Origin of the sequence: uncultured Bradyrhizobium sp. (assembly GCF_947648125.1) — a bacterium.
Classification (GTDB): domain Bacteria; phylum Pseudomonadota; class Alphaproteobacteria; order Rhizobiales; family Xanthobacteraceae; genus Bradyrhizobium.
In genome coordinates, this window is the sequence record NZ_CANSMR010000011.1 from 111,555 (window position 1) to 224,530 (window position 112,976).

Annotated in this window: 110 protein-coding genes, 1 tRNA gene and 2 pseudogenes (2 of these 113 cut by a window edge); 59 read left to right on the top strand and 54 right to left on the bottom strand. The window is 64.6% G+C overall.

All coding sequences use genetic code 11. The annotated features are described in order from the left end of the window. Positions 1–382, top strand: the final stretch of a protein-coding gene (locus tag Q0030_RS20635; RefSeq protein WP_298371056.1) for an outer-membrane lipoprotein carrier protein LolA. The gene continues 443 nt to the left of window position 1, outside the view; 382 of the gene's 825 nt are visible here — the last part of the coding sequence; its start codon lies off the left edge, out of view; it ends in the stop codon at positions 380–382. Positions 383–539: 157 nt separating this feature from the next. Further along, on the top strand, positions 540–1,355 hold the full coding sequence (locus Q0030_RS20640; RefSeq protein WP_298371059.1) for an exodeoxyribonuclease III: 816 nt from the start codon (positions 540–542) through the stop codon (positions 1,353–1,355). A gap of 148 nt (positions 1,356–1,503) precedes the next feature. Here the strand turns inward: Q0030_RS20640 and Q0030_RS20645 are convergent, their stop codons facing one another. Beyond that, the gene (locus Q0030_RS20645) at positions 1,504–1,944 is read right to left on the bottom strand and encodes a cyclic nucleotide-binding domain-containing protein (RefSeq protein ID WP_298371062.1); all 441 of its coding nucleotides are present in this window, start codon (positions 1,942–1,944) and stop codon (positions 1,504–1,506) included. Between the two features lie 57 nt (positions 1,945–2,001). After that, the gene (locus Q0030_RS20650; RefSeq protein WP_016841446.1) at positions 2,002–2,688 is read right to left on the bottom strand and encodes a response regulator transcription factor; all 687 of its coding nucleotides are present in this window, start codon (positions 2,686–2,688) and stop codon (positions 2,002–2,004) included. Positions 2,689–2,930: 242 nt separating this feature from the next. Between Q0030_RS20650 and Q0030_RS20655 the strand changes: the two genes are divergently transcribed. Continuing rightward, positions 2,931–3,470: a L,D-transpeptidase family protein gene (locus Q0030_RS20655; RefSeq protein ID WP_298371065.1), complete on the top strand. Its 540-nt coding sequence runs from the start codon at positions 2,931–2,933 to the stop codon at positions 3,468–3,470. Positions 3,471–3,572: 102 nt separating this feature from the next. Next, positions 3,573–4,358, top strand: coding sequence for a fumarylacetoacetate hydrolase family protein (locus Q0030_RS20660; RefSeq protein ID WP_298371068.1), 786 nt, complete (start codon positions 3,573–3,575; stop codon positions 4,356–4,358). Positions 4,359–4,504: 146 nt separating this feature from the next. Here the strand turns inward: Q0030_RS20660 and Q0030_RS20665 are convergent, their stop codons facing one another. Beyond that, the gene (locus tag Q0030_RS20665) at positions 4,505–5,209 is read right to left on the bottom strand and encodes a YggS family pyridoxal phosphate-dependent enzyme (protein WP_298371070.1); all 705 of its coding nucleotides are present in this window, start codon (positions 5,207–5,209) and stop codon (positions 4,505–4,507) included. Between the two features lie 109 nt (positions 5,210–5,318). On the opposite strand from Q0030_RS20665, the gene Q0030_RS20670 reads away from it, so the two are divergent. From Q0030_RS20670 to holA, 4 genes are all read left to right on the top strand, one after another. Continuing rightward, positions 5,319–7,010 (top strand): diguanylate cyclase, encoded by a 1,692-nt coding sequence (locus Q0030_RS20670; protein WP_298371073.1) that lies wholly within the window; start codon positions 5,319–5,321, stop codon positions 7,008–7,010. A gap of 347 nt (positions 7,011–7,357) precedes the next feature. Then, positions 7,358–10,000: a leucine--tRNA ligase gene (gene leuS / locus Q0030_RS20675; protein WP_298371076.1), complete on the top strand. Its 2,643-nt coding sequence runs from the start codon at positions 7,358–7,360 to the stop codon at positions 9,998–10,000. Continuing rightward, on the top strand, positions 9,987–10,544 hold the full coding sequence (gene lptE / locus Q0030_RS20680; protein ID WP_298371078.1) for an LPS assembly lipoprotein LptE: 558 nt from the start codon (positions 9,987–9,989) through the stop codon (positions 10,542–10,544). The genes leuS and lptE overlap by 14 nt, the downstream gene beginning before the upstream one ends. Positions 10,545–10,552: 8 nt before the next feature. Further along, a complete protein-coding gene (gene holA / locus Q0030_RS20685; RefSeq protein WP_298371081.1) occupies positions 10,553–11,584 on the top strand; it encodes a DNA polymerase III subunit delta in 1,032 nt (343 codons plus the stop codon). Positions 11,585–11,708: 124 nt separating this feature from the next. Here the strand turns inward: holA and Q0030_RS20690 are convergent, their stop codons facing one another. From Q0030_RS20690 to hemJ, 7 genes are all read right to left on the bottom strand, one after another. Continuing rightward, a complete protein-coding gene (locus tag Q0030_RS20690) occupies positions 11,709–12,599 on the bottom strand; it encodes a ParB/RepB/Spo0J family partition protein (RefSeq protein ID WP_298371084.1) in 891 nt (296 codons plus the stop codon). 141 nt (positions 12,600–12,740) lie between these two features. Then, positions 12,741–13,592 (bottom strand): ParA family protein, encoded by an 852-nt coding sequence (locus tag Q0030_RS20695; RefSeq protein WP_298371087.1) that lies wholly within the window; start codon positions 13,590–13,592, stop codon positions 12,741–12,743. Positions 13,593–13,624: 32 nt separating this feature from the next. After that, positions 13,625–14,290, bottom strand: coding sequence for a 16S rRNA (guanine(527)-N(7))-methyltransferase RsmG (gene rsmG / locus Q0030_RS20700; RefSeq protein WP_298371090.1), 666 nt, complete (start codon positions 14,288–14,290; stop codon positions 13,625–13,627). 118 nt (positions 14,291–14,408) lie between these two features. Beyond that, positions 14,409–16,292, bottom strand: coding sequence for a tRNA uridine-5-carboxymethylaminomethyl(34) synthesis enzyme MnmG (mnmG, locus tag Q0030_RS20705; RefSeq protein ID WP_298371092.1), 1,884 nt, complete (start codon positions 16,290–16,292; stop codon positions 14,409–14,411). A 230-nt stretch (positions 16,293–16,522) separates the two neighbouring features. Then, positions 16,523–17,848 (bottom strand): tRNA uridine-5-carboxymethylaminomethyl(34) synthesis GTPase MnmE, encoded by a 1,326-nt coding sequence (gene mnmE / locus Q0030_RS20710; RefSeq protein ID WP_298371094.1) that lies wholly within the window; start codon positions 17,846–17,848, stop codon positions 16,523–16,525. Positions 17,849–18,148: 300 nt separating this feature from the next. Next, positions 18,149–19,414 carry a transcription termination factor Rho gene (rho, locus tag Q0030_RS20715; protein ID WP_028341998.1) on the bottom strand — a complete coding sequence of 422 codons (1,266 nt, stop codon included), beginning with the start codon at positions 19,412–19,414 and terminating at the stop codon, positions 18,149–18,151. 251 nt (positions 19,415–19,665) lie between these two features. Next, a complete protein-coding gene (hemJ, locus tag Q0030_RS20720) occupies positions 19,666–20,088 on the bottom strand; it encodes a protoporphyrinogen oxidase HemJ (protein ID WP_298371383.1) in 423 nt (140 codons plus the stop codon). Positions 20,089–20,536: 448 nt separating this feature from the next. Between hemJ and Q0030_RS20725 the strand changes: the two genes are divergently transcribed. Genes Q0030_RS20725 through dnaQ form a run of 4 tightly spaced genes read left to right on the top strand, consistent with a single transcriptional unit; the run spans position 20,537 to position 23,394 of the window. After that, positions 20,537–21,373: a pyruvate, water dikinase regulatory protein gene (locus Q0030_RS20725; RefSeq protein WP_298371105.1), complete on the top strand. Its 837-nt coding sequence runs from the start codon at positions 20,537–20,539 to the stop codon at positions 21,371–21,373. A 10-nt stretch (positions 21,374–21,383) separates the two neighbouring features. After that, positions 21,384–21,992, top strand: a complete 609-nt coding sequence (locus Q0030_RS20730) for a Maf family protein (protein ID WP_298371108.1) — start codon at positions 21,384–21,386, stop codon at positions 21,990–21,992. Positions 21,993–22,039: 47 nt separating this feature from the next. Next, positions 22,040–22,639, top strand: coding sequence for a dephospho-CoA kinase (gene coaE, locus Q0030_RS20735; protein ID WP_298371110.1), 600 nt, complete (start codon positions 22,040–22,042; stop codon positions 22,637–22,639). Positions 22,640–22,671: 32 nt separating this feature from the next. Beyond that, positions 22,672–23,394 carry a DNA polymerase III subunit epsilon gene (gene dnaQ, locus Q0030_RS20740; RefSeq protein WP_092121030.1) on the top strand — a complete coding sequence of 241 codons (723 nt, stop codon included), beginning with the start codon at positions 22,672–22,674 and terminating at the stop codon, positions 23,392–23,394. Positions 23,395–23,574: 180 nt separating this feature from the next. On the opposite strand, the gene secB is transcribed toward dnaQ, so the two are convergent. Next, positions 23,575–24,063 carry a protein-export chaperone SecB gene (secB, locus tag Q0030_RS20745; RefSeq protein WP_298371116.1) on the bottom strand — a complete coding sequence of 163 codons (489 nt, stop codon included), beginning with the start codon at positions 24,061–24,063 and terminating at the stop codon, positions 23,575–23,577. A 419-nt stretch (positions 24,064–24,482) separates the two neighbouring features. On the opposite strand from secB, the gene Q0030_RS20750 reads away from it, so the two are divergent. From Q0030_RS20750 to Q0030_RS20760, 3 genes are read left to right on the top strand one after another with little or no spacing between them, the layout of a single operon-like run. Next, positions 24,483–25,187 carry a Tim44/TimA family putative adaptor protein gene (locus tag Q0030_RS20750; RefSeq protein ID WP_092121026.1) on the top strand — a complete coding sequence of 235 codons (705 nt, stop codon included), beginning with the start codon at positions 24,483–24,485 and terminating at the stop codon, positions 25,185–25,187. Continuing rightward, positions 25,165–26,793, top strand: a complete 1,629-nt coding sequence (locus tag Q0030_RS20755; protein WP_298371121.1) for an MltA domain-containing protein — start codon at positions 25,165–25,167, stop codon at positions 26,791–26,793. Before Q0030_RS20750 ends, Q0030_RS20755 begins: the two co-directional genes overlap by 23 nt. Further along, on the top strand, positions 26,790–27,380 hold the full coding sequence (locus Q0030_RS20760; RefSeq protein ID WP_298371124.1) for a Smr/MutS family protein: 591 nt from the start codon (positions 26,790–26,792) through the stop codon (positions 27,378–27,380). Before Q0030_RS20755 ends, Q0030_RS20760 begins: the two co-directional genes overlap by 4 nt. A 2-nt stretch (positions 27,381–27,382) precedes the next feature. On the opposite strand, the gene Q0030_RS20765 is transcribed toward Q0030_RS20760, so the two are convergent. The 4 genes and pseudogenes from Q0030_RS20765 to hslV form a co-directional block, all read right to left on the bottom strand. Further along, positions 27,383–28,507 carry a hypothetical protein gene (locus Q0030_RS20765; protein ID WP_298371127.1) on the bottom strand — a complete coding sequence of 375 codons (1,125 nt, stop codon included), beginning with the start codon at positions 28,505–28,507 and terminating at the stop codon, positions 27,383–27,385. Between the two features lie 160 nt (positions 28,508–28,667). Next, a complete protein-coding gene (gene hslU / locus Q0030_RS20770) occupies positions 28,668–29,972 on the bottom strand; it encodes an ATP-dependent protease ATPase subunit HslU (protein WP_298371129.1) in 1,305 nt (434 codons plus the stop codon). Positions 29,973–30,098: 126 nt separating this feature from the next. Then, a pseudogene (locus Q0030_RS20775) lies at positions 30,099–30,583 on the bottom strand (GNAT family N-acetyltransferase). A 2-nt stretch (positions 30,584–30,585) separates the two neighbouring features. Continuing rightward, positions 30,586–31,143, bottom strand: a complete 558-nt coding sequence (gene hslV, locus Q0030_RS20780; protein WP_298371132.1) for an ATP-dependent protease subunit HslV — start codon at positions 31,141–31,143, stop codon at positions 30,586–30,588. A 182-nt stretch (positions 31,144–31,325) separates the two neighbouring features. Between hslV and hisB the strand changes: the two genes are divergently transcribed. The 7 genes from hisB (at position 31,326) to coaA (ending at position 36,269) form a co-directional block, all read left to right on the top strand. Further along, on the top strand, positions 31,326–31,919 hold the full coding sequence (hisB, locus tag Q0030_RS20785; RefSeq protein ID WP_298371135.1) for an imidazoleglycerol-phosphate dehydratase HisB: 594 nt from the start codon (positions 31,326–31,328) through the stop codon (positions 31,917–31,919). A gap of 86 nt (positions 31,920–32,005) precedes the next feature. Beyond that, positions 32,006–32,536: a DUF2628 domain-containing protein gene (locus Q0030_RS20790; RefSeq protein WP_298371137.1), complete on the top strand. Its 531-nt coding sequence runs from the start codon at positions 32,006–32,008 to the stop codon at positions 32,534–32,536. After that, a complete protein-coding gene (gene hisH, locus Q0030_RS20795) occupies positions 32,533–33,183 on the top strand; it encodes an imidazole glycerol phosphate synthase subunit HisH (protein ID WP_050425351.1) in 651 nt (216 codons plus the stop codon). Before Q0030_RS20790 ends, hisH begins: the two co-directional genes overlap by 4 nt. Positions 33,184–33,328: 145 nt before the next feature. Next, positions 33,329–34,060, top strand: a complete 732-nt coding sequence (gene hisA, locus Q0030_RS20800) for a 1-(5-phosphoribosyl)-5-[(5-phosphoribosylamino)methylideneamino]imidazole-4-carboxamide isomerase (RefSeq protein WP_298371143.1) — start codon at positions 33,329–33,331, stop codon at positions 34,058–34,060. 11 nt (positions 34,061–34,071) lie between these two features. Then, positions 34,072–34,848: an imidazole glycerol phosphate synthase subunit HisF gene (gene hisF / locus Q0030_RS20805; protein WP_028335794.1), complete on the top strand. Its 777-nt coding sequence runs from the start codon at positions 34,072–34,074 to the stop codon at positions 34,846–34,848. 105 nt (positions 34,849–34,953) lie between these two features. Further along, entirely contained in the window at positions 34,954–35,277 is a 324-nt protein-coding gene (locus Q0030_RS20810; protein ID WP_092120999.1) for a phosphoribosyl-ATP diphosphatase, read from the top strand. A 35-nt stretch (positions 35,278–35,312) separates the two neighbouring features. Continuing rightward, the gene (gene coaA / locus Q0030_RS20815; protein ID WP_298371384.1) at positions 35,313–36,269 is read left to right on the top strand and encodes a type I pantothenate kinase; all 957 of its coding nucleotides are present in this window, start codon (positions 35,313–35,315) and stop codon (positions 36,267–36,269) included. A 168-nt stretch (positions 36,270–36,437) separates the two neighbouring features. Here coaA and Q0030_RS20820 read toward each other — a convergent pair whose 3' ends face one another. The 3 genes from Q0030_RS20820 to Q0030_RS20830 form a co-directional block, all read right to left on the bottom strand. Next, the gene (locus tag Q0030_RS20820) at positions 36,438–38,714 is read right to left on the bottom strand and encodes an ATP-binding protein (RefSeq protein ID WP_298371147.1); all 2,277 of its coding nucleotides are present in this window, start codon (positions 38,712–38,714) and stop codon (positions 36,438–36,440) included. A 104-nt stretch (positions 38,715–38,818) separates the two neighbouring features. After that, on the bottom strand, positions 38,819–39,337 hold the full coding sequence (locus Q0030_RS20825) for a hypothetical protein (protein ID WP_298371149.1): 519 nt from the start codon (positions 39,335–39,337) through the stop codon (positions 38,819–38,821). A gap of 119 nt (positions 39,338–39,456) precedes the next feature. Next, the gene (locus tag Q0030_RS20830) at positions 39,457–40,995 is read right to left on the bottom strand and encodes a YifB family Mg chelatase-like AAA ATPase (protein WP_298371152.1); all 1,539 of its coding nucleotides are present in this window, start codon (positions 40,993–40,995) and stop codon (positions 39,457–39,459) included. A gap of 120 nt (positions 40,996–41,115) precedes the next feature. Between Q0030_RS20830 and Q0030_RS20835 the strand changes: the two genes are divergently transcribed. Continuing rightward, the gene (locus Q0030_RS20835; RefSeq protein ID WP_298371154.1) at positions 41,116–42,114 is read left to right on the top strand and encodes an IS1595 family transposase; all 999 of its coding nucleotides are present in this window, start codon (positions 41,116–41,118) and stop codon (positions 42,112–42,114) included. 217 nt (positions 42,115–42,331) lie between these two features. On the opposite strand, the gene Q0030_RS20840 is transcribed toward Q0030_RS20835, so the two are convergent. Beyond that, on the bottom strand, positions 42,332–42,736 hold the full coding sequence (locus Q0030_RS20840; RefSeq protein ID WP_298371157.1) for a hypothetical protein: 405 nt from the start codon (positions 42,734–42,736) through the stop codon (positions 42,332–42,334). A gap of 6 nt (positions 42,737–42,742) precedes the next feature. Here Q0030_RS20840 and Q0030_RS20845 point away from each other — a divergent pair, with 6 nt between their 5' ends. Further along, positions 42,743–42,895, top strand: coding sequence for a hypothetical protein (locus Q0030_RS20845; RefSeq protein WP_298371160.1), 153 nt, complete (start codon positions 42,743–42,745; stop codon positions 42,893–42,895). A gap of 72 nt (positions 42,896–42,967) precedes the next feature. Here the strand turns inward: Q0030_RS20845 and Q0030_RS20850 are convergent, their stop codons facing one another. The 5 genes from Q0030_RS20850 to rsmI form a co-directional block, all read right to left on the bottom strand. Beyond that, positions 42,968–43,168, bottom strand: a complete 201-nt coding sequence (locus Q0030_RS20850) for a hypothetical protein (RefSeq protein WP_298371162.1) — start codon at positions 43,166–43,168, stop codon at positions 42,968–42,970. 212 nt (positions 43,169–43,380) lie between these two features. Next, positions 43,381–44,352, bottom strand: a complete 972-nt coding sequence (locus Q0030_RS20855) for an MBL fold metallo-hydrolase (RefSeq protein WP_298371165.1) — start codon at positions 44,350–44,352, stop codon at positions 43,381–43,383. Between the two features lie 189 nt (positions 44,353–44,541). After that, complete coding sequence (gene gshB / locus Q0030_RS20860) at positions 44,542–45,489, bottom strand: glutathione synthase (RefSeq protein ID WP_298371167.1); 948 nt, start codon at positions 45,487–45,489, stop codon at positions 44,542–44,544. Positions 45,490–45,519: 30 nt separating this feature from the next. Further along, positions 45,520–45,903, bottom strand: coding sequence for a YraN family protein (locus tag Q0030_RS20865; protein ID WP_166212917.1), 384 nt, complete (start codon positions 45,901–45,903; stop codon positions 45,520–45,522). Next, the gene (gene rsmI, locus Q0030_RS20870; protein ID WP_298371171.1) at positions 45,890–46,843 is read right to left on the bottom strand and encodes a 16S rRNA (cytidine(1402)-2'-O)-methyltransferase; all 954 of its coding nucleotides are present in this window, start codon (positions 46,841–46,843) and stop codon (positions 45,890–45,892) included. Before rsmI ends, Q0030_RS20865 begins: the two co-directional genes overlap by 14 nt. Positions 46,844–47,062: 219 nt before the next feature. Between rsmI and Q0030_RS20875 the strand changes: the two genes are divergently transcribed. Beyond that, a complete protein-coding gene (locus Q0030_RS20875) occupies positions 47,063–48,268 on the top strand; it encodes a penicillin-binding protein activator (protein ID WP_298371173.1) in 1,206 nt (401 codons plus the stop codon). Between the two features lie 193 nt (positions 48,269–48,461). Here the strand turns inward: Q0030_RS20875 and hemW are convergent, their stop codons facing one another. Genes hemW through rph form a run of 3 tightly spaced genes read right to left on the bottom strand, consistent with a single transcriptional unit; the run spans position 48,462 to position 50,966 of the window. Further along, a complete protein-coding gene (gene hemW, locus Q0030_RS20880) occupies positions 48,462–49,619 on the bottom strand; it encodes a radical SAM family heme chaperone HemW (protein WP_298371175.1) in 1,158 nt (385 codons plus the stop codon). Further along, a complete protein-coding gene (gene rdgB, locus Q0030_RS20885) occupies positions 49,606–50,241 on the bottom strand; it encodes an RdgB/HAM1 family non-canonical purine NTP pyrophosphatase (protein ID WP_298371178.1) in 636 nt (211 codons plus the stop codon). The genes hemW and rdgB overlap by 14 nt, the downstream gene beginning before the upstream one ends. Positions 50,242–50,252: 11 nt before the next feature. Next, a complete protein-coding gene (gene rph / locus Q0030_RS20890) occupies positions 50,253–50,966 on the bottom strand; it encodes a ribonuclease PH (protein WP_016841497.1) in 714 nt (237 codons plus the stop codon). A 195-nt stretch (positions 50,967–51,161) separates the two neighbouring features. On the opposite strand from rph, the gene hrcA reads away from it, so the two are divergent. Both hrcA and grpE read left to right on the top strand, forming a co-directional pair. Beyond that, on the top strand, positions 51,162–52,250 hold the full coding sequence (hrcA, locus tag Q0030_RS20895; RefSeq protein ID WP_229184231.1) for a heat-inducible transcriptional repressor HrcA: 1,089 nt from the start codon (positions 51,162–51,164) through the stop codon (positions 52,248–52,250). A 164-nt stretch (positions 52,251–52,414) separates the two neighbouring features. After that, positions 52,415–53,020 carry a nucleotide exchange factor GrpE gene (gene grpE, locus Q0030_RS20900; protein WP_298371189.1) on the top strand — a complete coding sequence of 202 codons (606 nt, stop codon included), beginning with the start codon at positions 52,415–52,417 and terminating at the stop codon, positions 53,018–53,020. Positions 53,021–53,065: 45 nt separating this feature from the next. Here grpE and Q0030_RS20905 read toward each other — a convergent pair whose 3' ends face one another. From Q0030_RS20905 to Q0030_RS20920, 4 genes are all read right to left on the bottom strand, one after another. Then, complete coding sequence (locus Q0030_RS20905) at positions 53,066–53,491, bottom strand: VOC family protein (RefSeq protein WP_298371191.1); 426 nt, start codon at positions 53,489–53,491, stop codon at positions 53,066–53,068. 68 nt (positions 53,492–53,559) lie between these two features. Then, positions 53,560–54,414 carry a helix-turn-helix domain-containing protein gene (locus Q0030_RS20910; RefSeq protein WP_298371196.1) on the bottom strand — a complete coding sequence of 285 codons (855 nt, stop codon included), beginning with the start codon at positions 54,412–54,414 and terminating at the stop codon, positions 53,560–53,562. A 20-nt stretch (positions 54,415–54,434) separates the two neighbouring features. Then, positions 54,435–55,145, bottom strand: a complete 711-nt coding sequence (gene pncA, locus Q0030_RS20915; RefSeq protein WP_298371199.1) for a bifunctional nicotinamidase/pyrazinamidase — start codon at positions 55,143–55,145, stop codon at positions 54,435–54,437. Between the two features lie 83 nt (positions 55,146–55,228). Continuing rightward, positions 55,229–56,164 (bottom strand): hypothetical protein, encoded by a 936-nt coding sequence (locus Q0030_RS20920; RefSeq protein WP_298371202.1) that lies wholly within the window; start codon positions 56,162–56,164, stop codon positions 55,229–55,231. Between the two features lie 574 nt (positions 56,165–56,738). Here Q0030_RS20920 and dnaK point away from each other — a divergent pair. The 8 genes from dnaK (at position 56,739) to Q0030_RS20960 (ending at position 63,953) form a co-directional block, all read left to right on the top strand. Further along, positions 56,739–58,640, top strand: coding sequence for a molecular chaperone DnaK (dnaK, locus tag Q0030_RS20925; protein WP_298371205.1), 1,902 nt, complete (start codon positions 56,739–56,741; stop codon positions 58,638–58,640). Positions 58,641–58,810: 170 nt separating this feature from the next. Then, positions 58,811–59,941: a molecular chaperone DnaJ gene (gene dnaJ, locus Q0030_RS20930; protein WP_298371208.1), complete on the top strand. Its 1,131-nt coding sequence runs from the start codon at positions 58,811–58,813 to the stop codon at positions 59,939–59,941. Between the two features lie 100 nt (positions 59,942–60,041). Beyond that, the gene (locus Q0030_RS20935; protein WP_298371211.1) at positions 60,042–60,644 is read left to right on the top strand and encodes an rRNA adenine N-6-methyltransferase family protein; all 603 of its coding nucleotides are present in this window, start codon (positions 60,042–60,044) and stop codon (positions 60,642–60,644) included. Positions 60,645–60,695: 51 nt separating this feature from the next. Further along, a complete protein-coding gene (locus tag Q0030_RS20940; protein ID WP_298371214.1) occupies positions 60,696–61,274 on the top strand; it encodes an NAD(P)H-dependent oxidoreductase in 579 nt (192 codons plus the stop codon). A 6-nt stretch (positions 61,275–61,280) separates the two neighbouring features. Then, positions 61,281–61,991, top strand: a complete 711-nt coding sequence (gene pyrF, locus Q0030_RS20945; protein ID WP_298371216.1) for an orotidine-5'-phosphate decarboxylase — start codon at positions 61,281–61,283, stop codon at positions 61,989–61,991. A 23-nt stretch (positions 61,992–62,014) separates the two neighbouring features. After that, on the top strand, positions 62,015–62,314 hold the full coding sequence (locus Q0030_RS20950; RefSeq protein ID WP_298371219.1) for a DUF1330 domain-containing protein: 300 nt from the start codon (positions 62,015–62,017) through the stop codon (positions 62,312–62,314). Positions 62,315–62,470: 156 nt separating this feature from the next. Further along, positions 62,471–63,283 (top strand): 4-hydroxy-tetrahydrodipicolinate reductase, encoded by an 813-nt coding sequence (gene dapB, locus Q0030_RS20955; RefSeq protein ID WP_298371222.1) that lies wholly within the window; start codon positions 62,471–62,473, stop codon positions 63,281–63,283. A 46-nt stretch (positions 63,284–63,329) separates the two neighbouring features. Then, positions 63,330–63,953, top strand: coding sequence for a 2,3-bisphosphoglycerate-dependent phosphoglycerate mutase (locus Q0030_RS20960; protein WP_298371227.1), 624 nt, complete (start codon positions 63,330–63,332; stop codon positions 63,951–63,953). A 138-nt stretch (positions 63,954–64,091) separates the two neighbouring features. Here the strand turns inward: Q0030_RS20960 and Q0030_RS20965 are convergent, their stop codons facing one another. After that, positions 64,092–64,988, bottom strand: a complete 897-nt coding sequence (locus tag Q0030_RS20965; RefSeq protein ID WP_097671370.1) for a bifunctional helix-turn-helix domain-containing protein/methylated-DNA--[protein]-cysteine S-methyltransferase — start codon at positions 64,986–64,988, stop codon at positions 64,092–64,094. 57 nt (positions 64,989–65,045) lie between these two features. After that, positions 65,046–65,606, bottom strand: coding sequence for a DUF2244 domain-containing protein (locus Q0030_RS20970; RefSeq protein WP_298371230.1), 561 nt, complete (start codon positions 65,604–65,606; stop codon positions 65,046–65,048). 22 nt (positions 65,607–65,628) lie between these two features. Here Q0030_RS20970 and nth point away from each other — a divergent pair, with 22 nt between their 5' ends. The 6 genes from nth to Q0030_RS21000 all read left to right on the top strand — a co-directional run bounded on the left by nth (position 65,629) and on the right by Q0030_RS21000 (position 72,522). Beyond that, on the top strand, positions 65,629–66,405 hold the full coding sequence (nth, locus tag Q0030_RS20975; RefSeq protein WP_298371233.1) for an endonuclease III: 777 nt from the start codon (positions 65,629–65,631) through the stop codon (positions 66,403–66,405). Between the two features lie 125 nt (positions 66,406–66,530). Then, positions 66,531–67,625, top strand: a complete 1,095-nt coding sequence (locus Q0030_RS20980; RefSeq protein ID WP_298371385.1) for an HlyD family secretion protein — start codon at positions 66,531–66,533, stop codon at positions 67,623–67,625. After that, a complete protein-coding gene (locus Q0030_RS20985; RefSeq protein ID WP_298371236.1) occupies positions 67,612–69,240 on the top strand; it encodes an MFS transporter in 1,629 nt (542 codons plus the stop codon). The genes Q0030_RS20980 and Q0030_RS20985 overlap by 14 nt, the downstream gene beginning before the upstream one ends. Before the next feature lie 146 nt (positions 69,241–69,386). Continuing rightward, positions 69,387–70,448 carry a type III polyketide synthase gene (locus Q0030_RS20990; protein WP_298371239.1) on the top strand — a complete coding sequence of 354 codons (1,062 nt, stop codon included), beginning with the start codon at positions 69,387–69,389 and terminating at the stop codon, positions 70,446–70,448. Then, positions 70,445–70,957, top strand: a complete 513-nt coding sequence (locus Q0030_RS20995) for an isoprenylcysteine carboxylmethyltransferase family protein (protein WP_298371242.1) — start codon at positions 70,445–70,447, stop codon at positions 70,955–70,957. Before Q0030_RS20990 ends, Q0030_RS20995 begins: the two co-directional genes overlap by 4 nt. Beyond that, positions 70,954–72,522, top strand: a complete 1,569-nt coding sequence (locus Q0030_RS21000) for a DHA2 family efflux MFS transporter permease subunit (protein WP_298371245.1) — start codon at positions 70,954–70,956, stop codon at positions 72,520–72,522. The genes Q0030_RS20995 and Q0030_RS21000 overlap by 4 nt, the downstream gene beginning before the upstream one ends. Here Q0030_RS21000 and Q0030_RS21005 read toward each other — a convergent pair. From Q0030_RS21005 to Q0030_RS21015, 3 genes are all read right to left on the bottom strand, one after another. Further along, positions 72,519–73,271, bottom strand: coding sequence for a sulfate transporter family protein (locus tag Q0030_RS21005; protein WP_298371247.1), 753 nt, complete (start codon positions 73,269–73,271; stop codon positions 72,519–72,521). The genes Q0030_RS21000 and Q0030_RS21005 overlap by 4 nt on opposite strands. 148 nt (positions 73,272–73,419) lie before the next feature. After that, positions 73,420–74,832: an MFS transporter gene (locus Q0030_RS21010; protein ID WP_298371250.1), complete on the bottom strand. Its 1,413-nt coding sequence runs from the start codon at positions 74,830–74,832 to the stop codon at positions 73,420–73,422. Positions 74,833–74,987: 155 nt separating this feature from the next. Beyond that, complete coding sequence (locus Q0030_RS21015) at positions 74,988–75,911, bottom strand: LysR family transcriptional regulator (protein WP_298371252.1); 924 nt, start codon at positions 75,909–75,911, stop codon at positions 74,988–74,990. Between the two features lie 121 nt (positions 75,912–76,032). Here Q0030_RS21015 and Q0030_RS21020 point away from each other — a divergent pair, with 121 nt between their 5' ends. Together Q0030_RS21020 and Q0030_RS21025 are read left to right on the top strand one after the other, a co-directional pair. Beyond that, positions 76,033–77,202 (top strand): CoA transferase, encoded by a 1,170-nt coding sequence (locus tag Q0030_RS21020; RefSeq protein ID WP_298371255.1) that lies wholly within the window; start codon positions 76,033–76,035, stop codon positions 77,200–77,202. A 7-nt stretch (positions 77,203–77,209) separates the two neighbouring features. After that, entirely contained in the window at positions 77,210–78,157 is a 948-nt protein-coding gene (locus Q0030_RS21025; protein ID WP_298371258.1) for a hydroxymethylglutaryl-CoA lyase, read from the top strand. A 61-nt stretch (positions 78,158–78,218) separates the two neighbouring features. On the opposite strand, the gene Q0030_RS21030 is transcribed toward Q0030_RS21025, so the two are convergent. Both Q0030_RS21030 and Q0030_RS21035 read right to left on the bottom strand, forming a co-directional pair. Then, positions 78,219–79,844: a glycosyltransferase family 39 protein gene (locus Q0030_RS21030; protein WP_363323475.1), complete on the bottom strand. Its 1,626-nt coding sequence runs from the start codon at positions 79,842–79,844 to the stop codon at positions 78,219–78,221. A 152-nt stretch (positions 79,845–79,996) separates the two neighbouring features. Further along, positions 79,997–80,878, bottom strand: a complete 882-nt coding sequence (locus tag Q0030_RS21035) for a YiiX/YebB-like N1pC/P60 family cysteine hydrolase (RefSeq protein WP_298371262.1) — start codon at positions 80,876–80,878, stop codon at positions 79,997–79,999. Positions 80,879–81,076: 198 nt separating this feature from the next. Between Q0030_RS21035 and Q0030_RS21040 the strand changes: the two genes are divergently transcribed. After that, positions 81,077–82,486: an NAD(P)/FAD-dependent oxidoreductase gene (locus Q0030_RS21040; RefSeq protein WP_298371265.1), complete on the top strand. Its 1,410-nt coding sequence runs from the start codon at positions 81,077–81,079 to the stop codon at positions 82,484–82,486. 214 nt (positions 82,487–82,700) lie between these two features. Here Q0030_RS21040 and Q0030_RS21045 read toward each other — a convergent pair whose 3' ends face one another. The 5 genes from Q0030_RS21045 to pheS all read right to left on the bottom strand — a co-directional run bounded on the left by Q0030_RS21045 (position 82,701) and on the right by pheS (position 88,814). Beyond that, entirely contained in the window at positions 82,701–83,645 is a 945-nt protein-coding gene (locus tag Q0030_RS21045; protein WP_298371268.1) for an MBL fold metallo-hydrolase, read from the bottom strand. Positions 83,646–83,681: 36 nt separating this feature from the next. Next, the gene (locus Q0030_RS21050) at positions 83,682–84,458 is read right to left on the bottom strand and encodes a sulfite exporter TauE/SafE family protein (RefSeq protein WP_298371270.1); all 777 of its coding nucleotides are present in this window, start codon (positions 84,456–84,458) and stop codon (positions 83,682–83,684) included. 251 nt (positions 84,459–84,709) lie between these two features. Next, complete coding sequence (gene pheT, locus Q0030_RS21055; protein WP_298371274.1) at positions 84,710–87,118, bottom strand: phenylalanine--tRNA ligase subunit beta; 2,409 nt, start codon at positions 87,116–87,118, stop codon at positions 84,710–84,712. Then, complete coding sequence (locus Q0030_RS21060) at positions 87,115–87,549, bottom strand: endonuclease domain-containing protein (RefSeq protein ID WP_298371277.1); 435 nt, start codon at positions 87,547–87,549, stop codon at positions 87,115–87,117. Before Q0030_RS21060 ends, pheT begins: the two co-directional genes overlap by 4 nt. A 182-nt stretch (positions 87,550–87,731) precedes the next feature. Then, positions 87,732–88,814: a phenylalanine--tRNA ligase subunit alpha gene (gene pheS, locus Q0030_RS21065; protein WP_298371279.1), complete on the bottom strand. Its 1,083-nt coding sequence runs from the start codon at positions 88,812–88,814 to the stop codon at positions 87,732–87,734. Positions 88,815–89,009: 195 nt separating this feature from the next. Between pheS and Q0030_RS21070 the strand changes: the two genes are divergently transcribed. Further along, positions 89,010–89,420 carry a hypothetical protein gene (locus tag Q0030_RS21070; protein WP_298371282.1) on the top strand — a complete coding sequence of 137 codons (411 nt, stop codon included), beginning with the start codon at positions 89,010–89,012 and terminating at the stop codon, positions 89,418–89,420. 18 nt (positions 89,421–89,438) lie between these two features. Here Q0030_RS21070 and rplT read toward each other — a convergent pair whose 3' ends face one another. From rplT to infC, 3 genes are all read right to left on the bottom strand, one after another. Then, complete coding sequence (gene rplT / locus Q0030_RS21075) at positions 89,439–89,798, bottom strand: 50S ribosomal protein L20 (RefSeq protein ID WP_029081033.1); 360 nt, start codon at positions 89,796–89,798, stop codon at positions 89,439–89,441. A gap of 77 nt (positions 89,799–89,875) precedes the next feature. Continuing rightward, complete coding sequence (gene rpmI, locus Q0030_RS21080) at positions 89,876–90,076, bottom strand: 50S ribosomal protein L35 (RefSeq protein WP_008539890.1); 201 nt, start codon at positions 90,074–90,076, stop codon at positions 89,876–89,878. A 385-nt stretch (positions 90,077–90,461) separates the two neighbouring features. Continuing rightward, on the bottom strand, positions 90,462–91,001 hold the full coding sequence (gene infC, locus Q0030_RS21085) for a translation initiation factor IF-3 (RefSeq protein WP_244069057.1): 540 nt from the start codon (positions 90,999–91,001) through the stop codon (positions 90,462–90,464). Positions 91,002–91,229: 228 nt separating this feature from the next. On the opposite strand from infC, the gene Q0030_RS21090 reads away from it, so the two are divergent. Further along, positions 91,230–92,045 (top strand): alpha/beta hydrolase, encoded by an 816-nt coding sequence (locus tag Q0030_RS21090; protein WP_298371287.1) that lies wholly within the window; start codon positions 91,230–91,232, stop codon positions 92,043–92,045. Positions 92,046–92,068: 23 nt separating this feature from the next. Then, complete coding sequence (locus Q0030_RS21095) at positions 92,069–92,539, top strand: nuclear transport factor 2 family protein (protein WP_298371290.1); 471 nt, start codon at positions 92,069–92,071, stop codon at positions 92,537–92,539. Positions 92,540–92,672: 133 nt separating this feature from the next. Here the strand turns inward: Q0030_RS21095 and Q0030_RS21100 are convergent, their stop codons facing one another. The 3 genes from Q0030_RS21100 to Q0030_RS21110 are packed head-to-tail and all read right to left on the bottom strand — an operon-like array spanning position 92,673 to position 95,336. Then, complete coding sequence (locus Q0030_RS21100) at positions 92,673–93,470, bottom strand: acyl-CoA thioesterase domain-containing protein (protein ID WP_298371292.1); 798 nt, start codon at positions 93,468–93,470, stop codon at positions 92,673–92,675. A 34-nt stretch (positions 93,471–93,504) separates the two neighbouring features. Continuing rightward, positions 93,505–94,695, bottom strand: coding sequence for a tRNA epoxyqueuosine(34) reductase QueG (gene queG / locus Q0030_RS21105; protein ID WP_298371295.1), 1,191 nt, complete (start codon positions 94,693–94,695; stop codon positions 93,505–93,507). Next, positions 94,644–95,336: a glutathione S-transferase family protein gene (locus Q0030_RS21110; RefSeq protein WP_298371298.1), complete on the bottom strand. Its 693-nt coding sequence runs from the start codon at positions 95,334–95,336 to the stop codon at positions 94,644–94,646. The genes queG and Q0030_RS21110 overlap by 52 nt, the downstream gene beginning before the upstream one ends. A gap of 262 nt (positions 95,337–95,598) precedes the next feature. Here Q0030_RS21110 and Q0030_RS21115 point away from each other — a divergent pair, with 262 nt between their 5' ends. Further along, the gene (locus Q0030_RS21115) at positions 95,599–96,405 is read left to right on the top strand and encodes an undecaprenyl-diphosphate phosphatase (protein WP_298371300.1); all 807 of its coding nucleotides are present in this window, start codon (positions 95,599–95,601) and stop codon (positions 96,403–96,405) included. Between the two features lie 191 nt (positions 96,406–96,596). Here the strand turns inward: Q0030_RS21115 and Q0030_RS21120 are convergent, their stop codons facing one another. After that, positions 96,597–97,565 (bottom strand): complex I NDUFA9 subunit family protein, encoded by a 969-nt coding sequence (locus Q0030_RS21120; protein ID WP_298371303.1) that lies wholly within the window; start codon positions 97,563–97,565, stop codon positions 96,597–96,599. A 148-nt stretch (positions 97,566–97,713) separates the two neighbouring features. On the opposite strand from Q0030_RS21120, the gene Q0030_RS21125 reads away from it, so the two are divergent. Then, a tRNA-Leu gene (locus Q0030_RS21125) sits at positions 97,714–97,800 on the top strand. A 142-nt stretch (positions 97,801–97,942) separates the two neighbouring features. Here the strand turns inward: Q0030_RS21125 and Q0030_RS21130 are convergent. The 3 genes and pseudogenes from Q0030_RS21130 to Q0030_RS21140 all read right to left on the bottom strand — a co-directional run bounded on the left by Q0030_RS21130 (position 97,943) and on the right by Q0030_RS21140 (position 100,599). Continuing rightward, positions 97,943–98,335, bottom strand: a complete 393-nt coding sequence (locus tag Q0030_RS21130; RefSeq protein WP_298371306.1) for a hypothetical protein — start codon at positions 98,333–98,335, stop codon at positions 97,943–97,945. Between the two features lie 29 nt (positions 98,336–98,364). Beyond that, positions 98,365–99,273, bottom strand: a pseudogene (gene fusA / locus Q0030_RS21135) (elongation factor G); the annotation flags it as partial. Between the two features lie 60 nt (positions 99,274–99,333). Next, on the bottom strand, positions 99,334–100,599 hold the full coding sequence (locus Q0030_RS21140) for an MFS transporter (protein ID WP_298371309.1): 1,266 nt from the start codon (positions 100,597–100,599) through the stop codon (positions 99,334–99,336). Between the two features lie 427 nt (positions 100,600–101,026). Here Q0030_RS21140 and Q0030_RS21145 point away from each other — a divergent pair, with 427 nt between their 5' ends. From Q0030_RS21145 to ptsN, 8 genes are all read left to right on the top strand, one after another. Then, a complete protein-coding gene (locus Q0030_RS21145) occupies positions 101,027–103,807 on the top strand; it encodes an autotransporter outer membrane beta-barrel domain-containing protein (protein ID WP_298371311.1) in 2,781 nt (926 codons plus the stop codon). A gap of 224 nt (positions 103,808–104,031) precedes the next feature. Then, a complete protein-coding gene (locus tag Q0030_RS21150) occupies positions 104,032–104,646 on the top strand; it encodes a ribonuclease D (RefSeq protein ID WP_212312608.1) in 615 nt (204 codons plus the stop codon). Between the two features lie 183 nt (positions 104,647–104,829). Further along, positions 104,830–105,555, top strand: coding sequence for an LPS export ABC transporter periplasmic protein LptC (gene lptC, locus Q0030_RS21155; RefSeq protein ID WP_298371318.1), 726 nt, complete (start codon positions 104,830–104,832; stop codon positions 105,553–105,555). 5 nt (positions 105,556–105,560) lie between these two features. Beyond that, the gene (locus Q0030_RS21160; protein WP_298371321.1) at positions 105,561–106,292 is read left to right on the top strand and encodes an LptA/OstA family protein; all 732 of its coding nucleotides are present in this window, start codon (positions 105,561–105,563) and stop codon (positions 106,290–106,292) included. Positions 106,293–106,556: 264 nt separating this feature from the next. After that, a complete protein-coding gene (gene lptB, locus Q0030_RS21165) occupies positions 106,557–107,540 on the top strand; it encodes an LPS export ABC transporter ATP-binding protein (protein ID WP_298371324.1) in 984 nt (327 codons plus the stop codon). Between the two features lie 90 nt (positions 107,541–107,630). Then, positions 107,631–109,286: an RNA polymerase factor sigma-54 gene (gene rpoN, locus Q0030_RS21170; RefSeq protein WP_298371327.1), complete on the top strand. Its 1,656-nt coding sequence runs from the start codon at positions 107,631–107,633 to the stop codon at positions 109,284–109,286. A 185-nt stretch (positions 109,287–109,471) separates the two neighbouring features. After that, complete coding sequence (raiA, locus tag Q0030_RS21175) at positions 109,472–110,071, top strand: ribosome-associated translation inhibitor RaiA (RefSeq protein WP_298371330.1); 600 nt, start codon at positions 109,472–109,474, stop codon at positions 110,069–110,071. Between the two features lie 230 nt (positions 110,072–110,301). Beyond that, complete coding sequence (ptsN, locus tag Q0030_RS21180; protein WP_016843543.1) at positions 110,302–110,763, top strand: PTS IIA-like nitrogen regulatory protein PtsN; 462 nt, start codon at positions 110,302–110,304, stop codon at positions 110,761–110,763. 113 nt (positions 110,764–110,876) lie between these two features. On the opposite strand, the gene Q0030_RS21185 is transcribed toward ptsN, so the two are convergent. Continuing rightward, on the bottom strand, positions 110,877–111,482 hold the full coding sequence (locus Q0030_RS21185; RefSeq protein WP_298371333.1) for a TetR/AcrR family transcriptional regulator: 606 nt from the start codon (positions 111,480–111,482) through the stop codon (positions 110,877–110,879). Positions 111,483–111,848: 366 nt separating this feature from the next. On the opposite strand from Q0030_RS21185, the gene Q0030_RS21190 reads away from it, so the two are divergent. Continuing rightward, complete coding sequence (locus Q0030_RS21190; protein ID WP_298371336.1) at positions 111,849–112,652, top strand: SDR family oxidoreductase; 804 nt, start codon at positions 111,849–111,851, stop codon at positions 112,650–112,652. A gap of 36 nt (positions 112,653–112,688) precedes the next feature. Then, positions 112,689–112,976 carry the start of a DUF5938 domain-containing protein gene (locus Q0030_RS21195; protein WP_298371339.1) on the top strand. 843 nt of this gene lie beyond the right edge of the window, so only the first 288 of its 1,131 coding nucleotides appear in the window; the start codon lies at positions 112,689–112,691; its stop codon lies beyond the right edge, outside the window.

Genomic DNA, 112,976 nt, shown 5'->3' on the forward strand with positions numbered 1-112,976 from the left:
CGAGGTGATCGCCGACGGCTCGTCGGTTGCGGTGCGCGATCGCAGGCTCGCCACCCAGGACGTCTATCCGCTGTCGCAGACCCCGCTGCGCTATCTGCTGTCGGACCGCATCGACCTGATGAAGGACACCAACGTCGTCAGCGTCACCGCCGACGACGTGTTCGTCAGCATCACGATCGAGGAGAAGCAGGCGCTGGTCGGCACCAGCCGCTTCCTGCTGATGATCGGGGCCAAGGACGGCAAGCTCAAGCAGTGGACCGTCACCGATCCGCAGGGCTACGACACGACGGTTGCGGTCTATAATCTCGACGCGACGCAGAAGCCCGATCCGGGGCTGTTCAAGATCGACTTCACGACCTATCCGGGTTCTTCGCCGGGCTAAGCGAGATGCCGTAGGATGGGTAGAGCGCAGCGAAACCCATCGACTTCGATCCGCGCGGCGAGGTGATGGGTTTCGCTTCGCTCTACCCATCCTACAAGTGCTTGCTTGTGGACAAAGCGCTAACGCGCACCGCGAACCGTGCTAAGACGCACCTCGCATGCGGTTCTCCGTCACCACCTGGAACATCAACTCGGTGCGCCTGCGCATCGACATCGTCGCCAAATTCCTGAAGAGCGCGCGGCCGGATGTGCTGTGCCTGCAGGAGACCAAATGCATCGACGATGCGTTTCCGGCCAAGCGCTTCAAGCGGCTCGGCTATGAGCACGTCGCGCTGAACGGGCAGAAGGGCTATCACGGCGTCGCCATCGTCTCGCGCCTGCCGTTCGAGACCACCGACATCAGGACGTTCTGCGACAAGATCGACTCACGGCACATTTCGGTTTCCTTCGGCGAGAAGGCGCAGCTCTCAAAGCCGCTGGTGCTGCATAATTTCTACGTGCCGGCCGGCGGCGACATTCCCGATCCCGCGCTCAATCCGAAATTCGAGCACAAGCTGCAATTCCTCGACGAGATGAAGGCTTGCGAGCCGCTGCACCCGCGCGGCGACGACCGCCACATCCTGGTCGGCGACCTCAACGTCGCGCCGCATGAGCACGACGTGTGGTCGCATAAGCAGCTGTTAAAGGTGGTCTCGCACACGCCGGTCGAGACCGAGAAGCTGCTCGCAGCGCAGGCGCATGGCGAGTGGTTCGACGTCGCGCGCGAGCGGATTCCGATGTCGGAAAAGGTCTACACTTGGTGGAGCTATCGCGCCGCGGACTGGACCGTCGGCGACCGCGGCCGCAGGCTCGATCACATCTGGGTCTCGCGCGCGCTGAAGGATCAGGTCAGCGACTTCAAGATCACCCGCGACGCCCGCAGCTGGGAGCGGCCGTCGGATCATGTGCCTGTCACGGCGGTGATGGAGGTTTAGTTCGCGCTGTCGTTCCCGCGAACGCGGGGACCCATAACCACAGCGCTCCGAAACTGGCAAAGCCGTCGACCCGCGTGCCTAAAGAGAGGCCGCGGCGTATGGGTTCCGGATCGCGCTCGCGATGCTCGCTTGTCCGGGACGACAGCGGCTACGTGCTCAGCTTCCCGCCCGCGATCAAAATATCGCTCGCCAGCTGGCTGGTGCGCAGCGCGAGCTCGTCGCGCAGCCGGCGGGCCGCGGCCGGATCGCTTTCCAGCACGCGCTGGAACAGGCTGCGCGCGACGCGGATCACCGAGCCGCGCTCCAGCGCGGTCGCGGTCGAGGGCCGTTTCATCGCGACGATCAATGCGAGCTCGCCGATCAGCGCGCCGGGACCGGCGATGATCTCGGCGCCGCCTTCCTCGACCCGGAACGTGCCGCGCTGCACGACATAGCCGGCGTCGGCGGCATCGCCGACATTGAACAGCACCTCGCCTGCGTTGAAGTCACGTTGCTCGGAGCCGATCGCCAGCATGCGCAAGGAGCTGTCGCCCAACAGACGCATCGTCGGAACCCGCTCAAGCAGGGCTACGTCATCATCGATCGACATTCAGGGCCGGTAACCGCGGTGCGCCTCGATTTCACGAATCGTTGAGCGCGAAGCGTATCACGGCACCAGCTTGTAGCCACCGGCTTCCGTCACCAGGATTTCCGGGTTGGCGGCGTCCTTCTCGATCTTCTGGCGGAGGCGGTAGATGTGGGTTTCCAGCGTGTGGGTGGTGACGCCGGAGTTGTAGCCCCAGACTTCCTGGAGCAGGGTCTCGCGCGACACCGGCATCTGGCCGGCGCGGTAGAGGAAGCGCAGGATCGCGGTTTCCTTCTCGGTCAGCCGCACTTTGCGGGCATTGGCGCCGGTGAGCATCTTCGAACCGGGCCGGAACGAGTAGGGGCCGACCGAGAACACGGCGTCCTCGCTGGCCTCGTGCTGGCGCAGCTGCGCCCGGATCCGGGCCAGCAGCACCGCGAAGCGGAACGGCTTCGCCACATAGTCGTTGGCGCCGCTTTCGAGGCCAAGGATGGTGTCGGAATCGGTATCATGGCCGGTCAGCATGATGATCGGGGCCTTGAAGCCGCCCTTGCGCAGGCTGCGGACCACTTCGCGGCCGTCGGTGTCGGGCAGGCCGACATCCATCAGGACCAGATCGGGGGAATTGGCTTTGGCGGCAGTGGCGCCCTTGGCGCCGGTGTCGACTGCCGAGGCTTCGAATTCCTCGTGCAGGGACAGCTGCTCGACCAGCGTATCGCGCAGATCGGTATCGTCATCCACGATCAAGATCTTGCGGGCATTGGCCATAGGTACAATCCTTCGGGGGCGGGGCGGTCAGAAGCGGGGGACGCTTATGGCCGTAGCATCGGCTAGATACGTCCTCAGGTAGGCCATCGTTACCGATTCACAAGGCAACGCAGTCTACCTCAAATCCGGCGGGGCAGGACGTGAATGTCCTGTAATGCCGGGAGATAGAATGTTTGGGGCTTCCAAGGCAAGTTCAGTTTTGAACGATTCTTAAAGGAAGATCAGCTATTTCAATCACTTATATGACAGCGAAACGTGATCGCCCGCTCTCCGCCATCGAGGTCCGCAGCGCCGCCGGCGATCCGCGCCGGGGCTGGCTGACCGCCGATGGCTGGACCGTTCCGGTGGCGCTCGGACGCGGCGGAATCCTCGCCAACAAGCGCGAAGGCGACGGCGGCACGCCGCGCGGCATATTCCATCCCAGGCAGCTCTGGTGGCGTGCCGACCGGCACCGGCGTCCCGTAACCTTCCTGCCGGCCCGGCCGATCCGCCGCGAAGACGCCTGGTGCGAGGACCCGGCCGATCGCCATTACAACCAGCCGATCCGGCTCGACCGGGAGCAGGGGGGCGACCGCCTGACGCGCGAGGATCACCTCTACGACTTCATTGTCGAGATCGATCACAACGCCGCGCCGCGCATCGCCGGCCGCGGCAGCGCCGTGTTCCTGCATTTGGCGCGGCCGAATTTCGGGCCGACCGCGGGCTGCATCTCGATGACCAAGGCGTCGATGCTGCGGCTGCTGCGACGGATGTCGCCGCAGACCAGGATCATCATCGGGTAAAGTTCTGGAATAGCTGAGCATCGGTTTTCCCACGCGACAAACGCGACGCGCTTGTGCTGAGATCGTGCGCAACGCAGAAAATTCCCGCGGGGACGAAAACGCATGCTCGACAACAACCAGATCGCCGCCGCCGCCAAAGTCCTGCACGATCACTGGCACGCGGGAACAAAACTCGCTGCGCTCGACAGCACGATGCGGCCGCGCGACCGCGCCGAGGGTTACGCGGTGCAGGCCCAGCTGGAAAAGACGTCGCGCGAAAGACTGTTCGGCTGGAAGATCGCGGCGACCAGCGAAGCCGGCCAGAAACACATCAATGTCGCAGGCCCGCTGGCCGGGCGCATCCTCGCCGAAACATTGATCGCGGATGGCGGCACCGCATCGATGAAGGGCAACGAGATGCGCGTCGGCGAGCCGGAATACGCCTTCCGCATCGCGCGTGATCTCGCGCCGCGCGCGACACCGTACAGTGTAAGGGAAGTGCTCGATGCGGTCGGCACGCTGCATCCCGCAATCGAGATTCCGGATTCGCGCTTCACCGATTTCACATCCGCCGGCGAGGCCCAGCTGATCGCCGACAACGCCTGCGCGCATCTGTTCGTGCTCGGACCTGCAACATCGGCCGACTGGCGCGCGATCGATCTGGTCGAGGAGCGTCCGACCATCACGCTGCGCGGCGAACGCTACATCGGCCACGGCAAGAATGTGCTCGGCGATCCCCGTGTGGCACTCGCCTGGTGCGCCAACGAACTGCGTGCGCTCGGGCTGACCTTGCGGGCAGGGGAGGTCGTCACCACCGGTACCTGCCATCCGCCGCTGCCGATTCAGGCCGGCGATGTGTTCGCGGCCGATTTCGGCGCGATCGGAAAAGTGTCGGTGAAGTTCGCGTAGGCTGCGCGCTCACCGCACACACCAACGTCGTCCCTGCGAAAGCAGGGACCCATAACCACCGAAGTCAGTTGTTGTGCACCGATCGAACCGCGTGCCCTTTGCGATGGCCGCGGAGTAATGGGTTCCTGCTTTCGCAGGGACGACAGTTAGTTGTGCGCCACCGTCCGCGTCCCGAAGATCGCCGAACCTACCCGCACATGGGTCGCGCCCATCTGGATCGCCACCGCGAAATCCGCGCTCATGCCCATCGACAGATTCTTTAGCCCGTTGCGCGCGGCGATCTTGGCGCAGAGCGCGAAATGCGGTGCCGGCGCCTGGTCGACCGGCGGGATGCACATCAGCCCTGAAATCTGCAGGCCATAGGTGTCGCGACATGCCGCGATGAAGGTACCGGCGTCCCGTGGCGCGACGCCGGCCTTCTGCGGCTCCTCGCCGGTATTGATCTGGACGAACAGCTCCGGATGCTTGCCTTGATTTTTGATTTCCTTGGCTAACGCTTCGCAAATGCTGGCGCGGTCGACCGAATGGATCGCGTCGAACAGCGCGACCGCCTCCTTGGCCTTGTTCGACTGCAACGGTCCGATCAGATGCAGCTGCAGGCCCGGATGAGCCTGGATTAATTCCGGCCACTTACCCTTGGCTTCCTGCACGCGGTTTTCGCCAAATACGCGCTGTCCGGCGCGAATAATCGGCAAAATTGCGTCGGCCGCAAAAGTCTTTGACACCGCGATCAAGGTCACCGAGGCGCGGTCGCGCCGCGCTTCCTTGCAGGCGTGCGCGATCTCCTGCTCCACGGCGGCGAGGCCGCGTGGTGAATCAGCCGATAGCGGCGCGGTCGGGCTTTGTGTCATGCTTGTGCCGTTCTCTGACAGACGCGGGGGGTTGGCTCGAATTTTACCAAATTCGGGAAAGGCTTTTTGAAGCCCTTCACTCTACCTTGCGCCCGGGCAAGGGACCAGAATGTCGGGCGTCACTTTCAACCGCAACCGGGTCAAACTCAAGAAGGTTCTGGGCATTCGTGCCCGGCTCGCCTTGCTTGCGTTGATGCTGGTCGCGCCCTTGATGCTCGATCGCGTGCGCACGCTGGAGAATTTCCGCTCAACGCAGATCGCGCAGGCCGCAGCAGGCTATGCCAATCTCACCGCGCATGCCGCCGAAACCCAGCGCGAGGTGGTCTCCTCGGTCGAGACCATGCTGAAATCGGCCGCCTATATCCGCGCCTCCGGCGGCATCGGGCAGAGCTGCGAGGTGCTGCGCGCCAGCCTGCCGACGATCCTGCCCTGGATCCGCAGCATCATGTTCGTCTCCAGGGACGGGCTGGTGCAGTGTTCCACGCTCAACAGTCAGGTCGGGCTCAATCTCGGCGACCGCGAATATTTCAAGAAGGCGCAGGACAACCGCGGCTTCGTGTTCAGCGACTATCTGCGCGGCAGGACCAATGGCCGCCCGATGATGATGGCCGCCTATCCGGTGGCCGCGATCAATCCGGAGCTCGACTCCATCGTCGTTGCCGGCATCAACATCGACTGGCTGTCGCAGATCATGGCCAATCTCGGCGGCCAGCCCGGCATGTCGGCCGTGCTGGTCGACTCGACCGGCGTCGTGGTGGCCGCGCCCACCGATCATGCAAGCCTGATTGGCCGCTCGCTCGACACCATCCCCTTGATGTCCGCAATTGCGGAGAAGGCGCTGAGCTATGACGAGCCATCAGGCTCGGTGTCGTTCACGGCCTCCGACGGCGCGCAGCGCACGCTGAGCTTCGCCCGCATCGCCGGAACGCAATCCCGCCTGATCGTGAGCATGGATGAGGCCAAGGTGACGGCGGCGATCAGCCGCGAGATCCGCACCGCCTATCTGCAGCTAGGCTTCGTCTGCCTTTTTGTGCTGCTTGGTGCCCTGGTCGGCGCGGAGCGGCTCGTCATCCATCCGATCGAGCTGATGACCAGCATGGCGCGGCGCTTCGGCGAGGGTGACTGGACCGCGCGCGTCGCCAAGCACAAGCTGCCGGCGGAATTCGTGCCGCTGGCGCGCGCCTTCAACGCAATGGCGGCGCAGCTCAGCCAGCGCGAGCGCGAACTCGTGGCGTCCAACGACCGCCTCACCGTGATGGCTTCGATCGATGCGCTGTCGGGCCTTGCCAACCGCCGCGGCTTCCAGAGCCGGCTCGATTTCGAGTGGATGCGGGCGCAGCAATATGAATGCGAGCTGTCGCTGATGATGATCGATGTCGATCACTTCAAGCTCTACAACGACACCTACGGCCATCCCGAAGGCGACGTCTGCCTGACCCGGATCGGCGAGACGCTGGCCGGGATCGCCGCCGACACCATGGGCTTTGCCGGCCGCTATGGTGGCGAGGAATTTTGTTTGTTGCTGCCGAACACCGATGCCGCGCATGCGCTCGCAATCGGCGAGACCGTGCGCACCGCAGTGCTCGGCCTCGCCGTGCCGCACGCCCCCTCGAGCCATTGCATCGTCACCGTCAGCGTCGGCGTCGCCACGACCAAGCCGAACGAGACCCAGCGCCCCGGCGACCTGATCGAAGCTGCGGATGCCGCCCTCTACGCCGCCAAACGCCGCGGTAGGAATGCCGTGATCGAGCACGGGTTCCTGCAGACGCTGGATGAAGCCGGGATGGCGCTGGCGAGTTGAGCGGCGTCGCGAGGACGCGGAACTATGACCACCGGCGACGCCACACGTTCAGGTGTCGTCCTGGCGAAGGCCAGGACCCATTACCCCCGCTGGTCATGATTGCGGAGAGCTGGGGCCACGGTCCGTTATGCCAACAGAACCCTGTGGTTATGGGTCCTGGCTTTCGCCAGGACGACGGAGGAGGCTGAGGGCGGCGCCCCCTGCGATGGCGCAGGGCGGCTGCGCGACCGGATCGGGCCTTTGGCGGCCCCCAAGCCGTTGACCCCGCAGGCGCTTTTGTGGCCTAGTCCGCCGTCCCCGAACGGGACCCGAAAATCACCCAAGCCACCCAGAATCCCTGCGATTTCATGACCGCCGAACGCTACAACGCCCGTGAATCCGAACCCCGCTGGCAAGCCACCTGGGACGAAAAGGCGATCTTCGCCTCCAAGAACGACGATCCGCGGCCGAAATATTACGTGCTCGAGATGTTCCCGTACCCGTCGGGGCGCATCCATATCGGCCATGTCCGCAACTACACGCTCGGCGACGTGCTGGCCCGCTTCATGCGCGCCAAGGGCTTCAACGTGCTGCATCCGATGGGCTGGGATGCGTTCGGCCTGCCAGCGGAGAACGCCGCGATCGAGCGCAAGGTGGCGCCGAAGGCCTGGACCTACGACAACATCGCCGCGATGAAGAAGCAGCTCAAGTCGATCGGGCTGTCGCTCGACTGGAGCCGGGAGTTCGCGACCTGCGATCCCAGCTACTACAAGCATCAGCAGAAGATGTTCCTGGACATGCTGCGCGCCGGCCTCGCCGAGCGCGAGAAGCGCAAGCTGAACTGGGATCCGGTCGACATGACCGTGCTCGCCAACGAGCAGGTGATCGACGGCCGCGGCTGGCGCTCGGGCGCCGTTGTCGAACAGCGCGAGATGAGCCAGTGGGTCTTCAAGATCACGAAGTACTCGCAGGAGCTGCTGGAGGAGCTGGACGGTCTCGACCGCTGGCCCGACAAGGTGCGGCTGATGCAGCGCAACTGGATCGGGCGCTCCGAGGGCCTGTTGATCCGCTTCGTGCTGGATCCGGCGACCACGCCGGCGGGCGAAAACGAGCTGAAGATCTTCACCACGCGGCCGGACACGCTGTTCGGCGCAAAATTCATGGCGATCTCGGCGGACCATCCGCTGGCGGTAGCCGCTGCGGCAAAGAATCCAAAGCTCGCCGAGTTCATCGCCGACATCAAGAAGATCGGCACCGCGCAGTCGATCATCGACACCGCCGAGAAGCAGGGTTTCGACACCGGCATCAAGGCGGTGCATCCGTTCGATCCGAGCTGGAAGCTGCCGATCTATGTCGCGAACTTCGTGCTGATGGAATACGGCACCGGCGCGATCTTCGGCTGCCCGGCACACGACCAGCGCGACCTCGACTTCGTCAACAAATACGGCCTCGGCAACGTGCCGGTGGTCTGCCCCGAGGGCCAGGACCCGAAGACGTTTTTCATCACCGACACCGCCTATGACGGTGACGGCCGCATGATCAATTCGCGCTTCCTCGACGGCATGACGATCGACGCGGCGAAGGAAGAGGTTGCGAAGCGCTTGGAGAGCGAGCTGCGCGCCTTGCCTGGAGAAGGAAGGTTGGCGCCGGTCGGCGAGCGGCAGGTGAACTTCCGTCTGCGCGACTGGGGCATTTCGCGCCAGCGCTATTGGGGCTGCCCGATCCCGGTGATCCACTGTCCGACCTGCGACGTGGTGCCGGTGCCCGACGACCAGCTGCCGGTGACGCTGCCGGAGGATGTCAGCTTCGACAGACCGGGCAACGCGCTCGACCATCACCCGACCTGGAAGCACGTCAACTGTCCGAAGTGCGGCGGCAAGGCGGTGCGCGAGACCGACACGATGGACACCTTCGTGGACTCGTCCTGGTACTTCGCGCGCTTCACTGACCCATGGAACGAGACCGCGCCGACCACGCCCGCGGTCGCCAACCGGATGATGCCGGTCGACCAGTATATCGGCGGCGTCGAGCACGCGATCCTGCATCTGCTCTACAGCCGCTTCTTCACCCGCGCGATGAAAGCCACCGGCCACATCGACATGAGCGAGCCGTTCGCCGGCATGTTCACCCAAGGCATGGTGGTGCACGAGACCTACCAGAAGGCCGACGGCAGCTGGGTCATGCCGGCCGAGGTGAAGATCGAGGTCGGCGGCAACGGCCGCCGCGCGGTGCTGCTGGCGACCGGCGAGGACATCGCAATCGGCCCGATCGAGAAGATGTCGAAGTCGAAGAAGAACACCGTCGACCCCGACGACATCATCGCGAGCTACGGCGCTGACGTCGCGCGCTGGTTCATGCTGTCGGACTCGCCGCCGGACCGCGACGTGATCTGGAGCGACGAGCGCGTGCAGGGCGCCTCGCGCTTCGTGCAGCGGCTGTGGCGGCTGGTGAACGAATCGGCCGAGATCGCCAAAGCTGCGCCGGCGGCCCGGCCGGGCACCTTTGGGCCCGAGGCGCTGGCGTTGCGCAAGGCCGCCCATGGCGCGCTCGACAAGGTGTCGTCCGGGATCGAGCGGCTGCATTTCAACGTCTGCCTCGCCCATATCCGCGAATTCGCCAATGCGCTGGCCGAGGTGCTGGCGAAGGGTGACAAGCCGGCGCCGGACGTCGCCTGGGCCGTCAAGGAAGCCGCGACCATCCTGGTTCAGCTGTTCTCGCCGATGATGCCGCATCTGGCCGAGGAGTGCTGGGTGGTTCTGGGCCAGTCCGGGCTGGTTTCCGAGGCCGATTGGCCGCAAATCGAACGCGATTTGCTGGTCGAAGACAGCGTGACCCTGGTCGTCCAGGTCAACGGTAAAAAACGAGGTGATGTTACCGTGCCACGGGCGGCGCAAAATGCGGATATAGAGGCTGCCGTTTTGGCGCTCGATGCGGTAAAAGCCGCACTGGGCGGCAAACCCGTCCGCAAGGTGATCGTGGTGCCCATGAGGATCGTCAATGTTGTCGGCTAGGATCAGGATCGCCGCCCGGCTCGTGGCCGTGGCAGCCTTGGCCGCGCTGACGGCCGGTTGCTTCCAGCCGATGTATGCCGAGCGCACGCTCGACGGTCAGTCGTCCGCCTTGCGCGAAAAGCTGATGGGGGTCGAGGTTCCGCCGGTCGACAAGGCGAACGCGTCCCGCGAGGCCCGGGTCGGCGTCGAGGTCCGCAACGCGCTGGCCTTCAAGCTCTACGGCACCGCCACCGGCGCGCCGCCGACGCACCGGCTGGTGCTGCGCTTCTATACCAGCCGCTCCTCGCTGATGATCGACCCGACCACCGCGCTGCCGACCAGCGAGAACTACGGCATCGATGCCCAGTTCAACCTAATCGAGATCGCCTCTAACAAGTCGGTCATGACCGGCACCACGTTCTCGCGCGTGTCCTATGACATGCCGGGCTCCTACCAGCGCTTCACCCGGACCCGCGCCCTCCGCGACGCCGAGGACCGCGCCGCGCAGGAGATCGCCGACAACATCCAGACCCGCCTCGCCTCCTTCTTCTCAGCCGGGACCTGATCGCCGCATTGGTCGCGCTTCGCGGAAAAGAGATCGACAGCTTCCTCGCCCGGCCTGACGCTGGTCGCCCGATCATCCTGCTTTACGGCCCGGACCTCGGCCTGGTGCGCGAGCGCGCCGACGCGCTGATGGCATCCGCGGTCGACGATCCCAACGACCCATTCTCGCTGGTGCGGCTCGATGGCGACGAGCTCGCCGCCGAGCCGTCGCGGCTGGTCGACGAGGCCATGACAGTGCCGCTGTTCGGCGGCCGCCGCGCCATCCGCGTCCGCGCCGGCTCGCGCAATTTCTCGAGCGGCGTCGAGACGCTGACCGAGACCACTGCGCTGAGGGATTGCCGGATCGTGATCGAGGCCGGCGAGCTCAGGCCGGAATCGCCGCTGCGCAAGATCTGCGAGCGCGCCAAGAATGCGGTCGCGATCGGCTGCTATCCCGACACCGAACGCGACCTGACCAAGCTGATCGAGGACGAGCTGCGCGTCTCCAACCTGCGGCTCGCACAAGATGCGCGCGCGGTGCTGATGTCGCTGCTCGGCGGAGACCGCATGGCCTCGCGCAACGAGCTGCGCAAGCTTGCGCTGTTCGCGCACGGCAAGGGCGAGATCACACTCGACGACGTGATGACCGTGGTCTCCGACGCCTCCGAGCTGAAGCTCGATCCGATCGTCGACGGCGCCTTCGCCGGCAATGCCGCGCTGGTGGAAAGCGAGTTCACCAAGGCGATGGTCGCCGGCACCTATCCCGGCGTGATCATCTCGGCCGCGCAGCGCCAGGCGGCATGGCTGCACAAGTCGGCGCTCGCGATCGCGGACGGCACGCCGGCGTCAGCCGTGCTCGAGGGCGGATTTCCGCGGCTGCACTTCTCGCGCAAGCCGGCAGTCGAGATCGCGCTGCGCAATTTCACACCGCCGCGGCTGGTGGCCGTGATCGACCAGCTCGCCACCGCGGCACTCGACATGCGCAAGCAGGCCGCGCTCGCCGCCGTCATCGCCCAGCGCGCGCTGCTCTCGATTGCGGCGAACGCGAAGCGGCGGGGGTGAGACGAAACGTTGAAACAACCGTCACTGCGAGCGAAGCGAAGCAATCCATCGCTCCGCACGCGCGGAAGGATGGATTGCTTCGTCGCGAGCTCCTCGCAATGACGATGGAGGCAGGCCCGCGGGGCTAGCCGCCTTCCAGCCGCCGCACCACCTCGTCGAGCTGCTCGAGGTTGCGGTAGCTGATCTGGACGGTGCCACCGGGATCGCGATGGCTCACGGTGACGGCAAGGCCGAGCGCATCGCTGACGCGCTTCTCCAGCGCCAGCGTGTCGGCGTCCTTGTCGACCTTGGCCGCAGCGCTGCTCCGCGCCTTCTGCGGCTTGCGCTCCGGCACGCCCTCCTCATGCGCCAGCGCCTCGGCCTGGCGGACGTTGAGGCCCTCGGCGACGATGCGCTTCGCGGCGGTGAGCGGATCGGGCACGCCGATCAGCGCGCGGGCGTGGCCGGCGGAGAGATCGCCCTTCGAGATCAGCGCCTGCACCTCGGCGGGAAGCTTGGTCAGCCGCATCATGTTGGCGACATGGCTGCGGCTCTTGCCGACGATCTTGGCGATGTCTTCCTGGCCGCGTTTGAACTCGTCGGCGAGCGCGTGATAGCCGAGCGCCTCCTCCATCGCGTTGAGATCTTCGCGCTGGACGTTCTCGATGATCATGATCTCGAGCGCATCGGAATCGCTGACCTCGACCGGCACGATCGGCACCTCGTGCAGGCCGGCGAGTTGCGAAGCGCGCCAGCGGCGCTCGCCGGCGATGATCTCGTAGCGGTCCTGCACGCCCTTGATCGCGCGCACCACGATCGGCTGGATCACGCCGCGCGCCTTGATCGAATCGGCGAGCTCGCCGAGCTCGGTGTCGGCGAAGCTGCGCCGCGGATTGCGCGGGTTGGCCTTGAGGAATTCGATCGGCACCTTGCGCTGCGTGCGCGGCCGCTCGACATGCGCGGCCGCCTCGCCGCCGACATCTCCGATCAGGCTTGCCAGCCCGCGCCCCAGTCGCGAACGCGCTTCATCGGCCATTGTTGCGAGCTCCCTTGGATTCACACGCAGTACTCCAGACTTGAATTTCAGAATCACAGGATGGGTCGCGCGCCGCGAAACCCATCGCTCTCATTATGCGTAATGATGGGGTTCGCTTCACGGCACCCATCCACCACATCGTCAATGCGCGCGCAGCTCGCGCTCGCGCTGGATCACTTCGGTGGCGAGCTTGAGATACGCATCGCTGCCGGCGCATTTGAGATCGTAGACCAGGACCGGCTTGCCGTAGGACGGCGCTTCCGAGATGCGCACGTTGCGCGGGATCATGGTGTCGTAGACCTTGTCGCCCATGAACTGGCGCACGTCGGCAACCACCTGGTTGGAGAGGTTGTTGCGCGAGTCGAACATGGTCAGCACGATGCCGTGGATCGACAGGGTCGGATTGAGCGTCGAGCGCACCTGCTCCACGGTCTGCAGCAATTGCGACAGACCTTCGAGCGCGAAGAACTCGCATTGCAGCGGCACCAGGATCGCGTCCGACGCTGCCATCGCATTCACGGTGAGCAAGTTGAGCGAGGGCGGGCAGTCGATCAGCACGTAGGTGTAGTCGGCTTCCGGCGAGACGTTGTTGTTCAGCCCGGCGATCGCATCGCGCAGCCGGAAGGCGCGGCCGGGCGTGGTGCCGAGCTCGAGCTCGAGGCCGGAGAGATCCATGGTGGAGGCGGCGATGTGCAGGCGCGGCACCGCGGTCGCGACCACGGCATCGCGCAGCGGCGCTTCGCCGATCAGGACGTCGTAGGTCGAGCAGTTGCGGCTGCGGCGATCGATGCCGAGCCCCGTCGAGGCGTTGCCCTGCGGATCGAGATCGACGATCAGGACACGCTCACCAATCGCAGCGAGTGCGGTACCAAGATTGATCGCTGTGGTGGTCTTGCCGACGCCGCCCTTCTGGTTGGCGAGCGACAGGATGCGCGGGTGACCCGGCGCTTGGAGTGCCTTATCCCCTTGATAAACCTCGTCCATCACAGTCATACCAAAATACCGTTTGCTCTTGCGGAGTTCCCCTAGCGCCGCTCGATTGACCCGAGTTCGACGATCCAGCCCTGTCCGCCGGTCCGGCTGGCGTGTAGCTTTGGCTCAATATTCCAATATTTAGTGGCCTCGGTCAATTCGGCCTCTACATCTTGACCCTTCAAAAACAGCGCCTTGGCGCCTTTTTTGACCCACGGCTCCGCGAAGCCGATGAGTTGATGTAACGGAGCCAGCGCCCGCGCGGTGACGCAATCGATGGGGCCCGCGATTCTATCCACAGTATCCCCGATATCAGCCAGGTGCACAGTCCCCGGCGACGCCGTGACCCGTATCGCCTCGCGCAAGAATGCAGCCTTCTTGGCGATTCGCTCAACCAGATGGATCCGTGCGCCGGATGTCTCGGCCAACGCACAGGCCAGCACGACACCGGGAAAGCCACCGCCGCTGCCGAGATCGACCCAGGATTTTGCTGAGGGTGCGAGGCTCAGAAGCTGCAGCGAATCGGACACATGCCGGGTCCAGAGATTCGGAAGCGTGGAGGGCGCGACGAGATTGGTCTTGGCCTGCCACTCCAGCAGAAGTGCGATGTAGCGATCGAGCCGCGCCTCCGTTTCACGTGAAACAGGCGTGAGTGCGAGCGCCGCGGCCTTGTCCTTGGCGGAGACGCTGAGTTCGGCAGATTGCGGGGCTGGAGCCATTTTGGGAGCAGGGCCGTTTGTTTGACGTGAAAGCCGGTGGTGAGGCCGACGCGCGGCGCGTTGGTCGATTCGACTTCACAAAGGATAGGCGCTCAATCCCCGTGTTTCACGTGAAACGTCAGGCGGTGGCCTTGGCCGATTTCCGTCGCGCCTCGCGCCGTAGGTACGCCGCCAGGATACCCAGCGCCGCCGGCGTCATGCCGTCGATCCGGCCCGCCTGCCCGACCGTCCGCGGCTGCGCCTTCTGCAGCTTGGCGCGCGCTTCGTTCGACAGACCGGGTACGTCGGCGTAGTCGACATCGGCCAGGACCAGGCCCTCGTCGCGCCGGAACGCGTCAACGTCGGCGGTCTGGCGCTTCAGATAGACATCGTATTTGGCATCGATCTCGAGATGCACCGCGATCGCAGGGTCAATGGCCGACAGCTCCGGCCAGATCGCCTGGACCGCGGGCCATTCGATCTCCGGATAGGCCAGCAGTTCGAAGGCGGATCGGCGATGACCATCGCGATTGAGTGCCAGCCCATGCTTGGCGGCCTCATTCGGCGTGATCAGGAGCGACTTCGCCAAGGTTTTGGCTGCGTCCAGCGCCGCCATCTTCCCCCGGTGACGGTCCGCTCGTGCCGTACCGACGCAGCCGAGCGCGATACCCTTGTCGGTCAGCCGCTGGTCGGCATTGTCGGCCCGCAGCGTCAGCCGGTACTCGGCCCGCGAGGTGAACATCCGATAGGGTTCGGTGATCCCGCGGGTCACGAGATCGTCGATCATCACACCGAGATAGCCGTCGGCGCGGTCGAACACGATCGGGTCGGTCCCGCTGGCGGCCAGCGCGGCATTGAGCCCGGCAACGATGCCCTGCCCCGCCGCCTCCTCGTAGCCCGTGGTGCCGTTGATCTGGCCGGCCAGGAAAAGTCCGCGCAGACGCTTTGTCTGCAGGGTCGGATCGAGTTCACGGGGATCGACGTGGTCGTATTCGATCGCATAGCCGGGCCGGACCATCTTCACCCGCTCAAGCCCGGGGATGCTGGCGAGGATCGCGAGCTGGACCTCCTCCGGCAGCGATGTCGAGATGCCGTTGGGATAGACCGTGCTGTCGTCGAGCCCTTCCGGCTCCAGGAAGATCTGGTGGCCGTCGCGGTCGCCAAAGCGGACGATCTTGTCTTCGATCGAGGGGCAATAGCGGGGTCCAGAGCTCTTGATCTGGCCGGAATACATCGGCGAGCGATGCACATTGGCCCGGATCACCTCATGAGTCGTTGGCGTGGTGCGGGTGATGCCGCACTGGATCTGCGGGGTCGTAATCCGGTCCGTCATGACCGAAAACGGCTCCGGAGGCTCGTCTCCGGGCTGCATTTCGACCGCGGACCAGTCGATCGTGGTGCCGTCGAGACGCGGAGGCGTCCCGGTCTTGAGCCGGCCGAGCACAAAACCTGCCCGTTCGAACGAGGCAGACAGACCCATGGCCGGCGCCTCGCCGACCCTGCCTGCCGGCCAGTTCTTCTCGCCAAGATGAATCAGACCACGCAGGAAGGTGCCGGTGGTGATGACGACCGCACCCGCTGAAAGCTGGCGGCCATCGCCCAAGCGAATGCCGGTCACACGCCCATCAACGACAATCAACTCATCCGCTTCGCCCTCGATGACGCTGAGGTTCGCAGTCTCTGTGATCGCCGCCTGCATCGCGGCCGCATAGAGCTTGCGGTCGGCCTGGGCCCGGGGCCCGCGGACCGCCGGACCCTTCCGGCGATTGAGCATGCGAAACTGGATGCCGCCGGCGTCGGCAACCCGGCCCATCAGACCGTCCAGCGCGTCGACTTCGCGGACCAGATGGCCCTTGCCGAGGCCGCCGATCGCGGGATTACAGGACATCGCGCCGATGGTCGCGAAACGATGGGTCACTAGGGCTGTCTTCGCGCCCATCCGGGCAGCCGCACTCGCGGCCTCGCATCCGGCATGGCCGCCGCCGATGACGATGACGTCGAATGAGTCTGCCCTGATAGTCATGGCGGGACTTCTATCGTGGAGTGATGAAAGCCGGAAGAACGAAGTTAGGACGCTGGTTCGAGAACCGATTCAGTCGAGATATGGATTGCGTCGCTTCGCTCGCAATGACGGGGCGGAGTTGTTTCACGTGAAACAGTCCGGTCGGGCCGCAGTAATTGTTTCACGTGAAACGGGAGGCGGCTTCCTTAACCAGATCGAAACCATGTTTCACGTGAAACAGACGGGGCCCGCTACTTCCCGACGCAGAACTCGCGGAAGATGACGTCCAAGATGTCTTCGATATCGACCCGGCCGAGCAAACGGCCGAGTGAGGTGGTCGCCCTGCGAAGTTCCTCGGCGGCAAGTTCCTCGCCCTGCCCGACCACGTCGATGCTGCGCCGAAGAGATTCGACGGTCTCCTCAAGCAACCCGCGCTGCCGTGTCCGGCTGATCAGACCGCCCTCGCTGGTCGCGAAATAGTCGTGAGCGAAACCGACCAGCGCGGCAATCAACTCGGAGAGGCCGTCACCGCGGGCCGCCGAGATCCTGAATTCGGGGTGGCTGCCTCCCTCGCCCGGCGGGGTCCTCACCAGGTCGATCTTGTTCCGGACCAGCCAGGTTGGCGTCGAGCCAGCATGTCCCACCTTGGCGCCGCCGCTGTCGGCCAGCCACAGCACGAGATCGGCTTCAGCCGCGCGGGCACGGGCACGGCGGACCCCCTCCTGCTCCACCGGGTCGTCGGTCTCGCGGATTCCGGCGGTGTCGATGACCGTGACGGGATAGCCGTCGAGGTCGAGCTGCACTTCGATCACGTCGCGCGTGGTGCCCGCATGCGGCGAGACGATCGCGACCTCGCGCCTGGCAAGCTGATTGATCAGGGTCGATTTGCCGACATTCGGTGGACCCGCGATCGCGACCACCAAGCCATCGCGCAGACGTTCGCTTTGCCCCTGCCCCGCAAGCATTTGCTTGATCTCGTCATGCAGCGCCCGAATCCGCTCGAGCGCCGGCGCGATCAACTCCGCCGGCACATCGCCCTCATCGGAGAAATCGATGCCGGCCTCGATCAGCGCTGACGCTGCGATGATTCGCTCGCGCCAGTCGCGTGCGCGATCGCCGAGCAACCCCTTGAGCTGTCGCAGCGCCTGGCGCCGTTGGCGATCGGTGTCGGCGTGGATCAGATCGTCGAGGCCTTCGGCTTCGGTCAGGTCGAGCTTGCCGTTCTCGAATGCCCGCCGGGTGAACTCACCGGGCTCGGCCGGCCGCACATTCTCGAACGCCGCGATGGCATCGAACATCGCCGACAACACCGCGCGTCCGCCATGGACATGAAATTCGGCCACGTCCTCGCCGGTTGCGCTGGCCGGGCCCGGGAACCACAACACGACCGCATCATCGATCGGTTGGTGGTTCGAATCGTGGAGCAGCGCGCGGGTCGCCATTCGCGGCACCGGGATCTTGCCCGTCAGTCCAGCAATGACCGACTCGGCCATTGGGCCGGACAGCCTGACGATGGCGATCGCGCTCGGCGGCCGCCCGGAGGATAATGCGAATATGGTCTGGTCGCGCGGATGCATTGCCTATTTCTTCCAGCAAACCGGCAAAGGCAATGCCGCTTCAGTTTCGCACGCCCTGCCGTAATATGCTGCACTGCAGCACAACCGAGATTCGTTATGGCGACTGCGCAGCATTTTGCCGCGGCTCAGCCTGTCTGGTCACAACCAATAGGCTACAAATGTTAATTATATCAGATAGTTATATGAATATTCAGTGCGCCGAACCAATTCGATTCATGCTGCGCCTTGCTGCAGCAAATCCGCAGCATGAAAAAAGGCGCCCCGTTTGTGCGGAGCGCCCTATTCTTTCCGGCCGTGGCCTCAGGTGTTCATGGAATCGAAGAATTCCGAATTGCTCTTCGTGTTCCGGAGCTTGTCGAGCAGGAAGTCGATCGCGTCCATGGTGCCCATCGGATTGAGGATGCGGCGCAGGACGTACATCTTCTTCAGCACCTGCGGATCGGTGATGAGCTCCTCCTTGCGGGTGCCGGAGCGGGCAATATCGATCGCCGGGAAGGTCCGCTTGTCCGAGACCTTGCGGTCGAGGATCAGTTCGGAGTTACCGGTGCCCTTGAACTCTTCGAAGATGACTTCGTCCATGCGGCTGCCGGTATCGACCAACGCGGTGGCGATGATGGTCAGCGAACCGCCCTCCTCGATGTTGCGCGCGGCACCGAAGAAGCGCTTCGGGCGCTGCAGGGCGTTGGCGTCGACACCGCCGGTCAGCACCTTGCCGGATGACGGCACCACGGTGTTGTAGGCGCGGCCGAGGCGCGTGATCGAATCGAGCAGGATCACGACATCGCGGCCGTGCTCGACGAGACGCTTGGCCTTCTCGATCACCATCTCGGCGACCTGGACGTGACGCACGGCGGGTTCGTCGAACGTCGACGACACCACCTCGCCCTTCACCGAACGCTGCATGTCCGTGACTTCTTCCGGACGCTCGTCGATCAGAAGCACGATCAGATAGCAGTCAGGATGATTGGCGGTGATGGAGTGCGCGATGTTCTGCATCAGCACCGTCTTGCCGGTGCGCGGCGGCGCCACGATCAGCGCGCGCTGGCCCTTGCCGATCGGCGCGACGATATCGATCACGCGGGCAGAGAGATCCTTCTTGGTGGAATCCTCAAGCTCCATGCGGAAACGCTGATTGGGAAACAGCGGGGTGAGGTTGTCGAAATTGACCTTGTGCTTGGCCTTCTCGGGATCCTCGAAATTGAGCGTATTGACCTTCAGCAGCGCGAAGTAGCGTTCGCCTTCCTTCGGGCTGCGGATGTGTCCTTCGATGGTGTCGCCCGTGCGCAGGCCGAAGCGGCGGATCTGCGAGGGCGAGACGTAGATGTCGTCGGGGCCGGGCAGGTAGTTCGCGTCGGGCGAACGAAGGAAGCCGAAGCCGTCGGACAGCACCTCCACGACGCCCTCGCCGACAATGTCGGTCTCGGCGGCGGCGAGGTTTTTGAGAATTGCGAACATCAGCTCCTGCTTGCGCATGGTGCTGGCATTCTCGACCCCATTCTCTTCCGCGAACGAGACGAGCTCGGCGGGCGTTTTCGATTTGAGGTCCTGGAGTTTGATTTCCCGCATGGGGGTCGTCCTGTGAGGAAGTAAGTAGGGAAGGGGTGCGAGGTGGCTTGGAAAAAGCGGACGCCAAAGGAAGGTCCGCAGGTCTCAGCCAGGAAAGTGCCGTTTGGGCTTTCAAACCTGATGCGGCGCCGGCCCGAAAAGAACCGAAACGCGACCACATCCGCCTGCGTGGGGTGGGATAAACCCTATATAGAAAATCGATTCGTCCTTCGCAAGAAGGACTGAAGCATGCGTCTTGAGCATCGCGATGTCTAGAACGGCTTCACGACCACCATGATCACGATCAGGATCATCAGAAGCGTCGGCACCTCGTTGATAATGCGATAGAATTTCTGAGTGCGCTGATTCCGGTCGGCGGCGAAATCCTTTACGCAGCGGGACAAAAAGCCGTGGATACCCGACATGATGAGCACCAGCGTAAATTTGACGTGAAACCAGCCCGATAGGTACCAGTGTCCGGCCCAGACCAGATAAAGCCCGGCAAGCCAGGTCACGATCATCGCGGGGTTGATAATCGCCTTCAAAAGCCGCCGCTCCATGACCTTGAAGGTCTCGGACTGCTTCGAGCCGATCTCGGTCTCGCAATGATAGACGAACAGCCGCGGCAGATAGAGCATGCCCGCCATCCAGGAAATCACGGCAACGATGTGCAGGGCCTTGATCCAGTCATACAACATCGCGGTGATGCCTTTCAGGGAACAGCTCGGGCGGTCTCAGCGTTGCGAGCCGACTCTGCTTGCGAGGGACCGATACATATCCGCTCACACGGCTCTCCTAAACTTAATTAAGTTTAGAATCTAAGGTTTGAGTCTTAGTGGCGGTGAATTTGACTCATGCAATGCGATCCAGTCGTTCTTGCGGGCTTGTTCACATCCCTCAACATTTCGGCCTGCGAGTGCCGATATCCGGAATCTGTCGTTCAACTCAATCGGTTGCGGACCTCTGTGGCCAGCTTATGAAGAGACAAATCCACACCGGTTCACTATCATCCGTCCCATGACGTCGACTTATCCTTTTCGGCGGTGCTGTGAAGAAGGGGACGAGATATACAGGGGCCTGGCGGCGGACCCGGATTCTTCTCCTCGACCTCCACAGGGATTCACAGGATAGACAGGGGCTCCGGTGCCGACGACTTCCAATTATTTCCACCTGCATCTGGTGTCTGATTCGACCGGCGAGACGCTGATCACCGTGGCGCGCGCGGTCGCCGCGCAATACGCCAACGTGACCGCGGTCGAGCATGTCTATCCGCTGGTGCGGAGCCAAAAGCAGCTCGATCGCGTGCTCGACGAGATCGAGGAATCGCCCGGCATTGTGCTGTTCACGCTGCTCGAGAAGGATCTGGTCGGCCGGCTCGAGGGCAAGTGCAAGGAAATCAACGTGCCGAGCCTGTCGATCATCGGGCCGGTGATGCAGTTGTTCGAGGCGTATCTGGGTGCCGCGACGACCGGCCGTGTCGGCGCGCAGCATGTGCTCAACGCGGAATATTTCAGCCGGATCGACGCGCTGAACTACACGATGATCCATGACGACGGTCAGCATGTCGAAGGTCTCGAGGAGGCTGACGTCGTCCTGGTCGGCGTGTCCCGCACGTCGAAGACCCCGACCTCGATCTATCTCGCCAACCGCGGCATCCGCACCGCGAATGTGCCGCTGGTGCCGGGCATTCCGCTGCCGCACCAGCTCGAGAATCTGAAGAAGCCGTTGGTGGTCAGCCTGCATGCGACCCCGGAGCGCTTGATCCAGGTTCGGCAGAACCGCCTGCTCACGATGGGCGACCGCGACAACGACACCTATATCGACAAGCAGGCGGTGGCCGACGAAGTCGCGTTTGCGCGGCGCCTGAGTGCGAAATTCAACTGGGCATTGCTCGACGTGACGCGTCGCTCGATCGAGGAGACGGCGGCTGCGATCATGAAGCTCTATAACGACCGCCAGCGCGCACGGCCGTCGGAGTGACCACTGAATCATGAGCATCTGGCGCGACCCGCAGAAGCTGATCCTTGCCTCGCAAAGCCGTGCGCGAAGGATGTTGCTTGAAAACGCCGGCCTCGAGTTCGAGGCGCTGCCGGCCGATATCGATGAACGCGCGGTGCAGAAAAATTCCGGCCTTTCGGCACCGGGCGAGATCGCATCGCTCCTGGCGCGCGAAAAGGCGCTGTTCATATCGAGGCAGAGGCCGGGTCAATATGTCGTCGGCGCCGACCAGACCCTGGCGCTGGGACCGCGGATGCTCAGCAAGCCGGCCGGCCGTGCCCAGGCTGCGGAGCAGCTCGGCCTGCTCGCCGGACAGACGCACGCGCTGCACTCAGCCGTCTCGGTCGCGCGCGACGGGAAGGCTCTGTTCGACGATGTGAGCGTCGCCCGGATGACGATGCGGCGGCTTGCTGCCGATGAGATCGAAGCCTATCTCGACCAGGCCGGGGAGGCAGTGACGACTAGCGTCGGCGCCTACCAGCTCGAGGGTCTCGGCGTGCACCTGTTCGAGCGGATCGAAGGCGACCATTTCACCATCCTCGGCCTGCCGCTATTGTCGCTGCTCGCATTCCTGCGCCGCGAAAAACTGCTCGCGGTGTGAGGTGCCGAGACATGGCGACGGAGAGATGCTGAACCGATGTTGATGCGATGCTGATTCTTGGACTGACCGGCTCGATCGGGATGGGGAAATCCACCACGGCCAAACTGTTCATGGAGGCCGGCGTGCCGGTGTACGACGCCGATGCGGCCGTGCATCAGCTCTATGAGGGCGAAGCCGTGCCTGCGATCGAGGCTGCCTTTCCCGGCACCACTGCGAACGGCAAGGTCGACCGCGCAAAACTCTCGGCACGCGTGGTGCACGACCCTGCGGCGATGCGGCAGCTCGAGCAGATCGTGCATCCGATGCTTGGCGCGTCGCGCCAGAAGTTCTTTGCCGATGCAGAAGCTGCCCGCGCGCCGATCGTCGTCGTCGATGTGCCGCTGCTGTATGAGACCGGCGGCGAGAGGCGCGTCGATGCCGTCGTCGTCGTCACCACAACGACGGAACTACAGCGCGAGCGGGTGCTGGCGCGGGGCACCATGGATGCCGCCAAGCTCGACGCCATCATTGCCAAGCAGATGCCGGACGCCGAGAAGCGCAAGCGCGCGGATTTCATCGTGGATACCTCGCACGGACTTGACCCGGTGCGGGCGCGCATCCGCGACATTCTGGCCGAGGTTGCTAAGATGCCGGAGCGGCGAATCTGATTCGCGCCGCTTTTTCCGGATTCCCTCACGTCATGCGCGAAATCGTTCTCGATACCGAAACCACTGGCCTCGATCCGCTGCGCGGCGACCGGCTGGTCGAGATCGGCTGCGTCGAGATATTCAACCGCATGCCGACCGGGCAGACCTACCACGTCTACATCAATCCCGAACGCGACATGCCGGCGGAAGCGTTCGCCGTGCACGGGCTGTCGACTGAATTCCTGGCCTCCAAGCCGCTGTTCAATGAGGTGGTCGACGAGTTCCTGGCCTTCATCGGCGATACGCCGCTGGTGATCCACAACGCATCGTTCGACATCAGCTTCATCAATGCCGAGCTCGACCGCATCAAGCGGAAGGCCATTCCGAAGGACCGGCTGGTCGATACGCTGCTGCTGGCGCGCCGCAAGCATCCAGGCGTGTCGAACCGGCTCGACGATCTCTGCTCGCGCTATCAGATCGACAATTCCCGTCGCACCAAGCACGGCGCCTTGCTCGACGCCGAGCTGCTGGCCGAGGTCTATATCGACCTGATCGGGGCGCGGCAGTCGCAGCTCATCCTGGCGTCGGAAAATTCGGATGCGCGCAGCGGAAGCTACGGCGATACGCCGCGGCGGCAGCGCGAGACGGCGCTGGTTGCGCGGGTCAGCGACGCGGATCGCGAAGCCCACCGGGCGTTCGTCGCGACGCTCGGCGACAAGCCGATCTGGAACGACTATTTGCCGCCGCCAGCGCCTGCTGCAGCACCGGCGGCTTGATTCACGATTGCAGTGTTTCCGCCGTCATCCCCGCGCAAAGGCTTTGCCTTTGTCGCTGGAGGAGCCGCGAAGCGGCGTCTCGAAGGATGAACGGCCCGGCCGGTGGCCCGTCGATCCTTCGAGACGCGCGGACCCGTTGGCGCTCCGCAGGATGACGGGGTTAGGCTTCGGAGCTCTAACTCAGCTCGGCTTGACGCCGGAGGCTGCCTGGGCGGCTGCCTGCCGCTCCATGTTCTGGCGGTAGAGACCGACGAAATCGACGGGGTCGAGCAGCAGGGGCGGGAAGCCGCCGTCGCGGACCGAGGTCGCGACGATCTCGCGCGCGAACGGGAACAGCAGCCGCGGGCACTCGATCATGACCAGCGGGTGCAAATTCTCCTTCGGCACGTTCACGATCCGGAAGACGCCGGCATAGGCGAGGTCGAAGCTGAACATCACCTTGCCGGCCGACTCGGCCTTGCCCTCGATCGAGAGGATCACCTCGTACTCGTTCTCCGACAGGTTGTTGGCGGAGACGTTGATCTGGATGTTGATCGCCGGCTGCTGCTGTTGTTGACCGAGCGAGGCCGGCGCATTCGGGTTCTCGAACGACAGGTCCTTGGTGTACTGCGCCAGCACGTTGAGCTGGGGAGCGGGCTGTTCGACGGGGGCGCCGTTGCCATTGGTCATGAAAATGTCTCCTGGAGCGGCGCTCGGGACTGGATGTCCGACGGCACGCGTTAAGGTTTGGAAATGCCGATGCCGGCGAGTGGCTATCATAGGCCCGGCTCGGTCCACAAGGACGACGAGCGCGTGCGTTGCGGCGGGCCTGCGGCCAAATCTCCGGCAACGGGACAGCGAGCGCAACTTCGCCCAATCCCTTAACAGCTTCCTAAATTATTGAAGATACGCGATTTCCCGGAAGGAACGGGTTTCCCCCCCGGGTCAAAACGCGCTACACTTGCCCGTGCCAAAAAGCGCCATTGGCCGGGCATAGTTTCGTGCCTACATGCTGCGGACTCAATCGGTGATGTAATCTCTGCCGTTCCCGACCGGGAACGCTTTGATGCCCGGCCCGTTGCCGGCAGAGACCAGAAAGCGAATTCGACGTGGATATCTACACCATCATCTTCCTGGCGCTGGCCGTATTTATCTTCCTGCGCCTGCGGAGCGTCCTCGGACAGCGCACGGGAAGCGAGCGGCCGCCGTATGATCGTGCAGCACCCAACGTCCTGCAGCGCGGCCAGGACAACAACGTCGTGCCGATCCCGGGATCGGTGATCGATCAGCCGGCCCCGGCCGCGCCCGCCGAACCTGTCGAGCCGACGGAACGCTGGAAGGGCATCGCCGAGCCCGGCACGCCACTGGCGCAGGGTCTCGACGCGGTTGTCGCTCAGGATTCCTCGTTCGATCCGCGGCATTTCCTCTCAGGCGCCCGCTCGGCCTATGAAATGATCGTGCTGGCCTTCGCTAACGGCGATCGCCGCGCGCTGCGCGACCTGCTGTCGGCCGAGGTCTATGAGAGCTTCGAGGCCGCGATCAAGGATCGCGAGAAGCACGAGCAGAAGACCGAGACGCGGTTCGTGTCGATCGACAAGGCCGAGATCGTCAGCGCGGAGACGCGCGATCGCTCGACCCAGCTCACCGTCCGTTTCGTGTCGCAGATGATTTCGGTCACGCGCGACAAGGCGGGAACCATCGTCGACGGCAGCCCGGACAAGGTCGCCGACATCACCGACATCTGGACATTCGCCCGCGACTCGACTTCCCGCGATCCGAATTGGAAGCTGGTTGGAACTGGAAGCGCTCACTAAACATCTTAGCTACGGGCGCCTCGCGATCGCGTGCTGTGCGCTCGCGGTTGTGTGCTCCACCGCGGCGATCGCCGCGCGCTACAGGTCGAGCCGGCACGCTCCGCCGCGACACGAGCAGTCCCACCCGATCCCCTATCCAAATCTGGAATTGCCGCTGCAGGTCAGCGGCAGCCAGTACGAGCCGCTCGCCTGGGCCAATGTCTCCGGCTGGAGCGACGACGATCATCTCGCGGCCTACAACGCGTTTCGCACCAGCTGCAAGCCGATCGCGGCCCAGCAGGGGGCGCCAACGGAATCGAAGGCGCTCGGCAGCTCGCTGCGCGATCCCTGCCGGATCGCCAAGGGGCTCGACCTCGCCAGTGGCGCCAAGGGGAATGACAAAGCGAAGGAATTCTTCGAGCAGAATTTTGTGCCGCTGCGGATCTCGCGGCTCGGCGAGGATGCCGGCTTCGTCACCGGCTATTACGAGCCGGTGCTGGACGGCTCGCGGACCCAGACCGACGTCTACAATGTTCCGGTCTATCGCCGGCCGTCCAACCTGTTCGTGCGCGGCAAGACGCAAGCGTCCGTCGGCCTGCCCAACAGCGGCCCCGTGTATCGCAAGATCGGCCGGCGCAAGCTCGTGCCCTATTACGACCGCGGCCAGATCGAGGACGGTGCGATCGCCGGCCGCGGGCTGGAGATCGCCTGGCTGAAGAGCCAGACCGATCTGTTATTCGCGCAGATCCAGGGCTCGGCGCGGATCAAGTTCGAGGACGGCACCACGCTGCGCATCAATTACGACGCGCATAATGGCTATCCCTATACGCCGGTCGGGCGCGTCCTGATCGACCGCGGCATCATCCCGAAGGATCAGATGTCGATGCAGAAGATCAGGGAGTGGATGGAGCAGAACCCGGACGGCGCCAAGGAGCTGCGGCGGCAGAACCGCGCCTACGTGTTCTTCCGCGAGGTGCCGCTGTCCGACAAGGACGAGGCGGTCGGCGCGCAGGGCGTGCCGCTGACGCCGGGTCGCTCGATCGCGGTCGACAAGGCGCTGCATGTCTACGGCACACCGTTCTTCATCGCCGGCGAGCTGCCGATCGAATCCGAGCAATCCAAGACCCCGTTCCACCGGCTGATGATCGCGCAGGATACGGGATCGGCGATCGTCGGCCCGGCGCGCGCCGATCTCTATTTCGGCGCCGGCGCGGACGCCGGAAAGGTCTCGGGCCGGCTCCGGCACAATATGCAGTTCGTGATGCTGGTGCCGAAGGGTCTCGATCCCGTGGCGCGCGGCCACAAGCTGCCGATCCCTGACGAGCGGCCGTCGGCCAAAATCGCGAAGCTGTTTCCGCAGACCGATCCGCCGAAAGACAAGCCGGCCGCGAAGTCCGCGGATGTGCCGACTGCGACCGTCGCCAGAGCTAGGAGCAAGGATGCGGCCAACAGCGCCGCCAAGAGCGCGGCCGCGAAGGATGCCGCGCCCGCTACTCCTCCGGCAACAACCCCTGTCGCGGAGGCCGCACCTGTGGCAGAACCGGTGCCGTTGCCGGTCGCCCGGCCCGACATTCCGCAACCGGAGAAGCGGCGCACTCGGCGCTATCGCCATCACCGCGATCAATGAAACGACCCGTGCCGATCCCCGACCTGTCCGCTCCGTCGCGGCGCAAGCGCGCGCTGAGCGAGGAGGAGCGTGCGCTCTGGGAGAGCGTCGCCAAGCAGGTCAAGCCGCTGCGCAAGAAGCCGGCTGCACCGAAGGCCCACGCCGCAGCCGCTGACGCGGCCACGCATCACGCCGGGGCCAAACCCATTCCGGTCAAGCCGGTGACGTCGGTCAAGGCCGCGCCGGCGCCGCGTCCGCACGTGCCACCGCTGGCGCCGATCGGCCGCCGCGAACGCGCCAAGCTGTCGCGCGGCCGGCAGGAGATCGATGCGCGGCTCGATCTGCACGGCATGACGCAGATCCGCGCGCATCGCAGGCTGTTCGCCTTCCTACAACGCGCGCACAGCGACGGGCTCACCTTCGTGCTCGTCATCACCGGCAAGGGCAAGGTCGGCGGGCTGGAGTCCGAACGCGGCGTGCTGCGCCGGCAGGTGCCGGAATGGCTCAGCCTGCCGGAATTCCGCCCGCTGGTCGTCGGCTTCGAGGAGGCGCATATCGGCCATGGCGGCGAGGGCGCGCTCTATGTGCGGGTCCGGCGCGCGCGCTGAGCCTAAAAGGGTCTGACGATCCCGACGCGGGGAATCAGCGTAACGATCCAGCCTAATATCGTCGTCTTGCGATCGTCTGACGGGATCGGCGGCACGTCCTTCGACGCCGGCAGCATCTTCACGGCATGCAGCATCAGGAACATGCAAACCGCCCAGTTCGAGATCCAGCGCGAATAGTCGAACACGGTCACGAACATCACGAAATAGCCGGCGCTGATCATGATGAGCGCGGCGAACACGATCCGCCGATGCAGCTCATTCGCGAGCGCGCCGATCAGCCGCGCGAAATAGCGCCACAGCGGCACGTGCAGCCAGATCAGCAGCGCGAACACCGGGACGCCCAGGATGTTCGAGGGCATCCGCGCCCAGGTGTCGGCGAACTCCTTCGATAGCGGCTGATACCAGATGTAGCCGAACTGAAGCAGGTCGGTCCGCGACGGATCGGCCATCCGGCTTTGCAGGTGACGGATGAACTCGTCATAGGGCACCTCCACCGTGCCGGCGAACTGCGCGACCAGGAACAGGATGCCGACGGCGGCGAGCGCCACAAGGCCGATGGCGATGCTACGCGGCGTCACGCGTTGCATCAGATAGAAGCGCAGCACCACGATCGCCGCGATGGTCGGAACATACATCAGGACGAAGATGTGATGGACCAGGATCAGCAGGATCGAGAACAGCGCCGCGATCAGCACATAGACGACCGAGCGCGCCGGGATCAGCAGCAGCGCGATCGTCAGCGCACAGCCATAGATGTCGAAATGGCCGAGCGTGTGCATGAAATTCTTCAGGAAGAACGGCGATCCCGCGATGAAAACGAACAGCGGCCAATGCGCATCGTCGAAGCCGAATGTCCGCCGGAACAGTTTGACGAAGAGCCCGAGCGTCACCAGCCAGATCGTGCCGGCCAGCGCGAACACCAGCCACACCGGCACCCTGTCGGTGAACAGCGACACGATCGCGCCGATCAGCGCGCGCTTGGTGAAGCCGTAGTGATAGTCGACCAGGAGATGGATGTAGGGGACGAAGGGCGGCAGCGCGATCTTGTGCAGGAACACCCCGACCAGCACGGCCGCATTGACGGCCAGCATCAAGCGCCAGGGGTTTTCCCAGACTCGCAGATTCATCGATCGCCCACTCTCGTCGTCCCGGGCAAGCGAAGCGCGACCCGGGACCCATAACCACCGAAGGCAGTATTTAGAAGGAATGTCGTCCCGAGTCTTGGTTACTGCGGGCTGCGGGGGTTATGGGCCCCGGCCTTCGCCGGGGCGACGATGGCTGTACCGCCTACAAAATAAACCGGCTCAGATCGGCGTTCTTGGCGAGGTCGCCAACATGCTTGGTCACGTAGTCGGCGTCGACCTGGATGGTCTCGCCGTGACGATCGGGCGCGGTGAAGGATATCTCGTCCAGCACCCGCTCCATCACGGTCTGCAGCCGCCTTGCGCCGATATTCTCGACCGTGGAATTGACCGCGACCGCGACATCGGCCAGCGCGTCGATCGCACTGTCGGTGACCTCGAGCGTGACGCCCTCGGTCTTCAGCAGCGCGACATACTGCTTGATCAGCGACGCTTCCGGCTCCGTCAGGATCCGGCGCATGTCGTCGCGGGACAGCGCCTGCAATTCGACGCGGATCGGCAGGCGGCCCTGCAGTTCGGGCAGGAGGTCCGACGGCTTGGCGATATGGAAGGCGCCCGAGGCGATGAACAGGATGTGGTCGGTCTTGACCGCGCCGTGCTTGGTCGAGACCGTGGTGCCCTCGATCAGCGGCAGCAGGTCGCGCTGCACGCCCTCGCGCGAGACGTCGCCGCCGGCGCGGTTCTCGCGCACGCAGATCTTGTCGATCTCGTCGAGGAAGACGATGCCGTTGTTCTCGACGGCGTTGATCGCCTCCTGCACCAGCTGGTCGGTGTCGAGCAGCTTGTCGGATTCTTCGTTGACGAGGATCTCGTGCGAGCCTTCCACCGTCAGGCGGCGGGTCTTGCTGCGTCCGCCCATCTTGCCGAAGATGTCGCCGAGCGAGATCGCGCCCATCTGGGCGCCGGGCATGCCGGGGATTTCGAACATCGGCATGCCGCTGCCGGACGACTGCGTCTCGATCTCGATTTCCTTGTCGTTGAGCTCGCCGGCGCGCAGCTTCTTGCGGAACGACTCCCGCGTCGCCGGGCTCGATGCGGGGCCGACCAGCGCATCCAGCACGCGCTCCTCGGCGGCGAGCTGGGCACGGGCCTGGACGTCCTTGCGCTTGCGCTCGCGGGTCTGCGAAATCGCCACCTCGACGAGGTCGCGAACGATCTGCTCGACGTCGCGGCCGACATAGCCGACCTCGGTGAACTTGGTGGCTTCGACCTTGAGGAACGGCGCGCCCGCAAGCTTGGCCAGCCGCCGCGCGATCTCGGTCTTGCCGACGCCGGTCGGCCCGATCATCAGGATGTTCTTGGGCAGAACCTCCTCGCGCAGGGAACCGGCAAGCTGCAGCCGCCGCCAGCGGTTGCGCAGCGCGATCGACACCGCGCGCTTGGCGTCGGTCTGGCCGACGATGAAACGATCAAGTTCAGAAACGATTTCGCGGGGGGAGAAGTCGGTCATTGGCTCTAGCTAGGTTGAAAGAACTGTCTCGGCAAGCGCCGTTCCGCGCCTGCGACGTTAGCTCATTGTTTGAGCATGATCTTTTTGGGAAGACCGCTTCGCACTTTTCCGGATCATGCTCTGGGGTCATTTGTCTCGCGCCATCAGCAGTGCAGGACCATCGGGCGTATCGACCATTCCGACCTTCCAGAAGCCTGCCTTTCATAGGCGCGCACGGCACGCGCATTGGCGGGATCGGGATCGGTGACGATGCGGGACGCGCCTTGTGCCAGCCGGTCGTCGACAAAGGCACGGATCAGCGCCGAGCCGTGGCCACCTGCCATCATGTCGGGCTCGCCGATGAAGAGATCGATGCCGCGGGTGCCGTCCGGTTGCTTGCCGAAACCGGAATTCCACGCCGTCAGGTCGTAGCACTGGAGGTAGCCGAAATCATTGCCCTCGGCGGCAACGATGAATTGGTCCACCGCAGGCTCCTCGAGGTCGCCGCTGACGAGCGCATATTGCTCGGCCGGATCGCCCCACCACTCCCGGACATGCGGCAACGCCAGCCACCGCTTGATCCGCGGCAGGTCGGCCGTCGTCATCGGGCGGAAACGATAGGGGCCGGCCATGCTCAGCCGCCGATCGTCTCGATCGTCACGTTCCGGTTGGTGTAGACGCAGATATCGGCAGCGATATCCAGCGCGCGACGAACGATGGTCTCGGCGTCCTTGTCGGTATCGACCAGCGCGCGGGCCGCCGCGAGGGCGTAGTTGCCGCCGGATCCGATCGCCATGACCCCGGATTCGGGCTCAAGCACGTCGCCGGTGCCGGTCAGCACCAGGGAAACGTCCTTGTCGGCCACGATCATCATGGCCTCCAGCCGGCGCAGATAACGGTCGGTCCGCCAGTCCTTGGCGAGCTCGACGGCGGCCCGGGTCAGTTGCCCCGGATATTGCTCCAGCTTGCTTTCCAGCCGCTCGAACAGGGTGAAGGCATCGGCGGTGGCGCCGGCAAAGCCGCCGATCACGTCGCCCTTGCCGATCCGCCGGACCTTCTTGGCATTGGCCTTGATCACGGTCTGGCCGATCGAGACCTGGCCGTCGCCGCCGATCACCACCTTGCCGCCCTTGCGGACCGTGCAGATCGTGGTGCCATGCCAGACCGGCAGCTCATTTTGGGGTGCTTGCATAGGTTACCTCTCTTCCGGGCAGATTTAGGCGGTCAGGCAGGGGGTTACAATCGGGGGGATTTCGCAAGGATTTCCGGTCACCATGGCCCGAAGTTGGGCGTTTCGGGGTCATCCCGCAGTAGCGAAGGTGACATCAGCCTGTTAAAAGACCGGCGTTTTCGGCACGGGAAAGCTTAATCTTCATGCGCACGGCAACCATCAAGCGCAAGACCAAGGAGACCGACATCGAGGTGACGGTCAACCTCGACGGAGCAGGCGTATCCACGGTTTCGACCGGGATCGGCTTCTTCGACCATATGCTCGACCTCCTGGCCCGGCATTCGCGCATCGACATCACGGTGAAGGCGGATGGCGATCTCCATGTCGATTACCACCACACCACCGAAGACGTCGGAATCGCGCTCGGGCAGGCCGTGAAGCAGGCGCTCGGCAACATGGCCGGCATCACCCGCTACGCCTCGATCCACATGCCGATGGACGAGACGCTGTCGCGCGTCGTGATCGACATTTCCGGCCGACCGGTGCTCGTGTTCAAGGTCGGGTTCCCGCGCGATAAGATCGGCGAGTTCGACACCGAGCTGGTGCGCGAATGGTTCAACGCCTTCGCGATGAACGCCGGCGTGACTCTCCACGTCGAGACCCTATATGGCGAGAACAGCCATCATATCTCCGAATCCTGTTTCAAGGGTTTGGCGAGGGCGCTCCGGACCGCGGTTGCGATCGATCCGCGTGCCCAGGGCGAAGTGCCCTCGACAAAGGGTCAGCTCGGCGGCTGACCCCGGGAGCATGATCCGGACACGGTGGCACCGGTTTTCCCGGAGATCATGCGGTAAGTAAAAGTCCATCCTCGGCGGAGCGTTCGATGCCGGTCTATACAGTGCATGCCCCCGTGGCCAACGGCGCCGATCTCGCGGCGGCCGACAAGTTCGTCTTCGTGCGCGACGGCTTCCATTTCTGGGCCGCGGTCGCCGGCGTGATCTGGCTGGCCTGGCATCGGCTCTGGCTCGCGCTGATCGGCTGGCTGGTGCTGACCTTCGCGATCGATTTTGCGCTGGCCAAGCTCGGCATCGGCCGCGGCGCGATCCTCCTCGTCGACCTGGTGTTGATGGTGCTGATCGGGCTGGAGGCCGCGACCTTGCAACGCTGGACGCTGTCGCGGCGCAAATGGCGCCAGCTCGACATCGTTGTGGCCGACAACGCGGACGCCGCTGAGCGCCGCTTCTTCGAGCGCTGGACCGCGCGGCACCGCGGCGTCTTCAACGACCAGCGGTCGGTCGACCGCGGCGGACCGCCCCCGACCCGGGACGTTCCCGGCCAGTCTTTCTCAAAACCCCCGCCGATGCCGCAGGGCGGCATCATCGGATTGTTTCCAGAGCCAGGAGGATCGCGATGACCGTTGCAATCATCGATTACGGCTCCGGCAATCTGCATTCGGCGGCGAAGGCCTTTGAGCGCGCCGCGCGCAGCATGGAGGATCCGCAAGCCATCAAGGTGACGCGCGATCCCGATGCGGTGTATCGCGCCGATCGGATCGTGCTGCCCGGTGTCGGCGCGTTCGCCGATTGCCGCCGCGGCGTCGATGCGGTCGACGGCATGTTGGAAGCGCTCACCGAGGCAGTGCGGGTCAAGGCGCGGCCGTTCTTCGGCATCTGCGTCGGCATGCAGCTGATGGCGACGCGCGGCAAGGAGCACGTCATCACCGAGGGCTTCAACTGGATCGGCGGCGATGTCGTCAAGATCGAGCCGCGCGACGAGAGCCTGAAGGTCCCGCATATGGGCTGGAATACGCTCGATATGGTGCGCGAGCATCCGGTGCTGGAGCGGCTGCCGCTCGGGCCGAAGGGGCGCCACGCCTATTTCGTGCACTCCTATCATCTCAACGCCGCCAATGAGGCGGACGTGCTGGCGCGCGCCGACTATGGCGGGCCGGTGACCGCGATCGTCGGCAAGGACACCGCGATCGGCACCCAGTTTCACCCCGAGAAGAGCCAGCGCTTCGGCCTCGCTCTGATCTCCAATTTCTTGAAGTGGAAGCCGTGATGGCCGCTCCCCTTGTTACCTCCCCCCTTGTGGGGGAGGTCGAATGCGAAGCATTCGGGAGGGGCGTAAGCCCCGAGCACCGTGTCTGCGGCTACCCCCCACCCCAACCCTCCCCCACAAGGGGGGAGGGAGCAGGCAACAGAGCATGATTCTTTTTCCAGCGGTTGATCTGAAGAACGGCCAGTGCGTGCGCCTGGAGCAGGGCGACATGGCGCGCGCCACCGTGTTCAATCTCGATCCGGCGGCGCAGGCGCGAAGCTTCGCCGCGCAGGGCTTCGAATATCTCCACGTCGTCGATCTCGACGGTGCCTTCGCCGGCAAGCCGATGAATGCGCATGCGGTGGAGGCGATGTTGAAGGCCGTCACCATGCCGGTGCAGCTCGGCGGCGGCATCCGCGACCTCAAGACCATCGAGGCTTGGCTCGACAAGGGCATCACGCGCGTCATCATAGGCACAGCCGCGGTGCGCGATCCTGAACTGGTGAAGGGCGCGGCGAAGAAGTTCCCCGGCCGCGTCGCGGTGGGCCTCGATGCGCGCGACGGCAAGGTTGCGGTCGAGGGCTGGGCCGAGACCTCGCATGTGACTGTGCTCGAAATCGCGCAGCGCTTCGAGGACGCCGGCGTTGCCGCGATCATCTTCACCGACATCGCCCGCGATGGCCTGCTCAAGGGCCTCAACCTCGATGCCACGATCGCCCTCGCGGACCGCATCTCCATTCCGGTGATCGCCTCCGGCGGCTTTGCCTCGATCGACGACGTCAAGGCGCTGCTGGAGCCGCGTGCCAAAAAGCTCGCCGGCGCCATCGTCGGCCGCGCGCTCTACGACGGACGGCTTGATTCGGCCGCCGCGCTCAAGCTGATCCGCAGCGCGGCTTAGGAGACAGAGACATGTTCAAGGTTCGCGTGATCCCCTGTCTCGACGTCAAGGACGGGCGCGTGGTCAAGGGCGTCAACTTCGTCGACCTGCGCGACGCCGGCGATCCGGTCGAGGCCGCGATCGCCTATGACGCCGCCGGCGCCGACGAGCTCACCTTCCTCGACATCACCGCTACCCACGAGAACCGCGGCATCATGCTGGATGTGGTGCGGCGGACGGCGGAGGCCTGCTTCATGCCGCTGACCGTGGGCGGCGGCGTCCGCACCGTCGACGACATCAAGACCCTGCTGCGGTCCGGCGCCGACAAGGTCTCGATCAATTCAGCGGCGGTCAGCCGTCGTGAGTTCGTCAAGGAAGCGGCTGAGAAGTACGGCGAGCAATGCATCGTGGTCGCGATCGACGCCAAGCGGGTCAAGCGCGCCGGCGGCTCGGACCGCTGGGAGATCTTCACCCATGGTGGGCGTAATGCCACCGGGATCGACGCCATCGAATATGCCCAGGAGGTCGTCGCGCTCGGCGCCGGCGAGATCCTGCTGACCTCGATGGACCGGGACGGCACGAGGCAGGGCTTTGATCTGCCGCTGACCCGGGCGATCGCGGACAGTGTTCCCGTACCGGTCATCGCGTCCGGTGGCGTCGGCAATCTCGATCACCTGGTCGATGGCGTCCGCGAGGGTCATGCCACCGGCGTGCTGGCCGCTTCGATCTTCCACTTCGGGGAATTTACCATCCGCCAGGCCAAGGATCACATGGTGCGCGCCGGCCTGCCGATGCGCCTCGATCCTTGATCCCAGCCTGGCGCGTGGTCTGGGACTCCTTGTCACAAAAATGCTAAGTCCCCACCTAGGGGATGGCACCTTGCCGGTGCCGGTGCGCATGCTTGAGTTGAGTTGATGTCGCGTTTCACGGTTCACGATTTGGCTGCCACCATCGACGCCCGTGCTGCAACGGGCGGCGAGGCGTCCTATACCCGCAAGCTGCTCGACAAGGGCGCGGAGCATTGCGCCAAGAAATTGGGCGAGGAGGCGGTCGAGACCGTGATCGCTGCGGTCGGGAATGACCGCGATCATCTCATCGCTGAAAGTGCTGATCTCGTGTTTCACTTGCTGGTTCTGTTGAAATCACGTGGCGTGAAGCTGGAGGATGTCGAGGCCGCGCTGGAGAAGCGCACCTCGATGTCGGGATTGGAAGAGAAGGCGGCGCGCAAGCGCGACTAGCGCACATGATCGAGCGCATTGAGAGGGGCGGCCTCATGGACATCCGGGCACCAGATCAGCAATACAACCCCTATCGTACCTTCACGCGCCAGCAATGGTCGCATCTGCGCGACGATACGCCGATGACGCTCGAGCCGGGCGAGTTCGACCGCCTGCGTTCGATGCACGACCGCCTCGATTTGCAGGAGGTCGAGGACATCTACCTGCCGCTGTCGCGATTGCTGTCGATCTATGTCGATGCGACCCAGCGGCTGTATTATTCGCAGCGCCAATTCCTCAACATCCGCGACCGCAAGATGCCCTATATCGTCGGCGTCGCCGGATCGGTCGCGGTCGGCAAGTCGACCACGGCCCGCGTGCTGCAGGCGCTGCTGGCGCGCTGGTCGCCGCGGCCGAAGGTCGATCTGATCACGACCGACGGTTTCCTGTTTCCGAATGCCGTGCTCGAGCGGCAGGGCATCATGCAGAAGAAGGGCTTTCCCGAGAGCTACGACCTGCCGACGCTGCTGGCGTTCCTCAGCGACATCAAGGCGGGACGGCGGCGCGTGCGTGCGCCGGTCTACTCGCATCTGACCTACGACATCGTGCCGAACAAATGGGTCGAGATCGACCAGCCGGACATCCTGATCGTCGAGGGCGTCAACGTGCTGCAGACCGGGCGGCTGCCGCGCGACGGCAAGGCGGTGCCGTTCGTCTCCGACTTCTTCGATTTCTCGGTCTATATCGACGCCGACGAGTCCGCGCTGCGCCAGTGGTACGTCAAGCGCTTCCTGGCGCTGCGCGACACCGCGTTCACCGATCCCAGGTCCTACTTCCACCGCTATGCCCTGCTGTCGGACGAGGAAGCGACAGCAACCGCGATCGCGATCTGGGAACGCACCAACCTCGCCAATCTCGAGGACAACATCCTGCCGACCCGCCCGCGCGCGACGCTGATCCTGAAGAAGGGCGCCGACCACGTGGTGCAGACGGTCGCGCTGCGCCGGCTGTAGTCGTTGTTCGGTTAAGTCGGTCACTTCCACAGCTGTCGTCCCCGCGAACGCGGGACCCATAACCACAGGTGCCCGTCACTTGCAGGGCTGTGGCCGCAGCGGGATACAAATCAAGCTCGGTGGTTATGGGTCCCTGCTTTCGCAGGGACGACACGGAGTTTGGGACTGCTACGCCGCGATATGCCGCGCGGCGGCGAGGCCCGCGAGCGCTTCCTCGAGCTTCTCGCGATCGAGTGGCTTGATCAGGAAGCCATCCATGCCGGCTTCGAAGCAGGCATAACGATCCTCCACCAGCGTGTTGGCGGTTAGCGCCAGGATCGGGGTCCGACGGATGGACTGGCCGGCCAGCCCGCCGGACTCTTGGGCGCGGATCTGCTTGGTGGTCTCGATGCCGTTGAGGCGCGGCATCTGGATGTCCATCAACACGAGATCGTAGGGCGTGCCGGCCGACGTCGCCGAGAGCCAGGATTCCATCGCCTGCTCGCCATTGGTGGTGATGACGACGCTGTGGCCGAGCCGGGCGAGCAGCGAGCGCATCAGGAGCGCGTTGATCTCATTGTCTTCCGCAACCAGGATCGAGAGCCCCTTGTGCGATGGCGCGGCCGCCGGCGCGGTGGGCGCGGACTCGGCGACCGTCTCGATTGCGAGGTTTGACATCACGAGGCTTGGGGCTGCGATTTCAGGTGATGCGGTCAGGCGAGCGGCGAGCGACGACGCGCGCAGCGGCTTGACCAGATAGCCGGTGAACACGGCTGCCTCGGAGGCCGAAAGCTCCTGCCGCGTCGCCGGCGTGACCATCACGATGCGATGGGTTGCGTGGATGCGGGCCGCGTTGGCGAACGCCTCCATCGCTGGCGCGCCGAGCGCGTGATCGATCAGGACCGCGTGCCAGCTCCGCTCCGGCAGCAATGCCTCGGCGACATTGGGGTCCGACACGATGCAGGTCTGCGCGCCCCAGCGCTGCAGCCGCCGCGAGATCAGCGAGGCCTCGATGCTGTGCGGCGCAACCAGCATGATCGATTGGCCGGCGAGATCCGGCGCCGTGAAGCCATTGGCCTCGCCGGTGTCGGCGGCGGCGAGCGGGATCGAGACCTCGAAGGTCGAGCCCGCGCCCGGCGTGCTTGCAAGCGAGATCCGGCCGCCCATTCGCTTGACGATGCGGTCGCTGATCGAGAGGCCGAGGCCGGTGCCGCCATAGCTGCGCGCGATGCGGTCGTCGGCCTGCTCGAACTCCCGGAAGATGCGCTGCTGCGCTTCCGGTGCGATGCCGATACCGGTGTCGCGAACCAGGAAGCTGATCTCGTTCGGCCAGATGCCGGGCTCGACGATCAGCGCGACGCCGCCGGTCGCGGTGAACTTGATGGCGTTGCCGGCGAGATTGAGCAGCACCTGACGCAGCCGTGCGGCGTCGCCGGTCACCTGCATCGGCAGCCGTTCATCGACATAGGCGGCGATCTCGATGCCTTTGGCCTGCGCGCGCGGCGCCAGCAGCTCGGTGATCTCCTCGATCAGGCCGGACAGCGCAAAGGCGCGGTGTTCGAGATCGATCTTGCCGGCTTCGATCTTGGAATAGTCGAGCAGCTCCTCGATCAGCGCGAGAAGCGCGTCGCCGGATGTCTTGACCGCCTTGACGTAGGTGGTCTGCTCCGGCGTCAGCTGGGTGTCCATCAACAGTCCGCTCATGCCGATGATGCCGTTCAGCGGCGTGCGGATCTCGTGGCTCGCCATCGCGAGGAAGCGCGACTTGGCGCGGTTGGCGGCATCTGCCTGATCGCGCGCTTCGGCCAGCGCGCGCTCGCTTTCGGTGCGGTCGGTGACGTCGCGGCCGACGCTCTGCATCTCCGCCGGCGCGCCGGCATCGTTGCGCACGAGGCCCTCGCGCCAGGCGATCCAGCGCGGCCCGTGCGGTCCGTCGATCTTCTGGTCGTAGACCCGCGTGCCGTTGGATTCGAGCGCGGTGTCGCCCTGCTCGAGCACCTTGAGGGTGGCGGTGCTGCCGATCAATTCGCCGCGGGAAATCTGTGCCAGCTCGCAATAGGCGTCGTTGGCATAGGTAATGAGGCCGTCGAGGTCGCGCAGCACGATCAAATCGTCCTGCGCCTCGAACAGGGTAGAGGCGCGCTGTTCGGCTTCCTGCAGTTCCCAGTTGCGGTCGGCCATCGCTTCATTGTGCATGGCGATGGTGCGCAGGCGTCTCCGCATCAGCCGCAGGCGGATGCCGAGCGTCACGATCCAGAGGCAGGCGAGCGCGAACAGGAAACTGACGCCGATCGCGAATGTATTGGGATCGTAGCCGCTCTGTTGCGAGAGGGCGCCGGAAATGAACCCGAAGGCGCCGCCGAACGCGACGGAAAAGATCGTGAAGGAACGGACGATCGCCGCGAGCCAGGAATGGCGCCGCAGGAAGCGGCGAAGGCGTAACTTGATCCGGAAGAAACGCCCCATCAATGGTGGCCCTGAGAGTGCTTGGTCTGGCGATGACGATGCGTCGGCCACCTTGCAAAGTGCTTGAGGTTGGTGGCGGTTTCGCGCCGCCCCTCGGAACAGGGTTAGCGGGAGGTTAACTCCGCCATTGTCTGGTCGCGGATGCCTGCGTGCGGCGCGAGCGATGCCGCTTCGAGGCGGCGGTGTCCGCCGCGGGCGCTCACGATCAGGGCTGCGGCATCGCGCGCCGAGAACGTCTTCGACTGCACGTAGACGCGGTAATCGAACGGACCGTCATGGGAAAGATAGATGACGGGGCCGGTTGCGGTCGGCGCGCTGGAAATCCCGATCAGCTGCGGCACCGAATTGCTTTCGCAAGCGCCGGCCTCGGCATCGTCGATGTCATCGATCACGGTGAAGTCGGCGGCCTCGGAGTTGTCGGCGACCCGGACCCGGACGGTGGCAAGGCTGGGGTCGTCGGTGAAGCTGACGTGAAGCTGCGCCTGCCAGGGGACCGATGCGATCTGCATCGTGGCACCGCCCACCTCGATGCAGGGCCGAGGGCCCGGCAGGATTTCAGCACGGGCGAATACCGCGGCCACGGCAAGGGGGACCACCGAGGCCAAAACCTTCATACGCAACATGACACAACTCGCTCGACCCAAGCTTGCCGCGGACCGCGGTGCTTATGGTTTGCGGAGCGTAAATGAGAGTGGTTACCGTCGCGTTGACGCGGTGCGCATCGGGCGGAAGACGAGGGAGATCAGGCTGCGCGGCGCAAATCGTCGGCCAATGCACGATAGGACAGCGCTTCGGCGAGGTGCAGCCGGCCGATCGTCTCGGCGCCGTCGAGATCGGCGAGCGTGCGCGCCACCCGCAGCACGCGGTGATAGCCGCGCGCGGTGAGGTGCATGCTCTCGGCCGCCTCGCGGAGCAGCTTCTGGCCATGCCCGTCGGGCTGCGCGATGGTCTCGAGCAGCGCGCTCGGCGCTTCCGCGTTGGTGCGGACATGCGGCATGCCGGCCGCCGCGTAGCGCGCGAGCTGGATGTCGCGCGCGGCCGCGACGCGTGCGGCGACCTCGGCCGAACCCTCCGCCGGCGGCGGCAGGATCAGATCCGCCGCGGTCACGGCCGGCACCTCGATCCGCAGATCGATGCGATCCATCAACGGGCCGGAGATCCGCATCTGGTAGTCGGCGGTGCAGCGGTCGAGCCGGCCGCGCTTGCAGGAATAGCCGGGCTCATAGGCGTGGCCGCAACGGCACGGGTTCATCGCCGCGACCAGCATGAAGCGCGCCGGATAGGTCACGCGATGGTTGGCCCTGCTCACCGAAACTTCGCCGTTCTCAAGCGGCTGGCGCAGCGAATCCAGCACGCGCGGATCGAACTCGGGCAATTCGTCGAGGAACAGCACGCCCTGATGCGCGAGCGAGATCTCGCCCGGCTTGGCGCGCATGCCGCCGCCAGTCAGCGCGGCCATGCTGGCGGAATGATGCGGGCTGCGGAACGGGCGCCGCGCGGTCAGGGCGCCGTCGCGGATCTCGCCGGCGACGGACGCGATCATCGAGACCTCGAGCAATTCGGACGGCGACAGCGGCGGCAGGATCGAAGGCAGCCGCGCCGCCAGCATCGACTTGCCGGCGCCGGGCGAGCCCATCATGAGCAAATGATGTCCGCCGGCAGCTGCGATCTCGAGCGCGCGTTTTGCGCTCTCCTGGCCCTTGATGTCGCGCAGGTCGAGCAGCGCCTCCTCGCGCTCATGCACCTTCGGCTGCGGCCGCGACAGCACCTGCGTGCCCTTGAAGTGATTGGCGATCTGGATCAGCGAGTGCGCTGCGATGATCTGGATGTCCGGGCTCGCCCAGGCGGCCTCCGAGCCGCAGGCGGCCGGACAGATCAATCCCTCGTCGCGCGAATTGGCGCCGATCGCCGCGGGCAGCACGCCCGCAACGGCTGCGATCGAGCCGTCGAGCCCGAGTTCGCCAAGCACCGTGAAGCCGCTGAGCGCGTCCGGCGGGATCGCCCCGATCGCCGCCATCAGGCCGAGCGCAATCGGCAGGTCGTAATGGCTGCCCTCCTTGGGCAAATCGGCCGGCGCGAGGTTGACGGTGATGCGGCGGGCGGGAAGCGCGAGGCCGGAGGCGATCAGCGCCGAGCGCACCCGCTCGCGCGCCTCCGACACCGCCTTGTCGGGCAGGCCGACGATCGCAAACGCCGGCAATCCCGGTGCGACCTGGACCTGCACGTCGACCGCACGGGCCTCAATCCCCTCGAAAGCGACGGTGGAAACCCGCTGGACCATGCTGCCCCTATCTTCCGCCACCCAAGGTAGCGGAGCGGGCTGCCCAGTGCCGATTATGTACTTTACAAACCCATTGATCTAAGATAGATTGGTCTTAGTTGTCCAACTCTGGGTAATATTATGTCCATCCTCGATAAGCCCTACTTCCACAACGAAAAAGCGGCTTTTCGGCATCTCGAAAAGCTCCTGTGGGCGGACGGCGTTGTCTGCCCGCACTGTGGCGTAGTGGGGAAGGCTGGCCGTTTAGAGGGTGTGAAGGGCAAGAACGGCAAAGCCCGGCTTGGCCTATGGAAATGCTATGAGGCTGGCTGCCGTAAGCAGTTCACGGTGCGGGTGGGTACGGTATTCGAGTCCGCCCATATTCCGCTGCACAAGTGCTTGCAGGCCGTCCACCTGATGGCGTCCAGCAAGAAGGGCATTAGCGCCCATCAACTGCACCGGACTTTGGAAATTCAGTACAAATCGGCATGGTTCTTGGCGCACCGTATCCGTGAAGCCATGCGCGACGGCTCTCTTTCCCCCATGGGTGGTGCGGGCAAAACCGTCGAAGTGGACGAAACCTATATCGGCCGCTTGCAGGGCCAGCTTAAGAACCGCAAGGGCGGCGCGGCTCACAAGAACATCGTGTTGACGCTTGTCGAGCGCGGCGGTGCCGCGCGCAGCTTCCATATCGAGAGCACGTCCATCGCTGATATTGCGCCCATCGTTCGCGCCAATATCGCCAAGGAAAGCCAGTTCATGACGGACGAGGCGCGGCACTACATGGAGATCGGTCGCGGCTTTGCCAGCCACGATACCGTCAACCATGGCGAGGATCAGTATGTTCGCTACTGGAACGAGGTCACGGACAAGAAGCGGCCCGATGGTAAGCCCGTTGTGGAGACGACTGTCATCACCACCAATACGGTTGAGGGCTACTACAGCATCTTCAAGCGCGGCATGAAGGGTGTCTATCAGCATTGTTCGGAGAAGCACTTGCACCGCTATCTGGCGGAGTTTGATTTCCGATACAGCAACCGCATCGCGCTTGGTGTGGACGATCAGGATAGGGCCGAAAAGGCCGTCAAGGGTGCCACTGGTAAGCGGCTCACCTATCGGCAACCTCATTCTGGCCAATAGAGTCAAACGACCCAAGAAATCAAAGGCTTAACCAAGTTGTGTGTAAGTCATTGAATCTTAAGAGTGAATCACCTATGTATGTTCTACGCGAGACACGGTGAATCTCCAGGCCGTAGCCTTCGAGGGATAGCTTTTACAGAGGGGCTGTCGTTTCCGATGAGCGCTATGTGGGGGAATTGGAGTCCCCACCGCGTATAACGGGCGGCATTGCCGCCCGTTACCTTTTCTCGGGACGTAAGACACGTCCCGCTTTGGTGTGACGTGCGACCTCTTTGGGCTTTGTGATGTGAATTGACGAAATCCACAGCTCAGTGAGGGGCGCATTCGGTTTGACTACTACGTGAAACCATTTCCCGAACACCACTTCGTCGAAATGGAAAAACTGAAGATGGCCGCGACGATCAAGTACGGCTCTGCCAACGTCGATGGCAATGCCGACCATTGGCAGGCGATATGGGTCAATGCCGTGCTTTGTGTGTGCTTTCACAGCGTAGGAATGATGCATCTGCACTAGCCCGGTTGAACAGCCGAGCGCATGACTCAAGTCCGCAGGGATTCGAGTAATCGAAACGGCCTGCGGCATCGCATAGACAAGAAAATCTATCCACTCTTCCTCGGTCACTTTGAGATGCCAAAACGCAAAGAGACGCAGATCGATAAGTTCAAAGCCGCCGCCCGCGACCTAGGGACGGACGACAACGAAAAGCGCTTCAACGAGAAGCTTGGCAAGATTGCCCGGCAGAAGCCTGCAATCAAACCGACCAAAAAGCCAAAAAGGTAGTTATGACCGATCAGGCAGTAATGGCCCGACTCTCCATGTTGGAAAGCCGGGTTTTTATATTGGAGGGCTTGCTTAGAGCTCGTTTAGAGCCTTCTGAAGAACGGCCTTTGCAGCCGCCTTCAGCTTGTCCATCTCAACCGACTCACCGCCAGTCGGCTTAAAATGGAAACTGCCTTGCACCGTGAGGGGCGGAATGGACTCTTGGTCAAAGGCAGCAAAATTGCCGATCCCGTTGATGAGGTCTGGGCTCAGCATTGAGAACTTAAAGGCCATCATGAATCTCCGGTTGATCGAATCAGGTTGTAACAACCTGTGGGACTCATAACCGGAACCCGGAAAAACCCTCATCACAAAAAGATTCAAGCCGTTGTTTCACAACGGTTATCCACGCATTGGGTGTGCGAAGTGCACAATTGCGCTGCCCAGTGCAAGAACATTAAGAGAACATCCGGGGGCGACGAACGCCGTCCCCGGATGCGCCGCCGTCACAGCGTCATCTGCATCGGTTCCGGATAGTAATGGAAGCCCTCGCCGGCCTTGGCGACGTGGCCGTAGCCTGGCCAGGCGAAGTGGTAGGACATCACCGGCGTCTTGTTCGCGGCCAGCATCTCGAGGAGCTTGACCCGCGAGTTCGCCGCCTGCTTCGGATCGGTGTCGTAGGAGAACTCCATCCGCGGCCGCTCCAGCAGCAGCACCGCGTGATGCGAGAGGTCGCCGAGGAAGGCAAAGGACTTGCCGCCCGAGCTCACCATGAAGATGGTGTGGCCCACGGTGTGGCCGGGCGCTGCGATCGCCTGCACGCCGGGCAGGAATTCCTGGCCATCCTTGAAGAACACGATGCGGTCGCGCACCGGCAGCAGGTTCTTGCGGGCGTGCACCACAAAGTCCTTCAACGGACTGCCCATCTTGCCTTCGTCGGTCCAGAAATCGAGATCGCTTTGCGCGATGTAGTACTGCGCATTCGGGAACAGCGGCTTGTTGTCGGCATCGACAATGCCACCGATGTGATCGATATGCGCGTGCGACAGCACGACGGCATCGATGTCTTCCGGCTTGATGCCGGCTTCCTTCATGCTCTTCTGCTGCCGGCCGGTGGTCGGGCCGAAGGCCTTCGAGGTGCCCATGCCGGTATCGAACAGGATCAGTCGGTCGCCCATGTTGACGATCGGCGAGTTCTGCTCGAGCACGACATTGTCGGGCGAGAGGAAATTGTCGGAGAGCATCTTCTTCACTTCTTCCTTCGGCACGCCGGTGAAGGTACCGGAGGGATCGCCGAGCGGAAGCGGGCCGTCGGAGACGACGGTCACTTCGGCATCGCCGAGAACGAAGCGGTGCCAATAGGGTGTCTGCGTGCCGAGCTTCGGCGCGCGCGCCTGCGCGGTGCCGCCGAGGAGTGTGCTGGCGCCGAGACCGGCGCCGAGCGCGAGTAAGGATCGTCGTGAGACATTGAGCGTCATAACGTCTTCCTCCACAATTTTTATGAGATTTTCGCGTTGTCGCCCGCGTTAGCCCGCCGCTTGACCTGACGCAGGCAAGGGGATGCTGCCTTCGCCTGCGCAAGCTGGCAAGAAGAATAAGGCGAACGGGTGCGCGGTCGAACTCTGGTTAGAGTTCAACCTGCATGTGCAGCGCACAAGGAAGGAGGATTATTTCGCGGCTCGCTTCTTCTCGACGGCATCCCAGATCATGGCTGCGACATCGGGGCCGTTGAGCCGCTGAATGGCGCGGATGCCGGTCGGCGAGGTGACGTTGATCTCGGTCAAATTGCCGTCGATCACGTCGATGCCGACGAACAGCAGGCCGCGTTCGCGCAGCGCAGGTCCAAGCGTGGCGCAGATTTCGCGCTCGCGATCCGAGAGCTCGGTCGCCTTGGCCGCACCGCCCCGCACCATGTTGGAGCGCAGATCGTCCGCTGCCGGCACGCGGTTGACGGCGCCGGCGAATTCGCCGTCGACCAGGATGATGCGCTTGTCGCCATGCTTCACCTCGGGGAGGAAGCGCTGGATCACCCAGGGCTCCTTGAAGGTGACCGAGAACATGTCGAACAGCGAGCCGAAGTTCATGTCCTGCGGCATCACGCGGAAGACCGCGGCGCCGCCATGGCCGTGCAACGGTTTCATGACGACGGCGCCGTGCTGGTCGCGGAAGGCGTTGATCTCGTCGAGGTCGCGCGAGATCAAGGTCGGCGGCATCAGCTGCGGGAAATTCATCACGAACAGCTTTTCCGGCGCGTTGCGGACGCTGGCCGGATCGTTGACGACCAGGGTCTTCGGATGAATGCGCTCGAGGAAATGGGTCGAGGTGATGTAGGCGAGATCGAACGGCGGGTCCTGCCGCAACAGCACGACGTCGAAGCCGTTGAGGGCTTCCCGCTTCGGCTCGCCCAATGTGAAGTGATCGCCGACCTCGTCGCGCACGATGAGAGACTGCACCGGGGCCACCAGCTCCTCGCCGCGCAGCGACAGCTTGTCGGGCGTGTAGTAGGAAATGCCGTGGCCGCGCTTCTGCGCCTCGAGCAGCAGCGCAAAGGTCGAATCGCCGCGGACGTTAATGCGCGCGATGGGATCCATCTGGACGGCGATCTTCAATTTCATAAGCGTGTCCCGCGAGGTCTGAGGGTAACTTTAAGGGCTGGCGTCGAATGCCGCTAACAGATGGCGCGGCAGGCTCTTCGGCGCAATCAGCACGGCGTCGAATCTGAGATCAAATTCGGCATGTTCGGGATGCGCCATCAGCCAGGCCTGGGCGGCGTTGACGATGCGCTGCTGCTGGCGCGGCGTCACCGCATAGGCGGCGTCGTCGAGGCTGGCACGGGCCTTGACCTCGACGAAGGCGAGCAGATTGCGCCGGCGCACCACCAGGTCGATCTCGCCATAGGGGGTGCGGAAGCGCCTTGCCAGGATGCGATAGCCCTTGGCGATCAAGAGCGCCGCGGCGCGGCTTTCGGCCGAGATGCCGGTGCGGAATGCGGCGACCCGTTCAGGCGAGGCGCTGTCAGTCTTCGCCATCGCCATCCCCGATGGTCTTCGCGAGCTCGAGGGCGCGGGCATAGACCTCGCGGCGCGGTCGGCCCGACAGCTCGACCGCGTGCGCCACCGCATCCTTGACGCTGCCGCGGGCGAGCTGCACGCGCAACAGATCGTCGAGTGCGTCCTGGCCCATCACGCCGGCATCGTCAGGCGGCGGCCCGACGACGAGCACGAACTCGCCGCGTGTCTCCAACGCGTCCGCGCCTGCTGCAAGTTCGGTGACCGGCGCGCGCTTGACCTCTTCGTGCAGCTTGGTCAACTCGCGGCAGATCGCGGCATCGCGTCCAGCCATGATCGCGGCGAGGTCGCGCAGCGTGTCCTGCACGCGATTGCCGGATTCGAACATCACGAGCGTCGAATCGATCCGGGCCAGCTCGGTGAGCCGCGCGCGGCGCGCGTGCTCCTTCGCCGGCAAAAATCCCTCGAAGAAAAACCGGTCCGTCGGCAGCGCCGCAACCGACAGTGCTGTCAGCACCGATGACGGTCCCGGCACCGCGATGACGGCATGCCCGGCGGCGCAGACGTCACGCACCAGCTTGAAGCCGGGATCGGAGATCAGCGGCGTGCCGGCGTCCGAGACCAGTGCGATGGCGGCACCCTGCGCCAGCCGCTCGAGGATCTTGGGCCGGGCCTGCACCGCGTTGTGCTCGTGGTAGAGCGCCAGTTCGGCGGTGATGGCGTAACGCTCGGTCAGCCGTCGCGTGATCCTGGTGTCCTCGCAGGCGATGACGTCGACGCCCGCCAAAGTCTCCAGCGCACGCAGGGTGACGTCGGCGAGATTGCCGATCGGGGTCGCCACCAGATGGAGCCCGGGCGCGGCCTTTGGTGCCGCCAGCTGCTGGCCGGCGATCGAAAAGGTCCTGGCCGCAGTGCCTGTCGTGGCATCGGAATGGTGGAGGGAACTGGCTTTTGCGCGCATAATGCCAATCTAGAGGGATGGCAGCGCTTGCGCCACATCCGGAAACCGCGATGACGGTACGCGGTTGCTGAGGGAAACGGGAGCCGCGGCAACGGCGCCGCGAGACCATAATCCTTTTGTTTTAGTTAACTATTCGCCGACAATATGCCTGAATCCACCCGCCTCATCAGAGCTGGATGGAGTCCTGGCCGATCCTGGTCGGCCAAGAGAAGAGAGACGATGGAAGGCCCGCATCACCGCAACTCCCTGCCGTCGGGCACGACCCGGCGGACCGCGCTTGGCCTCATCGTCGGCGCGCCGTTGCTGACGGCCTGCTCCGGCATCCAGCAGAGCCTAAGCCAATTCTCCAGCGGCAATCCGGAGGCCGGTCCCGCCGGCCCGCAGCAACAACCGCAGGCAGTCGGCACCGGGCAGGTCAAGATTGGATTGATTTTGCCGCTGTCGGCGTCCGGCAATGCCGGCCTCGCGGCGCAGTCGATGCGCAACGCCGCCGAAATGGCGCTCGCGGAATTTCAGAACCCGAACATTCAGCTCCTGATCAAGGACGATGGCGGCAGCCCACAGGGTGCCGCGCAGGGCACCCAGCAGGCGCTGTCCGAGGGCGCCGAGATCATTCTGGGACCGCTGTTCGCAGGCTCGGTGCCGGCCACCGCGCAACTGACGCGGCCGCGCGGCACCTCGGTGATCGCATTCTCCACCGATTCGAGCGTCGCCGGACGCGGTGTCTATCTCCTGAGCTTCCTGCCGGAGTCCGACATCAATCGGATCGTCGACTATTCCGCCGGGATCGGAAAACGCTCGTTCGCCGCGATGGTGCCGGACAACGCCTATGGCAACGTGGTCGAGGCCGCCTTCAAGCAGGCGGTCGGCCGCAAGAACGGCCGCGTCGTCGCATTCGAGAAATATGGTGCCGACCGCGCGACGCCGGCGCGGACCGTAGCCCAGGCGCTCGGCCAGGCCGACGCGCTGCTGCTTGCCGACGACGGCGATTCGGTGGTCGCGACCGCCGACGCACTCACCGCGGCGGGCGCCAATCTGCGCAACATCCAGCTGCTCGGCACCGGGCTGTGGGACAATCCGCGGGTGTTCGCGAGCCCGGTCCTGCAAGGGGGCCTCTACGCCGCGCCCGATCCGTCCGGCTTCCGCAGCTTCGCCGGCCGCTATCGCGCCAAGTACGGCGGCGAGCCGGTGCGCACCGCAACGCTTGCCTATGACGCCGTCGCGCTGATGGCGGCGCTGGCGCGCACCCAGGGCGCGCAGCGCTTCGCGCCGGAGACGCTGACCAATCCATCCGGCTTTGCCGGCATCGACGGCCTGTTCCGCTTCCGCTCCGACGGTACCAATGAGCGCGGCCTTGCGGTCATGAAGGTGGCGTCCGGCGGCGGCACACCGGTCGCCGGCTCGCCGAAGAGTTTTGGCGCTTAAATTTTCGTCAGGCGGTCAAGCTGCTTGTCGAGCGCCGGCACCCGCCGGCTACTTTGCATGGGGTTGTTTTCGATATTTTGGCAGCGTGCAGCTAGAGCGTTTTCGAGCGAAGTGGATACCGGTTCGCGTGAAGAAAACGCGTCAAAACAAGAATCTAGAGCCCCGTTCCGATTCAATCGGAACGGGATAGGCTCTAGGCGGCGAGATCCGCGACGACCGCGTCGAGCACCGGGAATCCCGACTTCGTCACGCGCAGCCGTCCATCGGCATCGACGGCGATGGCGCCTTCCTCGCGCAGCATCGCGATCCGGTGCGGATCGAGCTTTCGGCCGGAGAGCTTCGCATAGCGCGTCGGATCGATGCCTTCGGCGAGCCGCAGCCCCATCAAGAGGAATTCGTCGGCGCGCTCTTCGCTGTTGAGGCTGTCGTCGGTGACGACGCCGTGGCCGCGTTCCTCGACGTTCAACAGCCACGCCTCGGGGCGCCGCTCGGTCGCGGTCGCGTGCCTGACGCCGTCGATGTCGAGCCGGCCATGCGCGCCGGGACCGATGCCGGCATATTCCTCGCCGCGCCAATAGACCAGGTTGTGCTTGCACTCGGCGCCGGAGCGGGCGTGGTTGGAGATCTCGTAGGCCGGCAGTCCCTCGCGGGCGCAGACTTCCTGCGTCACGTCGTAGAGCGCGCGCGCGGTCGCTTCATCCGGGGTCTGCAATTTGCCGGCGGCATGCAATCCGAAGAACGGCGTGCCTTCCTCGATCGTGAGCTGATAGAGCGACAGGTGCTCGGCCGCTTCCGAGATCGCCTGCTTCAATTCATCGGCCCACATCTGCGGCGTCTGGTCGGGCCGGGCGTAGATCAGATCGAACGAGTAACGGTCGAATGCGGAGCGCGCGATCGCAACCGCGTCGAGCGCCTCTCGCGCGGTATGCAGCCGGCCCAATGCCTTCAGCGATGCGTCGTCCAGCGCCTGCACACCGAGCGAGACACGATTGACGCCGGCGGCGCGATAGCCGCGAAAGCGTGTTGCCTCGACGCTGGTCGGATTGGCCTCGAGCGTCACCTCGACATCGCGCGCCACCGACCAGTGCTTGCCGATGGCATCGAGCACGGCGCCGACGGTCTGCGGCTGCATCAGCGACGGCGTGCCGCCGCCGAGGAAGATCGAGGAGACTTCACGGCCCGGCACCCGCGCGGCCGTGGTCTCGATCTCGCGGGCGAACGCGCGCACGAAGCGCGCCTCGTCGACCGGCGCATGGCGGACGTGGCTGTTGAAATCGCAATACGGGCATTTCGACAGGCAGAACGGCCAGTGCACGTAAACGCCGAAAGCTTCTCGTTCAGCGTGGCTCAAGGCAGATCTCCGCGAGCTTCACGAAAGCGCGGGCGCGATGCGACAGGCCGAGTCCGAGCGGCGGCAGGCCGTGCTTCTCGATGCTGCTCATCTCGCCAAAGGTCCGCGTGTAACCGTCGGGCAGGAAGGCCGGATCATAACCGAATCCGGCGGTGCCGCGCGGCGGCCAGGCCAGGGTTCCATCGACGCGGGCCTCGACCTCTTCGAGGTGATCGTCCGGCCAGGCCACGCACAGCGCGGAGACGAAATGCGCCTTGCGGTGCTCCGGCGCCGTGGCGCCGCGCTCCTGCAGCAGGCGCTCGATCCGCGTCATCGCCGCCATGAAGTCCTTGCCCTCGCCGGCCCAGCGCGCCGAATGGATTCCGGGCGCGCCGTCGAGCGCGTCGACCACGAGGCCGGAATCGTCGGCGAAGGCCGGCAAGCCCGTGGCCTTCGCCGCCGCGATCGCCTTGATCCCGGCGTTGGCCCGAAAGCTGTCGCCGGTCTCCTCGGGCTCGGCGAGACCGAGCTCGCCGGCCGACACCGCCTCGACGCCGTGCGGCGCCAGCAGTTCCCGCATCTCGGCAAGCTTGCCGGGATTATGGGTGGCGATCACGAGCCTTCCGGTGATTCGGCGATGCATGACCAATCTGACTACGCCACCGCGATCTTTTGCAAGTCGACCAGACGCGCGACACCTTTGCGTGCCAGGGCCATCAGCGCCAGGAATTCACCTTCCGAGAACGGCGTCTTCTCGGCGGTGCCCTGCACCTCGATGATGCGGCCGTCGCCGGTCATGACGAAATTGGCGTCGGTGTCGGCCTCGGAGTCCTCGGCATAGTCGAGATCGAGCACCGGCGTGCCCTGGTAGATGCCGCAGGAGATCGCCGCGACGTTGTCGCGCAACACGTTGGTCTTCAGCATGTTGCGGGTCTTCATCCAGTTGATGCAGTCGGCCAGCGCCACCCAGGCACCGGTGATCGAGGCGGTGCGGGTGCCGCCATCGGCCTGGATGACGTCGCAATCGACCGTGATCTGGCGCTCGCCGAGCGCTTCGAGATCGACGGCTGCGCGCAGCGAGCGGCCGATCAGCCGCTGGATCTCGACCGTGCGGCCGCCCTGCTTGCCGGCGGAGGCCTCGCGGCGGGTGCGTTCCAGGGTGGCGCGCGGCAGCATGCCGTATTCGGCGGTGACCCAGCCGCGGCCCTGGCCCTTCAGCCATGGCGGCAACCGCTCTTCCAGCGTGGCGGTCACCAGCACATGGGTGTCGCCGAACTTCACCATGCAGGAACCCTCGGCATATTTGACGACGCCGCGTTCCAGCGACACGGGACGCAGTTCATCGGGCGCACGGCGGCTTGGCCGCATGGAAATCCTCCAGAATTCCGAGAGATAGGGCTGGGCGTGCTTGTAGGAGGGGGAAGCGGCAGCGGCAAGGGTTTTGGCAAGGGTTTTGGCGACGGTTTTCGGCCCCGGTATGGCCCGGTGCCGGTAGGCCGAATGCATGCTTGTCACCGGCCTCCGGGAGCGACAAATTAGGTAGCAATTGTGAAGGACTGGAGTGTGACGCACCACGATCCGATAGGCCTGATCGCGCCGTATGCCGGGCTCGCCCAGCTCAACGAGCGGTCGCGCGACATTTTTCGGCAAATCGTCGAAAGCTATCTTGCGACCGGCGAGCCGGTCGGTTCGCGCAACATCTCGCGCCTGATCGCATTGCCGCTGTCGCCGGCCTCGGTCCGCAATGTGATGTCGGATCTCGAACAGCTCGGCCTGATCTATGCGCCGCACACCTCGGCCGGCCGTTTGCCGACCGAACTCGGCCTGCGTTTCTTCGTCGACGCCCTGATGCAGGTCGGCGACCTCACCGAGGCCGAGCGGCAATCGATCCAGACCCAGCTTGCGGCGGTCGGTCGTGCGCAATCCGTCGAGGCGGCGCTTGGCGAAGCATTGACGCGGCTGTCGGGGCTGACCCGTGCCGCGGCGGTGGTGCTGACGCAGAAGTCGAATGCGCGGCTGAAGCACATCGAATTCGTGCGGTTGGAGCCGGAGAAGGCGCTGGTTGTGCTGGTCGGCGAGGACGGCCAGGTCGAAAACCGCGTGCTGGCGCTGCCGCCGGGCGTTCCGTCCTCGGCCCTGACCGAGGCGACCAATTTCCTCAATGCGCGGATTCGCGGTCGGACGCTGGCCGAAGCGCGGCTCGAGCTCGAGACGGCATTGACGCAAAACCGCGCCGAACTCGATCAGCTCACGCAAAAGGTCGTTGCGGCCGGCATCGCGAGCTGGTCCGGCGGCGAGAGCGAGGACCGCCAGCTGATCGTGCGCGGCCACGCCAACCTGCTCGAAGATCTGCATGCGCTCGACGATCTCGAACGGATCAAGTCGCTGTTCGACGATCTCGAGACCAAGCGCGGCGTGATCGATCTGCTTGGCCGTGCCGAGCGCGGCGAGGGCGTGCGGATCTTCATCGGTTCGGAGAACAAGCTGTTCTCGCTGTCGGGTTCCTCCACCATCATCGCGCCATATGGCGACGCCCAGGGCCGGATCGTCGGCGTCCTCGGCGTGATCGGACCGACGCGGCTGAACTATGCACGCGTGATTCCGACCGTCGATTACGCCGCGCGCATCGTCAGCAAGATGCTGGGCGGCTGACCGGAGTGCCTTTCGCTTTCATTTGACGGGTTTTCGTCACCCAAGCCGGAGGTCCCTGTTCCCGAAGCCGGCATGTTGCGCTTGATTTTCGCCGCCCAAAGCACGATATCCCGGGCAGCAATCCCCAAGATTTGAACCGACGCGAGTTTTCGAGAAGGCAAGCCATGACCGATCCGAACCGGGCCAATGACAATACCGAGAATTCGGCGCCGACGGGTGAGCCCGTGGTCTCGAAGCCCTACGTCATGCCTGACGATCCCGAGGCGGGGTCGGCCGAGGCGCTGGCCAAGGAACTCGCCGAGGCGAAGGACCGCACACTGCGCACGCTGGCCGAGATGGAGAACCTCCGTCAGCGCACCCGCCGCGAGGTTGCCGACGCCAAGACCTATGGCATCACCGGCTTCGCCCGCGACGTGCTCGACATCGCCGACAATCTGCAGCGCGCGCTCGACGCCGTGCCGGCCGAGACCAAGGAAGCCGCCGATCCCGGCCTGAAGGCGCTGATCGAAGGCGTCGAGCTGACCGAGCGTTCGCTGCTCAACGCGCTGGAGAAGAACGGCGTGAAGAAGTTCGATCCGATCGGCGAAAAGTTCGATCCGAACTTCCAGCAGGCGATGTTCGAGGTGCCGGACACTTCGGTGCCGTCGGGCACGGTGGTGCAGGTCGTGCAGGCGGGCTACATGATCGGCGAGCGCATCCTGCGTCCGGCGCTGGTCGGCGTCTCCAAGGGTGGCGCCAAGGCTGCCCCCAGCGCCGACATCACGGTCTAATCTGTCCTACTCCTGTCGTGGAGGTGTGAGCGCGCTGCCGTGGCTTCACGGCAGCGGCTTCTCATGCGCCTTCGGCCAATAGGTGCCGAAGCTCCAGAGATTTCCTTCCGGGTCGCGACAGGCGAAATCACGGCTGCCATAGTCGGTATCACGCAGTTCCATTTCGATCTTGGCACCCGCCGTGCGGGCCTTCGCGTGCAGGGCGTCGGGATCGTCGACGGCGATGTAGATTGAATCGGTGCGGCGGCCGGTGACATCGCCGACCAGCTTGCCATAGGCATCGTCGCGGCTCTGGCCCAGCATCAGCATCGAGGAACCGTAGGCGAGCTCGGCATGGTGGATCACGCCGCGGTCGCGGTAGACCACGCGCTCGGTGAATCCGATCACTGTCTTGAGCCAACCGATCATCGCCTCGGCGTCCTTGCAGCGCAGGGTCGGATAGATGCGTGGGGGTTCGATGTCGTGCGTCATGGCGGCTCACCTCGTTGGCTGATGGCGCCACTCTGCACGAGACAATGCGGCTTCGGCTTGAAGGTTTGTTACCAGTCGGCCAGCAGCTCGCCGGAATGGGATAGCCGGCTGTCGGTCAACGTCAGGCGGCGCGCCCAGGCGGTCGGTGATTCCCCGGCAAACTCGACGAATTCGCGGGCGAGATGGGCTTGATCGGCGTAGCCGCTCTCCGCAGCGATTGCGGCCCAGCCGTGGGCTGTGCCAGCCTGCGCAAGCCGGCAAGCCCGATGAAAGCGCATCATGCGCGCCACCGGCTTGGGTGCGAGGCCAAGCTCGGATCGAAACCGGCCAGCGAGGTGTTTGCGGCTCCAACCGATCTCCGAAGCGATCGCCGTGATCCGGGCGGTGCCGCCCGATCGCGCCAACATTCGATAAGCGAACGCGACTTCCTCGGACGGTCGGCGGCCGAGGCGGCGAAGCACGAAATCCTCGATCAGGTCAAAGCGGCGCCGCCAGCAAGGTACGGCGCCGATTTGCTCGCGCAGCCGCCGTCCGTCGCGGCCCAGTACATCGCCAAGATCGACCATGCGCCCGGTGAGCTCGGCAATGGCGCCGCCGAAGAAGCGATAGGCGCCAAGCGGCGTGAAATCCACCTGCACGGATTCGGCGCGGCCGTCGGACTCGATGTTAACGGGTCCGGCATGCAGTCCGGCCGTGAAACTCAGCTGACGGTCGGATGGTCCAGGCTGACGCGCGAGCGCGATCAGATAGGGCGAGCCGAAGCTGATGATCAACGGCACGATCAGCGGTGCGGTCTGGCGGTGGAAGAAGTGGCCTGCCGCGGTCTCGCGGTAACCGGTAATTCCGACAATCAGGCCTGTCATGCGCGGCGACGGCGGGCGCCGCGCGAAGTCGAATGCGACGGGGGCCTCGAGCTCGGCCATGTGAATCTCGCGCGGAATGCCTACGCGATGTCCGACGACTGGATCCGCTTGACGCCGGCCTTGTCCATGTCGGCCCAGGCCTTGGCGAGCGATCCCTGCGTGTCGATGCCGCGGCAGGCGTCCTCCACGACATAGGTTTCGAAGCCGGCCTTGCGGGCATCGAGCGCGGTCCAAGCCACGCAGAAATCGGTGGCGAGCCCGGCCACGAAAACCCGCTCGACATTGCGCGCCTTCAGATAGGCGGCGAGCCCGGTGGTGGTTTTTCCGTCGGCTTCGGTGAAGGCGGAGTAGCTGTCGACGTCCTTGTGAAAGCCCTTGCGGATGATCAGCTCGGCCTGCGGGATCGCGAGCTCCTTGGACAGCGAGGCGCCGTCAGTGCCCTGCACGCAGTGGTCCGGCCACAGCACCTGCTTGCCGTAGGCAAGGTCGATGGTCTCGAACGGCTTCTTGCCGGCATGGACCGAGGCAAACGAGACGTGTCCGGGCGTGTGCCAGTCCTGCGTCATCACCACATTGGCAAAGCTCTTGGCGATCTTGTTGATGACAGGCACCACCTGCTCACCGTCCTTCACCGCGAGGCTGCCGCCGGGCAGGAAGCAGTTCTGGACGTCGATCACGAGCAGCGCGGAGCCATCGTCGGGCTTGATCGCCGCCGCCCAGAGACTTTTCGGAACCAGGGTCGCAAGCGCCAACGTGCCGAGGCCTGCAACTATCTGTCGTCGATCCAACATCGCGCCCCTCCTCGCTTTGATACCGCGCGAGGAGGCTAGTTCCGTTCGTGGACCTGCGAAAGTCCGATTTTTCGAAAGACCGATTAGCCGCGCGGCTGGATGCCGTCGCGGACCGCGCGGAAGCGTGGGAAGGCCGTCTCCCAATCGGTGCGCGGCGAGCTACCGATGATCCGCACCGATGTCTGCGCGCCGAACCGCAGCCACTGCACGATGGTCACCGGGGTGTTGTCCTTGCCGCTGATGGCGTCGATCCGCGTTTCGAAGCCGGGCTGGCCGTCGATCCGGATCGGTTCGGACATGGTGATCCGCCCGTCGCGCACGCCGGGGATCGTGGTGGCGATCTGCTGGGCAAAGCGGCCGCGATCGTCGGGTGTGGCCGGTGCCGAAGCGATGACGCCGAGCAGCATGAAGGGCTTGGCCTCAAGGGCCTTGTCGTCGCCGTCGGCCATCAGCAGCGCAGCGCCCGGCGCCAGCATCCGGATATTCTTGAAACTGCTGAGCTCGGTGACCTTGAACGGCATCATAGCGAGCTGCTCGTCGACCGGCACCTCCTTGCGGATTTCGGCGGAGGCGAACATCTGCCGGACGGCGTCGTCGGTGTAGATCTTGCTCGCGTTCTCCGGCACCTGCACCGCGACATAACCGGAGAAGGTCGGCCCCGGCAGGATCATGGAATAGCGCCGCACATTGCTGGCGCCGTCGCGGGCGCTCTCCACGGTGTAGTAGGCGAGGCCGGCCGGCGTCTCGAGGCTCTCGGGCTTGATGTTTCCGGTGCCGGCGGGGTTGGCCTTGAAGGCGGTCACGACCTCGTTGTAGGCGTCCGCGGGCAGGTCGGCGATCAGGACCTTGACGCCCTGATCCTCGGTCTCGAAGCCGATGAAGGATTTGGCGCGGACGAGGCCCACCAGCGGTTTCATCCCGACATGAGCGCCCGGCGGAAACACCACGTCGGCGGCAAAGCCACGACAGGTGGCAGCAATCAGCAAGGCAACCGCAACGAGAACTCGAAAAGGCGTCATGGGGATCTACCGGTTTTGCTTGGTGGCCGCGCAACGGGGCCGGTGCAGGGCTGGATGGCCTCTTTCAGTCGGACCGCTTTTAGCGGTTTTGATGGCCCTGCAACAGGCCGCCAAATCTCCGCTCCGGGCCCGCAGGCTCGATTCCATGGGCATTTCGCCTTGATTGGCAGGCACTTTCCAGTTTCCCGACGTTTCCAGGAACGCTCACCCGCGGCCGCCAGCGGCCAAACAGCGCGCCCCCGACCCGTGCGCCGCTCTCGCATACGACGTTTGTGAGTGTTCACTCAACAGCGCTGACGTCGCGCCGCGAATGTTGCGGTCGGCGACGGGCGGCATCATTGCCGATTTGTTAACTTGGTCTGGGCTTGAACCGGGGCCGCAGCCGGACTGACACAATCTTTCAAACGTCAGTCTTTTCAGGCCTCAACGTTGCGTCCAGTCCTTGCGGGCAGGACCCTCTCTCCTATATCAGGCTCACCGTCGCAATATCGCGAGTATGTGAACGTCTGGGGGTTCGGTACGGAGCGCCGTCAGGGCCCAACCAACCTGCCGTAGCAAAGAGGATATCAAAACCATGGGTAAGGTCATTGGGATCGACCTCGGCACCACGAATTCGTGCGTCGCCGTGATGGATGGCAAGAACGCCAAGGTGATCGAGAATGCCGAGGGCATGCGAACGACGCCGTCGATCGTTGCTTTCACCGACGATGGCGAGCGCCTTGTCGGACAGCCGGCGAAGCGTCAGGCGGTGACCAATCCCGAGCGTACGTTCTTTGCGGTGAAGCGCCTCATCGGCCGCCGCTATGACGACCCGATGGTCGAGAAGGACAAGAAGCTCGTTCCCTACAAGATCGTCAAAGCATCGAACGGCGATGCCTGGGTCGAAGCCGACGGCAAGACCTATTCGCCCTCGCAGGTCTCGGCCTTCATTCTGCAGAAGATGAAGGAGACCGCTGAGGCGCATCTCGGCCAGAAGGTCGATCAGGCCGTTATCACGGTTCCTGCTTATTTCAACGACGCGCAGCGTCAGGCCACCAAGGACGCCGGCAAGATCGCCGGCCTCGAAGTGCTGCGCATCATCAACGAGCCGACGGCAGCTGCGCTCGCCTACGGTCTCGACAAGACGAAGGCCGGCACGATCGCGGTGTACGATCTCGGCGGCGGCACCTTCGACGTCTCGATCCTCGAGATCGGCGACGGCGTGTTCGAGGTGAAGTCGACCAACGGCGACACCTTCCTCGGTGGTGAAGACTTCGACATGCGCCTGGTCGGCTACCTCGCCGACGAGTTCCAGAAGGAACAGGGCATCAACCTGCGCAACGACAAGCTCGCTCTTCAGCGTCTGAAGGAAGCCGCCGAGAAGGCCAAGATCGAGCTGTCGTCGACCACGCAGACCGAAATCAACCTGCCGTTCATCACGGCCGACCAGACCGGTCCGAAGCATCTGACGATGAAGCTGACCCGCGCCAAGTTCGAGGCGCTGGTGGCCGACCTCGTCGAGAAGACAATCGAGCCGTGCCGCAAGGCGCTGAAGGATGCCGGCCTGACCGCCGGCGAGATCGGTGAAGTGGTGCTGGTCGGCGGCATGACCCGCATGCCGAAGATCCAGGAAGTGGTGAAGCAGTTCTTCGGCAAGGAGCCGCACAAGGGCGTCAATCCCGACGAAGTCGTCGCGATCGGTGCTGCGATCCAGGCCGGCGTGCTGCAGGGCGACGTCAAGGACGTGCTGCTGCTCGACGTGACCCCGCTGTCGCTGGGCATCGAGACGCTGGGCGGCGTGTTCACCCGCATCATCGACCGCAACACCACGATCCCGACCAAGAAGAGCCAGGTGTTCTCGACGGCCGAAGACAATCAAGGCGCCGTCACCATCCGCGTCTTCCAGGGCGAGCGTGAAATGGCGGCCGACAACAAGATGCTCGGCCAGTTCGACCTGATGGGCATTCCGCCGGCTCCGCGCGGCATGCCGCAGATCGAGGTGACCTTCGACATCGACGCCAACGGCATTGTCAACGTCTCGGCCAAGGACAAGGCGACCGGCAAGGAACAGCAGATCCGGATCCAGGCATCCGGCGGTCTGTCCGAGGCCGACATCGACAAGATGGTCAAGGACGCCGAGGCCAATGCGGCCGAGGACAAGAAGCGCCGCGAAGCGGTCGACGCCAAGAACCATGCCGATGGTCTGGTTCATTCGACCGAAAAGGCTTTGGCCGAGCATGGCTCGAAGATCCCGGAGACGGATCGTCGCGCCATCGAAGACGCCGTCAGCGACCTCAAGGAAGCGCTGAAGGGCGACGACGCCGAGGCGATCAAGGCCAAGACCAACACGCTGGCGCAGGCTTCGATGAAGCTCGGCGAGGCCATGTACAAGCAGCAGGCCGAGGCCGATGCGGCCAAGGACGCTGCAAAGGATGACGTTGTCGACGCGGAGTTCACCGAGGTCGACGACGACAAGACCAACAAGAAGTCTGCCTAAGCGGGCTTGCGATCATGACCCTCACACCAAAGAGCACGCGACGCGTCTCGGAGGAGTGGGGGTCATTTTTCTTTAAGGCGATCGCTGCATCTTCCAGACAGGCGCAATCCTTGACGCAATGCTTTGCGCAATCCTTGGCGATCGCGACGAACTTCGGACGGAATTGAAGGATGTCCACCAAGCGCTGCTATTACGAGACCCTCGAGGTCGAGCGGAACGCGGACGAGACCAAGCTGAAATCGGCTTTCCGCAAGCTCGCGATGAAATGGCATCCGGACAAGAATCCGGGCGACGCCACCAGCGAGGTCCGGTTCAAGGAAATCAACGAAGCCTATGAGGTGCTGAAGGACGGCGACAAACGCGCCGCCTATGACCGCTTCGGCCATGCCGCCTTCGAGCAAGGCATGGGCGGTGGCGGTCCCGGGTTCGGCGCCGGCTTCGCCTCTTCCTTCTCCGATATCTTCGAGGATCTGTTCGGCATGGCCGGGCAGCGCCGCGGCGGCGGCGGCCGCGAACGCGGTGCCGACCTGCGCTACAACATGGAAATCACGCTCGAGGAGGCCTTCCAGGGCAAGACCGCGCAGATTGAGATCCCGGTCTCGGTCACCTGCGAATCCTGCTCCGGCACCGGCGCCAAGGCCGGCACCAAGCCGAAGACCTGCTCGCATTGCGGTGGCGCCGGCCGTATCCGGCAGGCTCAGGGCTTCTTCACGCTGGAGCGGACCTGTCCCGGCTGTCAGGGCCGCGGCCAGATGATCGAGGACGCCTGCACCTCCTGCGCCGGTTCCGGCCGGGTGACACGCGAGCGCACGCTGTCGGTCAACATTCCTCCGGGTGTCGAGGACGGCACCCGTATTCGTCTCGCCGGCGAAGGCGAGGCCGGTGTCCGCGGCGGCCCGCCCGGCGACCTCTACATCTTCCTGTCGCTGACCACGCACCAGTTCTTCCAGCGCGACGGCGCCGACCTGCACTGCCGCGTGCCGATCTCGATGGTCACCGCAGCCCTCGGTGGCGAGTTCGAGGTGCCGACCATCGACAAGGGCAAGACCAAGGTGAAGGTGCCGGCTGGGACCCAGTCCAGCCGCCGATTCCGCATCGCATCAAAGGGTATGCCGGTGCTCCGCTCGCGCCAGACCGGCGACATGTATGTCCAGGTTGTGGTCGAAACGCCGCAGAATCTGACCAAGAAGCAGCAAGAATTGCTGATGGAGTTCGAAAAACTCTCGTCCGGTGCAACGCAACCGGAGGCAGCGGGTTTCTTCTCTAAGGTCAAGGACTTCTTCGGAAGCCGCACCGTCTAGCCGTAGTCGTTATGCTTGACCGTAACGACTTCGATCTATACGTGTTTGTGACTGTTTTCTGACAACCGCTCGATTGTGCGCGGTCCCGCCTGGTAGCGACATGCCTCTGCAATCGTCCGTGCGTGCGTCGAAGAAGCCCCTCCGTCTCGACGACGAGGTTCGATTTCTCCGTTCATGGATCGAGAAGCCGCTGCATATGGGCGCGGTGATGCCGTCCGGGCGGCTGCTTGCACGCACCATGGCGCAATATGTCGATCCCGAGTCCGAAGGACCGGTTGTCGAGCTCGGACCTGGCACCGGTGCGATCACCAATGCGCTGATCGAGCATGGCGTCGATCAGAAGCGTCTCGTCCTGGTTGAGTACAATCCCGGCTTCTGTGCGCTGCTGCGCGAGCGCTATCCGCAGGCCAAGGTGGTTCAGGGCGACGCCTACAGGCTGCGCGATACGTTGTGGGATGTCATGGAGTCGCCGGCCTCGGCCGTCGTCTCCGGCCTGCCGCTGGTCACCAAGCCGATGCTGACCCGCCTGAAGCTGGTCCGCGACGCCTTCCTGGCCCTCGCGCCCGGTGCGCCGTTCGTCCAGTTCACCTATTCGGTGGCGCCGCCGATTCCGAAGTCGCTGCCCGGCGTGTCCACAGAGGCGTCCGAGCGGATCTGGATGAACCTTCCGCCCGCGCGGGTCTGGGTGTATCGCAAGGGCTGATCATCGCCCTGCGTCGTCGCGCCGGGTCGACGACCCAACCGCGATTGCCAAATGTCCGCGCTGAAAATCCTCGTGATCCCTGGATCGCTTCGATCAGGCTCGCTCAATGCGAAGCTGGCCGCCGTGCTGGCGCAGGAGCTCGCGCAGTCAGGGGCCGACGTCACCCGCATCTCGCTCGGCGATTTTCCGCTGCCGATCTATGATGGCGATTTGCAGGCCAAATCGGGCGTGCCGCAGCACGCCGTCAATCTGAAGCGGATGATCGGAGCCCATCATGGCGTGCTGATCGTGACGCCGGAATACAATTCCTCGGTGCCGGCGCTGGTGAAGAACACGATCGACTGGGTCAGCCGCGTGCAGGATCCGCACGAGACCCGTGGCCAGGTGTTCCACGGCCGCGCCTTCGCGATCGCAGCGGCATCCGGCAACCGGCTCGGCGGCACGCGCGCGCTGGCGGCGTTGCGCCTGATCCTGACCGCGTGCCATGCCACCGTGATCCCGAACCAGCTCGCGCTGTCATTCGCCGAGCAGGCCTATGACGACATGGATCGTCTGAAGCACCAGGCCGACATCGACACGATGCGGGCGCTGGTGCGGCAGCTGATCGACCATTCCCAACGCATGATGTGAGGTGACATGCAGCCAGCCAAGATCGCTCCGAAAGACCGGTTGATTGTGGCGCTCGATCTGCCGTCGGTCGCCAGCGCAGAGGCGATGATCGACAGGCTCGGCGATGCCGTCACCTTCTACAAGATCGGCTATCAGCTCGGTTACGCCGGCGGCCTTACGCTGGCGAAGCAGCTCGCCGGCAGCGGCAAGAAGGTCTTTCTCGATCTCAAGATGCACGACATCGGCAACACGGTGGCACGCGGGGTCGAAAGCGTTGCCGCTCTCGGCGCGACCTTTCTCACCGTGCATGCCTATCCGCAGACCATGAAGGCGGCGGTCGAGGCGCGTGCTGGCTCCGGCCTGAAAATTCTCGCGGTGACGGTGCTGACGTCCTATGACGATAGCGACCTGCACGCGGCGGGCTATCGCCTCAACGTCTCCGAGCTCGTCGAAGCGCGCGCCAGGCAGGCACAGGCGCTCGGTGTCGACGGCCTCGTCAGCTCACCCGAGGAGGCCGCCGCGTTGCGCAAGATCGTGGGCGATCGGATGAACCTGGTGACGCCGGGCATTCGCCCCGCGGGCTCGGCGACTGGTGACCAGAAGCGCATCATGACGCCGGCCCGCGCCATTGCCGCCGGCGCCGATTATCTCGTGGTCGGACGTCCGGTGATGGAAGCCGCCGATCCGAAGGCCGCGGCCGAAGCCATTCACACCGAGATCGCCCAGGCGCTCGCCTGAATCAACAACAAGGGAGAAGAGAGATGGCGGCGAAGGGATATTGGATCGGACGCGTCGACGTTCACAATGAGGAGGGCTACAAGCCCTACATGGCGGCCAACCCGGCGATCTTCCAGAAATTCGGCGGCAAGTTCATCGTGCGCGGCGGCAAGTTCACCGGCGTGGAGGGCCAGAGCCGCTCGCGCAACGTCGTGATCGAATTCCCGGATTACGCGACCGCGCTCGCTTGCTACCAATCGCCGGAATACCAGGCCAACATCAAGGTGCGGCAGCCGCACTCGATCGCCGATCTGATCATCATCGAGGGGCATGACAGCCCGTAGCCCGGACACCGGGCCGCCGGTTAGGCTACCCGGAACAGCCGCCGACGACCGCCGTTTAAGCATGATCCCCGCGCAAACGCATTCCGCGTTTGTCGCGAGGGAAAACCGGTTTCCCCTTTGCCGGTTCATGCTTTATACGGCGGGGAGAGGTGAGCCATGGCTGACATGCGTCTGATTGTTGCGGGAGCCGGCGGCCGGATGGGCCGCACGCTGACGCGGGTGATTTCCGAAACCCCCGGGGCGGTGCTGGTCGGCGCGCTGGAAGCGCCGGGCTCGGAGCTGCTCGGCAAAGACGCCGGCGTGCTCGCCGGCCTTCCCGCCAACGACGTCAAGCTGTCGGCCGATCTGTGGTCGATGTCGGCGGCTGCCGACGGCATCCTGGATTTCACCGTGCCGGCCGCGACCATCGCCAATGTCGCGATCGCAGCCGAGCGTGGCCTTGTTCACGTCATCGGCACCACCGGCCTGTCGCAGTCCGACGATGCGGTGATCCGGAGCGTAACCGACCGCGCCATCGTGGTGAAGTCGGGCAATATGAGCCTCGGTGTCAATCTGCTCGCCGCGCTGGTCAAGCGCGTCGCGCAATCGCTCGACCAGAGCTTCGACATCGAAATTCTCGAACTGCACCACAAGTCCAAGATCGATGCGCCGTCGGGCACCGCCTTGATGCTCGGCGAAGCCGCCGCTGCGGGCCGCGGAATCGCGCTGGAGCAGCATTCGGCGCGGGGGCGCGATGGCCTGACCGGCGCGCGGCGTGCCGGCGATATCGGCTTTGCCTCGCTGCGCGGCGGCACCGCCGCCGGTGATCACAGCGTCATCTTTGCCGGTCCCTCGGAGCGCATCACGCTCTCGCATCATGCCGAGGATCGCGCGCTGTTCGCGCAGGGCGCGCTGAAGGCGGCGCTGTGGGCGCATGGCAAGAAGCCCGGCATGTATTCGATGGCCGACGTTCTCGGGTTGAGCGACTGAGACCGCTCGACGGAATGAAATCCAGCTAAGCGAAACGGAATCTGAAATGAGTGATCGTCTTCTTGTGCTCGTTCGTCACGGTCAGAGCGAATGGAATCTGAAGAACCTGTTCACCGGGTGGAAGGACCCCGATCTCACCGAGCAGGGCATCGCTGAAGCCAAGGACGCCGGCCGCAAGCTGAAGGCGCAGGGCCTGTCGTTCGACGTCGCCTTTACCTCAGACCTGACGCGTGCCCAGCACACGCTGAAGCTGATGCTGGAGCAGATCGGCCAGACCGGCCTGCCGACCACGAAGAATCTCGCGCTCAATGAACGCGACTACGGCGATCTCTCCGGCCTCAACAAGGACGACGCCCGCAAGAAATGGGGCGAGGATCAGGTCCTGGTCTGGCGCCGCTCCTACGACGTGCCGCCGCCCGGCGGCGAGAGCCTGAAGGATACGCTGGCGCGCACGCTGCCCTATTATGTGCAGGAGATCCTGCCCGGCGTGCTGCGCGGCCGACGCACGCTGATCGCCGCCCACGGCAATTCGCTGCGTGCGCTGATCATGGTGCTGGAGAAGCTTTCGCCGGAGCAGATCCTCAAGCGCGAACTCGCGACCGGTGCGCCGGTGGTCTATCGGCTCAACGCTGATTCCACCGTTGCCTCCAAGGTCGATCTCGCGGGGTAAGCGGTGGACCTGATCGTTCCGTCATCCTGAGGTGCGAGCGGAGCGAGCCTCGAAGGATGCACGGCCACCAGCCGGCCCGTCGACCCTTCGAGACGCGCTTCGCGAGCACCTCAGGGTGACGGTGAGAGCGCGTTCGAATTAGTGCAATCCGACCTGGCCGGCCTCCCAGCCCAGCATCGCCTGCTTGCGGGTGATGCCCCAGTGATAGCCGGTCAGCGCGCCGCTCTTGCCGAGTGCGCGATGGCAGGGCACCACGAACGACACCGGATTGCGCCCGACCGCGGCGCCGACGGCGCGCGAGGCCTTCGGGCTGTTGATCTTGCTGGCGATGTCGGAATAGCTCACCGCGCGGCCCATCGGGACCTTGAGCAGCGTTTCCCACACCCGCACCTCGAAGTCGGTGCCGATCAGTACGACGCGCAGCGGCTGGTCCGCCCGCCACAACCGCGTATCGAACACGCGCTGGGCCAGTGCGGTGGTGCCATCGGTGTCCTCGACAAAGGTCGCGTTCGGCCAGCGCCGCTTCATGTCGGCAAATGCGGTCTGCTCGTCGCCCGGGTCGGCGAAGGCAAGGCCCGCGAGCCCGCGGTCTGTCGCGATCACGATCGCGGTGCCGAACGGCGAGGGGTGGAAGCCGAAGCGCAGCGTCATGCCGCCGCCGCCGGTCTTCCATTCGCCGGGCGACATCGCCTCATGCGTGACGAACAGATCGTGCAGCCGTCCCGGGCCCGAGAGGCCTGAGTCGAGTGCCGCGTCGAGCACGCTGGCGGAATCGCGCAGCAAGTTCTTGGCGTGGTCCAGCGTCAGCGCCTGCATGAAAGCCTTCGGCGTCAGCCCTGCCCAACGGCGGAACAGATGGTGCAGTTCATCCGGCGTGACGGCAGCGGCATCGGCCATCGCTTCGATGGTCGGCTGCGTGCGCCAGTGCTCCGAGATGAACGCGATGGCACGCCGCACCGAGTCGTAGTCGCGCAGCGCGGCGCTCTGGAGGCCCGGCTTGGCCAGGCGCTGATCATGTATGGCGAGTGTCATCATGGTGTCTGATTTAGGAGCCATGGCGCGTCCAAACCACCCGATTTCTGACAAGTTCGCTTAGGCGACAGGATTGTAGGTCGGGCCGCGCTTCGCAGCGTTCAGCGCAGCCGTCAAAGCTTTGGAAAAGCTTGCTTTTTCGTCCGGGCCCAGGAAGCTGCCGACGCTGACCCGGCGGCCCCGGGACACCAGATAAAGCCGCTCGATGCCGAATTCTTCATGCGAGATCTGTTCGAACCGCACCCAGAGCGGATTGAGCACCCATTCCGCCACATGGCCGCGGTGACTGATCCTGCGCACCCGCAGTTCCGACGGTGTGACGGTGATCTCTTCGCTCGCCTTGGCAGTGCGGAAATTGACCTTGAACGCCCAGTAGATCACCAGCGCGTCAAGACCGAAGAAGCCGAAGATCGGCCAGGCGCCCAGCCACCAGAACACCGCGCCGGCGATGAAGCTGACCACCGTGACGAACGACATCAGCACGATGAAGCCGGTGCGATTCAGCGATCGATGCGGCGTCAGCAGCGCCGAGAACAATTTCGGCTCCGCCTCGGGCGCATCGACGTCGAGGTCATTGGCCCTGGGGTCTTCGCCCGGATCAAAGTCGTTGCCTGCGGTCATGACGTATCAGTATATCCCGTTCATGGCCAAAATCATCCGCTCTCAACGCGCCAACACCTCAAGCGTTCGCTCCGCGCCGAAGAAGAAGGCCGTGAAAGCGGCAACACCGCAGCCCAAGCGCGCGGCAAAGAAGCCGGCCGCCAAGAAGGCCGCAAAACCAAAGCCATGGACGGCGGAGGAGGTCTACGAGGCCTTCGACCGGTTCCGCAAAGCCAATCCCGAGCCGAAGGGCGAGCTCGAGCATCTCAATCCCTACACGTTGCTGGTTGCGGTGGTGTTGTCTGCGCAGGCGACCGATGCCGGCGTCAACAAGGCGACGCGAGCGCTGTTTGCGATCGCCGACACGCCGGAGAAGATGCTTGAGCTCGGCGAAGACAGAGTGCGCGATTACATCAAGACCATCGGGCTCTATCGCAACAAGGCCAGGAACGTCATCGCGCTGTCCGAGAAGCTGATCGCCGAATTCGGCAGCAAGGTGCCGCGCACCCGCGCCGAAATCGAATCGTTGCCCGGCGCCGGCCGCAAGACCGCGAATGTCGTGCTCAACATGGCGTTCGGCGAACACACGATGGCGGTCGACACCCATGTGTTTCGCGTCGGCAACCGCACCGGTCTCGCGCCCGGCAAGACGCCGCTCGAGGTCGAGCTGGGATTGGAGAAGGTGATCCCGACGGAGTTCATGCTGCACGCCCATCACTGGCTGATCCTGCATGGCCGCTATACTTGCCTCGCCCGCGGTCCGCGTTGCGACGTATGCCTGATCAATGACCTTTGCCGGTGGCCGGAGAAGACCGTCTGAGCCATGATCATCATCATGTGGTAAGTGACGCGCCCGGCGTTCGGCGCGTGTGATTGAGGGAGTGTGGTGTGGCAGAGCAGGTTCAAGACGGTCCGTCACAAGTCAGCCAGACCGCGTCCGCACCAGTGACAACACCAGCCAAGCCGCAGCCTGCGGCGAGCGGCTTCTGGGGCCGTTTCGCCATCCCGCTGTTCGCGGTGCTGGCTGCGCTTGTGTTCGTCGCGGCGGCGACCACGCATTGGGACGCCTGGGTCGGCAGCGCCACCATCCAGACCACCAACGATGCCTATGTGCGCGCCGAGTTGACCCAACTCTCGAGCCGCGTGTCCGGCGAAGTGCTCACGGTTGCTATCTCCGATTTCCAGCGCGTCAAGGCCGGCGATCTGCTGGTGCAGATCGATCGTGCCGACTATCAGGCGCAGGTCGCGCAGGCCGAGGCGGGAGTGGTCGGCGCGCAGGCCGCGCTCGATAACCTCAACAACCAGGTCGAGCTGCAATATGCGACCATTGCGCAGGCCGAGGCCTCGCGGTTGTCCGCGGAGGCGCAGCAGACCCTGGCACGCCAGGAGCAAGAGCGTCAGCAGTCGCTGTCGCAAACCGACGCCGGCACGCGGCAGCGGCTCGAGCAGGCCACCGCATCCTATGCCAAGTCGGAGGCCGACGTGCAGGCCAGCCGTGCGGTGATCGCAGCGCAGCGCCATCAGCTCGAGGTCCTGCAGGGCACCAAGAAGCAACGCGCCGCCGATCTCGACGCAGCCAAGGCGCTGCTGGCATCGGCCAGGCTCAAGCTTGGCTACACCAGGATCGCCGCGCCGTTCGACGGCGTCACCGGCGAGCGGCAGGTGCAGCCGGGCGATTACGTCAACATCGGCACCAATCTGATCAACGTCGTGCCGCTGCCGAACGTCTATGTGATCGCCAACTACAAGGAAACCCAGCTGACCAACGTCAAGCCGGGTCAGCCGGTCGAAGTCACCGTGGATACATTCTCCGGCCAGAAGTTGCGCGGCGTCGTCGAGCGCATCGCGCCGGCAAGCGGATCGCAATTCGCGCTGCTGCCGCCCGACAACGCCACCGGCAATTTCACCAAGGTGGTGCAGCGCATCCCGGTGCGCATCCAGTTCGACAAGGACCAGCCGTTGCTTGCGCGCCTGCTGCCGGGCATGTCGGTGGTGACGCGGATCAACACCGGCGAGGCGGTCGCCAATGGCGGAAAATGACGACCGTAACAGCGGCCCGGTCTCGCGCGGCGACGTCGCGCGCTATCCGGTGTTCGCCGTCGTTGCCGTGCTGCTCGGCGCGTTCCTGGCGAATTTCGACAGCCGCCTGACCTCGGTCGGCCTGCCCGACCTGCGGGGCGCGTTCTCGCTCACCTTCGACGAGGGCGCCTGGCTCTCGACCGCGGCGATCGGCTCGCAGATCTTCATCGCGCCCGCGGTGGCCTGGCTCGCCACCGTGTTCGGCCTGCGGCGTGTGCTCGGCATTCCGAGCCTGGTCTATGCCGTGATCTCGCTGATCATCCCGTTTGTGCATGACTACACGACGCTGATCGCGCTCAGCATCGCCCACGGCATGCTGCTCGGCACCTTCGTGCCGGCGACGCTGATGATCATCTTGCGCAACCTGCCGATCCGCTGGTGGCTGCCGGCGATCGCGATGTATTCGATCCGCGTCGGCTTCGCGCTGGATTCGTCGAGCTCACTGGTCGGCTTCTATGTCGAGCACCTCGGCTGGCAGTGGCTGTACTGGCAGGGCGTGGTGGTCGCGCCGCTGATGGGTTTGATGGTGTATCTCGGCACGCCGAACGAGCCGGTCAATCGCGACCTGCTGCACCATGCCGATTGGGGCGGCATGCTGCTGCTCGGCGCTGGTCTGGGGATGGTTTATGCCGGGCTCGATCAGGGCAACCGGCTGGACTGGCTGTCGTCGGGCACCGTGATGGCGCTCCTGATAGGGGGCGGGCTGTTGATCATCGCCTTCATGATCAACGAGACGGTCGCGCGCCGGCCGTGGGCGCATTTCAACGTGCTGTTCTCGCGCAATATCGGGCTCTCGCTGATCGTCATCCTCTTGTACACGCTGACCAGCCTGTCGAACTCGTCGCTGGTGCCGAACTTCCTCGGCGCCGTCGGCGTGCTGCGGCCGGAGCAGTCGGGCGCGCTGCTGTTCAGCTACGGTGCACTGCCGATGTTCGTGCTGGTGCCGATCTCGATTGTCCTGTTGCGTCACTTCGATCCGCGCATGGTCGTGGTGCTCGGGTTCTCGGCATTCGCAGCCGCCAATCTCTGGGGCACGCAGCTGAGCCATGTCTGGGCACGCGAGGATTTCGTCGGCATCGTCCTGCTTACGTCGATCGGGCAGGCGCTGACGCTGCTGCCGATCATCATCATGGCGCTGTCCAATTCCGACCCGTCGCGCGCGACCGCGTTCGCGGCTTATATCCAGATCATGCGGCTCGGCGGCGCCGAGATCGGCATCGCCCTGATGGGCACCTGGCTGCGCGTCCGCGAGCAGATCCATTCGAATTATCTCGGCCAGCACGTCCAGAACGGCGACGTCGACGTCGTCAACCTGCTGAAGCGGCTGGCGGGTGAATTTTCCGGCCACGGCATCGGGGCGGCGACGGGACGTGCCATCGGCACGCTCGCGGCCCTCGTGCAGCGCGAGGCCAACACGCTCGCCTACATTGACGGCTTCTGGCTGTGCTTCTGGCTCGCGATCCTGGCGCTGTTCCTGGTCGCCTTGATCACGCGTGCGCCGCAAGGTCCGCTGTCGCCGGTGCCGCTTGGCTTTGTGAAGAACGTGCTGCGCAAGCCGGACGCCGCCGCGTCCTGATTTGCGAACGGGGAGGCGCGGGTATCGCCGGCGGCCTGGCGCTACCGGGTCAATTTATAGTGAATGCGGCGCCCCCAGCTATCTCGCGGGCGTCTGAAATATTTTGCACGTGGCGTGGTTCCACAAACGGGGGAACTGGAGCCACGATGATCGAGACCAGGCAGACGGCCGCGCTTGTTTCCATGGCGACGGCGGTTCCACCGCATCTGTTCCATCAGGGACAAATCCTGCAGGCCGCGCACGACCTTCTCGCCGACCGCTATCCCGAGTTCGAGACGCTCTCCAGCCTGTTCGCCAACACTGGCATCCAGCATCGCTACGGCGTGAAGCCGATCGAATGGTATCTCGAACGGCGCGGCTGGCCGGAGCGGACGCAGGCGTTCCTGGAAGGCGCGGAGGCGCTGTTCGTCGATGCCGCCCGCAAGGCGCTTATGCGTGCCGACCTGACCGGCCGCGATATCGATGTCGTGGTCACAGTCTGCTCAACGGGCATCGCCACGCCGACGCTGGAGGCGCGCGTCGCCGGCCAGCTCGGCCTGCGGACCGATGTGTCGCGCGTGCCGGTGTTCGGCCTCGGCTGCGCGGGCGGCGTGTCGGGCCTGTCGATCGCGGCGCGGCTGGCGCAGGCGCAGCCGGGTGCGAATGTGCTGCTGGTCGCGCTCGAGCTGTGCACGCTCGCGGTTCGTCACGATGAGCTCACCAAGGCGAATATCGTCGCGGCCAGCCTGTTCGGCGATGGCGCCGCGGCGATCGTGCTGCGCGCCGGCGACGGCGGTGCGACTCGGATCGAGGCGACGGCAGAAAAGCTGTGGCCGGATACGCTCGGCATCATGGGCTGGACGGTCGATCCGGAGGGATTCGGCGTCGTCTTCCAGCGTACCATTCCGGATTTCGTCCGCGACCATGTTGGACCGGCCGTTGCCGATATCCTGGCACGAATGGAGCTGACGGCCGATGATATCGACCGCTTCCTCTGCCATCCCGGCGGCACCAAGGTCATCGCCGCACTGGAGCGGGCGCTCGCGCTCGATCAGGGCACGCTCGATCACGAACGCGACGTCATCGCGGCTTGCGGCAACATGTCGGCCCCGACGGTTCTCTTTGTTCTCGAACGCGCCCGCGCCAAGGGCTTGCCGCCGCGCTCGCTGCTCACGGCACTCGGGCCCGGCTTCACGCTCAGCTGCGTCGCGCTCAGGCACGCGGCATGAGCCTCGCTTCGGTCATCCTTGCGCTGGTCACCTTGCAGCGTCTCGGCGAGCTCGTGCTGTCGCGTCGCAACACGGAGCGGCTGCTGGCGCGCGGCGCGATCGAGGTCGGCGCCGGTCACTATCCGCTCATTGTGCTGGTTCACGCCGGCTGGCTGATCGCGCTGTGGATGTGGGGCCGCAACCAGGATGTCAACCTGGCGATGCTCGCGGCCTTTCTGTTGCTGCAAGGCCTGCGGCTGTGGATCCTCGCCGCGCTCGGGCCGCGATGGACCACGCGGATCATCGTCTTGCCGGGCGCGCCGCTGGTCGCATCCGGGCCGTACCGATATTTTCCGCATCCAAACTATGCGGTCGTCGTCGGTGAGATCGCGCTGCTCCCGCTCGCACTGCATCTGCCGGTGCTGGCGCTGATCCTCACCTTGCTCAATCTCGCGGTGCTTGCGATCCGGATTCGTGCCGAGAGCCATGCTCTCTCGGTTGCGGACTGGCCGCGCGTCAGCACGCCATGAGCGACCGGGCGGAGCATCGCTCCGACAGCCCGTCGGCGGCGATCTGGGCAGGCTTCCTCCTGATGTGCTTCGGCATGTTCATGGCGATCCTCGACATCCAGGTCGTCGCGACCTCGCTGCCGACGATCCAGCGCGCGCTGGGGATTTCGCCTTCCGCGATGAGCTGGATCCAGACCGCCTATCTGATCGCGGAGGTGATCGCGATCCCGCTGACCGGACTGTTCACCCATGCGCTGTCGCTCCGATGGCTGTTCGCGATCGCCGTGAGCCTGTTCACCGTCGCCTCGGTCGGTTGCGCTTTCAGTGGCGGCTTTGCCGTGCTGCTGGTCTTTCGCGTGCTGCAGGGATTTTCCGGCGGCGTCCTGATCCCTGCGGTGTTCTCCGCCGTGTTCACGCTGTTTCCGGCACGGCTCCATGCGGTGGCGACCACGATCGGCGGCGTCGTCGCGGTGCTCGCACCGACCGTTGGACCGGTCGTCGGCGGCTGGATCACGCAGACCTGGTCGTGGCCGTGGCTGTTCCTGATCAACCTCGTTCCAGGAACGATTGCGGCCACGGTCACGCCGCTGCTGCTTCCGAAAGAGAGCGTGAATCTCCGCGCGTTTGTCAGACTGGACACATGGTCGCTGGCTCTGCTCGCAGCGGCGCTCGCAAGCTTCATGATCGGTTTGAAGGAAGCGCCGCAGCGCGGCTGGGTCTCGATGCTTTGCCTGAGCCTGCTGATCGGAAGCATTGCCGGGATGGCGCTGCTGATCCGGCGCACGCTCCGCGCGGCGTATCCGATCGCGCGATTGAACTTGTTCAGGCGGCGTTCGTTCGCGATCGGCTGCGCCCTGAGCTTCTGCCTCGGCATCGGCCTGTATGGATCGACCTATCTGATGCCGGTGTTCCTCGGCTTCGTCCGCCGCCATGATGCCTTCGAGATCGGCACCATCATGCTGGTCACGGGGGTTGCACAGCTGATCGCTGCGCCGCTCGCGGCAATCCTCGAAAGCCGCGTCGGCGCGCTCTTGTTGACTGCGACAGGCTTCGTCTTGTTCGCGCTCGGTCTCGGACTGAGCGCCTTTCAGCCGCGCACGGCGGATTTCGGCGAGATGTTCTGGCCCCAGGTCGTGCGCGGTGTCGCGATCATGTTCTGCCTGCTGCCGCCGACGCGGATTGCGTTGGGCACCCTGCCGGAGGCGGAGGTTGCCGACGCCAGCGGATTGTTCAACCTGATGCGCAATCTGGGTGGCGCGATCGGGATCGCCTTGATCGATACCATCCTCTATGGGCGAAGCCCGATCCATGGCGAGGCGTTTCGTGCGCGCCTGCTGGCGGGAGATGTCACGGCGGCACAGGCAATCGGGCTCGATCCGAGATTGCTGATCGACCGTCCGCCGGGTCCGCCTGATGACGCGACGGTGGCGTTCATCCGGCCGCTGGTCGAGCGGGCGTCGCTCGCACTCAGCGTCAACGAGGCATGGGCGATGCTCGCCGGCGTGGCGGTCGCCGGGCTTCTGCTGGTGTTATTCGCGCGCGATCGGGCGCCTGCATCGCTGCCGGTGCCTCGGGATGCGAGCTAGATCGAGGATACGTTGCTTCGCCGCGCCGGCTCGATCAGTTCGCGCCGCGGGCCTGACAGCCGCTTGTACATGTGCACCATGAACGCCATCCCGAACAGCGGCGTCGCCAGATTGACGATCGGGATCGAGACGAAGGCGGCGATGAACAGGCCGGCGGTAAACACGGTCGCCGCATTCTCCTTGCGCATCGCCTTGGCGTCATCAGGCGAGCGGAAGCGCATCGCGGCGAGCTCGAAATATTCGCGGCCGAGCAGCCAGGCGGTCGCGATGAAGAAGATGATGAAGCCCGCGCCCGCGAACAGCACGAACGGTAGCGCGACGAGGTAGACCAGGACCGTCAGCAGCGCCGTCTTGACGCCCTCGATGGTCGCGAGCGTGACCGGCAGCGCCGTGCCGGGATGGTCGGCCGGATAGTGCTCGCGCTCGACATGATCGGCGACGTCGTCGACGAACAGGCTCGCCACCAGCGAGGTGATCGCGGGCATCAGGAAGATGCCGCCGAGCACGACGCCGAGGCCCGCCGAGATCGAGATGATCCAGGACAGCACGTGCAGGGTGGAATGGAAGTTGGGGCCGAGCATGCCTTCGGCCCAGACCTCGCCGGTGTCGGCAAACCAGCTCAGCAGTCGCTGCAATCCGATTGCCAGCACGGTGATCAGCACCAGCGCAAGCCCGATCGAACGCCACAGGATCGTGCGCATCGGCGGCGACAGGATTTGCGAAAGCGCCTTGACGGCGGCGTCGAACATGACCGGGTTACCTCTGCAAAATGACGTGCGAGAGGTAGCCACCCAATATGGCTTCGGCAAGTGCCGCTTGTGTCGCGGTCACAGCGTTTTCGAGCGAAGTCCGCCCGCATTTAATGCGGGGTCCACGCCGGTTCGCGTCAAGAAAGCTTCAGGCGTCGAGCGGCTTGCCGCGGACGTTGGGTCCCCAGACACCGATCGTAATAATTACGATCACCATCGCCGCGGTGATCAGGCCGAACACCCCGCTGACGCCGGCCTCCTTCAACATGAAGGCCACGATGAAGCCGGAGAAGGTCGCGCTGAGCCGGCTCATCGAATAGACGAGGCCCGCCGCGCGGGCCCGGATCGCGGTCGGGAACACCTCGGTCTGGTAGGCGTGATAGGCGTAGGACAGCGTCATGTTGGCGCCGGTCACCAGCACGCCGCTGGCGATCAGGAGCACCGGCTCGGTGAGCTGCGCGAAGGCAAGGCCGAACACCGAGATCGCGGCGGCCGCGCCGCAAATGATCCATTTGCGCTCGAAGCGGTCGGCGAAGGTTGCGGCCAGCAGCGGCGCGAGCGGATAGGCGAAGGCGATGATGAAGGAATATTGCAGGCTCTTGGTGACGTTGATGCCCTTCTGAACCAGGAGCGCCGGAACCCAGTTGGAGAAGCCGTAGACGCCGAACGCCTGGCACAGATTGAAGATCATGAAGAGCACGACGAGCGAGGCGTAGGGCGGCCGGAACAAATCGGCATAGCCGGTCTCGACCGCCGCACGTGCCGGCGCCATTACGGCTTTAACGGCAGGGCGCGGTGCGCCCGCAGGCGATGAGGCCTCGAGCCTCCGCATGATTGTCTCGGCCTCGGCAAGGCGGCCATGCCGGGCCAGCCAGAGCGGGCTTTCCGGCACGTAGAGCCGCAGCACCCAGATGATCATGCTGGCGGCGGCACCGATCAGCACCACCCAGCGCCAGCCATCGATGCCGTAAGGCGAGAGCGGCACCAGCCACCACGACAGCGCGGCGACGATCGGCACCGCCGAGAGCATGACGGCCTGGTTGATCGCAAAGGCGCGGCCGCGCATCCAGCTCGGCACCAGCTCGGTGATGTAGGCGTCGATGGTGATGACCTCGATGCCGATTCCGATTCCGGCGATGAAGCGCCACAGCAGCACCCCGCCAGGGGTGGTCTGGCACGCCATGATCACCGACGCCGCGCTGTAGAACAGCAGCGAATAAGTGAAGACGGCCTTGCGCCCGTAGCGATCGGCGAGGAAGCCGAGGCAGAAGGTGCCGATGAACAGGCCGGCGAAGGTCGCCGCGACGAAGGCGCCGATCCCGGAAAAGCCGAAGAAGGCCTGTGTCGTCGTGGTCATCAGCCCGCTGCGGGCGAGGCCCGGCGCGATATAGCCGGTGAAGAACAGATCGTAGATTTCGAAGCAGCCGCCGAGCGAGAGCAGAATCACAAGCCGCCAGACATAGCCTGAGGTGGGCAGCGCCTCGAGGCGCCGCGAAATCTCGTCCGGCCCGGCTGTCGTGTTGGCAAGATCGGCAACCGAGCCGAGTTCGACGGCGCTCATGATGGTCCTCCCCGAATGCTCCAGCGGCCGCCTTTCTTGCGAAGGCGTGCCGGTTGCGCATGTTTGGCAGCCGGGTGCCAGAAATCCAGACGAACATATCGAAGGAATCGTTCGATATTTTCGATAGCGCTGTTTCTGACGTGCTTGAAAGCGCTTCAGATCAAGAGCGTCGCCTCCCACGCGCCGCGCCCGACCTGTTCGGCGATCAGGGAGCGGATCAGCCGGCACATCTCTTCCATCGCATAGGTCATCGGCCGGTTGCGCAAGCGGCAGAGATAGAGCGTCCGGCTCAGCCTGGGTTCGATCACCTCGCGTGCGACCAGCGATCGCGCTTTCAGCGGCTCGCTGACGAAGTGCGTCGTCGCGATCGTGCAGCCGAGACCCGCGGTCAAGGCGCCGATCATGCCGCTGGTCGAATTGAGGTGCAGGATGGCATTGGCCTCCAGCCGTTTCAGCGGCACGGGGTCGTCCAGCAAAGCGCGAGCCGACAGCCCGTGCCGCAGCAGGATCAGCGGCAGCTGCGCCACCTGTTCGAACGTGATCGGTCCCTTCTTGCCGATCAGCTTCTCGGTGCCGACGCAGAACATCTGCTCCTCCAGCACCGGCTCGGCGATCAGGTCCTTTTCCGACGGCGGATTGTAGACCAGCGCGAGGTCGACATCGGAGCTCATCAAATGCAGCAGCGTCGCGCCGGAGAGACTCTCGGTCAGCGACAGCTTCAGGTTCGGATATTTCGCCAGCACGGTCCGCATCAGCGGCACGCCGATCGCCTTCATGCCGGAATTGGCCATGCCGATCGAGATCTCGCCGGCAATTGCGCTGCCGCCTTCCTTGATCTCGCGCTCGGCCGCCGCCATCGCGCGCAGGATGATGCGGGCATGCTCATAAAGCCGCTCGCCCGCCGCGGTCGGTTCCATGCCGCGCGGCTTGCGCTCGAACAGCGGCGTGGCGAACTCCGCCTCGAGATTGGCGATGTGGTGACTGAGCGCGGATTGCGCGACATTGGCCTGATCCGCCGCCCGCGACAGGTTGCGCTGCTCGTAAACCGCGATGAAATAGCGAAGCTGGCGTGAATCCATTGTGGTTCTGCGTTCTAGAACGACGAATGCACTATTCGACAGATTATATTTTTCAGATAGCGTGCGGAAGCCTAACCTGCGCCGATCAGTCAAAACGAGCGCAACGAGCACGGAGAAACCGATGACCGGGAGCGGACTGCCGCTGGAAGGCGTGAGGGTCGTCGAGATGACCCACATGGTGATGGGGCCGACCTGCGGGATGATCCTGGCGCAACTCGGCGCCGAGGTGATCAAGGTCGAACCTCCTGCCGGCGACAAGACCCGCTCGCTCGGCGGCATGGGCGTCTCGTTCTTCCCGCTGTTCAATCGCGGCAAGCGCAGCGTCGTGCTCGATCTCGCCAAGCCCGAGGACCGCGACACCATGCACCGGCTGCTCGCGAGTGCCGACGTGTTCCTGGAGAATTTCCGCGACGGCCAGCTCGACAAGCAGGGTCTTGGGCCCGAGGAGCTGCGCGCGAAATATCCGCATTTGATCATCGCCGGCCACAAGGGCTTTCTGTCCGGCCCCTACGATCATCGCCCGGCGCTCGACGAGGTCGTGCAGATGATGTCGGGGCTCGCGGCGATGACCGGCACAAGGGAGAAGCCGCAGCGCGTCGGCTCCTCCGCCAACGACATCATGGGCGGCATGTTCGGCGTGATCTCGATCCTCGCCGCGCTCTACCAGAAGCGGGGCGGCAACAGGGGCGGCGCCGACATCCGCATCGGCCTGTTCGAGAACTGCCTGTTCCTGGTCGCCCAGCACATGGTCGAGTACGAGATGACCGGGCGCAAGCCGCGCTCGATGCCGGAGCGTGAGCATGCCTGGCCGATCTACGACATCTTCGATGCCGCCGGCGGCGACCGTATCTTCATCGGGGTCGTCACCGAAGGCCATTGGCAGAGCTTTTGCCGCGAGTTCGGACTGACGGAATTCGCCGACGATCCGACGCTGCGCTCCACCACGGACCGCATCATGGCGCGCGACCGGATCATTCCGCGCGTCGCCGAGGTGATCAAAGGCTGGAACGTGGCCGACCTCTCGGCCAGGCTCGACGCGCTCAACATCTGCTTCTCGCCGATCAACCGGCCGGAGGATCTGCTGCAGGACCCGCATGTGCTGCGGCCCGGCGGGCTCGTCAACACCATCAATGCCGACGGCAAGCCGTTCCGCGTTCCGGCGCTGCCGGTCGAATGGAACGGCAGTAATATCGGCGAAGGCCTGAAAGTGCCGGTGCTTGGCGCCGATACCGATGCGGTCCGCGCCGAGCTCGCACAACAGAAGATTTCATCAACCGGAAACGCTGCGTGAGGCTGACATGACCCGCGTCCACGATATCTATCCCAACGACAAGGTAAGTTTGCGCGAAGTCGGCCTGCGCGACGGCCTGCAGCTCGTGAAGACATTCCCGTCGACCGCGGCGAAGCAGCGCTGGGTGCGCGACGAATATGCGGCCGGCGTCAGGCATTTCGAGGTCGGCTCGTTCCTGCCGGCCAAGACCTTTCCGCAATTCGTCGATGTCCGCGATGTCATCGCGACCATTGCCGCGCTGCCCGGCGCGCATGGTGTCGCGCTGGCGCTGAACGAACGTGGCGTCAACGAGGCGCTGGCCTCCGGCGTCGCCGAGATCGCCTCGGTGGTGTCGGCGACCGAGGAGCACAGCCAGGCCAATGCCAACCGCTCGCGCGAATCGGCGATCGCGAACATCAAGCGTCTCTGCGAGCTGCGCGACGCCAGCGCGCACAAACCGCTGGTCAATGCCGCGATCTCGATGGGGCTGGGCTGCTCGATCGTCGGCGCGGTCGATCCGAAGGAGGTGCTGCGCCTCACCGAGAAGCTCTACGAGGTCGGCGTCGACATGGTCGCGATAGCCGATACCGTCGGCTATGCCGGGCCGAAGCAGGTCGGCGAGCTGACGCGCGGAGCGGTGAAGATCGCCGGCTCCAAGCCGGTTTGCGTCCATCTGCACGACACCCGCGGCATGGGTATCGCCAACGCCTCCGCGGCGCTCGATGAGGGCGCCCGCGTGCTCGACGGTTCGCTCGGCGGCCTCGGCGGCTGCCCGTTCGCGCCGGGCGCCACCGGCAATGTCGTGTTCGAGGACCTCGTCTTCCTCTGCGAGAGCAAGCGATTTCCGACCGGCATCGATCTCGACCGCCTGGTCGAGGTGCGCGCGATCCTGAAGGCCGAGATGCCGAATGAGCAGCTCTATGGCGGCCTCGCCCGCGCCGGCCTGCCCCGCGGCACCAAGGCGAAGGCGGCGTAGCGACACGCTCTCGGTCGTGCCGATGCCCACGCTTGCGGTGACGCTGGCAGCGATGTTCTGATCAGTCGCGCGTGCGGTGGATCGAGCTGAAGTCCTCGACATCGGGCTGCACAGGGGGTGTTTCGCGATAAGGCGGTACGATCAGCATCACGACCCGCCGTGTCCGGCCGGGCCTGCCCAGCAGTGTCGCCCGGGCGTCGAACTCGGAGCGAAAGACGCCGGTTGCGCGCAACGTTGTGCGCTCCATCCAGCTCAGGCAGTCCGGCTGGTCGGCGAAGCACAATGCCGCCCAGCCGCGATCGAGCGTGGTCTTGCGCGGCAAGCCCCAAGTGTACTGGTAGGCAAACGGCCGAGCATAGCGCGGATGATCCGGGCTGTAGAAGGCGGCAGCGAAGGCGAGTGCGTCGTCGCCGCTGACGGCGGCGAGCGGCGTCCCGACTGCGTCGTGCCATCGTGCAGTGAGCTCGGTTGCGGCCGCGTGGTAGAAGCCGCGGCCTTCTTCATAGCCGTAAGCACTGCGATAGAGGGCGTGGATCGGCGCACCGCCGACGGCCGCGAGAATGGCGATGCTCGCCACCATGACGGCCAGGTTGACCGCGTAGAAGCGCTCGATCGGGTAGCTCGTTGCGCACACGATCAGAACGACGAACAGGAAGAGCCCCTGCACCGCCCAGAGCGAGGGCAGGTCGGTGCCGATTGCAAGCGAGACGATTACCGGAAACAGGATGGTTCCAATTGCGACTAGCAGCAGCAGACGGAGCCCTGGGTTCATCGCGCCGAAATCCCCCGGCAGCCGCGCCAGCCGCGGTCCGGCGATGAACACCCACGTGACGGCCGGGATCGCGAGCGCCGCGATCAGGCCCATGATGAAGTAGCTGACTTCCCACAGCGCGGCGACATGATCGGCGCCGGCATGCGCGAGCGCATAGTCGAACGGCGTTGCTCCCGTCGTGGCGAGCCAGTGCAGATGCGGGCCAAGCACGAGCATGCCGGCTAGTGCCGAGATCCAGGGCGAGGCTGACAGCAGATAGCGTCGGCGATCCGGATGCAGCACGGCCGCGAACACGAAGCTTGCGACCAGGAAGATCGAATAATATTTGCCGAGCATCGCGAGTGCGCAGGCTGCGCCTGCCGCGATCGCCCAGCCGAGCTGCCTGGGCGCCTCGAACGCACGCTGGAAGCAGTAGGTAGCCAGCGGCCAGGCGGCCAGCAGCACCGTGTTCGCATTGAAGCGCTGGGCGTGGAATTGATAGACCGGCAGCAGCATCAACAGCAGCAGCACGATCGCCCGCTTCTCGCCACGGACAAAGCGGCGGGCGATCAGGTCGACCGCCCACAGCGCCACCGCGGCGTTGACCATCGCCATCAGCTGCAGCGACCAGTCGGTCAGGGGGAAGATCGCGGTCCATCCCCGCGTGATCCAGCCCATCAACGGCGGATGCTTCGGGTATCCCCATGCGAGGTGCCGGCCGAGCGTCCAGGTCTCGAGCACGTCCGGATGCAGGCCGGCGCCGAGATAGGCGATGACGAGATACGCGGTCCAGATCGCAACAAAGAGGACAAGCAGAAGCGGGATCGACCACCCGGTCTCGATTCCCTCCAGCCATCTGATCAATGGACGGCGCCAGCGCGCCGGATCCTTATCCGACGCCGCGGCCATCGCCGAGAAATTGATGAGCCAAAGCACCGTAAAACTACCGAATGAAAGCAGGCTTGAAGCGCGCGCACCCTAGTGATGCGAGCGCGAGAACTCAACGGCGGAGCCGGACGATGAGACGAATTCCAGACCGGAGTCGAGGCGGCCGGCGCTCGACATGTCGAGCCTGACGCCTGCGCCCGTCATACCGGTGCGGTTTCCGCTGCAGTCACTTCCGCAGCCGGAAGCGCCGCCTCTTCGTCAATCGCTTCAGGAACGAGCGGCGGCGACTTGTGCTCTGGAAACACACTGAATTCGCCGGCTACCTCCTGGAGCGGCTTCTGCTTGTCGGCCCAGTGCAGGGCCGTGTAGTCGAAACCGTGCACGATGGTGGGTTTGACGACTTCGAAATAGGGCGAGATGTCGAAGTCGCGCGGCATGTAGAGCGAGGAATCGCGGATGTGCAGGATCTCGCGGCGCGCCTTGCGGCTCGCAGCACGCGTGATCTTGGGCAGGATCGGATAGCGCACGGCGTCGAACGCCTGCGCGATCAGCGCCGAGCAGATGATCTTGGTCGGATCGCCGGAGCCGAACGCGATCATGCGGCGCCGCCAGCGCTGCGGGATCGGCAGCGGAAACAGGAAGCGCGCGAGATCGACGATGTTCTTGGTGTCGTAGCCGAAGCCGATGCGGTTGATGGCGTAGCGGCACACCGTGGTGCGGTCCTCGAAGGACAGCCCGACCGGTCGGCAAAGGCGGGTGTGATAGGACAGGTATTTTGACAGCGGCGCGGAGGTCACGCCTTCGCCGATATTGGCCTCGATCAGCACATGCTGTTCGCCGTCAGGCTCGAACGCACCGTCGATCGGTCCGACGAACAGCGCGGCATGCGACCAGGTCGATTGCGTGAGGTATTTGATGATGCCGGAAATCCGGTTGTTGCCTTCGACCAGCAGCACATCGCCGGGCTGCATGATGCCCCGCAGATGGTCCGGGTCGCTCGGTGTGAACGGCTCGTAACCGGGGACTTCCTTCTGCAGGTACCCCGCGATCCATTTACCGACGGTATCGAGCATTACGCCCATGGATTCCCCCCAGCGGTTCTACGACCGCTTCCGTTCACTTAATCATGGTCGCAAGCCGTTGCAATTTAGTTCATGCCATCAGCGGATCAATCATGATTGATTTACCATGAAGGTTGCTGCGGTCGGTGAGATGCGGCACAGTTCGCGAAGCGTTCCCATTCTCTGCAAGTCCCCGGAAACCATGCCAGAAGCTAAGTCATGACAGTGACCCGCCGCGATATCCTGTCGGCGTCCGCAGCTCTTGCGCTGGCACCCGTACTGGGCGGCAGGGTTGTCGCTGCGCCGCTGCCGCGCGAGGCCGACATCGTCGTGATCGGCGCAGGTGCCGCGGGCATTGCCGCGGCGCGACGGATCGCCGCCGCGAACCGCAAGGTGATCGTGGTGGAAGCGTCCGGCCAGGTCGGCGGTCGCTGTCAGACCGATGCCTCGACCTTCGACGTGCCGTTCGACCGCGGTGCGCGCTGGATGCACAATCCCGAAACCAATCCGATGATCCGGCTGGCGCGCGCCGCGGGCCTCGACATCGTTACGGCGCCCGCGGGCCAGAAGATTCGCATCGGCCGCCGCTATGCCCGCCCCGGCGAGACCGAGGAGTTTCTGGCGGCGCTGGTGCGCGCCAATCGTGCCATCGACGACGCTTCGCGCAAGGCCGATATCGCCTGCGCCGCAGCCATGCCGAAGGATCTCGGCGATTGGGCCGGCACCGCGGAGTTCCTGCTCGGCGCCAATTTCAGCGGCAAGGATCTGAAGGACCTCTCGGCCGTTGACAAGGTGCGCGCGCAGGATCGCAACACCGCGATCGCCTGCCGGCAGGGGCTCGGTGCGCTGATCGCGAAGCTCGGCGAGCAGCTTCCGCTGGCGCTGTCGACGCCGGCGCAGCGCATCCTGTGGAGCAATCGCGACGTGATGGTCGAGACGCCCTCCGGCAAGATCATCGCGCGCGCCGCCATCGTCACGGTGTCGAGCAACGTGCTCGCGAGCGGCAATATCAAGTTTGCGCCCGAGCTGCCGAAGCGCGCGCTCGACGCTGCCGCCAAGCTGACCCTCGGCAGCTACGATCGCATCGCGTTGCAGATCCCCGGCAATCCGCTCGGGCTGTCGCGCGACGACGTCATCATCGAGCAGAGCAATTCGACCAAGACGGCTTTGCTTTACGGCAACATCGCCGGCTCCTCGCTATGCACGATCGACGTCGCAGGCTCGTTCGGCCGCGATCTGTCCGCGCAGGGCGAGAAGGCGATGGCTGCTTTCGCGGTGGAGTGGCTGAGCAAACTCTATGGCAGCGAGGTCGGCGCCGCCGTGAAGAAGACCAGCGCGACGCGCTGGAATGCACAGCCCTTCATCCTCGGCGCGATGTCGGCAGCTGTACCCGGCGCGCAGTTTTCCCGCAGGATCCTGTCCGAGCCGATCGGCGCGATGTATCTCGCGGGCGAGGCCACGCATGAGACGCTGTGGGGCACGGTCGACGGCGCCTGGGAAAGCGGCGAGCGCGCCGCCGATGCCGCGCTGCGCAGGATCGGCGGGGTGAAGGATGCGACGCCGGAGCCCGCAGCGCCTGCGGCAAAGCGCAAGCACCGCGCGCCGCGCTCTGCCGGGCCGACGAATTGATGATTGGGTAGACTGGGCATCGCGGGTAGATGTTCGGGTAGGGTGCCACCTGACAACCGATGTCGTCCCTGCGAAAGCAGGGACCCATAACCACTGAACTTAATTGCGGAAGCGAGCTGTGGCCCCAGCGTTGCGCCGCAATGATCGCCTGTGGTTATGGGTCCCGGGTCGCGCTTCGCTTGCCCGGGACGACGGCGAGTTTGTTGCGTCGCCTTCACACCGGCAGCTTCAGCTCCATCAGATCCTTGGCGATCACGATGCGGCCCTTGAAATTCGTCTTCACGTCTCTCGTCCAGTCGTCGTCGGTGACATCAGGGTCGTCGCCGGGGACGAAATGGCTTAGCACCAGCGTCTTCACGCCGGCGGCGGCGGCGATGCGGCCGACGTCCTCGGTCGAGGTGTGGCTGTCGAGCAGATGCTTCTTCAGCGTCGCACCGTTCTTGGTCTTCGCGACCAGGCGATCGACCGCGGGAATGTAGAGGCATTCGTGCACCAGCACGTCGGCGTCCTTGGCGAATTCGGCAAGCTTCGGATTGTAGGCGGTGTCGCTGGAGAACACGATCGTGCCGTCGGGCGTCTCGAACTTGTAGGCGAAGTTGTCCGTGATCGGCGGATGCGGCGTGCGGAACGCGGTGACGGTGACGTCAGGCGTCTTCAAGACCACGCCGTCGTCGGTGATGTCTTTGGCGATCAGCAGTTTGCGGGGATCGGGCCGGCCTTCGTCCGCGATCCGGGTCTCGACGTCGAACTTGTTCAGCTCCCAATATTCCTTGGTCATCGCCTCGATGCCCTTGGGACCGAACGAATGGATCGGCGTCGAGAGCCCGGCCGCCCAGGCGTTGTAGAACAGATTGCCGTATTCCAGATTGTGATCGGAATGGTGATGGCTGATGAAGATGTACTTCACGGACGGGATCGGCACGCCGGCGTTGACCAGCTGCCGGCTGACGCCCATGCCGCAATCGATCACGAACGGCGTGTCGTTGACGACGACGAGATTGGCGGGGTTGGAGGCGCCGATGCCGATCCGCGGCCCGCCCCTGGTGCCGAGGAACACGATCCGGGTGCGCGGCTTCGTGCCTTGCGCGCGTACCGCAGGTGCTGCGAGCAGTGCAGCGCTGCCGAGCGCCAGTTTCAATGCATTGCGGCGATCGATCATGGTGTTCCCGCCCTCGTTCTTATTCTGAACGCGACCCTACCCGCCACGCAAAATGCCATCAAGCGCCGGCAGGCCGACGATGACGGCCGCGGCAATCAGCGCGTAGCAGATCGCGCGAAACACCTGCTCGCTGGCCTTGCCGAACAGCGAAGCGCCGAACCAGACGCCGATGCCGTAGATCGGGCCGACGATCAGCGAGAACTTGACCGATTCGATCGTGATCAATCCGGTGAACCAGTAGCTGACCAGCGAGAAGAAATCTGAGGCCCCGAAGAACAGCACGATGTTGGCGCGCGAGATCACCGACGAGATTGGGCGGCCCAGCCAGTAGGCGACGATCGGCGGGCCGCCGGTCTGCGCGAGGCCGCTGCAGAAGCCGGAGAGCCCGCCGACGCCGATCGAGAGCGCAGCGTGATCCTTGCCGTGGTAGCGCCAGCCCGATAGCAGCAGCACGAGCAGCGCCGCGACGAAGCAGGAGATGATCCAGCGCGTGGTCACCGGCTCGAGCACGGTCAGGAAATAGGTGCCGATCGGAACGCCGACCAGCGCGCCTGCCACCATCACCGCGGTCGCCTTGCGATCGGCATGGGTCCAGGCGTTCGGCAGCAGCGGCGTGGCGGCGACGAAATCGATGATGAGCAGCAGCGCGGCCACCAGCCGCGGCGCTGCCACGCTGCTTGCCAGCGGCATGAAGATCAGCGCCGAGCCGAAGCCCGAGAAGCCGCGCGCCGTGCCCGACACGAAGGCAATCGCGCAGATCGCAAGCGCGATGCTGGTCGAGATGTCGGAGGGGAGCAGGGTGAAGGAGGTCATGGGAGGGGCGAGAGAAAGGGGGCCAATCGCGCGGCAAGCGCACGTTCCATCAATTCCCTCCCCCGCTTGCGGGGGAGGGTTAGGGTGGGGGCTCGCGCCGCGTTGGTGATTTCAAGGTGATGCACTAATTTCGCTGCTCCGCGCGCAGTCGTCGTCAGAGCAATCTGCCCCTTCCGAATAGTCCCTTGGTGGAGAGACCCCCAACCCTCCCCCGCAAGCGGGAGAGGGAGTCGCGCAGCCTGCGTTGCGGCTCACGCCCGCAGCGTGCCGCCGGTCTTCTTGGTCACCTCGGCGACCACCTTGGCGGCGACGGCGTCGATCTCCTGGTCGGTCATCGTCTTCTCGCGCGGCTGGATCGTCACTGCGATTGCGATCGACTTCTTGTCGGGATCGATGCCCTTGCCTTCGTAGACGTCGAACACGGTCACGTCCGCGATCAGCTTCTTGTCGACATTCTGCGCCGCGCGAACGATGTCGCCGGCCTTGACGCTGCGGTCGACGATGAAGGCGAAGTCACGCGACACCGGCTGGAACGCCGAGAACTCCAGTACCGGCTTGGCGCGCGTCGCCCTCTGCTTGCCTTGCGGGATGCGCTCGAGGATGACCTCGAACACGAGCATCGGACCGTCGGCGCCGAGCGCCTCGGCGGCACGCGGATGCAGCTCGCCGAAATATCCGAGCACGTTCTGCGGGCCGATCTGGATGGTGCCGGAACGTCCCGGATGCAGCCAGGCGGGACCGCCCGGCACGATCTGCAGCGCCTGCATCGGCGCGCCGGCCGCCGCCAGCACGGCGAAAGCGTCGGCCTTGGCATCCATCGCATCGGCCGTGGCCGAGCCGGTCCAGAGCCGTCCGATTCCCTTCGACGAGGCGTAGCCATGGCGCACGCCGGAGGCGGCCACGAGCTGGTCTTCCGGGCGGTCACCACGGAACACCTGGCCGACCTCGAACAGCGCGACATCGGGGTAGCCGCGGTTGATGTTGGCCTGAGCCGCCGCGACGAGGCCGGGCAGCAGGCTCGGCCGCATGTCGGAGAGATCGGCCGCGATCGGGTTGGCGAGCACGAGCTCGCTCTGGCCGCCGCCGAACAGTTTTGCCGCGTCATTGGTGATGAACGACCAGGTCACGGCCTCCACCAGGCCGCGGACGCCGAGCGCGCGCTTGGCGCGGCGGGTGCGCTGCTGCATCGGTGTCAGCACCGGCTTGCGCGGCTCTTCGCCACGATCGAACGGCGTCATCGGCACCTTGTCGACGCCGACGATGCGCACGATCTCCTCGACGATGTCGGCCTTGCCCTGCACGTCGGTGCGCCAGGACGGGACTGCGACCTTCACGACGGGGCCGTTGCCGGCCAGCATGAAGCCGAGCCGGGTGAGGATCAGCTTCACCTCGACCAGCGGCACCTCGATGCCGGCAAGGCGCTTGACCTCGCTGAGCGGGAAATCGATGACGCGATCCTCGCCGAACTGCTTGCCGACCACGACGTTCTCGGACGGCGTGCCGCCGCACAGCTCCAGCACCAGCTTGGTCGCGAGCTCGAGCCCGGGCACCATGAAGGCCGGATCGACTCCGCGCTCGAAGCGGTAGCGCGCATCCGAATTGATGCCGAGCTTGCGGCCGGTCTGCGCGATGTTGATCTCGTTCCACAGCGCCGATTCGATCAGCACGTCCGTGGTGTTGTCGTCGCAGCCCGAGGCCTCGCCGCCCATGATGCCGGCAAGTGATTCGACGCCGTGCTCGTCCGCGATCACGCAGACATTGCTGTCGAGCGTGTAGGTGCGGCCGTCGAGCGCGAGCAGCGTCTCGCCATCTTTCGCGCGTCGTACGGTGAGGTTGCCCGTCACCTTCCTGGCGTCGAACACGTGCAGCGGACGTGCGCGGTCGTAGGTCATGAAGTTGGTGATGTCGACCAGCGCGTTGATCGGGCGCAGGCCGATCGAGGTCAGCCGCTTCTGCAGCCATTCCGGCGACGGACCGTTCTTCACGCCGCGCACCAGCCGTAGCGCGAAGCCCGGACACAACGCGACGTCTTCCACCTTGACCTGAACCGGGCAGGGGAATTCGCCTTTGATCGGCCTGATGCCCGGGTCCTTGAACTTGCCCATGTCGGCGGCGGACAGGTCGCGCGCGATGCCGTGCACGCCGGTGCAGTCCTGCCGGTTCGGCGTCAAATTGATTTCGATGACGGGATCGCCGAGCCCGGCCCAGTCGGCATAGCCCTTGCCGAGCGGCGCGTCGGCCGGCAACTCCATGATGCCGTCGTGGTCTTCGGAGATCTGCAATTCGGCTGCCGAACATAGCATGCCGCGGCTCTCGACGCCGCGGATGGTGCCGACGCCGAGCGTGATGTCCTTGCCGGGAATGTAGGTACCGGGCGGCGAGAACACGCTGATCAGCCCGGCACGCGCATTCGGCGCACCGCACACCACCTGCACCGGCACGCCACCGTCGCCGGTGTCGACCATGCAGACGCGCAGCCGGTCGGCATTCGGATGCTGCTCGGCCGAGATCACGCGCGCGATGGTGAACGGCGCGAGCGCCTTCGCCTTGTCCTCGATGTTCTCGACCTCAAGCCCGATCATGGTGAGCTTGTCGGCGAGCTTGTCGAGCGGCTCGTCGGTCTCGAGATGTTCCTTCAGCCAGGAGAGGGTGAACTTCATGACGATGACTTCTCCGGTCCCCTCTCCCGCTTGCGGGGGAGGGTCAGGGTGGGGGCTCTCTCCGCGATGGCAGCGGCAATTGTTTCGAGGACGCCTTCCCGATTTGTCAGGACGTCGTGATTGCTGAAGCGAAGCACTTTGAAGCCTTTCGCTTCAATGATGACCGAGCGCGCGGCATCGGCGCGCTCGCCTTCGTCCGAAAAGTGCTGACCGCCGTCGAGCTCGATCACCAACTTGGCTGCATGGCAGACGAAGTCGGCGATGTAGTTTTCGATTGGCACTTGGCGGCGGAAGGTTGTGCCGTTCAGGCGATTGCCGCGCAGCTCTGACCAGAGGATTCGCTCCACGTCGGTCGAGTTCCTGCGAAGAGCGCGTGCGTTAGAACGCAGTCTCTGGGAGACTTTCCAATCCGGATGTTCAGGATCGACCATCGGCAGCCCCTTTGCGGAGATACCCCCACCCCAGCCCTCCCCCGCAAGCGGGAGAGGGAGTTCGACCGTTCGCGACGATGGAATCTTCGTATCCACGCGAGCACACCCTATCCATTCCCTCTCCCGCTTGCGGGGGAGGGGCAGGGAGGGGGCTCTCTCCGCGATGGCAGCGGGAGTTGGATTCACGTACTCAATCCTCCCGCGATGGTCGGGATGTCGAGCGGCTTGAAGCCGTAGTGGTTGAGCCAGCGGATGTCGTTCTCGAACAGCTGGCGGAGGTCGGCGATGCCGTATTTCAGCATCGCGATGCGGTCGATGCCCATGCCCCAGGCAAAGCCCTGGTAGACGTCGGGATCGATGCCACAGGCGCGCAGCACGTTCGGGTGCACCATGCCGCAGCCGAGGATCTCCATCCAGTCCTCGCCCTCGCCGAAGCGAATCTCGCCCTTATCGCGGCGGCATTGGATGTCGACCTCGAGCGACGGCTCGGTGAACGGGAAGAACGACGGCCGGAACCGCATGTTGATGTGGTCGACCTCGAAGAACGCCTTGCAGAACTCGTGCAGGATCCACTTGAGGTGACCGAGATGCGAGCCCTTGTCGATCACGAGGCCTTCGACCTGGTGGAATTGCGGCGTGTGGGTCGCGTCCGAGTCGATGCGATAGGTGCGGCCCGGGCAAATCACGCGGATCGGCGGCTTCTGGGTCAGCATGGTGCGCACCTGCACCGGCGAGGTGTGGGTCCGCAACAACATGCGCGTGCCGTCTTCCTTCGGATTGAAGAAGAAGGTGTCGTGCATCTCGCGTGCGGGATGGCCGATCGGGAAGTTCAGTTTTGTAAAGTTGTAGTCGTCGGTCTCGATATCGGGACCTTCGGCGACTGCAAAGCCCATATCGGCGAAGATCGTGGTGAGCTCGTCCCAGACCTGGCTCAGCGGATGGATGCGGCCGGTCTCCGCCGGCGTCTCGCGCAGCGGCAGCGTGACGTCGATGGTCTCGGCTGCAAGGCGTGCATCGAGCGCGGCCGCTTTCAGCACGTCGCGCCTGGCCGCGAGCGCCTGCGTCACCGCGTCCTTGGCGAGGTTGATCTTGGCGCCCTCGGTCTTGCGCTCCTCCGGCGACATCTTGCCGAGGGTGGCGAGCAAGGCCGAGATCGAGCCCTTCTTGCCGAGCGCTGCGACGCGCACCGCCTCGAGGGCGGCCTCGTCAGCGGCCGAGGCGATCTGGTCGAGGATGGATGTTTCGAGCGTTGCGAGGTCGGACACGGTCAATTCCTGCGCTGAGCATGATCCGGTAGGAAGAGCCGGCTTCCGGACCACGCGCCAAAATTCGGCTGGGTTGTCGCCGCCCGAAGGCCGTAACGTCAAGCAAAAAGCCGGTCATTTCGGGCTTGTGGCCGGCGGCATTGAACCCCGCGCGGAGGTCGGGCTACCCAAGGGGAGTTCAAGGAGACCCACGCGATGTTGCTGCGATCTTGCCTGGCCGTGCCGGCCGTCCTGTTCATGCTCGGTACGGCGCATGCCGCGACCGAGCAATGTCCCGCCAAATCGACCCAGATGGACGACATCATCGCGGTGCTGGAGAAGGCGCCGAGCTGCAACCGCGCGATGAAGATCTTCGAGGCGTGCGAATACGGCGCCAGCGGAGACGTCCAGTTCGGTGCCGTGGTCGAGAAGAAATGCGAGGCGGACTTCCTGTCCGGCCTCAAAGGCGCGCCGAAGCGGGCGTATCAGCACGAGATGCAGGTCTGCGACCGCAAGTACCGGAACGAATCCGGCACCATGTACATCTCGTTTACGGCGTTCTGCCGGGCGCAGGTCGCCCAGCGCTATTCGCAGAAGGCGCTGAAAGCGGGCGCCAAGGCCCGCTAAGAAGTCCCGCTAACGGGATCAGGCAGCCAGCGCAGCCTTGGCCTTCTCGGCGATCGCCTGGAACGCAACCGGCTCGTGGATCGCGAGATCCGACAGCACCTTGCGGTCGACGACGACGCCCGACTTGGAGAGGCCGTTGATGAACACGCTGTAGGTCATGCCGAACGGACGGACCGCGGCATTGATGCGCTGGATCCAGAGCGCGCGGAAGGTGCGCTTCTTGCGCTTGCGGTCGCGGAATGCGTACTGGCCGGCCTTTTCGACGGCCTGCTTGGCAGTGCGGATGGTGTTCTTGCGGCGGCCGTAATAGCCCTTGGCGGCCTTGAAGACTTTCTTGTGCTTGGCGTGAGAGGTCACACCGCGTTTGACGCGAGACATGACGGAAATCCTTGAGATCTAGAAGAAGTGACGGGGCGCCGCGCGAGACGCGGCCGGGTTCAAGCGGATGAGCGCGATCAGGCGTTCGGCAAGAAGTACTTCTTGACGTTGTCGCCGTCGGTCTTGAACAGCACGCGGGTGCCGCGGAGCTGACGGATCTGCTTCTTCGTCCGCTTGATCATGCCGTGGCGCTTGCCGCGCTGGGCGTGCATGACTTTGCCAGTGGCGGTCACCTTGAAGCGCTTTTTAGCGCCCGACTTGGTCTTCAACTTGGGCATTTAGCTCTCCTGTCGCCCAACACGAATATCGCCCAAAGAGGCGTTCGGCCGGCTAAAATGCTCGTTAGAGCGTTGAAAGTGCTGTGGTTTTTTCCGAATTGAAAGAACCTGCACTGAAACGTCGCCACGGCAGCCCTTGATCAGCCGGGCGGCGAAGGCCCGGCTTATGACAGAGGATCGGCGGTTTTGCAACGTTTCAGGTAGCCAAACTACGGAGCCGTAGCCCGGATGGAGCGAAGCGAAATCCGGGGCAGGTCGAGCGGCGGACGCACCGCCCCCGGATCGTGCTGCGCTCCATCCGGGCTACGGGAGCTCCTCAGACATGAAACGGCCCGCCAGAGGGTCTGACGGGCTGCTCCATTTTCAGCAAAGCGACTAATTCGAACTAGCGCGGCGCCAGCACCATCACGACCTGGCGGCCTTCGAACTTCGCGTCCTGCTCGACCTTGGCGAACTCGGCAACGTCGGCCTTCACCTTGTCCAAGAGCTTGGTGCCGATCTCCTGGTGCGCCATCTCACGACCGCGGTAGCGCAAGGTGATCTTGACCTTGTCGCCTTCCTCGAAGAAGCGCTGCATTGCGCGCATCTTCACGTCATAGTCGTGATCGTCGATCATCGGGCGGAGCTTGATCTCCTTGATCTCGACGACCTTCTGCTTCTTGCGAGCTTCGGCGGCCTTCTTCTGCGCGGAATATTTGTACTTGCCGTAGTCCATGATCTTGCAGACCGGAGGACTGACATTCGGCGAAATCTCGACGAGGTCCATGCCGGCTTCCATAGCCAACTTGATGGCCACCATGGTTTCGACGGTGCCCTGGTTGACACCGTCGGCATCGATCAGCTGGATTTGCGCGTTGCGAATCTCATCATTGGTGCGCGGCCCGTCTTTTGCGACTGTGGGCGGGGCTCTATTGGGACGGCGAATGGGTAACTCTCCAAAGTTGTGAAAGGGAAGGCGGATATTTTGAAGCAAGACGCTGCGACGGGCAAGCGAACTCGCTCTTTTACGCGGCAAAACCGTCAATTGCGAGGCATTTTGGCCACGCCCGGCACATATAGCGAGCGCGCCTGCTCTGCAAGGCGGGCCTGCCGCCGTTGACCGCTGCCGCGCCACGATTGAAAAGCAGATCTCTGACACGCGAGTGACCGAACCATGAGCCAAGCCGCCACATCCGAACAGGAACCCGCCTTCATCGAGGTAGGCGAGGGCAGCGGGACGCGCCGGATCGCGGTGCGCGCCCGGGCAGCCAGCGGCCCCGGCAGCACAACTGGTGCGCCGGGGCTGTTCTGGCTCGGCGGCTTCAAGTCCGACATGACCGGCACCAAGGCGATCGCGCTCGATGCATGGGCCGCCGAGCACGGCCGCGGCTGCGTCAGGTTCGACTATTCCGGCCACGGCGAATCCGGCGGCGAGTTCGCCGACGGCACCATCGGCCGCTGGCTCGAGGAGAGCGTCGCCGTGTTCTCGCAATTCTGCCGCGGGCCGCAGGTCGTGATCGGGTCCTCGATGGGCGGCTGGATGGCGTTGCTGTTGGCGCGCGAGATCATGCGTCGCGGGAACGCGAAGGCGCAGCTCGCCGGCCTCGTGCTGATCGCGCCGGCGCCCGACTTCACAGAGGAATTGATGTGGAAGGGCTTCTCTCCGGAGATCCGCGCCGAGATCGAGACCAAGGGCGTGTGGCTCAGGCCATCCGAATATGGCGACGGCTCGCCCTATCCGATCACCCGCAATCTGATAGAGGAGGGCCGCAACCACCTTTTGCTCGGAAGCAAGATCGACGTCGGCTGCCCGGTGCGTATCCTGCAGGGCGCGCAGGATCCCGACGTGCCGTGGAAGCACGCCTTCGCGCTGGTGCATCGCCTGCCGGCCGAGGACGTGGTGCTGACCATGATCCAGGACGGCGATCACCGCCTGTCGCGGCCGCAGGACATCGCGCGGATCATCGCCGCGGTGGCGGAGATCGGCTAAGCTCCCTGCACAGGGAGAAGCCAATGAACACGACGACGATGCTGCGCGCGTTCTGCGACGCGGTCGAACGGCGCGACGGCAAGGCCTTCGCAAGTCTCTTCACCGAGGACGGCGTCTACCACGACGTGTTCTACGGCGCGTTCGAGGGCCACGCCAAAATCGCCGAGATGATCGACGACTGGTTCTACCGGACCGCGACCGATTTCCGCTGGGTGATGCACGACCCCGTCACTGACGGCGCAACGCTCTACGCGCGCTACACGTTCAGCTACCGTTCGACCTTGCCGGAAGCCAAGGGGGCGCGTGCGATGTTCGAGGGTGTCGCGATCATGCGGCTGCGCGACGGCAAGATCACGGAGTACCACGAGGTCGCCAACACCGCGCCGGCCTTCGTCGATCTGAACTTCGCGCCGGAGCGGATCGCCAAGATCGTCGGCAAGCAGGGTGCTGCGCTGAGGGCGCGGCCGGAGATGCAGCGGCATTTGGCCGAGTAGTTCGCCGTCATTGCGAGGAGCTCGCGACAAAATTGCAAAGCAATTTTGCGCTGAAGCGACGAAGCAATCCATGCCACCGCATGCGCGGGCAAATGGATTGCTTCGCTTCGCTCGCAATGACGGTTGTGAGGACCTACGGCGGCGGTGGATTGGTCATCGGCTTGCGCTGGGCCAGCGCCGCCACGGTAGACGTACCGATCGGGCCCTGCTCGTCATAGAGCCAGCACTCGCCGATCGCGATGCCGTCGGTGGCGTGATGGTTGACGACCTCGAAGCCGATCCAGTTGCTCACCGGCAAGCGGTGCAGATAGATCGTGACGTCGCTGTTGATGTAGCCGAGGCCCTGATCGCCGGCATTGGCGAAGGGGCTCGCGAAATCCGCGCCGGTCGCGACGTGGACGAACGGCGTCATCTTCACGCCCGCGACGAGCTCGCGGACTTCGCTCATCCAGAGCCTTCGCTCGCCGAGCGAACCCATGTAGCCGACGATCGGCCGCGTCTCCCATTTGCCGTTCATGCCGAGCCTCGGATCGGCCGGCTTCGGAATGTCAGCGGGCGCCGGCACGTTCCAGTTCGGCGGCGACCACACATTGCCGGGCGCATTTTCCGTCCTGCGCAACAACTGGCAGGAGGCGCGCGCCATGCTGGTGCCGCCGGATAAAAACTCGGCCTCGATCACCTTGATGCGGAGCCCGTCGCGCACGAGCTTGGTCCTCACCTCGACCGGCGTCGTGATGTTGGGCAGCCGAAACATGTCGACCGTGAGCCGTGCCGGGACGAAATCGTCGGAGCCGTGGCGCTCCTCGATGGCGAAGCCGAGCAGGCCGATCACGACGCGGCCATGCATCGATTCCGGACTCCACGGTCCGTTCGCAACTGACGTCGGCATGAAGCCGTCGCCATGTCTGGTGAAGAAGGGCTGGTTTGTCATGGTTGCTGACCATGACGGGAACGCCGCGATGAAATCAAGAGGCGGCTGCCGCGCGCCACTCCTGCTGCACCGTGACGTCGGGCTCGCCGCCGGCGCGCGACGCCAGCGCCGTGAATTCATCGCGGGCGATCAGCTGCGACAGCGCCCACACCGCGGCGCCGCGCACCAGCGGGCTTGCGTCGTCGAGCAAGCGCCGCGCCTCGCCGGCAAGGTTTGCCTCGCCGGAATTGCCGATCGCGATCAGCACATTGCGAATGAAGCGGTCGCGGCCGATGCGCTTGACCGGCGATTTCGTGAACAGCGCGCGAAACGCGGCATCGTCGAGCCGCGCGAGATCGGCGAGCATAGGCGCGCGCAACGCATCGCGCGCCGCAAGCTTCTGCTCGCGGCCCGCCATCGCGAACTTGTTCCACGGACACACCGCGAGGCAATCGTCGCAGCCATAGATGCGGTTGCCGATGGCCTTGCGGAATTCGTGCGGGATCGGACCCTTGTTCTCGATCGTCAGATACGAGATGCAGCGCCGCGCATCGAGCTTGTAAGGAGCGGGAAACGCCGCGGTTGGACAAATGTCCTGGCAAGCGCGGCAGCTGCCGCAATGATCGGCTTCGCCCTCGTCGCGCGGCAGCTCGGTCGCGGAATAGATCGCGCCGAGAAACAGCCACGAGCCGAATTCGCGCGACACCAGATTGGTGTGCTTGCCCTGCCAGCCGATGCCGGCTGCCTGTGCGAGCGGCTTCTCCATGACCGCGGCGGTGTCGACGAACACTTTCACCTCGTCGCCGGTCGCAGCAGTGAGCCAGCGCGCCAGAATCTTCAGCCGCTTCTTGATCACGTCGTGATAGTCGTCGCCCTGCGCATAGACCGAGATCGCGCCCTGCGATCGGCGCGCGAGAATATCGAGCGGATCGTCATCGGGCCCGTAATTGACGCCGAGCATGATGATCGAGCGCACGCCACCCCACAGCACGCGCGGGTCCGTGCGCCGCTCCGGACTGGCCGCGAGCCAGTCCATCTCGCCATGGCCGCCGGAGCCGAGAAACGCGAGGAAATGCTTTCCGGCCTCGCGCGTCGCATCGGGCGTGGTGAAGCCGATGGCATCGAAGCCCAGCGCACGCGCCTCGCGCCCGAGCGCTGCCTTGAGATCGGACGGAGAGAGCCGGACCGTCTGGTTCAGAAGTCGAGGTCCACATAGGTGCGCGACGCCGGCACCCCCGCCAGCCATTCGCTGAGCAGCGGGCGGAACGACGGGCGGGATTTCACCCGCGCGTACCACGCCTTTGCCGCGTCGTCCTCGCTCCATGGCACGTCGCCCAGATAGTCGATCGCCGAGAGATGCGCCGCGGCGGCGAGATCCGCGTAGGTGAGGCGGTCGCCGGCGAGATAGTTCCGCGTCTTCGCCAGCCAGCCGATATAGCTCAGATGATAGCGCACATTGACCTTGGCGGCGCGCATGATGTCGGGTGCCGGCGGGCCGCCGCCATTGTCCTCGCTCATGAAGCGCTTGTAGATCCGCTCGGTCACCAGCGGGTTGGAGGCTTCCTCGAAGAATTTCTCGTTGAACCACGCCATCAGCCGGCGCACCTCAACGCGCTCGGCCGTCGAGGTCGGCAACAACCGACGTTCGCCGGCATCGGGGCCATGTGTCTCGTCGACATATTCGGCGATCACGGGAGCCCCCGGAATCGGCGGAAAGCCCTCGGCGATCAGGACCGGCGTGTTTGCCGCCGGATTGAGCGCCAGGAACGCCTCGCGCCGCTCCCAGACCCGTTCCTCCACCAGGCGCAGATCGAGGCCATACTCGCCGAGCACGAGGCGAATGAAGCGCGAATGCGGACAGAACGGATGGTGATACAGCGTATACATGAAGCCCTTGGTAGTGTCGTGGCGCTTAAGAAACCATCAACCTGTGTGACCTGACCTGTGAATTGGCCGGACCAGTTCCGCTCGTCTCTATGTCGCGTCGGCACGCAAACCGGTAGCCACCCCCGCAGATGGTGCGGGTCACAAAAACGCTATAGCCCAGCAAATCGGCCGGGTAACCCATTGTTTGACGATTCTTTGCGATTGCGGCCTATGTGCGAATAAGCGAGAAGAATTCGGTTTTCCACACAGGGCAGATCAGATCATGATGACGGATATGCTGCGGGCGGTGATTCTCGGCATCGTCGAGGGCGTCACGGAGTTCCTGCCGGTTTCTTCGACAGGCCACCTGCTGCTCGCGGAACGCTTCTTCAATCTCGGCGAAGGCAATTTCTGGAAAAGCTTCGCGATCCTGATTCAGCTCGGTGCGATCCTTGCGATCCTCGTGCTCTACTTCACCAGATTGTGGCGCGTCGCGCTTGGCATGTTCTCCAATCCCGACGACCGTCGCTTCGTGATCGGCGTGCTGGTGGCGTTCCTGCCCGCGGTCGTGATCGGCCTGATCGCTGGCAAATACATCAAGGAATTCCTGTTCAATCCGTGGGTGGTCTGCTTCACGCTGATCGTCGGCGGCGCCGTCCTGCTCTGGGTCGATCAGCTCGATCTCAAGGTGTACGAGGACGACGCGACCCGGTTCCCGCTGTTGATGTATTTCTGGATCGGCGTCGCGCAATGCCTGGCGATGATCCCCGGCGTGTCGCGCTCCGGCGCCAGCATCGTCGCCGCGATGCTGCTCGGCGCCGACAAGCGCTCGGCGGCGGAGTTCTCGTTCTTTCTCGCGATCCCGACCATGGTCGGCGCGTTCGCCTATGATTTCTACAAGAACCGCGGCGACTTCACGTCGGACAATCTCAGCGTGATCGCGGTCGGCTTCGTGGTGTCGTTCATCACGGCGATGATCGTGGTGCGGGCCTTCCTCAACTTCGTGACCCGCCGCGGCTTCACCTTCTTTGCCTGGTGGCGCGTCATCGTCGGCACGCTCGGCCTGATCGCGCTGGCGATGGGAAGGTAAGGCGCGCTCCTCCGTCGTCCCTGCGAAAGCAGGGACCCATAACCACAGCTCTTTCAGTCGCGAAGAGCTGTGGCCCCAGCGTTCTACGCCTCAGGCATTCGTGGTTATGGGTCCCGGCTCGCGCGGAGCCTGTCATCGGGCGCGCATTCGCGCGACCCGTTGGCTTGGCCGAGACGACAAGTGGAGCGAGCCTACGCGCTCTTCTTCTGGAACTGGCCCGTGGCGCGGAAGCGCCAGAGATATTGCGGGGCGATCGCTTCGATCGAATCGGGCGTGATGCCGAGGCCGGCGAAAGTGAGACCAGCGGCCTTGGCGGCGTCGGACACCACATTGTCCGAACGCAGCATCGCGACCTGGTCCGGGGTCAGCGTGAACGGCCCCGGCGCGAATTGCAGGACATACGACTGCAGCTTGGCGATGCCGAACGGCAGCGGCGCCAGCATACGGTCGCGCTGGGTGATCTGGAGGATGATCTGCATCACCTCGCGCATGGTCAGCACTTCCGGCCCGCCGAGCTCGTAGGTCGCGCCCGGCTTCGCCTTGCCGTCGACGGCATCGGCCACGGCATCGGCGACGTCGGCGACATAGGCCGGCTGCAGCCTGTTGAGGCCGCCGCCGACCAGCGGCAGCACCGGCGACATCCGCGCCAGCGCCGCAAAGCGGTTGGTGAACTGATCCTCGGGCCCGAACAGCAGCGACGGCCGCATGATGGTGGCCTGCGGCAGGGCCGCCTGCACCGCCTGCTCGCCTTCCGCCTTGGCACGGTAATAGCCCGACAGCGAATCCTTATCGGCGCCGATCGCCGAGACATGGACCATGCGGGCGCCGGCGGCGGCTGCCGCCTTGGCGATGGTCTCGGCGCCCTTCACCTGCACGGCGTCAAAACTCTGCCCGCCGCCCTCGGCCAGGATGCCGACCAGGTTGATGGCGATATGCGAATCACGCATCGCCGCCTCGACCGAGGCCGGGTAGCGCACATTGGCCTGGACGGCATGAATCTGCCCGACGCGGCCGAGCGGCTGCAGATGGCCGGCCAGTTCAGGCCGCCGCACCGCGACTCGCACGCGGTAATCGCGCTTGCTGAGCGCCCGGACCACGTTCCGTCCCAGAAATCCGGATCCGCCGAATACCGTGACGAGCGTTTCCAGGTTCGATGCCATGAGGTCCATTCCTGCCGGATTCGAGAGCGATTGGGCGTATTTAGTGCCTCTCGCGATACGCCATCAGCCCAACCCTGTACAGGCTATTTGAATTTTCAATCGCGAATTTGACAAGCGCGTAACCGATCCTTACTAAGCCGCTCCACATGCCCAGGTGGCGGAATTGGTAGACGCGCTGGCTTCAGGTGCCAGTGGCTTAACGGCCGTGAAGGTTCGAGTCCTTTCCTGGGCACCACCCCCTTTTTAAGCGATTGAAATCGCTTGGTATCCGGAGGGTGGGTGCGGCGAAGCCGTAACCCGCGAGGGTCGAGCGGGGACTGTTGATCACGCCGGCAGGCCACTTTGCGTTCTGCCTTGCTCCAGCGATCGGTCCCGCTTCAACTGGGCCGATGCGGATACACCGTGATCCCGATCTCAGCGTCGGCCTGTCCTATCCGGAGCACCAAGTCAGCCGGGATCGTCGTGTCCAGCGCGGCACCATCGCATCCTCCCTCAAATCCGTAGGAGAAGGTCCGCGAGGTGCAGCCCTCCCAGAGCGCACGCATCGCGTCGGGAAGCGCATCAATGATCGCCAGGAACTGTTCTGTGCGCGACCGCGGATCCTGGGCGGGCTCGTCGCTGGCGAGCTCGAGGACGAGGAGAAACTGCCGTTCAAATTCCTGGTGCAAGACGACGAACACCCCTTGGTCCAGATGCGCGACGAGCGCACCGAGATCCGAGTTCGACTTCAGAACCAGGTCCAGATTCAGGAATTGAGCGGGTGTCGCCAAGTTGTGCCTTCCGGAAGTGCTGAGCTGGGTCAACTTGGGCGCATCCCCACCGCAGGCCGAAATGGCGGATCGCCGCCACCGTTGGGCGGTGCTTCGGCATAGTGGTCGAACTGCATGGCGAAGGCTCCGCGTCCGCGGCTGATTGAGTGCAGGCTGTTCAGATATCCGAACATGTTCATGAGCGGCACCTTCGCGCCTAGAACGACGCCGTTGCGGTTGATGCCCTGACTCTCGAACTTGGCGCGCCGCAGGTTCAAATCGTGTGTGACTACGGCAAGGTAGTCCACCGGCGTCACCACTTCGACCTTCATGATCGGTTCGAGCAGAACGGACCTGCCCATCTGCAGCGCCTGGCGAAAGCAGGCGCGCGCCGCGATTTCGAAGGCCAGCACCGACGAGTCGACGTCGTGGAACTTGCCGTCGATCAGCTGCACCTTGACGTCGACGACCGGGAAGCCCGCGACGACGCCGGAGGACAGCACGCTCTCAAGACCCTTTTCGATGCCTGGTATGTATTCCTTCGGCACCGCACCGCCGACGATCTTCGATTCGAACTCGAAGCCCTTGCCGGCTTCGTTCGGTTCGACGATCAGGGTGACGGCCGCGAACTGGCCGGTACCGCCGCTCTGCTTCTTGTGAGTGTAGCTGTGCTCGACGCGCTTGGTCACACGCTCGCGGAACGCTACCTGCGGCGCGCCGATATTGGCGTCGACATTGTAGACGCGCTTGAGGGCCTCGATCTTGTTGTCGAGGTGAAGCTCGCTGACACCTTTCAGGATGGTTTGGCCGGATTCGTGATCGGTCGATACGCAAAAGGACGAATCCTTCGCGGCCAACTCGGCGAGTGCAGCATCGAGCTTCGCCCTATCGGCCTTCGTTTTGGGCTCGATAGCGATCTCGATAATGCCGGGCCGCTCGACGTGATCCACCATCGCAGCTGCATATCATAGAATCAGGAACAACGCCTGAAACGCCTGTACCCGGCAAACAATCTGCCTTCACACAACCCGCCGTCCCGCCCGCCGCGCGATCGGCTTCTGCACAAAATACATTGCGATCATCGAGATCATCGAGCTCGCTATGACGACGTAGCCGATCCGGTCGAAATGCAGCAGCGAGCCGCCCGGATTCTCGGCGACGATCGCGGCGGCAGCCACCGAGCCCAAGCCGCCTGACAATTGCTGCACCGACGCGCTGATGGCGCTGAATGAGCCGCGCTGGCTGGCATCGGGGATCGCCGACATCAGCGCCTGCGACGGGATCATGCGCGAGAAGATGCCGACGAACATCAGCACATTGACCACGATCGCGGTCAGCAGCGAGACGTGGCCGAGGTGGGTGTAGATCAGCACCATGATGGCCGACACCACGCAGCCGAAGATGAAGGTCGGATATTTGCCGAACGCATCGCTGGCGCGGCCGACCAGCGGTCCCATCAGGATGCTGAATAGGCCGGAGACCAGATAGATCGTCGGCAGATGGACGATGTCGATGCCGAGATTGTGCACGGTGAAGGCGCTGCCGAACGGCATCAGCATGAAGCCGCCGGTGGCCAGCAGCGTCGTGACCAAAAAGGCAAGCGTGTAGCGCGGCTGCGCGACGGTTGCGATCAAATGCTGGAACGGGTTGCTGTCGTGCTGAAGCTTGAGGTGCCCGTCGACCGGTTCCATCACCAGCGCGATGGTGGCGATCGCCGCAATCGACAGGCCGACGATGGCCACGAAGCAGATGTGCCAGTTCCAGTGATTGGCCAGGAAAAGTCCGGCGGGCACGCCGAGCACCTGGCTCGCGGCGAACGCGGTCTGGATGAAGCCCATCACCCGGCCGCGCAGATGCAGCGGGAACAGGTCGGTGACGATGGCGAGCACGACGGAGCCGATCACGCCGCCGAACAGGCCGGTGACGATGCGGCCGAGCAGCAGCACATGGAAATTCTGCGCCAGTGCGCACAGCACGGTGCCGAGCGTGAAGCCGACATAGAAGAACAGCAACAGCCGCTTGCGGTCGAAGCGATCGGCAAAGCCGGCGGCGAGGATGCCGGAAATGCCCGCCGCGAAGGCGTAGGCCGAGACCGCGACGCCGAACTGCCCGGCCGTGATGTTGAGCGACGGCATCAGGATGGCGCCGAGCGGCGACATGATGATGAAGTCGAGGATCAGCGTGAACTGCGTGAACGCAAGCAGCGCGATCAGGAACGATTGATAGCGCGAAAAGCCGCGTTCCTGCGGCTCGTCGATCGGCGCGGCGATGGTCTGTTCCGACATGAGGCTCATTTCACTGAAGGGTGTGGGCCGGCAACAGATAGGGAGGACGCAGCCGGATTTCATGGGGCGCGCGGGCAACAGTTCCATCGAAATCGAGAGATCGATGAGTGGCTTGGCCGTGCGTCCCGCACCAAAACTGGCGCGAGAATGCGGCCGGCGGGCACATCGAGACGATTGTTTCCGGTTGTGTCGATCAATAGTTGCAACGGGTGAGTGCTGTACTTCACAATCTCGAAAGCGTACGCACGTCAAGGATGTGAATCACGATGATACAGCTCATGGTTCCGTCTGTGGCGATGACGCAACAGATCGCTGCAAATCGTCTCAAGCTTGAACGGAGCGGATCAGCCGACGCTGAGAGTGGGGCAGGGGGTAACGGGTGGCGTGAGGCCGGGGGGTCGGGTTCGCGCCGAGGTTGGAGATGGGCATGGTTTCATCGCGGCTCGCGGCGATCCTGTCGTGCACTCTGGGTGGCGGCTGTCTTTTGTCGGCCTCGCAGGCGTTCGCCGCCTGCGACAGTCTCGCGCCGGTGAGCGGTCAGACGGTGACCTGCTCAACCACGGCGCCGAATCCCTCTCCCGCAGGCGTGCAGGCCGCAGCCGGCAGCTCGAACGTCATCGTGAACGTGCTGCAAGGCGCCGCCATCACGCCTGGCGCCGGTGCGACCGCGATCGGCCTTGTCTCCCGCAGCACCGCCACCAACAACGGCACGCTGACCATCAGCGGCGGCGGCACTGGAATCTTCGGCAGCGGCGACGGCAACGTCTTCACCAACGGCACGTCCGGCGTGATCACGACCACCGGCGCCGGCAGCAATGCGATCGCCGCCAGCAGCAACGGCAACACGCTGATCAACAACGGCACGATCACGACGCAGAACGGCACCTCGCGCGGGCTCGCCATCACCGGTCTCACGCAGCACAACAACAATACGCTGATCAATACCGGGACCATCACGACCCAGGGCCCGCAGTCGCACGGCATGTACGTGCAGACCGGCGACAGCAACACCTTCACCAACAGCGGCACCATCACCACCGCCGGCGCCGGCGCGCGTGCGATCTTCTCCGCCGGACAATTCATGACCATCACCAACACCGGCACGCTGCTGACGACCGGCGGCGATGCCGGCGGCACCGCCAACAACACCGTCTTCATGCAAGGTAATGCTGCCGTGCTGCGCAACAGCGGCACCATCGAGGCGCGCGGCGTCAATGCTGACGGTGTGTTCTCCAACACTGCCGGTTCGTCGTTCACCGCGCGAATCGAGAACCTCGCCGGCGGCAAGATCATCAGCCAGTCCGGACCCGCGATCCGCACGCTCAACGGCGCCACCACCATCGTTAATGCCGGTCTGATCGCCGGCAACAGCGGCACGGCGCTCGCGGGCGGCGGCGGGGCGGTGACGATGATCCTGCAAACCGGCTCGCAGATTGTCGGCCTTGCCGATGGCGGTGGCGGCAACAACCAGGTGCGGCTGCAAGGCAGCGGCACGGCCGACAATGCATTCGCGCGATTCCAGACGCTGACGATGGAAGGCACTGACTGGACCTGGGCCGGCACCGGCACCTTCGCCAACACCTTCATCAACAGCGGTTCGCTGACGCTGCAGACCTCGCTCACCGGCAATGTCTCGATCGCGGCCGGCACCAGCCTGCTGGCCGGTAACGGCGCCAATCCGTCGATCACGTCGTTTCCGGGCGGGCCGCCGGTCACCGTCACCAACGCCGGCGTGATCAACCTCACCAATGGCGGCGCCACCGCAGCGAACAGCCTGACGATTGCAGGCAACTATGTCGGCAATGGCGGCGGCCTTTATCTGCGCACCGTGCTCGGCGGCGACGGTTCGCCGTCGGATCGGCTGGTCATCTCCGGCGGCAATGCGTCGGGCTCGACCGCGGTGACCGTCACCAATGCCGGCGGCGCCGGCGCGCTGACCACCTCTGATGGCATCATGGTGGTGCAAGCCGTCAACGGCGGCAGCACGGCCCCAGGCGCATTCGGCCTCTCCAACGCCGTCGTTGCCGGCGCCCACGAATATCTGCTGTTTCGCGGCGGCGTCTCCGCAGGCAGCGCCGACAATTGGTATTTGCGCTCGCAGCTCTTGCCCGGCACATCGTCGCCGTCGCCGCCGGCTGCACCCGCACCAACGCCACCGGCATCGCCCAACGTGGTGCCGCCGCCCGCGATGCTGCCGGCAGAGGACCTGTCGTCGCTGACGCCGCCGCCGGCAGGCGCCGCGCCGGTCGAGCTCTACCGCGAGGAGGTCGCAGTCTACTCGGCGTTGCCGCAGGTCGCGCAGAAGCTCGGGCTCGCGACGCTCGGCACCTTCCATCAGCGCCAGGGCGATCAAGCTTTGCTGACGAGTGGCGGCGAACAGCCGGCGGCATGGGCACGCGCATACGGCTCGCACAGCTCGCAGAGCTGGGCCGGCACGGTCAGCCCTTCCTTCGACGGCACCATGGCCGGCGTGCAGGTCGGCCTCGATATCCTGCGCTTTGAATCCGCGCCCGGGCATCATGATCGTGCGGGCTTCTTCTATGCGTATGGCTGGGCCAGCGGCACCGTCAACGGCTTCGCGCTCGGCATGAACAACGTCCGCACCGGCACGCTCTCGATCGACAGCCAGAATGTCGGCGGCTACTGGACCCATATCGGCCCCTCAGGCTGGTATGTCGACGCCGTGCTGATGGGCAGCTTCTACGGTGCAAGCCCGCAGTCGGATCGTCAGGTCGGCGCGCTTGTGTCCGGCACCGGCGTCGCGGCGTCGCTGGAAACCGGCGTGCCGCTACAGCTGAACCACTTCCTCGCGATCGAGCCGCAGGCGCAACTGATCTGGCAGCGCCAGTCGTTCGACAGCTTCCACGACATCTTCTCCAGCGTCGCGCCCGGCAGCGCCGACACGCTGACCGGCCGGCTCGGCGTGCGCGTTCCCGCGACCTTCATTGTCGGCACCGCCGAACTGCGTCCCTATCTCGAGGCCAATCTCTGGCACACGGCTGCCAATGACCGCAGCATCGCTTTCGCCACCACGGATCTGATCGGCGTGCAAAGCCGCGGCACCGCCGTCGAGATCGGCGCCGGCGTTACCGCGCAGCTCAATCGCACAATCAGCGCCTATGCGAGCGCGGGTTACACGACCTCGGTGGATAGCACCCGTCGCGACGACATCACCGGCCGGTTCGGGCTGCGCGTCAGCTGGCAATGATGGCGCGCTTGCGTGGGCGCTGTGGACTGCCCAAGCCATTGTCTCCGCTGCACAATGGCGCTAAACCCTGAACCATCTGTGCGTGCACAATGAGGTTCGCGTTGCCGGCGTTCCGCCTTGATGGGCTTTAAAGTCGAGGCGCAACAAGGCTTGATGCACGCTCGCCTGTCGGGGAATTGAACGATAGCTTGTCCCGAGAGCGATTCGACGAGGTTTTTGACAGCATGACCATCCGCCTGCATCGCGGCGACCTGCCTGATCTGTCCCGCTACACCGATTCAGTGGCAATCGACACCGAGACAATGGGACTGCATCCGCATCGTGACCGGCTCTGCGTGGTGCAGATGTCGAACGGCGACGGCACCGCCGACGTGATCCAGATTCCGAAGGGACACACCGACTCGCCGAACCTGAAGGCGCTGCTCGCGAATCCTGCGATCACCAAGATCTTCCATTTCGCGCGGTTCGACGTCGCGGTGCTCTACAACACGTTCGGCGTGATGCCGGCTCCGGTGTATTGCACCAAGATCGCCTCGCGCCTGTCGCGCACCTACACCGACCGCCATGGCCTGAAGGATCTGGTGCGCGAAGTGTTGAACGTCGAATTGTCGAAGCAGCAGCAGTCGAGCGACTGGGGTGCGCAAAGCCTGAGCGAGGCGCAGCTCGCCTATGCCGCGTCCGACGTGCTGCATTTGCATGCGCTGCGCGACAAGCTGAATGTCATGCTGGCGCGCGAGGGACGCACTGATCTCGCGAAAGCCTGCTTCGATTTCCTGCCGACGCGCGCGAGACTCGATCTCGACGGCTGGGAGGCCGAGGATATTTTCGCCCATTCGTGATTTCGCCCGTTCATGATGGGCGCCGAATTCGTCGCAGCAGGGCCGGTTCCGCCCCGTTTCGGCCAAACTGTTCACGCGTGGTCCGGGTCGAAGTCGGCTTGGGGGGGCGCGACGCGAGGTCCGGGCTGCATATTGGGGCGGCTCCGGCTAGAATAGGGGCAATTCCGCGCCTCTGGAGCTCAGGTGAATTCGGTTCAGAATCCAGCCTATGTCACGGGCCTCGAGGCGCGCTTTGCCGCTGCCGCGCGGCACAGCCGCATGGTGCGGATCCTGCGCATCGCGGTGCCAGTGGTGGTGGGGCTGTCGATGGCCTCGATCATCTTCGTCTCGGTCTACAATCCATTCCGCGAACTGATCCCCAAGTTGCCGGTCGAGATGGATAATCTCGTCGTGTCAGGCACCAAGATCACGATGGAATCACCGCATATCGCCGGCTTCTCGGCCGACGGCCGGCCCTATGAAATGTGGGCCAAGGCGGCGATCCAGGACGTCACTGATCCCGATCATGTCGAGCTGAAGACGATCCGCGCCAAGGTGGCGCAGCAGGATCAGTCGACGGTGACGATGGATGCGCGCACCGGCTTCTTCGACAACAAGAAGCAGCTGCTCGACCTGCGCCAGGATATCTTCCTGCAGTCGTCCACCGGCTATGAGGCCAAGCTGACGCAGGCCTTCGTCGACATCAACAAGGGCAACGTGTCGTCGGACGAGCATGTCGACGTCAAGCTGCTCGAAGGCACGCTGACCGCCGACCGCCTCAGGATCTACAACAGCGGCGAGCTTGTGCGATTCGAAGGCAATGTCGTGATGTATCTGGACAAGCTCGGCGACAACAATCCGAGCCCGCCTGCCGAGCCCGCGCCTCCGCCGCCGCCACCGAAGCCGCGCAAATCCGCCAACCCGAAATGAATTTGATGATGAGACGTTTTCCGCACGGCATCGCAATTGCGGCCTTTCTGCTCACGCTGCTCGCAGCCGGCGCCGTGTCCGCGCAGGGCTCGATGAGCGGCGTTCCCAACGCCATGCAGGGCTTTTCGCAGAACCGCGACCAGCCGATCCAGATCGAGGCCGCCTCGCTCGAAATGCGGGACAAGAAGAAGGAGGCGACCTTCGCCGGCAATGTGAAGGTCGTGCAGGGCGACACGACCATGACCTCGAAGGTCCTGGTCGTGTTCTACGAGGACAAGTCGACACAAGCGCCCGCGCCGGCCGCGGGCGGCACCAAGGCTGCCGCCGCTCAGAAGGGCGCGCCGATGCAATCGGCGACCCCGGGCCCCGGCGGCGCGTCCTCGATCAAGCGGCTGGAGGCGAAGGGCAATGTCGTCGTCACCCAGAAGGATCAGGTCGTCACCGGCGAGACTGCGATCTTCGACACCAAGACCAATCTGATCACCATGCTCGGCGGCGGTGGCGGCCAGGTCGTGCTGACCCAGTGCCAGAACGTGCTGCGCGGCGACCGTCTGCTGGTCGACATGACCACCGGCGTCTCGCGGGTGGAATCCGACAGCGGCAAGGTGCAGGGCCTGTTCATCCAGTCGCAGGGCGCACAGAGCGGCAAGGGCGGCTGCGGCACGCCGGCCGCCCCCGGCACGGCCCCTGCAGCCCCGTCACCGCTTCAACTGCTTCCGGGTAGCAAGTCGAAATAGGCGCCACAAAGTAAACTTCATGTAAGGCGAAGTAGAATCAATGAGTTAGATAATATTTTGCGACCGCGAGGTTGAAGCGCGCGGGGCGAGACTGTATCTACTCCAGCGGTCCGGCCGGACGATGTGCCTTTGAGGGGGAGTCATGTTGGCCGGGACAGGGGCATCCATTCATTCAAGGCGCGGGTGATCGCGCTTTGCCGTGCGAATCGAGCGGTCCGCAGGCAAGGTCGCGGGATCACCGTGAAAGGCTGAAGCGAAGCGGGGATGGTGGATTTTCTCGGCATGTTCCGGCGGCGCCCTGCGAAACGCAGTTCCGGATTTGCGCGCGCGCATGACGACATCACGGCGCTCGACGATCAGTTCGGCGAGATGCTGACGTCACCCGTGCGCGACGCGCCGCCGATGGCGCGCGCCGCTCCGGTTCCCGCCGTCGAGCTGCCGCGATCGCAACCCGTCGCAGCGCCGGCCCCAGCGCGGGCGAGGCCGGCCAGGAACAACGCCGCTGCGCCGCAGCTCATCAAGCGGCCGGGCTATCTGGCTGTGCATAGCGTGGAAAAGAGTTTTGGCAGCCGCCAGGTCGTGCGCGGCGTCAGCATCTATGTGCGCCGCGGCGAGGCGGTCGGCCTGCTCGGACCCAACGGGGCCGGCAAGACCACCGTGTTCTACATGATCACGGGCCTGATCAAGGCCGATCGCGGCGCCATCGAGCTCGACGGCCACGACGTCACCAAGCTGCCGATGTATCAGCGCGCCCGCCTCGGCATCGGCTATCTGCCGCAGGAAGCCTCGATCTTCCGCGGCCTGTCGGTCGAGCAGAACATCCGCGCAGTGCTCGAGGTCGTCGAGCCCTCGAAGAAGAGGCGCGAGCGCGAACTGGATTCGCTGCTCGACGAGTTCAACATCACGCGGCTGCGCAAGAGCCCGTCGATTGCACTGTCCGGCGGCGAGCGCCGCCGCGTCGAGATTGCGCGCGCGCTGGCGACGCGTCCGAACTACATGCTGCTCGACGAGCCGTTCGCCGGCATCGACCCGATCGCGGTCGGCGACATCCAGGACCTCGTCCGTCATCTCACCAACCGCGGCATCGGCGTGCTCATCACCGACCACAATGTTCGCGAGACGCTCGGCCTGACCGACCGTGCCTATATCGTCTATGCCGGCGAGATCTTGACTGAGGGCAGCCCGGAGGAGATCGTTAACGATCCCGATGTACGCCGGCTTTACCTTGGCGAGGAATTCCGCCTCTAGCCCAAATTTTGCATCCGTCAAGCCGTGTACATCCCAAGCGGACTAAGATAAGCAAGAATCGAGCCAATTTTTGGGATCGTTCTTGCCTCCATGGCGCTGACGCAAAGACTAGAGTTCCGCCAGTCGCAGTCGCTGGTGATGACGCCGCAGCTGATGCAGGCGATCAAGCTGCTGCAACTGTCGAACCTGGATCTGTCGGCCTTTGTCGAGGAAGAGCTGGAGCGCAATCCGCTGCTCGATCGGGCGGCCGACGGGCCGGAACCGCCGGTGGCGGGCGAGCCGGCCATGGAGCGGCCGGACTACGGCGATTCCGACGGTTCCTCAAGCTATGGAGACGACGGCGACGCGTCCGACATGGCCGCAGGCTCGGGCGGCGAGGCCGCCTTTGAGCCCGGCCAGGAGGAATGGCTGAACCGCGACCTCGGCACCCGCGCCGAGATCGAGCAGACGCTTGATACCGGGCTCGACAACGTGTTCTCCGAGGAGCCCGCCGAAGCCGCCGCGCGCGCCGCGCAGGATGCGCCACCGTCGGTCTATACCGAATGGGGTGGTGGCGCCTCCAGCGACGACGAATACAATCTCGAAGCCTTCGTGGCCGCCGAGCTGACACTTTCCGACCACCTCGCCGAACAGCTCGCGGTGGCGTTCTCGGCGCCGGCGCAGCGCATGATCGGGCAGTATCTGATCGACCTGGTCGACGACGCCGGCTACCTGCCGGCCGATCTCGGCCAGGCCGCCGAGCGCCTCGGAGCGTCGCAGCAAGCGGTCGACGAGGTCGTCGCGGTGCTGCAGAAGTTCGATCCGCCGGGCGTGTGCGCGCGAAACCTGAGCGAGTGCCTGGCGATTCAGCTCCGCGAGCTCGATCGCTACGATCCGGCGATGCAGGCGCTGGTCGAGCATCTCGATCTGCTCGCCAAGCGCGACATCGCGGCGTTGCGAAAGCTGTGCGGCGTCGACGACGAAGACATCACCGACATGATCGCGGAGATCCGCCGGCTCGATCCCAAACCCGGGCTGAAGTTCGGCACCGCGCGGACGCAGACCATGGTGCCCGACGTCTATGTGCGTCCGGGCCCCGACGGCGGCTGGCATGTCGAGCTCAACAGCGACACTCTGCCGCGCGTCCTGGTCAACCAGACCTATTACTCTGAACTGTCGAAGACGATCCGCAAGGATGGTGACAAGTCGTACTTCACCGACTGCCTGCAGAACGCGACCTGGCTGGTGCGCGCGCTCGATCAGCGCGCCCGCACCATCCTGAAGGTCGCAACCGAAATCGTCCGCCAGCAGGACGGATTCTTCACCTATGGCGTCGCGCACCTCCGGCCGCTCAATCTGAAGGCGGTGGCGGATGCGATCCAGATGCATGAATCGACGGTGTCGCGCGTCACCGCCAACAAATACATGGCGACCAATCGCGGCAGTTTTGAATTGAAGTATTTTTTCACCGCGTCGATCGCGTCCGCCGACGGCGGCGAGGCGCACTCGGCCGAAGCGGTGCGTCACCACATCAAGCAATTGATCGACGGCGAGGCGCCGTCGGCGATCCTGTCCGACGACACGATCGTGGAACGTTTGCGCGCTTCGGGCATTGATATTGCCCGCCGCACCGTCGCGAAGTACCGCGAGGCGATGCGGATACCATCCTCGGTGCAGCGCCGCCGTGACAAACAGAGCATGCTCGGTAATGCCCTTTCGGCTCCTGCCTCCTCGCCCGACCGCTCGCGCGATACAGCCCCCGTTTAGGTTACTTCTAGAGCATGACCCCGTCCGAGCACGGGCAGGATCATGCGCTCGTTGCGTTCGCGTCAAATCGCGATAGTCTCAATCTTTCCTGGCGAAGCGTCGTCCAGCAAGGGAGGTGACCGGAAGCCCAGCAAACATCATGCTCCTGCAAGAGTGATCGAGGCATCCAGCAATTGAGGCATCAAATGACCCTTCGAATCTCGGGAAAGAGCATCAGCATCGGCGAGGCGCTTCGTGCGCGCGTCAGCGAGCGCACCGACGAGGTCCTGCGAAAGTATTTTGATGGCAACTATTCCGGTCACATCACGCTGAGCAAGGATGGCTTCGGCTTCCGCACCGACTGCTCGCTGCATCTGGATTCCGGCATCACGCTGGAAGCCGAATCCAACGCCGCCGACGCCTATGCCAGCGCGGACGCCGCGCTGCTGATGATCGAGAAGCGCCTGCGCCGCTATAAGAGCCGGCTCAAGGACCGCTCGGCCCGCAAGACCTATGCCGCGAACGCTGCGCTTGCCGAATTGAACGGCGTCGGGCTCGACGCGCCGAGCTACATCATCGAGGCGCCCGAGAACGAGGACGAGGTCACCGAGTACAGCCCGGTGATCATTGCCGAGGCAACCACTGCGCTGAAGCGGCTGTCGGTCAGCGAAGCCGTCATGGAGCTCGATCTGACCGGCGCCTCCTGCCTGGTATTCCAGCATGGCGGCAGTGGCCGGTTGAACATCATATACCGCCGTACGGACGGCAATGTCGGCTGGGTCGATCCGCCGGCGGTGAGCCCTTGAGGATATATGGCAGATGGCATTGACGTCCGAAGCCAGCCCTGCTTATGGTCCGCCGCCTCCGGCAATAAGGGGGCGGAACAGGGTTCGCAGGTGTTGGCACCGCCGATACGTTGGAGTAGAAGCCCTGCCAGCTGGACCCGGGCTAAGCCCGCATCCCACCTCAACTTCTTGACGCCGCCGCTGTAAAGCCTATTTCGCAACCTGACGGTCATTCACCTCGGAACGTCCCAATGCCGATTACCGATCTGGTCGCACCCGAGGCGATTCTCCCGGCTTTGAAAGTCATCAGCAAGAAGCAGGCGCTGCAGGAACTCGCCGCGCGTGCTTCCGCTTTGACCGGGCAGAACGAACGCGCCATTTTCGAGGTGCTGCTGCAGCGCGAGAAACTCGGCACCACGGCGGTCGGCTATGGTGTTGCCATTCCGCACGGCAAGCTGCCCAAGCTGGAGAAGCTGTTCGGCTTCTTCGCTCGCCTCGAGCGCCCGATCGATTTCGAGGCGATGGATGGCCAGCCGGTCGATCTGATCTTCCTGCTGCTCGCGCCGGAAGGCGCCGGTGCCGATCACCTCAAGGCGCTGGCGCGCATCGCCCGCCTGCTGCGCGACCAGGACGTCGCCAAGAAGCTGCGTGCCTCGCGCGACGCGCAGGCGATCTACTCGGTGCTCGCGCTGCCGCCGGCGAGCGCGGCGTAATCAACCGCATTCGCGAATTCGTTCGCGCGATTGACATCAGTGCGTAGTCAATACGTCACGCATTGACGCATGCCGATGCGCAATCGTCGGGCTACGAAGCGTTCGTAAATCTATCAGCAGATCGTCGGCAGCAGGCGGCGGACTTCGTCGAGCAGGTCGGGGATGGCCTTCTCGTCGCTGGCGAGGTGTCTGAGCAGCGCGCTCTGGAACAGGCCGTCGAACAGCGCGTAGAGCGCCGCCGGAGACGATGCCGGCTTCCTGTTGCCCAACTCCGCGTAGCGCGTGGCGATACGCCAGATCATCGCTTCCAGGCTCTTGTCGATCTCGAGCACGTCCTTGCGAAACGCCGGCTCGAACATCGCCTGCGAGCGCAGATCGTACCAGAGCCGGTGCATGCGCGCTTCGTCCTGCAACGTCGCCGCGAGCTTGGCGAGGAAGCCTTCGGTCAATTCGTCGCGGCTTTGTGCCGTCGTCACCACCTCGTCGTAGCGCGTCACGCATTTCGCCTTGTAGTGACGGACGCAGCAGCAGATCAGATCGAGCTTGTCGCTGAAGTAGTAGTGAAACACGCCGTGCGTGAAGGCGGAGTTCTGCGCGATCTCGCGCAGGCTGGTGCGCGCGAAGCCGAGCTCGCCGAGCGTCTCCAGCGCGGCTTCCGCAAGCTCGACGCGGCGTGCGTTGAACTTCTCGTCGCGCAGCGTCTCGGCTGCCACCGCCACGCGTTGGGCCGCTCCTGTCGCTTGCCGCGCCATCTCGTGCCTTTCCTGTTTCTTCCCTGCAGCAACTTATACCGCGGCGACCGCGGCGCGCTCCATCTCTTCACAATCATCCTCTTTGACACTTGTCAAATTCAGGCTTGACAAGTGTCAAGTTCCTGGACGAGGGTTGGCCCAATAATTTGGACAACCGTCAAGACGGCTGACCTAACGACATCAAGGAGGAAATGCACTGCCGGGCGCGCCAACGCTGCGCCCCGCCGACGCCGGCCGCCACCACCAATGCGCTGAGAATCTGTAGACCGCCGGCCCGTGCTGCCGCCGGCGGCGGCACCGATCAAAATCACCAAGCAAAGGGAGGACTACGTCATGAGTGCGAAGAGCCTTGAAGGCAGGAAAGCCCTGGTCACCGGCGGCGCCCGGGGAATTGGCGCAGCCATCGCGCAGGCGCTGGCGCGGTCCGGCGCCGCGGTCATGATCGGCGACATCCTCGACGATGCCGGCAAGGCCAGCGCCGCGGAGATCGCCAAGGCCGGTGTCAAAACCGGCTTCGTCAAGCTCGACGTCACCGACGATGCGCAATGGGAACGGGCCGCCGCCGCGACGGTCGAAACCCTCGGCGGCTACGACATCCTGATCAACAATGCCGGTATCGAGATCACCTCGCTGGTCGCCGACATCAAGGCCGAGGACGCGCGCCGCATGTGCGAGGTCAACATCGTCGGCACCGTGCTCGGCATGAAGCACGCCTTCCGCGCGATGCGGCCGGGCGGAGCCGCGGGCAAGGGCGGCGCGGTCGTCAACATCGCTTCGGTCGCGGCGACGATCGCCTTCCCGAGCATCGCCGTCTACTCCGGCACCAAATCCGCGGTCGATCGCATGACGCGGGTCGGCGCGATGGAAGCCGGCAAGCTCGGCTATGGGGTGCGGGTGAACTGCATCTATCCCGGCCTGATCCCGACCGACATGGGTCTGCAGCTCGCCAATGACATCGTGAAGATCGGCCTCGCGCCCGACGTCAATGCCGCCGTCGGCTCGGTGGTGGAGCAGACGCCGCTCGGCAAGCTCGCCGAGGTCTCCGACATCGCCGACGCCGCGGTGTTCCTGTGCTCGAACGAGGCCCGCTTCATCACCGGCATCGGTCTGCCGGTCGATGGCGGCATGGGCATGTAGCAACAAAGCCGACAACAAGCATTTCGGAGGATCGCAATGAGCGAGAAGAAGCCCGTCATCGTCTATGGCGCGTCCGGCTACACCGGCCGGCTGGTCTGCGAATATCTGCGCGAGTACAACATCCCCTTCATCGCCGCCGGCCGCAGCGGCGAGAAGCTCAATGCCGCGATGAAGTCGAACGTGGCCGGCATCGAGACTGCCGACTACGAGGTGGTTTCAGTGCCGCACACCGTGGCCGCGCTGACCGAGTTGTTCAAGGGCGCCTCGGTGGTGCTCAACACCGTGGGCCCGTTCGCCAAGTTCGGTGGCGAGGTGGTGCAGGCC

Coding starts and splice junctions, on each gene's coding strand:
- ptsN (WP_016843543.1), top strand. CDS start 110,302: ATGCCGATTACCGATCTGGTCGCACCCGAGGCGATTCTCCCGGCTTTG.
- Q0030_RS20690 (WP_298371084.1), bottom strand. CDS start 12,599: ATGGCCGATGAAGCGCGTTCGCGACTGGGGCGCGGGCTGGCAAGCCTG.
- Q0030_RS21160 (WP_298371321.1), top strand. CDS start 105,561: ATGATGAGACGTTTTCCGCACGGCATCGCAATTGCGGCCTTTCTGCTC.
- leuS (WP_298371076.1), top strand. CDS start 7,358: ATGACCGCCGAACGCTACAACGCCCGTGAATCCGAACCCCGCTGGCAA.
- Q0030_RS20650 (WP_016841446.1), bottom strand. CDS start 2,688: ATGGCCAATGCCCGCAAGATCTTGATCGTGGATGACGATACCGATCTG.
- Q0030_RS20845 (WP_298371160.1), top strand. CDS start 42,743: ATGCCAAAACGCAAAGAGACGCAGATCGATAAGTTCAAAGCCGCCGCC.
- coaE (WP_298371110.1), top strand. CDS start 22,040: ATGCTGATTCTTGGACTGACCGGCTCGATCGGGATGGGGAAATCCACC.
- rsmG (WP_298371090.1), bottom strand. CDS start 14,290: ATGGCTCCAGCCCCGCAATCTGCCGAACTCAGCGTCTCCGCCAAGGAC.
- grpE (WP_298371189.1), top strand. CDS start 52,415: ATGACCGATCCGAACCGGGCCAATGACAATACCGAGAATTCGGCGCCG.
- hisF (WP_028335794.1), top strand. CDS start 34,072: ATGTTCAAGGTTCGCGTGATCCCCTGTCTCGACGTCAAGGACGGGCGC.
- Q0030_RS20920 (WP_298371202.1), bottom strand. CDS start 56,164: ATGACGCCTTTTCGAGTTCTCGTTGCGGTTGCCTTGCTGATTGCTGCC.
- mnmE (WP_298371094.1), bottom strand. CDS start 17,848: ATGCATCCGCGCGACCAGACCATATTCGCATTATCCTCCGGGCGGCCG.
- nth (WP_298371233.1), top strand. CDS start 65,629: ATGGCCAAAATCATCCGCTCTCAACGCGCCAACACCTCAAGCGTTCGC.
- Q0030_RS21040 (WP_298371265.1), top strand. CDS start 81,077: ATGACAGTGACCCGCCGCGATATCCTGTCGGCGTCCGCAGCTCTTGCG.
- Q0030_RS20760 (WP_298371124.1), top strand. CDS start 26,790: ATGAAACGACCCGTGCCGATCCCCGACCTGTCCGCTCCGTCGCGGCGC.
- Q0030_RS21035 (WP_298371262.1), bottom strand. CDS start 80,878: ATGGGCGTAATGCTCGATACCGTCGGTAAATGGATCGCGGGGTACCTG.
- Q0030_RS21015 (WP_298371252.1), bottom strand. CDS start 75,911: ATGGATTCACGCCAGCTTCGCTATTTCATCGCGGTTTACGAGCAGCGC.
- Q0030_RS21120 (WP_298371303.1), bottom strand. CDS start 97,565: ATGGCATCGAACCTGGAAACGCTCGTCACGGTATTCGGCGGATCCGGA.
- Q0030_RS20835 (WP_298371154.1), top strand. CDS start 41,116: ATGTCCATCCTCGATAAGCCCTACTTCCACAACGAAAAAGCGGCTTTT.
- Q0030_RS20940 (WP_298371214.1), top strand. CDS start 60,696: ATGTCCGCGCTGAAAATCCTCGTGATCCCTGGATCGCTTCGATCAGGC.
- hslU (WP_298371129.1), bottom strand. CDS start 29,972: ATGACCGACTTCTCCCCCCGCGAAATCGTTTCTGAACTTGATCGTTTC.
- Q0030_RS20850 (WP_298371162.1), bottom strand. CDS start 43,168: ATGGCCTTTAAGTTCTCAATGCTGAGCCCAGACCTCATCAACGGGATC.
- rph (WP_016841497.1), bottom strand. CDS start 50,966: ATGCGGCCAAGCCGCCGTGCGCCCGATGAACTGCGTCCCGTGTCGCTG.
- lptB (WP_298371324.1), top strand. CDS start 106,557: ATGGTGGATTTTCTCGGCATGTTCCGGCGGCGCCCTGCGAAACGCAGT.
- rsmI (WP_298371171.1), bottom strand. CDS start 46,843: ATGCGCGCAAAAGCCAGTTCCCTCCACCATTCCGATGCCACGACAGGC.
- Q0030_RS21095 (WP_298371290.1), top strand. CDS start 92,069: ATGAACACGACGACGATGCTGCGCGCGTTCTGCGACGCGGTCGAACGG.
- Q0030_RS21070 (WP_298371282.1), top strand. CDS start 89,010: ATGTTGCTGCGATCTTGCCTGGCCGTGCCGGCCGTCCTGTTCATGCTC.
- Q0030_RS21010 (WP_298371250.1), bottom strand. CDS start 74,832: ATGAGCGCCGTCGAACTCGGCTCGGTTGCCGATCTTGCCAACACGACA.
- Q0030_RS21025 (WP_298371258.1), top strand. CDS start 77,210: ATGACCCGCGTCCACGATATCTATCCCAACGACAAGGTAAGTTTGCGC.
- hisH (WP_050425351.1), top strand. CDS start 32,533: ATGACCGTTGCAATCATCGATTACGGCTCCGGCAATCTGCATTCGGCG.
- Q0030_RS20695 (WP_298371087.1), bottom strand. CDS start 13,592: ATGACTGTGATGGACGAGGTTTATCAAGGGGATAAGGCACTCCAAGCG.
- Q0030_RS21050 (WP_298371270.1), bottom strand. CDS start 84,458: ATGACCTCCTTCACCCTGCTCCCCTCCGACATCTCGACCAGCATCGCG.
- Q0030_RS20670 (WP_298371073.1), top strand. CDS start 5,319: ATGTCGGGCGTCACTTTCAACCGCAACCGGGTCAAACTCAAGAAGGTT.
- Q0030_RS21020 (WP_298371255.1), top strand. CDS start 76,033: ATGACCGGGAGCGGACTGCCGCTGGAAGGCGTGAGGGTCGTCGAGATG.
- mnmG (WP_298371092.1), bottom strand. CDS start 16,292: ATGACTATCAGGGCAGACTCATTCGACGTCATCGTCATCGGCGGCGGC.
- Q0030_RS20665 (WP_298371070.1), bottom strand. CDS start 5,209: ATGACACAAAGCCCGACCGCGCCGCTATCGGCTGATTCACCACGCGGC.
- Q0030_RS20640 (WP_298371059.1), top strand. CDS start 540: ATGCGGTTCTCCGTCACCACCTGGAACATCAACTCGGTGCGCCTGCGC.
- lptE (WP_298371078.1), top strand. CDS start 9,987: ATGTTGTCGGCTAGGATCAGGATCGCCGCCCGGCTCGTGGCCGTGGCA.
- pncA (WP_298371199.1), bottom strand. CDS start 55,145: ATGTTGGATCGACGACAGATAGTTGCAGGCCTCGGCACGTTGGCGCTT.
- Q0030_RS21145 (WP_298371311.1), top strand. CDS start 101,027: ATGGTTTCATCGCGGCTCGCGGCGATCCTGTCGTGCACTCTGGGTGGC.
- Q0030_RS20905 (WP_298371191.1), bottom strand. CDS start 53,491: ATGACGCACGACATCGAACCCCCACGCATCTATCCGACCCTGCGCTGC.
- Q0030_RS21000 (WP_298371245.1), top strand. CDS start 70,954: ATGAGCGACCGGGCGGAGCATCGCTCCGACAGCCCGTCGGCGGCGATC.
- Q0030_RS20830 (WP_298371152.1), bottom strand. CDS start 40,995: ATGGTCCAGCGGGTTTCCACCGTCGCTTTCGAGGGGATTGAGGCCCGT.
- Q0030_RS20965 (WP_097671370.1), bottom strand. CDS start 64,988: ATGATGACACTCGCCATACATGATCAGCGCCTGGCCAAGCCGGGCCTC.
- Q0030_RS20970 (WP_298371230.1), bottom strand. CDS start 65,606: ATGACCGCAGGCAACGACTTTGATCCGGGCGAAGACCCCAGGGCCAAT.
- Q0030_RS20765 (WP_298371127.1), bottom strand. CDS start 28,507: ATGAATCTGCGAGTCTGGGAAAACCCCTGGCGCTTGATGCTGGCCGTC.
- Q0030_RS20985 (WP_298371236.1), top strand. CDS start 67,612: ATGGCGGAAAATGACGACCGTAACAGCGGCCCGGTCTCGCGCGGCGAC.
- Q0030_RS21140 (WP_298371309.1), bottom strand. CDS start 100,599: ATGTCGGAACAGACCATCGCCGCGCCGATCGACGAGCCGCAGGAACGC.
- rho (WP_028341998.1), bottom strand. CDS start 19,414: ATGCGGGAAATCAAACTCCAGGACCTCAAATCGAAAACGCCCGCCGAG.
- Q0030_RS20935 (WP_298371211.1), top strand. CDS start 60,042: ATGCCTCTGCAATCGTCCGTGCGTGCGTCGAAGAAGCCCCTCCGTCTC.
- Q0030_RS20995 (WP_298371242.1), top strand. CDS start 70,445: ATGAGCCTCGCTTCGGTCATCCTTGCGCTGGTCACCTTGCAGCGTCTC.
- Q0030_RS21090 (WP_298371287.1), top strand. CDS start 91,230: ATGAGCCAAGCCGCCACATCCGAACAGGAACCCGCCTTCATCGAGGTA.
- dnaK (WP_298371205.1), top strand. CDS start 56,739: ATGGGTAAGGTCATTGGGATCGACCTCGGCACCACGAATTCGTGCGTC.
- Q0030_RS20810 (WP_092120999.1), top strand. CDS start 34,954: ATGTCGCGTTTCACGGTTCACGATTTGGCTGCCACCATCGACGCCCGT.
- Q0030_RS21110 (WP_298371298.1), bottom strand. CDS start 95,336: ATGTATACGCTGTATCACCATCCGTTCTGTCCGCATTCGCGCTTCATT.
- coaA (WP_298371384.1), top strand. CDS start 35,313: ATGGACATCCGGGCACCAGATCAGCAATACAACCCCTATCGTACCTTC.
- Q0030_RS21115 (WP_298371300.1), top strand. CDS start 95,599: ATGATGACGGATATGCTGCGGGCGGTGATTCTCGGCATCGTCGAGGGC.
- raiA (WP_298371330.1), top strand. CDS start 109,472: ATGACCCTTCGAATCTCGGGAAAGAGCATCAGCATCGGCGAGGCGCTT.
- Q0030_RS20730 (WP_298371108.1), top strand. CDS start 21,384: ATGAGCATCTGGCGCGACCCGCAGAAGCTGATCCTTGCCTCGCAAAGC.
- dnaQ (WP_092121030.1), top strand. CDS start 22,672: ATGCGCGAAATCGTTCTCGATACCGAAACCACTGGCCTCGATCCGCTG.
- gshB (WP_298371167.1), bottom strand. CDS start 45,489: ATGAAATTGAAGATCGCCGTCCAGATGGATCCCATCGCGCGCATTAAC.
- hslV (WP_298371132.1), bottom strand. CDS start 31,143: ATGCAAGCACCCCAAAATGAGCTGCCGGTCTGGCATGGCACCACGATC.
- Q0030_RS20855 (WP_298371165.1), bottom strand. CDS start 44,352: ATGACGCTCAATGTCTCACGACGATCCTTACTCGCGCTCGGCGCCGGT.
- Q0030_RS20990 (WP_298371239.1), top strand. CDS start 69,387: ATGATCGAGACCAGGCAGACGGCCGCGCTTGTTTCCATGGCGACGGCG.
- hisB (WP_298371135.1), top strand. CDS start 31,326: ATGCGCACGGCAACCATCAAGCGCAAGACCAAGGAGACCGACATCGAG.
- Q0030_RS20825 (WP_298371149.1), bottom strand. CDS start 39,337: ATGTTGCGTATGAAGGTTTTGGCCTCGGTGGTCCCCCTTGCCGTGGCC.
- dnaJ (WP_298371208.1), top strand. CDS start 58,811: ATGTCCACCAAGCGCTGCTATTACGAGACCCTCGAGGTCGAGCGGAAC.
- Q0030_RS20910 (WP_298371196.1), bottom strand. CDS start 54,414: ATGGCCGAGCTCGAGGCCCCCGTCGCATTCGACTTCGCGCGGCGCCCG.
- Q0030_RS20660 (WP_298371068.1), top strand. CDS start 3,573: ATGCTCGACAACAACCAGATCGCCGCCGCCGCCAAAGTCCTGCACGAT.
- Q0030_RS21045 (WP_298371268.1), bottom strand. CDS start 83,645: ATGATCGATCGCCGCAATGCATTGAAACTGGCGCTCGGCAGCGCTGCA.
- Q0030_RS20820 (WP_298371147.1), bottom strand. CDS start 38,714: ATGGGGCGTTTCTTCCGGATCAAGTTACGCCTTCGCCGCTTCCTGCGG.
- pheT (WP_298371274.1), bottom strand. CDS start 87,118: ATGAAGTTCACCCTCTCCTGGCTGAAGGAACATCTCGAGACCGACGAG.
- rplT (WP_029081033.1), bottom strand. CDS start 89,798: ATGTCTCGCGTCAAACGCGGTGTGACCTCTCACGCCAAGCACAAGAAA.
- rpmI (WP_008539890.1), bottom strand. CDS start 90,076: ATGCCCAAGTTGAAGACCAAGTCGGGCGCTAAAAAGCGCTTCAAGGTG.
- Q0030_RS21005 (WP_298371247.1), bottom strand. CDS start 73,271: ATGTTCGACGCCGCCGTCAAGGCGCTTTCGCAAATCCTGTCGCCGCCG.
- Q0030_RS20865 (WP_166212917.1), bottom strand. CDS start 45,903: ATGGCGAAGACTGACAGCGCCTCGCCTGAACGGGTCGCCGCATTCCGC.
- Q0030_RS21150 (WP_212312608.1), top strand. CDS start 104,032: ATGACCATCCGCCTGCATCGCGGCGACCTGCCTGATCTGTCCCGCTAC.
- Q0030_RS21100 (WP_298371292.1), bottom strand. CDS start 93,470: ATGACAAACCAGCCCTTCTTCACCAGACATGGCGACGGCTTCATGCCG.
- Q0030_RS20950 (WP_298371219.1), top strand. CDS start 62,015: ATGGCGGCGAAGGGATATTGGATCGGACGCGTCGACGTTCACAATGAG.
- queG (WP_298371295.1), bottom strand. CDS start 94,695: ATGGCTGGCGGGGGTGCCGGCGTCGCGCACCTATGTGGACCTCGACTT.
- Q0030_RS20790 (WP_298371137.1), top strand. CDS start 32,006: ATGCCGGTCTATACAGTGCATGCCCCCGTGGCCAACGGCGCCGATCTC.
- rpoN (WP_298371327.1), top strand. CDS start 107,631: ATGGCGCTGACGCAAAGACTAGAGTTCCGCCAGTCGCAGTCGCTGGTG.
- Q0030_RS21060 (WP_298371277.1), bottom strand. CDS start 87,549: ATGGTCGATCCTGAACATCCGGATTGGAAAGTCTCCCAGAGACTGCGT.
- Q0030_RS20645 (WP_298371062.1), bottom strand. CDS start 1,944: ATGTCGATCGATGATGACGTAGCCCTGCTTGAGCGGGTTCCGACGATG.
- Q0030_RS20655 (WP_298371065.1), top strand. CDS start 2,931: ATGACAGCGAAACGTGATCGCCCGCTCTCCGCCATCGAGGTCCGCAGC.
- rdgB (WP_298371178.1), bottom strand. CDS start 50,241: ATGCATCGCCGAATCACCGGAAGGCTCGTGATCGCCACCCATAATCCC.
- dapB (WP_298371222.1), top strand. CDS start 62,471: ATGGCTGACATGCGTCTGATTGTTGCGGGAGCCGGCGGCCGGATGGGC.
- Q0030_RS21190 (WP_298371336.1), top strand. CDS start 111,849: ATGAGTGCGAAGAGCCTTGAAGGCAGGAAAGCCCTGGTCACCGGCGGC.
- Q0030_RS20960 (WP_298371227.1), top strand. CDS start 63,330: ATGAGTGATCGTCTTCTTGTGCTCGTTCGTCACGGTCAGAGCGAATGG.
- secB (WP_298371116.1), bottom strand. CDS start 24,063: ATGACCAATGGCAACGGCGCCCCCGTCGAACAGCCCGCTCCCCAGCTC.
- hisA (WP_298371143.1), top strand. CDS start 33,329: ATGATTCTTTTTCCAGCGGTTGATCTGAAGAACGGCCAGTGCGTGCGC.
- pyrF (WP_298371216.1), top strand. CDS start 61,281: ATGCAGCCAGCCAAGATCGCTCCGAAAGACCGGTTGATTGTGGCGCTC.
- Q0030_RS20875 (WP_298371173.1), top strand. CDS start 47,063: ATGGAAGGCCCGCATCACCGCAACTCCCTGCCGTCGGGCACGACCCGG.